Source organism: Halorubrum sp. B52, assembly GCF_059752555.1.
In genome coordinates this window covers 607270-722612 of sequence record NZ_MWTG01000009.1, presented here as the reverse complement: position 1 = coordinate 722612, position 115343 = coordinate 607270, and the positions used below count along the sequence as shown (strand labels likewise).

Annotated in this window: 98 protein-coding genes, 2 tRNA genes and 1 pseudogene (1 of these 101 running past the window's edge); 59 read left to right on the top strand and 42 right to left on the bottom strand. The window is 68.3% G+C overall.

Annotation, left to right across the window (positions count from 1 at the left end; genetic code table 11):
* The first annotated feature begins 442 nt into the window (after positions 1-442).
* Complete coding sequence (locus B4V04_RS12160) at positions 443-1213, top strand: IclR family transcriptional regulator (RefSeq protein ID WP_144797274.1); 771 nt, start codon at positions 443-445, stop codon at positions 1211-1213.
* Between the two features lie 376 nt (positions 1214-1589).
* Here B4V04_RS12160 and ddh read toward each other — a convergent pair whose 3' ends face one another.
* Positions 1590-2528: a D-2-hydroxyacid dehydrogenase gene (gene ddh / locus B4V04_RS12155; protein ID WP_498231973.1), complete on the bottom strand. Its 939-nt coding sequence runs from the start codon at positions 2526-2528 to the stop codon at positions 1590-1592.
* Between the two features lie 166 nt (positions 2529-2694).
* Here ddh and B4V04_RS12150 point away from each other — a divergent pair, with 166 nt between their 5' ends.
* The 3 genes from B4V04_RS12150 to B4V04_RS12140 all read left to right on the top strand — a co-directional run bounded on the left by B4V04_RS12150 (position 2695) and on the right by B4V04_RS12140 (position 10073).
* Positions 2695-4302, top strand: coding sequence for a thiamine pyrophosphate-requiring protein (locus tag B4V04_RS12150; protein WP_498231971.1), 1608 nt, complete (start codon positions 2695-2697; stop codon positions 4300-4302).
* 416 nt (positions 4303-4718) lie between these two features.
* A complete protein-coding gene (locus tag B4V04_RS12145; RefSeq protein WP_498231969.1) occupies positions 4719-6977 on the top strand; it encodes an NADP-dependent malic enzyme in 2259 nt (752 codons plus the stop codon).
* 132 nt (positions 6978-7109) lie between these two features.
* A complete protein-coding gene (locus B4V04_RS12140; RefSeq protein WP_498231968.1) occupies positions 7110-10073 on the top strand; it encodes an FAD-binding and (Fe-S)-binding domain-containing protein in 2964 nt (987 codons plus the stop codon).
* A gap of 399 nt (positions 10074-10472) precedes the next feature.
* Here the strand turns inward: B4V04_RS12140 and B4V04_RS12135 are convergent, their stop codons facing one another.
* Positions 10473-11717 carry a CaiB/BaiF CoA transferase family protein gene (locus tag B4V04_RS12135; protein WP_498231966.1) on the bottom strand — a complete coding sequence of 415 codons (1245 nt, stop codon included), beginning with the start codon at positions 11715-11717 and terminating at the stop codon, positions 10473-10475.
* Positions 11714-12496, bottom strand: coding sequence for an enoyl-CoA hydratase/isomerase family protein (locus B4V04_RS12130; RefSeq protein ID WP_498231964.1), 783 nt, complete (start codon positions 12494-12496; stop codon positions 11714-11716). Before B4V04_RS12130 ends, B4V04_RS12135 begins: the two co-directional genes overlap by 4 nt.
* A gap of 181 nt (positions 12497-12677) precedes the next feature.
* On the opposite strand from B4V04_RS12130, the gene B4V04_RS12125 reads away from it, so the two are divergent.
* Positions 12678-13733 carry an isocitrate/isopropylmalate dehydrogenase family protein gene (locus B4V04_RS12125; RefSeq protein ID WP_498231962.1) on the top strand — a complete coding sequence of 352 codons (1056 nt, stop codon included), beginning with the start codon at positions 12678-12680 and terminating at the stop codon, positions 13731-13733.
* Here the strand turns inward: B4V04_RS12125 and B4V04_RS12120 are convergent, their stop codons facing one another.
* On the bottom strand, positions 13734-14165 hold the full coding sequence (locus B4V04_RS12120; protein WP_498231960.1) for a universal stress protein: 432 nt from the start codon (positions 14163-14165) through the stop codon (positions 13734-13736). It lies immediately after the preceding gene.
* A gap of 293 nt (positions 14166-14458) precedes the next feature.
* Here B4V04_RS12120 and B4V04_RS12115 point away from each other — a divergent pair, with 293 nt between their 5' ends.
* The 5 genes from B4V04_RS12115 to B4V04_RS12095 all read left to right on the top strand — a co-directional run bounded on the left by B4V04_RS12115 (position 14459) and on the right by B4V04_RS12095 (position 19605).
* A complete protein-coding gene (locus B4V04_RS12115; protein ID WP_498231958.1) occupies positions 14459-15619 on the top strand; it encodes a Bug family tripartite tricarboxylate transporter substrate binding protein in 1161 nt (386 codons plus the stop codon).
* 148 nt (positions 15620-15767) lie between these two features.
* A complete protein-coding gene (locus tag B4V04_RS12110) occupies positions 15768-16352 on the top strand; it encodes a hypothetical protein (RefSeq protein ID WP_498231956.1) in 585 nt (194 codons plus the stop codon).
* Positions 16353-17852 carry a tripartite tricarboxylate transporter permease gene (locus B4V04_RS12105; protein WP_498231955.1) on the top strand — a complete coding sequence of 500 codons (1500 nt, stop codon included), beginning with the start codon at positions 16353-16355 and terminating at the stop codon, positions 17850-17852.
* Positions 17853-18076: 224 nt separating this feature from the next.
* Positions 18077-19282: a thiolase family protein gene (locus B4V04_RS12100; RefSeq protein ID WP_498231953.1), complete on the top strand. Its 1206-nt coding sequence runs from the start codon at positions 18077-18079 to the stop codon at positions 19280-19282.
* Positions 19279-19605, top strand: a complete 327-nt coding sequence (locus B4V04_RS12095) for a Zn-ribbon domain-containing OB-fold protein (RefSeq protein ID WP_498231951.1) — start codon at positions 19279-19281, stop codon at positions 19603-19605. The genes B4V04_RS12100 and B4V04_RS12095 overlap by 4 nt, the downstream gene beginning before the upstream one ends.
* 34 nt (positions 19606-19639) lie before the next feature.
* Here the strand turns inward: B4V04_RS12095 and B4V04_RS12090 are convergent, their stop codons facing one another.
* On the bottom strand, positions 19640-20023 hold the full coding sequence (locus B4V04_RS12090) for a VOC family protein (RefSeq protein ID WP_498231949.1): 384 nt from the start codon (positions 20021-20023) through the stop codon (positions 19640-19642).
* 136 nt (positions 20024-20159) lie between these two features.
* On the opposite strand from B4V04_RS12090, the gene B4V04_RS12085 reads away from it, so the two are divergent.
* Complete coding sequence (locus tag B4V04_RS12085) at positions 20160-21143, top strand: NADPH:quinone reductase (protein WP_498231947.1); 984 nt, start codon at positions 20160-20162, stop codon at positions 21141-21143.
* Here the strand turns inward: B4V04_RS12085 and B4V04_RS12080 are convergent, their stop codons facing one another.
* The 3 genes from B4V04_RS12080 to B4V04_RS12070 all read right to left on the bottom strand — a co-directional run bounded on the left by B4V04_RS12080 (position 21144) and on the right by B4V04_RS12070 (position 24514).
* The gene (locus tag B4V04_RS12080) at positions 21144-22400 is read right to left on the bottom strand and encodes a CaiB/BaiF CoA transferase family protein (protein ID WP_498231945.1); all 1257 of its coding nucleotides are present in this window, start codon (positions 22398-22400) and stop codon (positions 21144-21146) included.
* 59 nt (positions 22401-22459) lie between these two features.
* Positions 22460-23662 (bottom strand): MFS transporter, encoded by a 1203-nt coding sequence (locus tag B4V04_RS12075; RefSeq protein WP_498231943.1) that lies wholly within the window; start codon positions 23660-23662, stop codon positions 22460-22462.
* A 90-nt stretch (positions 23663-23752) separates the two neighbouring features.
* Positions 23753-24514: an IclR family transcriptional regulator gene (locus B4V04_RS12070; protein ID WP_498231941.1), complete on the bottom strand. Its 762-nt coding sequence runs from the start codon at positions 24512-24514 to the stop codon at positions 23753-23755.
* A 384-nt stretch (positions 24515-24898) separates the two neighbouring features.
* On the opposite strand from B4V04_RS12070, the gene B4V04_RS12065 reads away from it, so the two are divergent.
* The 3 genes from B4V04_RS12065 (at position 24899) to rdfA (ending at position 28981) form a co-directional block, all read left to right on the top strand.
* Positions 24899-26248, top strand: a complete 1350-nt coding sequence (locus B4V04_RS12065) for a nickel pincer cofactor-dependent isomerase, group 22 (protein WP_498231939.1) — start codon at positions 24899-24901, stop codon at positions 26246-26248.
* A 42-nt stretch (positions 26249-26290) separates the two neighbouring features.
* Entirely contained in the window at positions 26291-28258 is a 1968-nt protein-coding gene (locus tag B4V04_RS12060; RefSeq protein ID WP_498231937.1) for an archaea-specific SMC-related protein, read from the top strand.
* 99 nt (positions 28259-28357) lie between these two features.
* Positions 28358-28981: a rod-determining factor RdfA gene (rdfA, locus tag B4V04_RS12055; protein WP_498231935.1), complete on the top strand. Its 624-nt coding sequence runs from the start codon at positions 28358-28360 to the stop codon at positions 28979-28981.
* A 17-nt stretch (positions 28982-28998) separates the two neighbouring features.
* Here the strand turns inward: rdfA and B4V04_RS12050 are convergent, their stop codons facing one another.
* Positions 28999-29640, bottom strand: a complete 642-nt coding sequence (locus B4V04_RS12050) for a bifunctional 4-hydroxy-2-oxoglutarate aldolase/2-dehydro-3-deoxy-phosphogluconate aldolase (RefSeq protein ID WP_498231933.1) — start codon at positions 29638-29640, stop codon at positions 28999-29001.
* Positions 29641-29776: 136 nt separating this feature from the next.
* Between B4V04_RS12050 and dgoD the strand changes: the two genes are divergently transcribed.
* The 6 genes from dgoD to B4V04_RS12020 all read left to right on the top strand — a co-directional run bounded on the left by dgoD (position 29777) and on the right by B4V04_RS12020 (position 36045).
* Complete coding sequence (dgoD, locus tag B4V04_RS12045) at positions 29777-30931, top strand: galactonate dehydratase (RefSeq protein WP_498231931.1); 1155 nt, start codon at positions 29777-29779, stop codon at positions 30929-30931.
* A 71-nt stretch (positions 30932-31002) separates the two neighbouring features.
* The gene (locus tag B4V04_RS12040) at positions 31003-31824 is read left to right on the top strand and encodes an SDR family NAD(P)-dependent oxidoreductase (protein WP_498231929.1); all 822 of its coding nucleotides are present in this window, start codon (positions 31003-31005) and stop codon (positions 31822-31824) included.
* Positions 31825-32395: 571 nt separating this feature from the next.
* Entirely contained in the window at positions 32396-33559 is a 1164-nt protein-coding gene (locus B4V04_RS12035) for a hypothetical protein (RefSeq protein ID WP_498231927.1), read from the top strand.
* Positions 33560-33693: 134 nt separating this feature from the next.
* The gene (locus B4V04_RS12030) at positions 33694-34740 is read left to right on the top strand and encodes a thiamine pyrophosphate-dependent dehydrogenase E1 component subunit alpha (RefSeq protein WP_498231925.1); all 1047 of its coding nucleotides are present in this window, start codon (positions 33694-33696) and stop codon (positions 34738-34740) included.
* Complete coding sequence (locus B4V04_RS12025) at positions 34733-35758, top strand: alpha-ketoacid dehydrogenase subunit beta (protein WP_498231923.1); 1026 nt, start codon at positions 34733-34735, stop codon at positions 35756-35758. The genes B4V04_RS12030 and B4V04_RS12025 overlap by 8 nt, the downstream gene beginning before the upstream one ends.
* Positions 35758-36045 carry a lipoyl domain-containing protein gene (locus B4V04_RS12020; RefSeq protein ID WP_498231921.1) on the top strand — a complete coding sequence of 96 codons (288 nt, stop codon included), beginning with the start codon at positions 35758-35760 and terminating at the stop codon, positions 36043-36045. The genes B4V04_RS12025 and B4V04_RS12020 overlap by 1 nt, the downstream gene beginning before the upstream one ends.
* 57 nt (positions 36046-36102) lie before the next feature.
* Here the strand turns inward: B4V04_RS12020 and B4V04_RS12015 are convergent, their stop codons facing one another.
* Together B4V04_RS12015 and B4V04_RS12010 are read right to left on the bottom strand one after the other, a co-directional pair.
* Positions 36103-36477 (bottom strand): hypothetical protein, encoded by a 375-nt coding sequence (locus B4V04_RS12015; protein WP_498231919.1) that lies wholly within the window; start codon positions 36475-36477, stop codon positions 36103-36105.
* 136 nt (positions 36478-36613) lie between these two features.
* On the bottom strand, positions 36614-37822 hold the full coding sequence (locus tag B4V04_RS12010; protein WP_498231917.1) for a threonine synthase: 1209 nt from the start codon (positions 37820-37822) through the stop codon (positions 36614-36616).
* Positions 37823-38066: 244 nt separating this feature from the next.
* On the opposite strand from B4V04_RS12010, the gene B4V04_RS12005 reads away from it, so the two are divergent.
* From B4V04_RS12005 to B4V04_RS11985, 5 genes are all read left to right on the top strand, one after another.
* Positions 38067-38351: a DUF5789 family protein gene (locus B4V04_RS12005; RefSeq protein ID WP_498231915.1), complete on the top strand. Its 285-nt coding sequence runs from the start codon at positions 38067-38069 to the stop codon at positions 38349-38351.
* A 449-nt stretch (positions 38352-38800) separates the two neighbouring features.
* The gene (locus B4V04_RS12000) at positions 38801-40279 is read left to right on the top strand and encodes a glutamate-cysteine ligase family protein (RefSeq protein ID WP_498231913.1); all 1479 of its coding nucleotides are present in this window, start codon (positions 38801-38803) and stop codon (positions 40277-40279) included.
* A gap of 306 nt (positions 40280-40585) precedes the next feature.
* Positions 40586-41803 (top strand): hypothetical protein, encoded by a 1218-nt coding sequence (locus B4V04_RS11995; RefSeq protein WP_498231911.1) that lies wholly within the window; start codon positions 40586-40588, stop codon positions 41801-41803.
* Between the two features lie 386 nt (positions 41804-42189).
* Positions 42190-43434 carry a glycosyltransferase family 2 protein gene (locus B4V04_RS11990; protein ID WP_498231909.1) on the top strand — a complete coding sequence of 415 codons (1245 nt, stop codon included), beginning with the start codon at positions 42190-42192 and terminating at the stop codon, positions 43432-43434.
* Positions 43435-43574: 140 nt separating this feature from the next.
* Positions 43575-43997, top strand: a complete 423-nt coding sequence (locus tag B4V04_RS11985; RefSeq protein WP_498232458.1) for an arsenate-mycothiol transferase ArsC — start codon at positions 43575-43577, stop codon at positions 43995-43997.
* A 22-nt stretch (positions 43998-44019) separates the two neighbouring features.
* Here B4V04_RS11985 and B4V04_RS11980 read toward each other — a convergent pair whose 3' ends face one another.
* A complete protein-coding gene (locus B4V04_RS11980) occupies positions 44020-44397 on the bottom strand; it encodes a DUF8062 family protein (protein ID WP_498231908.1) in 378 nt (125 codons plus the stop codon).
* Between the two features lie 102 nt (positions 44398-44499).
* Entirely contained in the window at positions 44500-44802 is a 303-nt protein-coding gene (locus tag B4V04_RS11975) for an ATP-binding protein (RefSeq protein ID WP_498232457.1), read from the bottom strand.
* Here B4V04_RS11975 and B4V04_RS11970 point away from each other — a divergent pair.
* Positions 44761-44976, top strand: coding sequence for a hypothetical protein (locus tag B4V04_RS11970; protein ID WP_498231906.1), 216 nt, complete (start codon positions 44761-44763; stop codon positions 44974-44976). The genes B4V04_RS11975 and B4V04_RS11970 overlap by 42 nt on opposite strands.
* Positions 44976-46652, top strand: coding sequence for a sensor histidine kinase (locus B4V04_RS11965; protein WP_498231905.1), 1677 nt, complete (start codon positions 44976-44978; stop codon positions 46650-46652). The genes B4V04_RS11970 and B4V04_RS11965 overlap by 1 nt, the downstream gene beginning before the upstream one ends.
* 232 nt (positions 46653-46884) lie before the next feature.
* Here the strand turns inward: B4V04_RS11965 and B4V04_RS11960 are convergent, their stop codons facing one another.
* Complete coding sequence (locus tag B4V04_RS11960; protein WP_498231903.1) at positions 46885-47646, bottom strand: hypothetical protein; 762 nt, start codon at positions 47644-47646, stop codon at positions 46885-46887.
* 301 nt (positions 47647-47947) lie between these two features.
* Between B4V04_RS11960 and B4V04_RS11955 the strand changes: the two genes are divergently transcribed.
* Positions 47948-49009 carry a TrmB family transcriptional regulator gene (locus tag B4V04_RS11955; protein WP_498231901.1) on the top strand — a complete coding sequence of 354 codons (1062 nt, stop codon included), beginning with the start codon at positions 47948-47950 and terminating at the stop codon, positions 49007-49009.
* Between the two features lie 53 nt (positions 49010-49062).
* Here the strand turns inward: B4V04_RS11955 and B4V04_RS11950 are convergent, their stop codons facing one another.
* From B4V04_RS11950 to B4V04_RS11930, 5 genes are read right to left on the bottom strand one after another with little or no spacing between them, the layout of a single operon-like run.
* Positions 49063-50229 (bottom strand): ABC transporter ATP-binding protein, encoded by a 1167-nt coding sequence (locus tag B4V04_RS11950; RefSeq protein WP_498231899.1) that lies wholly within the window; start codon positions 50227-50229, stop codon positions 49063-49065.
* Positions 50222-51397, bottom strand: coding sequence for an ABC transporter ATP-binding protein (locus B4V04_RS11945; RefSeq protein ID WP_498231897.1), 1176 nt, complete (start codon positions 51395-51397; stop codon positions 50222-50224). The genes B4V04_RS11950 and B4V04_RS11945 overlap by 8 nt, the downstream gene beginning before the upstream one ends.
* A 3-nt stretch (positions 51398-51400) precedes the next feature.
* Positions 51401-52297, bottom strand: coding sequence for a carbohydrate ABC transporter permease (locus B4V04_RS11940; RefSeq protein WP_498231896.1), 897 nt, complete (start codon positions 52295-52297; stop codon positions 51401-51403).
* Entirely contained in the window at positions 52294-53214 is a 921-nt protein-coding gene (locus B4V04_RS11935; RefSeq protein WP_498231894.1) for a carbohydrate ABC transporter permease, read from the bottom strand. The genes B4V04_RS11940 and B4V04_RS11935 overlap by 4 nt, the downstream gene beginning before the upstream one ends.
* Positions 53214-54614, bottom strand: a complete 1401-nt coding sequence (locus B4V04_RS11930; RefSeq protein WP_498231892.1) for an ABC transporter substrate-binding protein — start codon at positions 54612-54614, stop codon at positions 53214-53216. Before B4V04_RS11930 ends, B4V04_RS11935 begins: the two co-directional genes overlap by 1 nt.
* Before the next feature lie 162 nt (positions 54615-54776).
* Between B4V04_RS11930 and B4V04_RS11925 the strand changes: the two genes are divergently transcribed.
* The 3 genes from B4V04_RS11925 (at position 54777) to B4V04_RS11915 (ending at position 59301) form a co-directional block, all read left to right on the top strand.
* Positions 54777-56834 (top strand): amylo-alpha-1,6-glucosidase, encoded by a 2058-nt coding sequence (locus tag B4V04_RS11925; RefSeq protein ID WP_498231890.1) that lies wholly within the window; start codon positions 54777-54779, stop codon positions 56832-56834.
* A 229-nt stretch (positions 56835-57063) separates the two neighbouring features.
* On the top strand, positions 57064-58005 hold the full coding sequence (locus tag B4V04_RS11920; RefSeq protein ID WP_498231888.1) for a 2-dehydropantoate 2-reductase: 942 nt from the start codon (positions 57064-57066) through the stop codon (positions 58003-58005).
* Positions 58006-58329: 324 nt separating this feature from the next.
* Positions 58330-59301 (top strand): TatD family hydrolase, encoded by a 972-nt coding sequence (locus B4V04_RS11915; protein ID WP_498231886.1) that lies wholly within the window; start codon positions 58330-58332, stop codon positions 59299-59301.
* Positions 59302-59624: 323 nt separating this feature from the next.
* Here the strand turns inward: B4V04_RS11915 and B4V04_RS11910 are convergent, their stop codons facing one another.
* Together B4V04_RS11910 and B4V04_RS11905 are read right to left on the bottom strand one after the other, a co-directional pair.
* Positions 59625-62471 (bottom strand): UvrD-helicase domain-containing protein, encoded by a 2847-nt coding sequence (locus B4V04_RS11910; protein ID WP_498231884.1) that lies wholly within the window; start codon positions 62469-62471, stop codon positions 59625-59627.
* Positions 62468-65053: a PD-(D/E)XK nuclease family protein gene (locus B4V04_RS11905; RefSeq protein ID WP_498231882.1), complete on the bottom strand. Its 2586-nt coding sequence runs from the start codon at positions 65051-65053 to the stop codon at positions 62468-62470. The genes B4V04_RS11910 and B4V04_RS11905 overlap by 4 nt, the downstream gene beginning before the upstream one ends.
* Before the next feature lie 343 nt (positions 65054-65396).
* Here B4V04_RS11905 and B4V04_RS11900 point away from each other — a divergent pair, with 343 nt between their 5' ends.
* Entirely contained in the window at positions 65397-66143 is a 747-nt protein-coding gene (locus tag B4V04_RS11900; RefSeq protein ID WP_498231880.1) for a hypothetical protein, read from the top strand.
* 784 nt (positions 66144-66927) lie between these two features.
* Here the strand turns inward: B4V04_RS11900 and B4V04_RS11895 are convergent.
* Together B4V04_RS11895 and B4V04_RS11890 are read right to left on the bottom strand one after the other, a co-directional pair.
* Positions 66928-67002 (bottom strand) — tRNA-Glu (locus tag B4V04_RS11895).
* Positions 67003-67147: 145 nt separating this feature from the next.
* Entirely contained in the window at positions 67148-68212 is a 1065-nt protein-coding gene (locus B4V04_RS11890) for a M20/M25/M40 family metallo-hydrolase (RefSeq protein WP_498231878.1), read from the bottom strand.
* A 128-nt stretch (positions 68213-68340) separates the two neighbouring features.
* Here B4V04_RS11890 and B4V04_RS11885 point away from each other — a divergent pair, with 128 nt between their 5' ends.
* Positions 68341-68631: a hypothetical protein gene (locus B4V04_RS11885; RefSeq protein WP_498231876.1), complete on the top strand. Its 291-nt coding sequence runs from the start codon at positions 68341-68343 to the stop codon at positions 68629-68631.
* A 101-nt stretch (positions 68632-68732) separates the two neighbouring features.
* The gene (locus B4V04_RS11880; protein ID WP_498231874.1) at positions 68733-69881 is read left to right on the top strand and encodes a zinc-dependent metalloprotease; all 1149 of its coding nucleotides are present in this window, start codon (positions 68733-68735) and stop codon (positions 69879-69881) included.
* A 16-nt stretch (positions 69882-69897) separates the two neighbouring features.
* Here B4V04_RS11880 and B4V04_RS11875 read toward each other — a convergent pair whose 3' ends face one another.
* The 4 genes from B4V04_RS11875 to B4V04_RS11860 all read right to left on the bottom strand — a co-directional run bounded on the left by B4V04_RS11875 (position 69898) and on the right by B4V04_RS11860 (position 74736).
* Positions 69898-70365: an OsmC family protein gene (locus B4V04_RS11875; RefSeq protein ID WP_498231872.1), complete on the bottom strand. Its 468-nt coding sequence runs from the start codon at positions 70363-70365 to the stop codon at positions 69898-69900.
* A 62-nt stretch (positions 70366-70427) separates the two neighbouring features.
* Entirely contained in the window at positions 70428-70922 is a 495-nt protein-coding gene (locus tag B4V04_RS11870) for a CBS domain-containing protein (protein ID WP_498231870.1), read from the bottom strand.
* Between the two features lie 148 nt (positions 70923-71070).
* A complete protein-coding gene (locus tag B4V04_RS11865) occupies positions 71071-74049 on the bottom strand; it encodes a DUF7827 domain-containing protein (protein WP_498231868.1) in 2979 nt (992 codons plus the stop codon).
* A gap of 533 nt (positions 74050-74582) precedes the next feature.
* Positions 74583-74736: transfer RNA gene (locus B4V04_RS11860), tRNA-Met, on the bottom strand.
* Between the two features lie 167 nt (positions 74737-74903).
* Here B4V04_RS11860 and B4V04_RS11855 point away from each other — a divergent pair.
* Positions 74904-76304 (top strand): DUF7115 domain-containing protein, encoded by a 1401-nt coding sequence (locus tag B4V04_RS11855; RefSeq protein ID WP_498231866.1) that lies wholly within the window; start codon positions 74904-74906, stop codon positions 76302-76304.
* Between the two features lie 84 nt (positions 76305-76388).
* A complete protein-coding gene (locus tag B4V04_RS11850) occupies positions 76389-77612 on the top strand; it encodes a mechanosensitive ion channel family protein (RefSeq protein WP_498231864.1) in 1224 nt (407 codons plus the stop codon).
* 37 nt (positions 77613-77649) lie between these two features.
* On the opposite strand, the gene mutL is transcribed toward B4V04_RS11850, so the two are convergent.
* Together mutL and mutS are read right to left on the bottom strand one after the other, a co-directional pair.
* Positions 77650-79407, bottom strand: coding sequence for a DNA mismatch repair endonuclease MutL (gene mutL / locus B4V04_RS11845; protein WP_498231862.1), 1758 nt, complete (start codon positions 79405-79407; stop codon positions 77650-77652).
* On the bottom strand, positions 79397-82258 hold the full coding sequence (mutS, locus tag B4V04_RS11840) for a DNA mismatch repair protein MutS (protein ID WP_498231861.1): 2862 nt from the start codon (positions 82256-82258) through the stop codon (positions 79397-79399). The genes mutL and mutS overlap by 11 nt, the downstream gene beginning before the upstream one ends.
* Before the next feature lie 129 nt (positions 82259-82387).
* Between mutS and B4V04_RS11835 the strand changes: the two genes are divergently transcribed.
* On the top strand, positions 82388-82957 hold the full coding sequence (locus B4V04_RS11835) for a J domain-containing protein (protein WP_498231860.1): 570 nt from the start codon (positions 82388-82390) through the stop codon (positions 82955-82957).
* A gap of 19 nt (positions 82958-82976) precedes the next feature.
* On the opposite strand, the gene mobA is transcribed toward B4V04_RS11835, so the two are convergent.
* A complete protein-coding gene (mobA, locus tag B4V04_RS11830) occupies positions 82977-83678 on the bottom strand; it encodes a molybdenum cofactor guanylyltransferase (protein WP_498231858.1) in 702 nt (233 codons plus the stop codon).
* A 165-nt stretch (positions 83679-83843) separates the two neighbouring features.
* Here mobA and pdxS point away from each other — a divergent pair, with 165 nt between their 5' ends.
* Positions 83844-84752: a pyridoxal 5'-phosphate synthase lyase subunit PdxS gene (gene pdxS, locus B4V04_RS11825; protein ID WP_144797374.1), complete on the top strand. Its 909-nt coding sequence runs from the start codon at positions 83844-83846 to the stop codon at positions 84750-84752.
* A gap of 134 nt (positions 84753-84886) precedes the next feature.
* Positions 84887-85453, top strand: a complete 567-nt coding sequence (locus B4V04_RS11820; protein ID WP_498231856.1) for a DUF8159 domain-containing protein — start codon at positions 84887-84889, stop codon at positions 85451-85453.
* A gap of 32 nt (positions 85454-85485) precedes the next feature.
* Here the strand turns inward: B4V04_RS11820 and B4V04_RS11815 are convergent, their stop codons facing one another.
* Both B4V04_RS11815 and B4V04_RS11810 read right to left on the bottom strand, forming a co-directional pair.
* Positions 85486-86367 carry a homoserine kinase gene (locus B4V04_RS11815; protein WP_498231854.1) on the bottom strand — a complete coding sequence of 294 codons (882 nt, stop codon included), beginning with the start codon at positions 86365-86367 and terminating at the stop codon, positions 85486-85488.
* A 135-nt stretch (positions 86368-86502) separates the two neighbouring features.
* A complete protein-coding gene (locus B4V04_RS11810; RefSeq protein ID WP_498231852.1) occupies positions 86503-86754 on the bottom strand; it encodes a DUF8006 family protein in 252 nt (83 codons plus the stop codon).
* A 136-nt stretch (positions 86755-86890) separates the two neighbouring features.
* On the opposite strand from B4V04_RS11810, the gene B4V04_RS11805 reads away from it, so the two are divergent.
* From B4V04_RS11805 to B4V04_RS11795, 3 genes are all read left to right on the top strand, one after another.
* A complete protein-coding gene (locus B4V04_RS11805) occupies positions 86891-88165 on the top strand; it encodes a TIGR00341 family protein (protein ID WP_498232456.1) in 1275 nt (424 codons plus the stop codon).
* A gap of 158 nt (positions 88166-88323) precedes the next feature.
* Complete coding sequence (locus B4V04_RS11800) at positions 88324-90519, top strand: formate/nitrite transporter family protein (protein ID WP_498231850.1); 2196 nt, start codon at positions 88324-88326, stop codon at positions 90517-90519.
* A gap of 91 nt (positions 90520-90610) precedes the next feature.
* Positions 90611-91378 (top strand): SIMPL domain-containing protein, encoded by a 768-nt coding sequence (locus B4V04_RS11795; protein WP_498231848.1) that lies wholly within the window; start codon positions 90611-90613, stop codon positions 91376-91378.
* Positions 91379-91402: 24 nt separating this feature from the next.
* Here B4V04_RS11795 and B4V04_RS11790 read toward each other — a convergent pair whose 3' ends face one another.
* On the bottom strand, positions 91403-92602 hold the full coding sequence (locus B4V04_RS11790; protein WP_498231846.1) for a multicopper oxidase domain-containing protein: 1200 nt from the start codon (positions 92600-92602) through the stop codon (positions 91403-91405).
* Between the two features lie 153 nt (positions 92603-92755).
* Here B4V04_RS11790 and B4V04_RS11785 point away from each other — a divergent pair, with 153 nt between their 5' ends.
* Complete coding sequence (locus B4V04_RS11785; RefSeq protein ID WP_498231844.1) at positions 92756-93346, top strand: YfcE family phosphodiesterase; 591 nt, start codon at positions 92756-92758, stop codon at positions 93344-93346.
* A gap of 86 nt (positions 93347-93432) precedes the next feature.
* Positions 93433-94251, top strand: a complete 819-nt coding sequence (locus B4V04_RS11780) for a hypothetical protein (protein ID WP_498231842.1) — start codon at positions 93433-93435, stop codon at positions 94249-94251.
* Positions 94252-94255: 4 nt separating this feature from the next.
* Here the strand turns inward: B4V04_RS11780 and B4V04_RS11775 are convergent, their stop codons facing one another.
* Complete coding sequence (locus B4V04_RS11775) at positions 94256-95860, bottom strand: sensor histidine kinase (protein ID WP_498231840.1); 1605 nt, start codon at positions 95858-95860, stop codon at positions 94256-94258.
* 11 nt (positions 95861-95871) lie between these two features.
* The gene (locus tag B4V04_RS11770) at positions 95872-96687 is read right to left on the bottom strand and encodes a DUF5806 family protein (protein WP_498231838.1); all 816 of its coding nucleotides are present in this window, start codon (positions 96685-96687) and stop codon (positions 95872-95874) included.
* 112 nt (positions 96688-96799) lie between these two features.
* Here B4V04_RS11770 and B4V04_RS11765 point away from each other — a divergent pair, with 112 nt between their 5' ends.
* From B4V04_RS11765 to B4V04_RS11750, 4 genes are all read left to right on the top strand, one after another.
* Entirely contained in the window at positions 96800-97168 is a 369-nt protein-coding gene (locus B4V04_RS11765; RefSeq protein ID WP_498231836.1) for a universal stress protein, read from the top strand.
* Positions 97165-97719, top strand: coding sequence for a GNAT family N-acetyltransferase (locus B4V04_RS11760; protein ID WP_498231834.1), 555 nt, complete (start codon positions 97165-97167; stop codon positions 97717-97719). The genes B4V04_RS11765 and B4V04_RS11760 overlap by 4 nt, the downstream gene beginning before the upstream one ends.
* 93 nt (positions 97720-97812) lie before the next feature.
* On the top strand, positions 97813-98436 hold the full coding sequence (locus tag B4V04_RS11755; RefSeq protein WP_498231832.1) for an adenylate kinase: 624 nt from the start codon (positions 97813-97815) through the stop codon (positions 98434-98436).
* 99 nt (positions 98437-98535) lie between these two features.
* Positions 98536-99453: a DUF106 domain-containing protein gene (locus B4V04_RS11750; protein WP_498231830.1), complete on the top strand. Its 918-nt coding sequence runs from the start codon at positions 98536-98538 to the stop codon at positions 99451-99453.
* Positions 99454-99511: 58 nt separating this feature from the next.
* Here B4V04_RS11750 and B4V04_RS11745 read toward each other — a convergent pair whose 3' ends face one another.
* Positions 99512-100219 (bottom strand): DUF2238 domain-containing protein, encoded by a 708-nt coding sequence (locus B4V04_RS11745; protein WP_498231828.1) that lies wholly within the window; start codon positions 100217-100219, stop codon positions 99512-99514.
* Between the two features lie 215 nt (positions 100220-100434).
* Positions 100435-101745, bottom strand: coding sequence for a carboxylate--amine ligase (locus tag B4V04_RS11740; protein WP_498231826.1), 1311 nt, complete (start codon positions 101743-101745; stop codon positions 100435-100437).
* Between the two features lie 104 nt (positions 101746-101849).
* Between B4V04_RS11740 and B4V04_RS11735 the strand changes: the two genes are divergently transcribed.
* Both B4V04_RS11735 and B4V04_RS11730 read left to right on the top strand, forming a co-directional pair.
* On the top strand, positions 101850-102356 hold the full coding sequence (locus B4V04_RS11735; RefSeq protein WP_498231824.1) for a DUF5813 family protein: 507 nt from the start codon (positions 101850-101852) through the stop codon (positions 102354-102356).
* A gap of 70 nt (positions 102357-102426) precedes the next feature.
* Entirely contained in the window at positions 102427-102750 is a 324-nt protein-coding gene (locus B4V04_RS11730; RefSeq protein WP_498231822.1) for a DUF7991 family protein, read from the top strand.
* 12 nt (positions 102751-102762) lie between these two features.
* Here the strand turns inward: B4V04_RS11730 and tmk are convergent, their stop codons facing one another.
* Positions 102763-103362, bottom strand: coding sequence for a dTMP kinase (tmk, locus tag B4V04_RS11725; RefSeq protein ID WP_498231820.1), 600 nt, complete (start codon positions 103360-103362; stop codon positions 102763-102765).
* Positions 103363-103496: 134 nt separating this feature from the next.
* On the opposite strand from tmk, the gene B4V04_RS11720 reads away from it, so the two are divergent.
* The 7 genes from B4V04_RS11720 to B4V04_RS11690 all read left to right on the top strand — a co-directional run bounded on the left by B4V04_RS11720 (position 103497) and on the right by B4V04_RS11690 (position 111026).
* Entirely contained in the window at positions 103497-104861 is a 1365-nt protein-coding gene (locus B4V04_RS11720) for a hemolysin family protein (protein WP_498231818.1), read from the top strand.
* Positions 104862-104913: 52 nt separating this feature from the next.
* Positions 104914-105780 (top strand): universal stress protein, encoded by an 867-nt coding sequence (locus tag B4V04_RS11715; RefSeq protein WP_498231816.1) that lies wholly within the window; start codon positions 104914-104916, stop codon positions 105778-105780.
* A 116-nt stretch (positions 105781-105896) separates the two neighbouring features.
* A complete protein-coding gene (locus B4V04_RS11710) occupies positions 105897-106793 on the top strand; it encodes a complex I NDUFA9 subunit family protein (RefSeq protein ID WP_498231814.1) in 897 nt (298 codons plus the stop codon).
* A 157-nt stretch (positions 106794-106950) separates the two neighbouring features.
* The gene (locus B4V04_RS11705) at positions 106951-108129 is read left to right on the top strand and encodes a tubulin/FtsZ family protein (protein WP_498231812.1); all 1179 of its coding nucleotides are present in this window, start codon (positions 106951-106953) and stop codon (positions 108127-108129) included.
* 13 nt (positions 108130-108142) lie between these two features.
* Positions 108143-108829 carry a 2-phospho-L-lactate guanylyltransferase gene (gene cofC, locus B4V04_RS11700; protein ID WP_498231810.1) on the top strand — a complete coding sequence of 229 codons (687 nt, stop codon included), beginning with the start codon at positions 108143-108145 and terminating at the stop codon, positions 108827-108829.
* 71 nt (positions 108830-108900) lie between these two features.
* Complete coding sequence (gene cofG / locus B4V04_RS11695; RefSeq protein WP_498231808.1) at positions 108901-110064, top strand: 7,8-didemethyl-8-hydroxy-5-deazariboflavin synthase subunit CofG; 1164 nt, start codon at positions 108901-108903, stop codon at positions 110062-110064.
* Between the two features lie 98 nt (positions 110065-110162).
* On the top strand, positions 110163-111026 hold the full coding sequence (locus tag B4V04_RS11690) for a mechanosensitive ion channel family protein (RefSeq protein WP_498231806.1): 864 nt from the start codon (positions 110163-110165) through the stop codon (positions 111024-111026).
* Positions 111027-111076: 50 nt separating this feature from the next.
* Here B4V04_RS11690 and B4V04_RS11685 read toward each other — a convergent pair whose 3' ends face one another.
* Positions 111077-111331 (bottom strand): hypothetical protein, encoded by a 255-nt coding sequence (locus B4V04_RS11685; protein ID WP_498231804.1) that lies wholly within the window; start codon positions 111329-111331, stop codon positions 111077-111079.
* A gap of 135 nt (positions 111332-111466) precedes the next feature.
* Between B4V04_RS11685 and B4V04_RS11680 the strand changes: the two genes are divergently transcribed.
* Positions 111467-112681, top strand: a complete 1215-nt coding sequence (locus B4V04_RS11680; RefSeq protein WP_498231802.1) for an RNA-guided endonuclease InsQ/TnpB family protein — start codon at positions 111467-111469, stop codon at positions 112679-112681.
* 57 nt (positions 112682-112738) lie between these two features.
* Here the strand turns inward: B4V04_RS11680 and B4V04_RS11675 are convergent.
* A pseudogene (locus B4V04_RS11675) lies at positions 112739-112943 on the bottom strand (MATE family efflux transporter); the annotation flags it as partial.
* Positions 112944-113153: 210 nt separating this feature from the next.
* Between B4V04_RS11675 and thiE the strand changes: the two are divergent.
* Complete coding sequence (gene thiE / locus B4V04_RS11670; protein ID WP_498231800.1) at positions 113154-113786, top strand: thiamine phosphate synthase; 633 nt, start codon at positions 113154-113156, stop codon at positions 113784-113786.
* A gap of 69 nt (positions 113787-113855) precedes the next feature.
* Here thiE and B4V04_RS11665 read toward each other — a convergent pair whose 3' ends face one another.
* A complete protein-coding gene (locus tag B4V04_RS11665; protein WP_498231798.1) occupies positions 113856-114707 on the bottom strand; it encodes an SDR family oxidoreductase in 852 nt (283 codons plus the stop codon).
* Positions 114708-115145: 438 nt separating this feature from the next.
* Positions 115146-115343, bottom strand: partial view of an SDR family oxidoreductase gene (locus B4V04_RS11660; RefSeq protein ID WP_498231796.1) — the 3' portion only. The gene runs 558 nt beyond the window's last position; 198 of the gene's 756 nt are visible here — the last part of the coding sequence; its start codon lies beyond the right edge, outside the window; it ends in the stop codon at positions 115146-115148.

The following is a 115343-nucleotide window of genomic DNA, read 5'->3' as shown; positions in this document are numbered from 1 at the left end:
TTTCGGAAATCGGGATCAGCGATGAGACGCTCGATCGGAGACGTCGGTTCATAAGGAGGGTAGAAAGGGCCTAGATAGGCCTTGGAGAACCCCTAAACCGGAATTTCGCGCGGTACACATTCGACAGTGATCGCTGTCGGAGGTTCGATGACGATTCGGACTAGAAGTATAAAAAATATGGATGTTACGTAATAACATACTAAAAATTATATTTATCTCACCGGACGCGCGGCGCGGCCGTCGGAGGATGTTTTCGGTGAATCGCGAGAGTCGCCGGTGCCGATTCCCCGTCCGCGGGGTCGGTGTGACGGATCGACCGGTGTGACGGAGTGACGGATCCTCCGATGTGATGGCTGCCGAGGGGCGCCGAACGCCCTCCGCTCCGTCCGGACGGCGTGTTCGCCCCATAATTCTTATAACCCGTCTTCGGTGAGATAGGCCCATGAAGAGGCCAAAAACGGAGTCGGTGCGGGCGACGGGGACCTCGATGCGGATACTGACGGCCATCGCGGACCGCGGCGAGGGGGTCTCGATCGCGGAGTTGGTCGAGAGCCTGGATTTGGCCAAGAGCACGGTGTACAAACACCTGATCACGCTCGAGGAGCACGGCCTCGTCGTCAAGCGCGAAGACGGCTACCGGCTCGGCCTCCGGTGTCTGGAGTTCGGCGGGATCGCCCGGCAGTACGACGGCGTCTACGACGTCGCGAAGCCGGAGGTGCGGAAGCTGGCCGAGGAGACGGGCGAACTGGCGAACCTCCTGTTCGAGGAGCGGGGGCTCGGCATCTACGTGTACACCGCCCGCGGCGAGCAGGCGATCGACTTCGACGTCCACCTGGGACGGCGCGTCTACCTCCACACGACGGCGCTGGGCAAGGCCCTGCTCGCGAGCCTCTCCGACGAGCGCGTCGACGAGATCGTCGACCGGCACGGGCTGCCGGCTCGTACCGACGAGACGATCACGACCCGGGACGCGCTGTTCGAGGAGCTCGATCGGATCCGCGAGGAGGGGTTCGCGTACAACGAGGAGGAGCGGCTGGGCGGGCTCGGCTGCGTGGGGACGCCGATCGAAACGGGGGAGCGTCGGAACGCCGCGATCAGCATCATGACGCCGATCAGCCGCCTGAAACCCGAGGACCAGCGCCGCGAGTACACCGAGAGCCTCAACCAGACGGCGAACGTCATCGAAGTCAACCTCACTCACGGACGGCCGTGAGCAAACGAGAAATGGCAAGTAGAAAATCATTACAAGCGTAGTAATGTAATGAGACGGGAGAACCGACCGGACGTTCCGGCGGAGTAGGCCTCCCTCGCCGGACGAATGGTGCGCGCCCGAGTTCGCATATACGAAACCAGAGTTCGCGCCAACGCAGGAGACGCGGGGGGAGAACTGCGACTGTGTTTCGTCATAATTGCGTCTCAGAACCGATCAAAATCTTCGGGATGGCTCTAATAATCGGTGTTGTAGAAGGTACTGTTCGAATGACACAGATATTTTGCCGGAAGCATCGTGTACGAGGTTACGTAAACCGGATAATAAGGCGTTCGCAATGACGAAACAACAGAGAGGTACGAGGTCGGTGCGGGAAGCGTTACGCGACCCGGTTCCGCAGCGATTCGGCCGCTTGGTACCGCTCGACGTTCTCCGTCACGAGCTCGGCGATGTCGAGGTGGTACCGGTTGGTCGCGGACCCCTTGTGCGGCGAGATTATCACGTCCTCGAAGTCCCAGAGCGGGGAGTCGTCGGGGAGCGGCTCGGTCTCGAACACGTCGAGGCCCGCGCCGGCGATCTCGTCGCTCTCGAGCGCGTCGACGAGCGCGGTCTCGTCGACCAACGGGCCCCGGGCGACGTTGATCAGGTACGCGTCGTCGCGCATCGCCTCGAACTCCGCCTCCCCGATCAGACCTTCGGTCTCGGGGGTGTGCGGGAGCGCGAGCGCGACGAAGCGCGCGTCCTCGATGGCGTCGTGGAGGTCCGACGGGTCGAATATCTCCGACACGCCCGGCACCGGCTCGTCGGACCGCCGGATCCCGACCACCTCCATCCCGAGCGCGTCCGCGCGCTCGGCGATCCCGCGGCCGATCGTTCCGAGGCCGGCGACGCAGAGCCGCTCGTTCTCCACGGTGAACGGTCGCTCGTACTCCGGCGTGTACCAGCTCCGCTCGTTCTGGTGGTCGCGGTAGACGTGGTGGAGCCGCGCGAGCGACAGCATGTAGCCGAGCGCGACCTCGCTGACGGTGGTGTCGTGGATGCCGGTGCTGTTGGTGAGCGGAACGCCCGCCGCCTCGTAGGCCGCGGTGTCGAACTCGTCGTAGCCGGCGCGGATGCAGTGAACCCAGCCCGCGTCGAGGAACTCCGGACGGGGGACGTACGTGGCGACGGCGTCGGTCTCGTCGTAGCTCCCGCCGTCGCCGACCAGTTCGACGTCGAGGTCGAGGTCGTCGAACGCCTCGACGAAGGCCTCGGGCGGGATGACGTTCTCCACGGACTCGTGGACGGACAGAGTATCGAGCTGCGCTCGGTCGGACATACGCGGACCGTCGTCGCAGTGCAACATCAGTCCTTCGGGAGCCGGCAAAATAGGGGAGCCGTCGCGGCGGCCCGATCCGCGGCGACCTCCTGGTGACGAAACCGGCCTCTACAGGTACCTTTATTTAACCCCGGGCCGGTGGTTGTGCTATACGATCTAATAAAAGATGAACGTTACAGAAGCCATCGCGAAAGCACTGAAAGAGGAGGGTGTAGAGTACGTATTCGGGTTCCCGAGCAATCCGCTGTTCGACACGGGCGCCGCCGAGGACGCCGGTCTGCGGACGATCATTACCCGTCAGGAGCGGACGGCGGTCCACATGGCGGACGCGATCGGTCGACTCACGTCCGGCGACGAGGTCGTCGCCTTCGCCTGCCAGCACGGTCCGGGAACTGAGAACTCCATCGGCGCCGTCGCGCAGGCGTACGGCGAGTCGGCGCCGCTGGTTGCGATCCCGGCGGGCTACGACCGCGCCAAGACGGACGTCGATCCGAAATTCAACTCCCTGGTGAGCTACCAGAGCGTGAGCAAGACCTGCGAGCAGCTCTCGGACCCGGACGCGGTCGGGGAGACGTTCCGCCGGGCGTTCACCGCGGCGCGCAACGGCCGCCCCCGCCCCGCGGTCGTCGAGGTTCCCAAGGACGTCTTCTGGGAGGAGATCGGCGACTTCGAGTACAACCCGTCGAGCGCCAACCGCGCCGGCGTGGACCCCGACGCGGTCCCGGCGGTCGCGGACGCGCTCGTCGACGCCGAGAACCCCGTCATCTTCGCCGGGCAGGGCGTTCACTACGCGAAGGGATGGGACGAGCTGAAGGAGCTCGCCGAAACCCTCGAGGCGCCGGTCGCCACGAGCCTGAACGGCAAGAGCGCCTTCCCCGAGAGCCACCCGCTCTCGCTCGGCGCCGGCAGCAAGAGCGAGCCCGGACAGCTCGCGCACTTCCTCGACGAGTGCGACGTCCTCTTCGGCGTCGGCTGCAGCTTCACCGAGACGGCGTACGGGATCACGGTTCCCGAGGGGAAGACCGTGATTCACTCGACGCTCGACCCCACCGACATCGACAAGGACGTCGACTCGGAGATGGCGCTCGTCGGCGACGCGCAGATCGTCCTCGACGCGGTGACCGACGCCGTGGCGGAGCGCGTCGACGACGACCGCGGCCGCTTCGACGACGTCGCCGAGGAGATCGCCTCGGTCAAGGCCGACTGGCTCGGCGAGTGGGAGCCGAAGCTCACGTCCGACGAGACGCCGATCAACCCCTACCGCGTGATCCACGAGATCACGAACGTCGTCGACCCCGACGAGACGATCATCACGGCCGACGCCGGGAACCCGCGTGACTTCCTCGCGCCGTTCTACGAGACGGACGAGCCCCTCTCGTACATCGGGTGGGGGAAGACGACCCAGCTCGGCTACGGGCTCGGGCTCGCGATCGGCGCGAAGGTCCGCTTCCCCGAGAAGCTCTGTATCAACATCATGGGCGACGGCGCCATCGGGATGACCGGACTCGACTTCGAGACGGCGGCCCGCGAGGACGCCCCGATCCTCACCATCCACCTGAACAACTACGAGATGGCGTCGTACGACACGCCGTTCAGCGGCGACTTCGCCGACGTCGGCGAGGCCCTCGGCGGCTACGGCGAGCGCGTCGAGGACCCTGAGGAGGTCGCGCCCGCTCTCGAACGCGCCATCGAGAAGACGGAGGAGGGGACGCCGGCCCTCTTGGAGTTCATCACCTCCAAGGAGACCGAGCTCTCTCGGCCCGACCTCGACTGAGGGTCGGGGGAGCCACTCGGCGGTCGACCGCCCCCGCGGCGCGGTCGTCCGGAGTCGGTCCGGCCGTTCGGCCGCGTTCGAGATGCTCGGACGGACCGCCCGCCGACCGCGTGACGGACGCGGAGCGGGGACGAACCGCGCGAGACGAGCACCGCTTCGCCCGAGCGACGGCCGTCCGACGCGCCGGTTCCGCCGCTCGCGGACGAGACGCCCACCGGCCGCCGCGTCGTCCGATCCCGCATACTCGTATTTCGAATCCGCGTCGGTGGGTGCGGCGCGCTGCGATCCGCGTCGGCGGATCGAGGCGGTGGTCGTCGAGCGGAGGCGCGCGTCGCGAGACGGTTGGGATCGGTGTTGGGATCGATGGCCCCGGGAGATGCCCATAAGTATTTATGCGGTTCGCGTGATCGATCGGTATGACGCTGGAAGACGACTCCTTGGAGTATCACCGAGCCGACCCGCCCGGGAAGATCGAGATCGCGACGACGAAGCCGACCAACACCCAGCGCGACCTCTCGCTGGCCTACTCGCCCGGCGTGGCGGGGCCGTGCCGCGAGATCGCAGAGGACCCCGAGAAGGCGTACGACTACACGGCGAAGGGGAACCTCGTCGGGGTCGTCTCGAACGGCTCCGCGGTACTCGGCCTCGGCAACATCGGCGCCACGGCGTCGAAGCCGGTCATGGAGGGGAAGGGCGTGCTGTTCAAGCGGTTCGCGGACGTCGACGTGTTCGACGTCGAGCTCGACATCGCGGACGTCGACCCCTTCTGCGAGGCGGTCGCGGCGATGGAGCCGACGTTCGGCGGGATCAACCTCGAAGACATCAAGGCGCCGGAGTGCTTCGAGATCGAGAACCGACTCCAAGACGAGATGGACATCCCCGTGTTCCACGACGACCAACACGGCACCGCCATCATCAACGGCTCCGGGCTCATCAACGCCGCCGACATCGTCGACAAGGACCTCGGCGACATGAGGGTCGTGTTCTCGGGGGCCGGCGCGTCGGCGCTCGCGACCGCGCACTTCTACGTCTCGCTGGGCGTCGAGCGGGACAACATCACGCTCTGTGACTCGACGGGGATCATCACCGAGGAGCGGGCCGAGGCGGGGGACATCAACGAGTACAAACGGGAGTTCGCCCGTGACGTCGAGGCCGGTGACCTCGCCGACGCGATGGAGGGGGCGGACGTGCTCGTCGGCCTCTCGGCCGGCGGGATCGTCTCGCCGGAGATGGTGCGGTCGATGGCCGACAACCCGATCATCTTCGCGATGGCGAACCCGACCCCGGAGATCGGCTACGAGGAGGGGAAGAACGCGCGCGACGACACGGTGGTCATGGCGACGGGCCGGTCCGACTACCCGAATCAGGTGAACAACGTGCTCGGCTTCCCGTTCATCTTCCGCGGCGCGCTCGACGTCCGGGCCTCGGAGATCAACGAGGAGATGAAGGTCGCCTGCGCGGAGGCGCTGGCGGAGCTGGCGCGGAAGGACGTCCCCGACGCCGTGTTGAAGGCGTACGGCGACGAGCCGCTCCAGTTCGGGCCGGAGTACATCCTCCCGAAGCCGGTCGACCCGCGCGTGCTGTTCGAGGTCGCGCCGGCGGTCGCTGAGGCGGCCATGGAGTCCGGCGCGGCGCGCGAGGAGGTCGACCTCGACGAGTACCGCGACGACCTGGAGGCGCGCGTCGGGAAGTCCCGCGAGATGATGCGGATCGTCACCAACAAGGCCAGACAGGACCCCAAGCGCATCGCGCTCGCCGAGGGGGAAGACGAGAAGATGATCCGCGCGGCGTACCAGCTCTCCGAGCAGGGGATCGCCGAGCCCGTGCTGCTCGGTGACGCCGACGCGATCGCGGGGACCGTCGGCGACCTGGGCCTCGACTTCGAGGCGACCGTCGTCGATCCGACGACGGGCGAGTACGACGAGTACGCGGACCGGCTCCACGAGCTCCGCAAGCGGAACGGCATCACCCGCAGCGAGGCGGGCGACCTGATCCGCAACAACACCGACTACCTCGGCAGCGTGATGGTGGACCAGGGCGACGCAGACGCCATGCTGACGGGGCTGACCCACCACTACCCCTCGGCGCTCCGCCCGCCGCTGCAGGTCATCGGGACCGCCGACGACGCCGAGTACGTCTCCGGCGTCTACATGCTGACGATCGGGAACCGGGTCGTGTTCTTCGCCGACGTCACGGTCAACCGAGAGACCGATGCGGACGTCCTCGCGGAGACGACGCGGCACACCGCGGACCTGGCGCGGCAGTTCAACGTCGACCCGCGTGCGGCGCTGCTGTCGTACTCCAACTTCGGGAGCGTCGACGACGAGGCGACGGAGGCGCCACGGGAGGCGGCCGCCATGCTCCGCGACGATCCGGAGGTCGACTTCCCGGTGGACGGGGAGATGCAGGCCGACACGGCGCTCGTCGAGGAGATGCTCACCGACACCTACGAGTTCTCCGAGCTGGACGAGGCCGCCAACGTCCTCGTGTTCCCGAACCTAGAGTCGGGGAACATCGGCTACAAGCTGCTCCAGCGGCTGGGCGACGCGGACGCCATCGGCCCGATGCTCGTCGGCATGGACGAGCCGGTCCACGTGCTCCAGCGGGGCGACGAGGTGAAAGACATCGTCAACCTCGCGAGCGTCGCCGTCGTGGACGCCCAACAGCGCGAGTAGCTCGCCCCGTCGGGCGCTCTCGACCTCTCGACTCTTTTTAATTCGGTTTGTCCCGCCGTCCCGCGCGATCGCCGTACCTTGGTGACGCGTAACATTCATGAGCACGCCACGCCGAATGCATGCAACTGACCGATGGGATCTAAAAACACAGCACCCGATCCGTCCACCGACCCCCGGGCGAACTACGACTACCGGAGCGAAACGGAACAGGACTCGGCGCTCGTGGCCGACCTCGACGCGCTCGTCGACGGCGACGTCCGCTTCGACGAGTACTCCAAGCAGATGTACGCGACCGACGCCAGCGCGTACGAGGTGACGCCGATCGGGGTCGTCTACCCGACCTTGACCGCGGACGTCGCCGCCGTGATGGAGTACTGCGCGGCGGAGGAGATCCCGGCGCTCCCCCGCGGCGGCGGGACGAGCCTCGCCGGGCAGTCGGTGAACGAGGCGATCGTCTTGGATTTCACGCGGTACATGACCGACGTCGTCGACGTCGACCCGGAGAACGCGAGGGTCCGGGCTCGGACCGGGATCACGCTCGGCGAGCTGAACCGCACCCTCGAACCGCACGGGCTGAAGTTCGCGCCCGACCCGTCGACCGCGGACCGGAGCGCGCTCGGCGGCGCCATCGGGAACAACACGACCGGGGCCCACTCCCTGAAGTACGGGAAGACGGACGCCTACGTGGAGGAGGTGGAGGCGGTGCTGTCCGACGGGAGTGTCGAGACGTTCGGCGAGGTCGCCGTCGACGAGCTGCGCGAGGGGGCCGACCCCGAGGGAGAACTTCTCGAACGGATCTACGCGGAGGTCGTCCGGGTCATCGACGAAGAGGCCGACGAGATCGACGAGCGGTACCCCGACCTCAAGCGGAACGTGTCGGGGTACAACCTCGACGTGCTGATCGAGGAGGCCGAATCGGGGACCGTCAACCTCGCGCGACTGCTCGTCGGGAGCGAGGGGACCCTCGCGATCGTCACCGAGGCGGAGGTGAGCCTCGAACCGATCCCGGCGACGAAGGGGGTCGCGCTGCTCACGTACCACGACCTGCTCGACGCGATGGAGGACGTCGGCCCGATCCTCGAACACGACGCGGCGGCGGTCGAAGTGCTCGACGGCGTCCTCGTCGAGCTGGCGCGCGACCTCGAGGAGTTCAAGGACGTCATCGGACTCCTGCCGGACGAGACCGACTCGTTTCTGCTGATCGAGTTCTACGCCGACGACGAGGAGACGGCCAAGAGGAAGGTCGACGACCTCCTCGAGGACCGGGTCGGCGACCTGGCGTTCGACGGGATGGCGGCGTACGACGAGGAGACCCAGAAGAAGTTCTGGAAGATGCGGAAGGCCTCGACGCCGATCCTGCTGTCGCGGACGGGAGACGAGAAGCACATCGCGTTCATCGAGGACCTCGCGATTCCCCCGGAGCACCTCCCGGAGTACACCAAGGAGTTCAAGCAGATCTTCGAGGACCACGACACGTTCGGGAGCTTCTACGCGCACGCCGGCCCCGGCTGCATGCACGTCCGGCCGCTCATCAACACGAAGACCGCCGAGGGGACCGAGACGATGGTGTCCATCTCCGACGCCGCCACGGACCTCGCGGTGAAGTACGGCGGGTCGGTCTCGGGCGAGCACGGCGACGGGCGCGCCCGGACCCAGTGGAACCGGAAGCTGTACGGGGACCGCCTCTGGCACGTCTTCCAGGACCTGAAGACCGCGTTCGACCCCGACTGGCTGCTCAACCCCGGGAGCGTCTGCGGCGACCACGACATGAGCGAGAACCTCCGGTTCGGGGAGGAGTACGAGTTCGACGCCGGCTTCGAGCCGGCCTTAGAGTGGGAGAACGAGAACGGGTTCCAGGGGATGGCCGAGCTCTGTCACGGCTGCGGCGGGTGTCGCACCAGCCAGGAGGGGGCGGGCGGCGTGATGTGCCCGACCTACCGGGCGTCACAGGAGGAGATCACCAGCACGCGCGGCCGCGCGAACATGCTCCGGCAGGCGATGAGCGGGGACCTCCCCGAGGGCGAGCAGTTCGACACGGAGTTCATGCGGGAGGTGCTCGACCTCTGCGTCGGCTGTAAGGGGTGTTCGATCGACTGTCCCAGCGAGGTCGACATGGCGAAGATGAAGGTGGAGGTCGAACACGCCCACCACGAGGAGCACGGCGCCGACCTCCGGTCGAAGCTGTTCGCGAACGTCGACGCGCTCTCGAAGCTCGGGAGCGCGACGGCGCCGCTCTCGAACCTCGGAACCAAGGTCCCCGGCGCGCGCGTCGTCATGGAGAAGACGCTCGGCATCGCTCGGGAGCGCTCGCTCCCGACGTTCCACCGCGAGACGTTCGTGGACTGGTGGGCGGACCGCGGCGGGTCGACGGTGGACGAGACGGACGCGGACCGACGCGTCGTGCTGGTGCCCGACACGGTCACGAACTACAACAACCCGAAGGCCGGCAAGGCGGCGGTCAAGGTGCTCGAGGCGGCGGGAGTCCACGTCGCGGTCGCCGACGAGATCACCGACAGCGGCCGCCCCGCGCACTCGAAGGGACTTCTCGGGAAGGCGCGCGAGACGGCCGAATCCAACGTCGCGGCGCTGGCGCCGCACGTCGACGACGGGCGCGACGTCGTCGTGGTCGAGCCGTCCGACGCCGTCATGCTCCAGTCCGACTACCTCGACCTGCTGTCGTCGGACGACGCGGCCCGCGTGGCCGGGAACGCCTACGGCGTGTTGGAGTACCTCGACACGCACCGACTCGACGAGGCGCTCGACGTCGACGGCGGCGCGGAGCGGCTCACGTACCACGGGCACTGCCACCAGAAGTCCGTCAAGAAGGACCACCACGCGGTCGGCGTCCTCCGGCGGACGGGGTTCCGGGTCGACCCGCTCGACACCTCCTGCTGCGGGATGGCCGGGACCTTCGGCTACGAGTCGGAGCACTACTCGATGAGCCAGGCCATCGGCTCGATGCTGTTCGACCGGATCGACGACAGCGACGGCGACGCGGTCGTCGCGCCCGGCGCCTCCTGCCGGACGCAGATCGGCGACGAGTACGACGAGAAGCCGCCGCACCCGATCGAGAAGATCGCCGACGCGCTGGCGTAGGGCGCGGCGGCTCGCGGGCGTCGTTCGTTATTTAAATAGTGATGAGCGACGGCGACGGTGTCTATAAACGATCGCGACGGTGCGGTGGCGCGTGCCGCCGAGCGCCCAGCGGGCGCGAGGAGCACGCGCGAGGGAGTCGGTCGCCCGGAGCGAAGCGGAGGGCGGCCGACGAGGCTGGGGAGGCGTGAGGCTGCGGTGCCGTGCGGACGGGTAGGGCTCAAAGGGGCGGCCGCGAGGGCGAAGCACGGCGCAGTAAGCACTGGAAGGAGCGAACGAAGTGAGCGACCGAAGCGCGCAGCAAGCCGCGCGAGTCCTCGCGGCTGGGGCTTTGGAAGTGTTCACCGTCGGTCTCCGATCAACCGTATATAAACAAACGAGCCGAAAAAAGGCGTTCTCGTACTAGTCGCCGAACGCGCCGCCCTCTCGCCACTCGTCGAGCGTAGTCTGGTCGCCGGCGACGTCCGCGAACACGGATTCCGTGTGCTCGCCCAGCCGAGGCGCGGGCGACCGGATGACGTCGTCGTGGTCGGGGAAGTTGATCGGGTGGCCCGGGAGCAGGCACTCGCCCCAGTCGGGGTCGTCGTGCTCGACGACGAGGTCGCGCGCCCGCGTCTGGTCGTAGTTGACGACGTCCTCGACGTCGTTTATCGGGCCGCAGGGGAAGCCGTAGTCGATGAGGCGGTCGAGCCAGTAGTCGGTCGACTCCGTCTCGAACTCCTCTTCGATGATCCCGACGACGGTGTCGGCGTGTTCGAACCGGTCGTCGTTCGTCGGGTACTCCGCCAGCTCCTCGCGGCCGACCAGCTCGACGAAGTCGTCCCACCGGTCGTCGCTCGGGACGCCGGTGACGAGGGCGCCGTCGGCGGTCTCGAAACGCTGGTACGGGACGAGCGTCTGGTGGGAGGTGCCCTGCGGCCCCGGAACCGACCCGTCCATCGAGTACGACGTGAGGTACTCGTTCATCAGCGTCACGATGGAGTCGAAGAGACCGACGTCGAACTTGCCGTTGAACGAGTCGGCGCCTGCATCGCCGTCGGCGCCCTCGCCCTCCGCACCGCCGTCGTCTCCGCCGCCCGCGTTCCCCCGTTCGTAGAGCCGGGCGAGGATCCCGATCGCGGTGAACATGCCGGTCGTGAGGTCGCCGATGGCCTGCCCGACCTTGACCGGCTCGCCGCCCTCCGGCCCGGTAACGCTCATGATGCCGCCCTCCGCCTGCAGGATGAGGTCGAGGCCGGCCTGCTTCTTCCGCGGGCCGGTCTCGCCGTACCCCTTGATGCTGGCGTAGACGATCTCCGGGTTCCGTTCTCTGACGGCGTCGTGGCCGACCCCGAGCTTGTCCGTGACGCCGTAGCCGAAGTTCTCGATGAACACGTCGGCCTCCTCCAGCAGCGACAGCGCCGCCTCGGTGCCGGTCTCGGACTTGAGATCGAGCGTGACGGAGCGCTTGTTCCGGTTGTTCGCCATGAAGTAGCCGGACTTGCCGTCGGGGCCGACGCCCTGACTGCGGGCGGGGTCGCCGACGCCGGGGCGCTCGATCTTCACGACGTCGGCGCCCATGTCGGCGAGGAGCGCGCCGCAGAACGGACCCGCGCGGTGGCCGGTCATCTCCACGACGGTGAGGCCGGCGAGCGGTCCCCCCGTCATGCGTCGTTGAACTCGTCGACGAGCCGTTCCCGTTCGTCCGTCGCGAACTGCTCCCACCACACCTCGGACTCGAACTCGCGGTTCTCCTCGGCGCTCTGCGCGTCGACCGCGTGGTTGAACGCGCGCTTGGAGTTCTTCACCGCGGACCGGCCCGTCCCCCGGATCGCCTCGACGATCCCGTCGACCGTCTCGTCGAGCTCCTCGCGCGGGACGGCGTGGTTGACGAGCCCGATCCGCTCCGCCTCGTCGGCCTCGATCATCCCGGCCGTGTAGACGAGCTCCTTCGCTTTCGCCTCGCCGACGAGCTCGATCGCGCGCCACGTGGAGTTCCCGGTCGGGATCTGGCCGATGTCGGTCACGGGGACGCCGAACTTCGCGTCGTCGACCGCGATCCGCATGTCGCAGTACATCGCGAAGATGAGGCCGCCGCCCACGCAGTAGCCGTTGACCTTCGCGATGACGGGCGCGTGGCACTCGAACGGCTTGCGGTACATCTCGTAGAACAGTTCCTGGCGGTCCTTCTGTCGCGGGTCGTGCTCCTCGGCGCTGCCGGCGTACTGCGAGATGTCGGCGCCCGCGGAGAACGCGTCGTCGCCCTCGCCCGTGATAACGACCACGTCGATGGACCGGTCGAGCTGGATCTCGTCGAACGCCCGGAGCAGGTCCAGCATGACCGTGTCGTTGAGCGCGTTGTACACCTCGGGCCTGTGAAACTCGATCGTCGCCACGCCGTCGGTGACGTCGAGCGAGATACTCTCGTAGGCTGTCTCGCTTACCATGAATCACACTCCCATCGGGGAGTGAAAAGTATTGTGAGTGGGGTAATCGCGGGGGTCGCGAGTGGCGAGATCTCGGGCGACGAGCCCCATCAGACCCGGGGGATAGATCGCCCCGCGCATCGGACGGGCAAGGGGTGCCACGGCCCAAAGAGTTTACCTTGTGTGAGCGAATTTCGGAACTATGTCGTACGAGATAGCGACGATACCAGGCGACGGTATCGGTCCGGAGGTCGTCGATGAAACGCTCCCGCTCCTTCACGAGGCGGCGTCCCGCCACGGCGTCGACGTCGAGTTCACGGAGTACGATTGGGGGACGGAACGGTACCTCGAGACCGGGGAGATGATGCCCGATGACGCGCTCGACCAGATCGTCGACGCGGACTCGATCCTCCTCGGCGCCGTCGGCCATCCGGACGTCCCGGACCACATCACGCTGCACGGGCTCCTGCTGCCGATCCGGAAGGGGTTCAATCAGCAGGTGTGCAAGCGCCCGTCGATCCTCTTCGACGGCGTCGAGAGCCCGCTCCGCGGGTACGAGGCCGGCGACATCGACTTCGTCGTGTACCGGGAGAACACGGAGGGAGAGTACTCGGACGCCGGCGGTCGCGTCCACGAGGGGTTCGACCACGAGGTGGCGATCCAGAGCGCGGTCCACACGCGCGAGGGGACGGAGACGATCGTGCGGGCGGCGTTCGAGGCGGCGACGGAGCGCGAGGGGCATCTGACGAGCATCACGAAGTCCAACGCCCAGGCGTTCAGCATGACGTTCTGGGACGACGTCGTCGAGGACGTCGCGACCGACTACCCGGACGTCGAGGTCGAGTCGCTGCTCATCGACGCCGGGAGCATGGACCTCGTCCGCAGACCGGAGGAGTTCGACGTGTTGGTCGCGTCGAACCTGTTCGGCGACATCCTCACCGACATCGGCGCCATCGTCAGCGGCAGCATGGGGCTCGCGCCGTCCGGGAACATCAACGTCGACGCCGAGTACCCGTCGATGTTCGAGCCCGTTCACGGGAGCGCTCCCGACATCGTCGGGCAGGGCGTCGCGAACCCGATGGCGACCGTGCTCTCGGCCGCGATGCTGTTCGAGGACCTCGGTGAGACGGCCGTCGCCGACGCCCTCTGGAGCGCGGTTCGGGAGGTGCTCGCCGCCGACGACGCCCCGGCGACGCCGGACCTCGGCGGGTCCGCGTCGACCGGAGAGGTCGTCGCGGCGATCGAAGAGCGGCTCTGATCAGTCCGTTCGGAGCGAGACGACCGGGACGTCGGAGTTGAGCATCAGGGACTGAACGACGCTCCCGAACAGCGCCTTTCCGACCGGCGACCGCTTTCGACCGGCGATGACGAGGTACCTGGCGTCGTTGGACTCGCCGTAGTTGATTATCTCGTCGGCCGGCTCGCCGAGGAGCCCCACGGCCTTCGCGTCGTCGACGCCCGACTCGTCTATCGCCTCCTGCGCGAGCTCTTCCGCGATGTCGAGGATGTCGTCGGTCGGGATCGATTTGCCGGTGTCGCTCACGCTGGTTCGTTCGAGTCCGACGAACTCCGAACGGGACAGGACGTGGACGACGTGGACGGGTTCGCCGAACGCCTCGCCGAGCTCGTTCGCTTCCTCGACGATGCCCGGCGCTCTCTCCGACTGATCGACGGCTGCAACGATTACCATAGAGACCGTATTCACCCCCGGATTATAAAAGGTTCCTCCCGGTAGGTTGCCCCGTGACGCGGGACCGCGGCGCGCCGCGCGAACCGACAGCGAACGACGGCGGCGGCCGACCAAGACCTCGCCGGGCGACCGGGGCATACCGCCTTTGTATACCAAGTCGCCGCCGAACAACGGAGATTTTGATAGAAACATTTATGATAATGCCATCGAATGGCATGCATGGATACGGCGAAAGCCAACCCCGAAAGCGGATCCGGGCGAGAAAATCCAGCTAAGCCGACCAACGTGACAAGATGACAGAAGAAACACCAACCGACTCGGTCGAATCGACGTCAAACACGAAGCGGCGACGCTTCCTGCAGGCGATCGGCGCAACCTCCGCCATTTCGCTCGCCGGCTGTTCCGGCAACGGCGGCGACGGCGGTGACGGCAGTGACGGAAGCGACGGAAGCGACGGAAGCGACGGCAGTGACGGCAGTGACGGCAGTGACGGAAGCGACGGCAGTGACGGCGGCGACGGCGGCGACGGATGGTCCCCCGACGGAACCGTCCGGTACATCGTCCCGTACGACGAGGGCGGCGGAACCGACACGTACGCCCGCGGTATCCAGGAGGGCTTCCAGGACGAGCTGGGCGAATCGCTGCAGATCGACAACATTCCGGGCGCCGGCGGCCTGAACGGTCTCGGCGAGCTGTACCGCTCGGAGCCCGACGGACAGACTATCGCGGGCAACGCGGGCCCGCTCGAGGTCGCGCCGCAGCTGCTCAACGAGCCGGACTTCGACATCCGCGACCTCACGGGACTCGGCGTGGTCGGGCAGTCGACGTGGTGTCTCGTCGTCAACGAGGAGTACGAGGGCGAGGTCGAGACGTTCGACGACGTCCTCGCGAAGTACGAGAGCGGCGAGTGGGAGAACATCGGCGTCCAGTCGTCCGGGAGCTCGCAGGACATCATCGTTCTGCTGTACAAGTACGCGTACGAAGATGAGGTCGGCTGGAACTGGCAGAACCGCGTGCAGTACACCGGGACGGGCCCGGTGGCGCAGGCGGTCGCCAGCGGCGAGGTTCCCTGTGGTATCGGGACCGACGCCGGGACCCAGTCCGTCGTCAACACCGGTCGGATCTACCCCGTGGTGACATTCTTCGGGCCCGGTACCGGAGTCTACCCGGACATCGATTCGGTCACCGACCTCGGCTACCCCGAGATCGACTTCGTCGGCGGCGTCTGGCGTGGCATGTACGGCCCGCCGGAGATGGATCAGGAGATCGTCGACTTCTACGCCGAGACGCTGGAAGCGACCACCGAGCACGAGGCCGTGCAGTCGTGGAGCGAGGAGACGGGGAACCCGGTCGTGTGGGAAGGACCGGAGGTCGCCGAGCAGAACTTCGAGGACGCCTTCGCGCAGTACGAGGAACTCGAAATCCTCGACCTCGTCAACGAGAACCAGCCCTGAGCCGGTCGCGACGCGTCGCGCGTCGTACTTAATTTATTTATACTTGGAGTCCGGCGGATCAGTTAACACTGTCATGGTCAATTACTCACAACGACTTGAAGGAATCACAGCAGAACACGTACTACTCGTAACGCTTCTCGGGCTGTCCGTGGTGTTCTACGTCGACCCGATACTCAAGGATTACCCGGAGAACGCGGCGATCTTCCCGCAGCTGATGGCACAGGTCGTCGGGATCGGATCGTTCCTCCTCCTCATACAGAGCTACCTCCCGGGACCGCTCCGGAAGATCGTCGCCGAGGAAGTGAGTATGACGGAGAGCTTCGAAGAGGACCGCACGGAAGGAGTCGGCGCCGTCGAGGACGCCAAGGAGGACGAGGACTCCAGGGACGTCGAAGACACCGACATCGATGAGAAGTACATCGACACCGACGACGACGACGATGCCGACGACGTCGAAGTGAAGGGTCCCCCGCTGCACCAGAAGTGGGGCTTCGACATCAACAACACGGTGATCATGATCGTCTTCTCGAGCGTCTACTTCGCGCTCGGGTGGGCGGTCGGCTTCCTCTACGTGACGCCGCTGTTCGTCTTCGCGTACATGACGTGGTTCAGAGTGAACGTGATCAAGAGCGCCCTGCTCGCCGGGCTCGCGACGGCCATCGTGTACGGATTCATCGTCTTCCTGCTCATGCCGTTCGACCAGGGAGCGTTGGTCTTCACGGGGGGTCTCTAGATGGCGGTCGCAAGCCTCGTCGAGGGGATACAGATCGCGGTCAGCTGGCCGGTCATCGGCTGGATGGCCGCCGGACTGCTCGCCGGGATCGTTCTGGGTGCGCTGCCGGGGATCGGCTCGCCGGTCGGTATGGCGATCGTCCTCCCGCTCACCGTCCCGCTCGATCCGACCCCGGCGCTCATCCTCCTGATCTCCATCTACAGCGGCGCGATGTTCGGGGGGAGTATCGCCGCGATCCTGTTGAACGCTCCCGGGACGGAGTCGGCGGCCGCGACGACACTCGACGGATACCCGATGGCGAAGAAGGGGCTCGCGAAGAACGCGCTCGCGATCGCGACGACGGCCTCCGCGTTTAACGGATTCGTCGCCGCGATCCTGTTGGTCGCCATCTCACCGGTCCTCATCGAGGTCGTCCTCCTGTTCGGATCGGTGGAGTACTTCCTGCTCGCGATCCTGGGGATCTCGCTCATCACGATCGTCGCGGACGGGTCGATCGTGAAGGGGCTCGTGGCGGGCGCGTTCGGCTTCATGATCTCGACGATGGGCGTCGCCATCATGGCGCCGACGCCGCGCTACGCGTTCGGACAGCTCGCGCTGTACGACGGGCTCAACTTCGTCGCCGCCCTGATCGGGATGTTCGCGTTCGCGGAGATGATGAAACTCGCCGTGCAGACGTCTATCGCGGAGGACGCGGTCGGCATCACGGGCAGCATCACCGACGGGATCAAGACGGTGTTCAACTACCCGAAAGCGCTGTTCAAAGCGGGCGTGATCGGCATGCTGATCGGCGCCGTCCCCGGCTCCGGTGCGACGACGTCGACGTTCGTCGCGTACGCCGAGGAGGCTCGCTCCTCGGCCGCCGACGGGATCTTCGGCGACGGTGACCCGCGCGGGATCATCGCCCCGGAGGGGGCGAACAACCCGACCGTCAGCGGGTCGCTGGTCCCGACGCTGTCCTTCGGGATCCCGGGGAGCGGTTCGACTGCGGTGTTCCTCGGCGGTATCCTGATGCACGGGCTCCAGCCCGGCCCGGGGCTGTTCGGCGATCAGCTCCACATCACGTACGCGCTGTTCGTCTCGGTGTTCCTCGGTAACTTCATCATCCTGGCCGTCGGCTACTCGGTCATCCCGTACGCGAGCGCGATCACCAAGATCGACACGGACGTCATCATTCCGATGGTGATCGTCCTCTCGTTCATCGGCGCGTTCAGCCTCAGGCGGAACTGGTTCGACGCCTTCGGCGTGCTGGCGCTCGGCATCCTGGGCTACTACATGGTGAAGTACAAGTATTCGGTGATAGCGTTCGTCCTCGGGATCGTTCTGGGGCCGATAGCCGAGGAGAACTTCTTCCGGGCGCTTCAGCTATCGGGCGGCGGGTACGGCATCTTCGTGTCGCCGAGCCGACCGCTCACGCTGAGCATCTCCATCCTGATCATCGTGGTGCTGGTCGGGCCGTTCGTCGGGCCGTACATCAAGGAGGCGGTGAGTAACCGCGGGTAGCTCGCCGCCGGTCGTCCCGGCACGGCGGATCGCTTCGGCACTCGGTCGGCGTCGACGGACGCCCGACGCACTGCTCGCGGCTCGTTTTTTATGATCTCGATCGGACCACCGACGAGCGCGCGCTCCGCCGTCGACGGAGCCGTCCGCGGCGGCCGCGAGGCGCGTGCAACGAGTGGCGCGAACCGTACCTATAAATCGGTCTAGCGTCTGGGTTCGAACGTACGATGACCGCCCAGAAGCGAGAAGCGCGGGCAGTAGACGCATCACCGGTCCGCGGCGACTCACCGGCGATAACGGGCGCCGGCATGACGGCGTTCGCGACCGCCGACGATCGGTCGCTCCTCGAGCTCCTCCTCGTCGCGACGGAGCGCGCGCTCGACGACGCCGGCCGCGACCCCGCCGGCGTGGACTCGGTCCACGTCGGAAACATGGCCGCCGAGGCGTTCAACGCTCGGTCCGGACTGGCGAACGCGCTCGTCGGCGGCCTCGGGATGACCGGCGTCACGGCCCGGCGGATCGAGAACACCAGCGCGAGCGGCGCCAGCGCGTTTCAGAGCGCGGTCGCGGCGGTCGCGAGCGGTCGGAGCGAGCGAGCGCTGGCCGTCGGCGGCGAGAAGATGTCCGCCGCGGACACGGCGACGGCCACGGAGATCATCAGCCGGATCACCCACGACCGCGAGTACGAACAAGGAGTCACGCTGCCGTCCTTCGGCGGGCTGGCGGCGGCCGCCTACCTGCGCGGCTCCGACGCGGACCGGCGCGACCTGGCGCGGGTCGCCGTGAAGAACCACGCCAACGCGAATTCGAACGAGTACGCCCAGTTCCGCAAGCGGATCGACGTCGACGACGTGTTGGAGTCGCCGGCGGTCGCCGAGCCGCTGCGCCTCTACGACTGCTGTCCGACCAGCGACGGGGCCGCGGCGGTCGTGATCGAGTCCGGTCCGGCGGCGAGCGACGGCGCGGTCAGGGTCGCCGCCTGCGAGAGCGCCACCGGGACGCACGCGGTCGCCGACCGGACGGATCCGCTCGAGATCGAGAGCGTGCGGACGGCCGGCGAGCGCGCGTACGACGCGGCCGGCTTCGGGGCTGACGCTGTCGACATCGCGTGTATCCACGACGCGTTCACGATCCTCGAGTGGCTGGAGATGGAGGAGCTGGGGCTCGCCCCGGCGGGGCGCGCGTGGGAGCTCACCCGCGACGGGGAGACGGCCCTCGACGGAGAGCTCCCCGTCAACCCCGGCGGCGGGCTGAAGGCCCGCGGGCACCCGCTCGGCGCGACGGGGATCTCGCAGGTGATCGAGCTCGTGTGGCAGCTCCGCGGCGACCTGCCCGACGAGCGGGCGGTCGACGGCGCCTCGCGCGGGCTCGCCGTCAACGTCGCCGGGTTCGGAAACAACGCCGTCTGCACGCTGTTGGAGGGCGACGCGTGACCGACCTGCTCGAGTGTCGCGACTGCGGACACCGGACCTACTACGAGAAACACCGCTGCCCGGAGTGCGGCGGGGCGGAGTTCGACGCCGTTCCGGCCGGGGACGGCGAGCTGCTCTCCGTGACCACCGTGCACGTCACGCCGGAGGGGGTCCGCGAGCCGAACGCGCTCGGCCTCGCCGCGTTCCCGGGCGGCGCGAACGTCGTCGCCCAGCTCGACGAGGAGCTCTCGATCGGGGACGAGGTGCGGCTGGTCGGCGACCGAGAGCTCCGGGTCACCGAGGACGGGCCGCTGTGGGGCGTCCGCATCGCCGCCGCGGAGTGAGTCGCCGCGAGACTCGCCCGGCCTGAGCGGTCGGCTACGCGTCGTACCGCGCCAGCTCGACCAGGTTGCCGTCGGGGTCGCGGACGTACACCGACTCCGTTCGCCCCCGCGCGCCGACCTTCTCGACGGGGCCGTGGACGATCTCGACCCCGCGGTCGCGGAGGTCCCGACGGAGCGCCTCGAGGGAGTCGTCGACGACGAGACAGAGGTCCCCGCTGCCCGGCGTCGGCCGGTCGGCGTGGGGCGAGTAGACGTCGTCGGCCGGGTGGAAGTTGATCTTCTGATCGCCGAACGAGACGGCCCGCCGGCCGCCGTCGAACGTCTCTGCCGTGCCGCCGAGGATACCCGCGTAGAAGTCGACGGCGCGGTCGACGTCGGCGACGGTCAACACCGCGTGATCGAGCCCGGTGACGTGCATGCGCTCCCTCGGAGCGGCGAGCACATAAGCGCTCGGCGGGGGCGGAAGACCCGGCGCAGGTGCGTCGTGCCACACACCGTCGCCCTCCCGCCGACCCCGGGCACAACACTATACGTCCGTTCGTCGTACGACCCGTATGCGTGCCGTCAGATTCCACGAACACGGAGACGAGAGCGTACTGACCCTGGAGACCGTCGACCGCCCCGAGCCGGGTCCGGGGGAGGCCCTCGTGCGGATCGAGGCGGCGAGCGTGAACCCGATCGACACGTACGTTCGAGCGGGGAACGTGAGCCCGCCGTCCGGGCTCCCGCACGTCGGGGGCTCCGACCTCGCCGGCGTCGTCGAGGCGGTCGGCGAGGGCGTGACCGCGGTCGAGCCGGGCGACCGCGTGTTCGCGACCGGGCTCGGCCTGTTCTCGCCCGGGACGTACGCGGAGTACACCGCGGCGCCGGTCGAACAGCTCGCGCCGCTCCCGGAGCCGGTTTCGTTCCGGGAGGGGGCGGCGGCCGCGATGGCGTTCGCGACCGCGTGGCGCGCGCTCGTGACCCGCGGCGACCTCCGGTTGGGCGACGTCGCGCTGGTCCACGGCGCGTCCGGCGGCGTCGGCCACGCGGCGGTGCAGGTCGCCGCGGCGGCGGGCGCGACCGTCGTCGGCACCGCCCGCGACGGCGAGCCAGCGGCGTTCGCGCGGGAGCTCGGAGCCGACGCGGTCGTCGACTACCGGAGCGAGACCCTCGCCGACGATATCGCGGCGGCGGCGGACGGCCGCGAGGTCGACGTGGTGTTCGAGCCGCAGGCGGACGCGCACCTCGCGGCGAACCTGGCCTGCCTGACGCGCGGCGGCCGGATCGTCGTCATCGGGGAGAACGGACCGATCGCCGTCGACGGCGGCACGTCGATGGCGGCGAAGCAGGCGGACGCCGACCTCCGGTTCATGTCGATCGTGGCCTCGGCGGGCGATCAGGCGGCGATCCTCGAACGCGTCGGCGAGGGGCTCGCCGACGGGACGTTCACCGCGGCGATCGACTCGGGCTTCGGGCTCGACGCGGTCCCGGAGGCGCTGGCCCGGCTACGGGCCTCGGGGACGCTCGGGAAGGTCGTCCTCGATACGGGCCGCTGATCAGGGCTCCGGGATCGCGCCGGCCTCGATCAGCTCGTCGATGCGGGCGTCGTCGTAGCCGGCCGCTTTCAGCACGCGCACGGTGTCTTCGCCGAGCAGCGGCGGCGCCTTCTCGAACCCTGAGTCGGCCCGGTCGTAGTTGAGCGGGTGTTCGATGACCGGGATCTCCCCCGCGGCGGGGTGGTCGATCGAGCCGACGACGCCGCGGGCGCGCACCTGTTCGTTGTCCAGCGCCTCGTCGACGTCGAACACCGGGCCCACGGGGAGCCCGCGCTCGTCGGCCAGCAGGTCGACCCACTCGTCGGTCGTCTTGGTCCGCAGGACCTCCGAGAGCTCCGCCTCGAGCGCGTCCATGTTGTTCACCCGCGCCGAGTTCGTGACGAAGCGCTCGTCCGACGAGAGGTCCTCGCGGCCGATCGCCTCACAGAACTCCTCCCAGAGCTTCTGGTTCCCGCAGGCGACGTTGAGGTGGCCGTCGGCCGTCGGGTACATCTGGTACGGGGCGAGCACCGGGTCCTTCGTCCCCATCCGCGACGTCTCCTCGCCGACGAAGCTCTTGCCCGCCTGCTTCGTGAGCCACGGGAGCGCGGCGTCGAGCATCCCGAGCTCGACGCGCTCGCCCTCGCCGGTCCGCTCGCGGTTGTACAGCGAGGTGACGATCCCGAACGCCGACCACATCGCGGTGATGAGGTCCGTCTGCGGGAGGCCCACCTTCGCCGGCGGGGCGTCCGGGTAGCCCGTGACGCTCATCGTGCCGCTCATCCCCTGCACGAGCAGGTCGTACCCCGGCCGGTCGCTCCACGGGCCCGTCTCGCCGAACGCCGAGATCGAACAGTAGACCAGGTCGTCGTTGTGCTCCTGGAGCGTCTCGTAGTCGACGCCGAGCCGCTCCGCGGTGCCCGGCCGGAAGTTCTCGACGACGACGTCCGCCTCGGACACGACGTCGTACAGCGCCGTTAACCCCTCTTCCGTCTTCAGGTTCAGTTCGATGCTCTGCTTACCGTAGTTCACCGTCCAGAAGTACGGCGACTCCCCCTCGTCGGACGCCGGCTTCCCGGGGCCCTCGTACCCCTCCACGTCGACGAACGGCGGGCCGGAGTACCGGCTGTCGTCGCCGACGCCGGGCCGCTCGACCTTGATCACTTCCGCTCCCTGGTTCGCTAACATCATCGTGGCGAAGCCGCCGGTGACGAACGTCGTCAGGTCGACCACGACGATCTCCTCTAAGAGTCGCTGTCGCTTCTCGTCTGGGCTCATACCTACCACTCCGACGACGACGGCATAAAGGTTGGGAGACTGCGGGCGATGAGGAACGGCTACAGTCGAATCAACAGCAACACCGCGGCGCCGCCGAGTCCGGCGATCCCGGCGAGCGCGAAGAACAGCACGGCGCTCGTCGCGTGCGTGAGCACGAACCCCGCGAGCGACGCGCCGAGGGCGCCGACGCCGAACATCGCGAGGTACGTGAAGCCGTACGAGAGCCCCTGCACCGCTTCGCCGGCGTTCTCGGCGACGACGACCTGGTATATCGGGGCCGTTCCGTACACGAAGAAGCCGAGCAGGAGACAGGCGCCGACGAGCGCGACGGTGCCGAGTTCCCGGACGAACGGGAACGCCGCCGCGAGGACGGCCAGCACGGCGAAGAAGCCGAAGAAGGCGGTGGTGCTGGAGACGCGGTCGGTCAGCCGTCCGCCCACGTACTGGCCGCCGATGCCGACGGTCAGGAGGGCGGTGTACACGTACTGGGCCGGCTGGACGGTCTGATCGAGCAGCTCGAAGGACTGGAGCGCCGGGGACTCGGCGAGGACGTCGGGAAGGAACGTCAACAGGCCGCGGTAGTACGTTCCGTACAACAGCACCGCGACGAGCGCGACCGCGAACGCCGTCGCGAACAGGGCGCGGGAGTCCCGGGCGGTCTTCCGGAGCTCGTCGGCGATCGACCCCGTCTCGCCCGCGTCCTCGGCCTCGCCGAGCTCGAACTCGATCCGCGTCCCGGCCAGCCCGACGAGCAGGGCCACGGCCGACAGCGTGCCGGCCGCGAGCCGCCAGTCGGCGACCATGAGCAGCAGCGCCGTGAGGAGCGGGCCGAACGCCGTCCCGACGTTGCCGCCGACGCCGTGGTACGCGAACACCGTGCCGCGCGCGTCCGCGGTGCGGCTGATGAGCGAGAGCCCCGCGGGGTGGTAGACGCTCGCGAAACAGCCCCACAGGAGCACGGCGGCGCCGAGCGAGACCACGCCGCGCGAGAGCGCCACGATCCCGAACCCGATCCCCATCCCCGCGATGGAGGCCAAGATCAGCCGCCGCGAGCTGAACCGGTCCGAGAGGACGCCGCTCACCGGCGCGCCGAGGCCGATGAACGCGTAGCCGGCGCCGATGACGGTGCCGATGACGGCCGCCGAGACGTCGAATTCGGCCATCCAGAGTCCGACAAAGAGCGGTATCGAGAGTTCGTAGGTGTGAAACATCCCGTGGGCGAGAGAGGTAAATCGCACGAGTGCCCGGTCGTTCGCGTTCATCAGTTCGACGAGCGCCGAGAAGCGTAATAAAGTCTCGGACGAGGGCGATCCGCCGCCGAGGGGCTCGCCGGCGGTCCTCCCGCGGCGGCCTCACACCGAGTGTTCGATGTGGAGCTCCAGCTCGTTGACCGCGCCGAGGATCCGTTCGGGGAGCGCCTCGGTGAAGCGGTCGCCGGTGATCCGGTTGGCGGGCCCGGAGACGCTCAGCGCGCCGACCACCTCGCCGCCGGCGACCACGGCCGCGCCGATCGCGTGGACGCCCGCCGTCGTCTCCTGTCGGTTGAACGCGTAACCGCGCTCTCGGATCCCGTCCAGCTCCGCGAACAGGTCCTCGCGGGTCGTGATGGCGTCGTGGCCGGCGTCGAGTCCGTGCGCGTCGACTATCTCCTCGACTCGGTCCCGGTCGTACGCCGCGAGGACCGCCTTCCCCGCCGCGCTCGTGTGGATCGCCCCGCGCTTTCCGACGTGGGCGCCGGTCTGAACGGCGCTCTGTCCGACTTCGGTGTAGAGGTACACCCGCTCGCCGTTCTCCTCGACGATGAACTGCGCGCGTTCGCCCGTCTCGTCGGCGAGGGCGTCGACCTTCTCCTTGATCATGGGGTAGGCCGTCACCCGGCGCTGGATCTGTCCGCCGACCGTGAGGAACTGGAGGCCGAGCGCGTACACGTCCCCGTCGCGGACGACGTACCCGTGTTTCTTCAGCGTCGCGAGGTGGCGGTGGACCGTGCTCGGGGCTAATCCGAGATGCTCGGATAACTCGGCGATCGTCATTCCGTCGGTTCCGCGCAGCGCGTCGATCACCTGTAACGACGTTTCAGTCGTTTTCGCGACCGATTTGAGCCCTTTTGTCATGAATAACAGTTCGCCCCGAACTACTTAACTTCCCGTGTACTCGGATAATAAAGAAAATTTAGCCGCATGAGGCCGCCTGTCTCTCCGAGAACCGTCGTCGATTTGAGCCACCATATAAGCACGTAGGGCGGCTTTTCGAGGGCCAAAGAGTCGTTATCGGAAACGAAGGTGAGAAAGGTCCGCCGTCGACGAGAATAGCGGATCCGGCGTATTCGGATCCGAACCCGCTCTCGTCGGATTTCATTACAGGCGTACGTTTGTAACGGGGTGTCGGGTCGGTGGCACGCGTTCGACGTCCCGGCGGTACCGCTCGCGGGGGGCCGATTCCGAGGCGGAGCGCGTCGCGGCCCCCACGTTTATGTCGGTCGAGCGGGAGTCGACCACATGGACTCACTCGACGATCTCGTCGTGCCCGAGGCGACCGTGCTCGACGCGTGCGGCGACCGGCCGCTCCCGGAACTGGGGCTCATCGAGCGCGCCTGGGAGACCGATCCGATCCCGAGCGGCCGCGTCGAGGCCGCGGCCGCCGAGGCGGTGGCGTCGCTGGAGTTCGACGGGGTGCCCGAGGGCGGCGAAGTCGCCGTCGGCGCCGGCAGCCGCGGGATCGCGAACCTCCCGTCGATCGTGAGCGGCGTCGTCGGCGCGGTCCGGGACGCCGGCTACGACCCCTTCGTGTTCCCGGCGATGGGGAGCCACGGCGGGGCGACCGCGGAGGGGCAGCGGGAGATGCTCGAATCACTCGGCGTGACCCCGGAGGCGATCGGCTGCGAGATCCGGTCGAGCATGGAGGTCGTGCGGGTCGGCGAGACCCCCGATCGAGGCGTTCCCGTGTACGCGGACGCCAACGCCGCCGCCGCCGACGCGATCGTTCCGGTCAACCGGGTGAAACCCCACACCGACTACGACGGCCCCGTCGAGAGCGGGCTCTCGAAGATGCTCGTCATCGGCATGGGGAAACAGCGGGGGGCGAAGACCGCCCACGAGTGGGCGGTCGACTGGAGCTTCCGGAACATGATCCCGGAGATCGCGGAGAAGCTGCTGGCCGAGCTGCCGGTCGCGGGCGGCGTCGCGATCGTCGAGGACCAGTTCGACGACACCGCCGTGATCGAGGGCGTCCCCCCGTCCGGCTTCCTCGACCGCGAGGCGGAGCTGCTGGAGGACGCGTACGACCGCCTGCCGACGGTCCCCTTCGACGACGTCGACGTGTTGGTCCTCGATCGGCAGGGGAAAGACGTCAGCGGGCAGGGGATGGACACGAACGTGATCGGCCGGCGCCCGTTCGCGATCAACGAGCCGGAGCCGGAGCTGCCGGACGTCAAGCGGATCTTCGTGCGGGGGCTGACGGAGACGACCCACGGCAACGCCATGGGGATGGGCTCCGCGGACTTCGTCCATCGCGATCTCGCCGCCGAACTGGACAGCTCGACCACGCTCATCAACGCGATCACCGCGAGCACGACGCGCGGGGTTCGGCTCCCGCCCGTCGTCGAGACGGACCGCGCGGGGCTGGTCGCGTCGCTGTCGACCGTCGGCGTCGTCGATCCGGACACGGTCCGCGTACTCCGTGCGACGGACACGATGCGGCTCGACCGGCTGTACGCCTCTCCCGCGCTCGTCGACGAGGCCCGCGAACGCGACGACCTGCGGGTCGTCGCGGAGCCGAGCCCGATCGAGTTCGACGACGGCCGGTTCGTCGCGCCGACCCCGCACGAAACCGGAGAGCGCGACGGCTGAGAGATAGATTTAAGGATATGAGAGAGTTCAACTAGACAATTGATGGATCAGACCTCTCAATCGGCCGTGCGCGTCGACGTCCGAAACGTGGGCGGCATCGACGAGGCGTCCGTGACCCTCCCCGAGGGTGTCTCGGTGTTGGCCGGGCGAAACGCGACGAACCGGACCTCGTTCCTGCAAGCGCTGATGGCCGGGCTCGGGAGCCGTCGGAGCTCGCTGAAGGGCGACGCCGACGAGGGCGAAGTGACCCTCGAACTGGGCGACGAAACGTACACGCGGACGCTGACGCGACGCGGCGACTCGGTCGCGTTCGGCGGCGACCCGTACCTCGACGACCCGGAGCTCGCGGACCTGTTCGCGTTCCTGCTGGAGAACAACGAGGCGCGCCGGGCCGTCGCGCGCGGGGACGACCTCCAGGAGATCATCATGCGCCCGATCGACACCGACTCGATCGACGCCGAGATCCGGGAGTGCAAGCGCGAGCGGTCCGAACTGGAAGACGAGATCGACCGACTCGACGGGCTCGAACAGGACCTCCCTGAGCTCGAGGCCGAGCTCCGGGAGAAGCGGTCGGAGCTCGAGGAGGCCGAGGAGGAGCTCGAAGCGGTCCGGCAGGAGCTGGACGAGCTCGACGCCGGCGTCGAGGAGAGCCGCACCCGCAAGCGGGAGCTCGAGGAGGCGTTCCAGCGCGTTCGCGACGCCCGCTCGGAGCTCGACGACCTCGAGTTCGACCTCGAGACCGAACGGTCGACGCTGACGGAGCTGGAGGCGGAGCGCGACGAGCTTCGGGAGACGGTCGAGTCGGCACAGGAGCCCGACGAGAGCCCCGACCAGCTCGCCGGGCGCATCGACGAGCTGCGCCGTCGCCAGCGCGCGCTCGACGACGCGATCAACGAACTCGGTAGCGTCATCAACTTCAACGAGGACATGCTCGAGGGCTCGGCTCCCGCCATCGACGTCGAGGGGAGCGGCGACAAGGCGGTCGCCGCCGCCAGCGCGTCCCGGGGCGGCGACAGCCCGACCGACGCGCTGACCGGCGAGGACCGGACGACGTGTTGGACCTGCGGCTCCGTGGTCGAGACCGAACAGATCGAGGCGACGCTCGACCGCCTCCGAGACCTCCGGTCGGAGCGGCTCGACGAGCGAGGCGATCTCCGCGAGGAGATCCAGGAGCTTACCGACCGGCAGTCCGAACTGCGCGAGGCGCAGCGCGAGGTCGAGCGCGCCGAGGAGCGGCTCGACTCGGTCGGGTCGGAGATCGAGGCGACCGAGTCCCGGATCGCGGATCTCGAGGATCGGATCGAGGCGAAGCGGTCGGAGATCGAGGAGCTGGAGGCGGAGGCCGAGTCGATCGACGTGGACGGTCACGACGAGGCGCTGGAGCGCCACCGCGAGGCCAACGAGATCGAGCTCCGGATCGGGCGGCTCGAAGACGAGATCGAAGAGATCGAAGCGGAGATCGACGAGCGGGAGGAGGCGATCGAGCGCCGCGAGGAGCTCGAGGCCGAGCGGGAGGCGATCGCGGACCGGCTGACGGAGTTGCGAACGCGGGTCGACCGGCTCGAGGAGAGCGCCGTCGAGGAGTTCAACGAGCACATGGCGACGGTCCTCGACATCCTCGGGTACGAGAACCTCGACCGGATCTGGATCGAGCGCCGCGAGACCGACGTGCGCGAGGGGCGGCGGAAGGTCACGCAGACGCGGTTCGACCTCCACATCGTCCGCTCGTCGCCCGACGGCGCCGCTTACGAGGACACCGTCGACCACCTCTCGGAGAGCGAGCGCGAGGTGACCGGGCTCGTGTTCGCGCTGGCGGGGTACCTGGTTCACGACGTCCACGAGACGGTGCCGTTCATCATCCTCGACTCGCTGGAGGCGATCGACTCCGACCGCATCGCGCGCGTGGTCGACTACTTCCGCGACCACGCAGACTACCTCGTGGCCGCCCTGCTCCCGGAGGACGCCGCCGCGCTCCCCGACGAGTACGCGTACGTCGAGCGGATCGACTGAGTCCGGACCGGCGCCGCTCGGTTCGGAACCGCCGCCCGTCGGGTCGGAACCGCGTCGTCGCACCGATACCCTTGTAACGCTACCCCTCGAACGACCGATATGACCGGCGAGGACGGACCGAACACGAAGGTCGGGCGAGTGATCGAGGCGTACGATCTCGACGAGATGGGATCGACGCTCGAGGCCGAGTGGACGGGCGAGACGGGCGAGCGCACGAGCCTGCGGGACCTCGCCGACGAGTTCAACGAGGCGGTGGTGGCGGCGGCGGTCCGCGAGACCGCCAACTCCTCGCTCGACGTCGAGGTCTCGAGCACGTACGAGGCGCTGCGGAACGGGACCGGCCCGGAGGCGACGCGGGCGCGACGGCGGCTCGAACGCGAGGGCGTGGACGCCGACGAACTGACTGCCGACTTCGTCACGCACCAGGCGATCCACACGTACCTCACCGAGGACCGCGGGGCGAGCCTCCCCAGCGACGAGGAGGGGCGCGTCGACCGGAAGATCCAGACGATCGAGAAGCTGCAGGGGCGGCTCTCGGCCGTCAGCGAGTCGGCGATCTCGTCGCTCGCGAACGCCGGCGAGCTCGATCGAGACGACTACGACGTCCTCGTCGACGTGCGGGCCGTCTGTCCGCACTGCGGGGCGGACGCACCGGTCAGCGAGCTCATCCGGCGCGGCGGCTGCGGCTGTACGGCCGGGAACGCCGCGGCGGACGGGGACTGACTCGGTCAGCTGGCGGCCTACCGCTTCCTGGCCGCCGCGACCGCGTCGACCGTCCGGCGCGCGTTCTCGGTGATCGTCGCGTACGCCTCGTTCGCGACGGCCTCCCCGTCGACGATCGCGCTGCCGACTCCGACGGCGACGGCGCCGGCCTCGACGTAGTCGCCGGCGTTCTCGGGGCCGACCCCGCCGGTCGGCACCAGGGGGATCTGCGGGAGCGGGCCGCCGAGGGCCGCGACGTGTTCGGGCCCGCCGGTCGCGGCCGGGAACACCTTCACGAAGTCGGCGCCGGCCTCGTACGCTTCGACGGCCTCCGTCGGCGTGAACGCGCCGGACGCGACCGGCGTCCCGTACCGGTTGGCGGTCTCGACCACGCCGGCGTCGACCGTCGGCGTGACGAGGAACTCGGCGCCCGCGAGCTGGACCGCCCGGGCGGTCTCCGCGTCGAGGACGGTTCCGGCGCCGACGAGGACGTCGTCGTACCGGTCGGCGAGCGCGCCGATCGTCTCCGCGACGTCCGGTGTGTCCGCGGTCACCTCGAGCGCCGTGACGCCGCCGTCGACGACCGCGTCCGCCACGTCGACCGCCGCCGCCGGGTCCACGCCGCGGAGGATCGCGACCACGCCGCTCTCGCGGATCCGGTCGGCTCGTCGTGAGTGCATACTCGCATCCGCGACGGCGGCGTTATTAAATGGGACGGCTCGCGGCGGGGGTCCGTCCCGGGGACCACCGATCCACCCGAAACGCTCACCGGCACACCCGAAACGACTAACAGCGCCGGTGGGGTACTCCCACGCCATGAGCGAGATCGTCGACTACGAGCTGTTCGAGGTGCCGCCGCGGTGGCTCTTCCTGCGCGTCGAGACGGCCGACGGGACGGTCGGGTGGGGAGAGCCGGTCGTCGAGGGGCGGTCGAAGACGGTGAAGACCGCGGTCGAGGAGCTGTTCGAGGGGTACCTGCTCGGGGAGGAGGCCGGCCGGATAGAGGACCACTGGCAGGCGATGTACCGCGGCGGCTTCTACCGCGGCGGGCCGGTGCTGATGAGCGCCATCGCCGGCGTCGATCAGGCGCTCTGGGACGTCAAGGGCAAGGAGCTTGGCGTTCCCGTCCACGACCTGCTCGGCGGCGCGGCGCGCGACCGCATCCGGGTGTACCAGTGGATCGGCGGCGACCGACCGTCCGACGTAGCCGAACAGGCCCGCGAACAGGTCGAGGCCGGGTTCACGGCGCTGAAGATGAACGCGACCGAGGAGCTGGAGCGGGTCGCCGACCCGGCCGCGATCGACGCCGCCGCCGCGCGGCTGCGGGAGGTCCGGGAGGCCGTCGGCGACGAGGTGGGCGTCGGCGTCGACTTCCACGGGCGGGTGTCCAAGCCGATGGCGAAGCGGCTCGTCGAGGCGCTGGAGCCGTACGACCCGATGTTCGTCGAGGAGCCGGTCCTGTCGGGCCACAACGACGCCCTTCCGCAGATCGCCGCGCACACGACGACCCCCATCGCGACGGGCGAGCGCATGTACTCGCGGTGGGACTTCAAGGAGGTCTTCGAGAGCGGCGCCGTCGACGTGATCCAGCCGGACCTCTCGCACGCGGGGGGGATCACCGAGGTGCGGAAGATCGCCGCGATGGCCGAGGCGTACGACGTGGCGATGGCCCCCCACTGCCCGCTCGGCCCGATCGCGCTCGCGTCCTGCCTGCAGGTGGACGCCTGCTCGCCGAACGCCTTCATCCAGGAGCAGAGCCTCGACATCCACTACAACGAGACGAGCGACGTGCTCGACTACCTCGCGGACCCGTCCGTCTTCGACTACGAGGACGGATACGTGCAGATCCCAGACGACCCCGGCCTCGGGATCGAGATCGACGAGGACCACGTCCGCGAGCAGGCCGAGAGAGACGTGGACTGGCACAACCCCGTGTGGCGCCACGACGACGGGAGCGTCGCCGAGTGGTGAGGGGTGAGAGCCGGGAGCAACAGGGGTAGTGGGGATCCACGGGCGGTGATTATTTCACCGGCGGCGTCGCCATGGCACGTATGTCACCGAGCGACCCGACCGAGAACGCCGTCGCGGACAGACACGCGGACACCGTCGCCCTCGTCACCGGCTCCACCCGGGGGATCGGCGAGGGCGTCGCCCGGCGCTTCGCCGCCGAGGGCGCCTCGGTCGTCGTGACCGGGCGCTCCGCCGACAGCGGCGAGGCCGTCGTCGACGGGATCGAGGCGGCGGGTGGCGAGGCGACGTTCGTCCGGGCCGACATGCGCGAGCCCGCCGAGATCGAGGCCCTCGTCGACCACGCCGCCGCGGAGTACGGGCGGATCGACGTGCTGGTGAACAACGCGGGCGTCCAGACGGAGACGACCGCCAGCGAGGCGACGCTGGACGACTGGGAGTTCGTCGTCGAGACCGACTTCCGTTCGTTCTGGCTGTGCGCGAAGCACGCGGCCGACCACATGCCCGCGGGCGGAACGATACTCAACACCTCCTCGAACCACGCGTTCCTCACGATGCCCGGCCTCTTCCCGTACAACGCGGTCAAGGCCGGGATCAACGGGATGACCCGCGCGCTGGCGCTGGAGCTCGGCCCGGACGACATCACGGTGAACACGATCAATCCCGGCTGGATCGAGATCGACCGGACCCGGGAGGAACTGGGCGGTGACTACGGGTACACGGAGGACATTCATCCGGTCGGTCGCCTCGGGAAACCCGCCGACGTGGCCGGGCTCGCGGCGTTCCTCGCGAGCGACGACGCGAGCTTCGTCACCGGCGAGAGCGTCCTCGTCGACGGCGGCCGGTCGCAGGTGATGGAAGACGACCGCTATCTCGACTACCGTCGAAACCGGTGATCGCACGACGAGCGTTTCGGTGACGGTGCGGTCCGTCGACGGTGGAGGTCGCGTCGGAACCGGTGGACAAAGATACACAAGTTTTATACTATTCTGTTAAACTAACAGATATACTATTTATTCACGAGATCGGATCGTTCGGAGTTGGTCGATTCCGCAACGCTCACGCTGTTTGCGGTTCTTCGGCGAACATCACCGTTGAAACCGGCACTAACGCCGTTTTCTCGACGAACGGATATCCATCGATCAGCTGGTTCGCGGTGGGGTCGACAGTTATCGCTCGTTCTCCGGCTCTCGGTACTCTCAGCCGACAAAAACGCCGATACCGTCATCCGCCGGGATCGAGAGCGACTATCCGGGAATGCATAAATATAATAAATATAGTATGTGTTTTTGTTTGGTAGTTAGACGTATCGTCGAGCGTCGTCGCCCGGTCCGATCCGGTCCGTTCGACTGACCTACCGTATAGACACGTCAATCCGCGGCGGCGTCGACACCGCGTCGGCGAGTCCGATGGCCGCGGCGGGGAGGCGAGAGAACCGTTTATTGTCCGCGGGTCAGACGGCACCGTATGGACGAGGCGGCGGTGTTCGACCGCGTGGTGACCGCGCTCGACGAGCGGAACTACGAGCCGCTGGTGCACGTGCCGGAGGCCCACAGCGAGACGTACGCGAACGTGCTCGACCGGTGTCGCCGCCACGAGATCTCGATTCGGGGGCGGTACCCGGACGTGCTCGGCTTCACCGACGCGGACCGCGTGTTCGCGATCGAGGTGAAGGGGTCGACGAACCTCCTCCGCGGCATCGGACAGGCGATGACGTACCAGCAGGGCGCGCACGTCTCGTACCTCGCGGGCGACGGCGAGGCCGTCTCGCCCCACGCGAACCTGCTCCGGTCGAAGGGGGTCGGCGTCATCGGCGTCGACGGCGACGGGGCGACCTCGTGGAGCGACCCGCCGAGCGCGGAGTCGACCGAGGAGGTCGCCGACGTCGAGGGGCAGCTGTCCGTCCGGCTCCGCGGGAATGCGTTCGGCGGCGACGTCACGACGCTGAGCCTCGCGCAGCCGCTGAACTACCTCGCGCCGGTCGTCGCCCTCGACCGGTACGGGCCGCTCGCGCGCGACGAGCTCGTCGACGTCATCGCCGACGAGTACGGGTTCGGCGCCGGCGACGAGACCGTCGCGAGCGCGCGGACGCTCGGCCTCCTCGGTCTCGGCTCGCCGCACGAGCTGACCTCCCAGGGCGAGCTGGCCGCGACGGTGCTCCGCGGGTACGGGATCGAGGACCTCGACGACCTCCGCCTGACGAAGCGGGACGTTACCGGGAAGACGGTCGCCGAGGTCCACCCGCCGCTCGCGGTGCTCCTCCGGAACTCGTTTGCCAGACACCCGGAGTTCGGCCTGCTGCTCGACGCGCTCCGCAAGGAGGGGCCGCGCGTGCAGTTCCTCGACCTCGTCGAGCGGCTGGTCCGCGAGTACCCGAACGTGTTCCTGAGCGCGTTCTGCACGACGCGGGGCGCCGCTCGCGCCCGAGAGCTGATCGAGCGGGGGAAGACCGCGCGCCTCTATCGCGACCCGTCGGTCTGGCGGGACGTGATCCGCAACAACGTCCTCTTCAACTTCGTCCAGCAGCTGAAACACGTCGGCGTACTCGCACCGGAGACGCGGAGCCACAGCGGTGCGATCGCCGAGTACGACCCCGACGAGAAGCCGTGGATCGTCGCCGATCTCGGGTAGGCGCCAGAGACTCCGATCGGGAACGGCGGCAACGCGACCGGAAGGTGACCCGCCGGTGGCGAGTGTGCTCCGGACATGTCGTTCGAATGCCACCAGAAGTATCTAATATTATTAACCGTGTACATTACTGTGGCATGGTATCAGTAGGCAAGATGCGCGAGCTGTACGCCGACATGGTAACGGCGCGGTACTACGAGGAACGCCTCCAGGAGGAGTATCTGGAGGGAAAGCAGCCGGCGTTCGACATCTCCGCGGGACCGATTCCCGGGGAGCTCCACCTCGCGGCGGGTCAGGAGGCGGCCGCCGCGGGCGTCTGTCACCACCTCCGACCGGACGACACCGTAACGGCGCCGCATCGGCCCCATCACGTCGCCATCGCGAAGGGCGTCGACCTGAAGCGGATGACCGCCGAGATCTTCGGGCGGAAGACCGGCCTCGGGAAGGGCAAAGGCGGGCACATGCACCTGTTCGACCCCGACGTGAACTTCGCGTGTAGCGGGATCATCGCCGAGGGATGCCCGCCGGCGGCCGGGGCGGCGTTAGCGGCGAAAAAGCGGAACGAGGACGCCGTCGCGGTCGCGTTCCTCGGCGAGGGGGCGATCGACCAGGGGGCGTTCCTCGAGTCGCTGAATTTCGCGAGCGTCCACGACCTGCCGGTCGTGTTCGTCGTCGAGGACAACGACTGGGCGATCAGCATGCCCAAGGAGCGCGTCACCGACGTGGAGGACGGGTCCGATCGGGCGGCCGGGTTCGACATGCCCGGCGTTCGCGTCGACCGTGACGACGCCCTCGCCGTCTACGAGGCGGCCGGCGAGGCGGTCGGGCGCGCGCGGGACCGGAACGGGCCGACGCTCCTGGAGGTGCAGGTCCACCGCCGGATGGGCCACTTCATGGGCGATCCGCAGGCGTATCGGTCCGACGAGGACGAGGAGGCCGCGCTCGCCCGCGACTCGATCGACAGGCTCGAATCGGAGCTTCGGGACCACGGCGTCGACGACGACGGACTCGCGGGGATCCGGGAGGACGCGGAAGCGCGGGTCGAGGAGGCGATCGCGTGGGCGAAAGAGCAGCCGAAGCCCGCCCCCGAGGACGCCCACGACGACGTGTTCGTGAACCCGCCCTCGGGCGTGACGACGGACGAACCGGAGTTCGAGCTCGCGGAGGTGAACGGCGATGAGTGAGACGGAGGGCGTCGTCGACCGCGAGCTGACGATGAGCCGGGCGATGGTCGAGTCGATCGCTCACGAGATGCGCGAGAACGAGGAGGTGTTCTACATGGGCGAGGACGTCGCCGACTACGGCGGGATCTTCGACAGCACCCAGGGGCTGCTCGACGAGTTCGGTCGCGACCGGATCATGGACGTGCCGATAAGCGAGACCGCGTACCTCGGGGCGGCGGTCGGCGCCGCGCAGGAGGGGATGCGCCCGATCGCGGAGCTGATGTTCGCGGACTTCTTCGGCGTCGCGATGGACCAGATCTACAACCAGCTCGCGAAGAACACCTACATGAGCGGCGGCAACGTGAACGTGCCGCTCGTCCTCACGGCCGCCGTCGGCGGGACGTACAACGACGCCGCCCAGCACTCGCAGACCCTCTACGGGACGTTCGCGCACGTTCCCGGCCTGAAGCTCGTCGTGCCGTCGACCGCCTACGACGCGAAGGGCCTGATGCACAACGCGATCCGCGACGACGACCCGGTGATGTACCTGTTCCACAAGCGGCTGATGGGGATCGGCTGGATGCCCGCGCCCGACGGTCCGAAGACGCCGGTCCCGGAGACGGATTACACCATCCCGTTCGGGTCGGCGGACGTCAAGCGCGAGGGCGCCGACGTCACCGTGGTCACGCTCGGGCTCCACGTGCACCGCGCGCTCGACGCGGCGGAGTCGCTCGCGGCGGAGGGGATCGACGCGGAGGTCGTCGACCTCCGGAGCCTGGTCCCGCTCGACACCGAGACGGTCCTCGAGTCGGTCCGGAAGACCGGGCGGCTCGTCGTCGTCGACGAGGACTACCGGTCGTTCGGCGTCACTGGAGAGGTCGTCGCGCGCGTCGCCGACCGCGACCTCGACGCGCTCGACGCCGTCGAGCGGGTGGCCGTGCCGGACGTGCCGATCCCGTACGCCCGGCCGATGGAGAACGAGGTGATCCCGGACGCCGACGACATCGAAGCGCGCGTCCGATCGGTCGCGTCCGAGTGATGAGCAACCGACGGATTGCGGCCGACGGCGGCTCCGGGATGCGGGTCGCGGTCCGCGCGACCGGCGACTGGGAGGCCGACGTCGACGAGACCGAGGGGATCGTCGTCGACTGGTTCGCCCGGGAGGGCCGGTCGGTCGACGCGGGCGACACGCTGTGTGAGATACAGGTCGAGAAGGTGAGCGTCGACGTTCCCGCGCCCGCGGCGGGGACGCTCGACGAGATCGTCGTGGGCGAGGACGACGAGTTCGAGATCGGCGACACCCTCGGGTGGATCCGAACCGAGTGACGGCTCTCCCCCTCCGCCGCTCACCCGATTACCGAGGTTCCGACGCGGAAGAACCGATTACCGAGGTTTCGACGCGGAAGAATACAGATACCGGCCGAACAACAGCGGAGAGACGAGCAGCGCGAGCGGGACGGCGATCCAGACCTGCCCCGCGAGCACGTCGTACTGGCCGAGCGTGACCGAGACGGGCGTGCCCTCGGCCCACCCGACGACGAACTCGAACCCGACGGTGAGTACCGTCCAGAGAACCCCGACGCCGACGAGCTCGATCCGTCCGTATTCGATCGGGGTCCGCGAGAAGTAGGCGAACGAGACGAGGAGTATCGCGGCGACGAGGAGCGCGGTGCTCGCCACGTGCCCGGGGTAGTCGCCGACGCGGGGAACGAGGACGAGTTCTCGAAAGACGCCGTTGATCACTGCGAGGACCGCCATCACCGCCCAGACCCCAAGCGGGTACAGTAACGCGTGCGGCCGAACCGATCCCGATTCCGACCCGAGAGGGACTCTCATCCGTTACCGTCGGGAGTGCCGCGAGAAAAACAGCGCGGGGGATTCTCCGCCGACGGGATCAGCGATCGCCGAGGACCGAGGCGAGCCGTTCCGGGAGTGCCGCGCGGCTCGTCCGCTCGGTCGCCACCGACGCGTCGCCGGTCCCGAGCTCTTTGAACCCCGTCCCGGTCGGGACGAGGACGACGTCGTCGTCGCCGGCGATCTCGCCGCGCTCGGACAGCCGGATCGCGCCCGCGAGCGACGCCGCCGACGCCGGCTCGACGCAGAATCCGCCGTCGACCGCGAACCGCCGCTGTGCGGCCCGAATCTCGTCGTCCGTGACCGAGACGACGGCGCCGCCGGTGTCGCGGACCGCCGCGAGCGCGCGACCCCCGCTCGGCGGGTCCGGGTTCCCGATCGAGTGCGCGATCGTCTCGCCGGTCTCCGCCGGGTCGAGGGGCGTCGGATCGGTCGCGCCCGACTCGAACGCCCGCGTTATCGGGTCGGCCGCGGCGGTCTGGACGGGGTAGAGCCGCGGGGGCTTGTCGAGGAGTCCGGCGGCGTCGAGGTCGCGGATCCCGCGCCAGAGCCCCGAGGCGAACCCCCCGGAGCTCGTCGGCACCACGATCGCGTCGGGCGCGTCGGGCGCGAACGCCTCGCAGATCTCGAACAGCGCGGTCTCGTACCCGCTGATCCGGGCCGGGGCGTCGCTGACGAGGAACCGGGCCGGGAGCTCGTCCGACAGGTCGAGCGCGTCGCCGTACAGCGCCCCGTAGTCGCCGTCGACCCGGACGATCGTCGGCTCGTACTGGCCGATGAGCTCCAGTCGGACCGGCGAGATGTCGTCGGGAACGAGGACGACGCACTCCCGGTCGAGGCTCGCGGCGTGGGCGGCGGTGCTCATCGCCATGTTGCCGTACGAGACGGTGCCGACGGCGCCGTCCTCCGCGGCGATCGCGTGCGGGACGGCCACGGCGCTGCCCCGGTCCTTGTACGCGCCTGTCGGGTGTTCGCCCTCGTCTTTGACGTACACCCGACAGCCCGCGGCGGCGTCGAGCCCCTCGCTCCTGACCAGCGGGGTGCCGCCCGCGGCCCGAGCGACGCCGTCGGGCCGGTCGATCGGCAAGAGCGGCTCGTAGCGCCACGCGCCGTCGTACTCCCGGCAGTCCGCCCAGTCGAACGCCGCCGCGTCGGTCTCGAACCAGAGCGGCTCTCCGCAGCCGCACCGGACGCGGAGCGCGTCAGGGAACCGTTCGCCACACCGGTAACACCGCAACGCGGGAGACATGCGACGTCCTGTGACGCGCGGTCACGTATACCCTCCGGCCGCGCGGAGGCGTGCGCGCCTCTCGCCGCTCCACCGGACCGTCGACGGGTCGCTTCCACCGGACTGCCGTCGGATCGCTTCCACCGGACTGCCGTCGGATCGCTTCCACCGGGCCGCCGACGGGTCCGTGATTCCTCCCGCCGACCGCGAGCGTCCCGAGCGCGTCCGGCACCAGCCTTTTCAGTATTCGTAACGAAAAATAAATATGGATATTGAGACGGCGATGACCGACGTCTGCGACCGCCAGTACCCCGTCGCGTACGACACCGTCGTCGAGGAGTGCGACGAGGGCGTCGTCGAGTTCGCGAACGGAGAGACGATGCCGCTCGCGGAGATCCTCGAGGTGGTCGACGACGAGCCCGACGTCTTCCGGTCCGAGGCCGAACTGGAGAAGTTCGTCACCTCGCTGCTCCCTGAGGACGCGGTCGGGCGGAAGGGGTACGACGACCGCGGGAGCGCCGCCACCGAGTCGGACGAGACGTCGTTTTGAACCCCGGGCCGGTCGGTAGTTGGTAACGGCTACTCACTGGCAAAACCGGCTCCAGCCAGTCGCTTTCGCGCATCGCCGACCGTTCGAGCATGTCCGATCGGACGTGGGAGCGACGGGCGGGGAACGCGCGGGCGACGGGCTACCGATGGGCACCCAAACCGACGATCGCGCCACAGCCGGCGCATTCGGAGACGACCAGCGGATCCGACGAGGAATGCTTCACGACGACGTCGTTGGCTCCGGTCGGGCCACCGCACCGCGCACAGACGACCGGACGAGTGTCTCTCATTTGGTGTTCAGTACTCCGCAGTGAGGTACGTCACCGACTTACATAACCGCATGGTATTCCTTACTGTCAGGTGTGGTGGTCGTCGCGCCCGTGAGGTGAATCCGGGCCCACATTGACTATTGGTACCAAGTATCATATTGTTGGGTGCCGAACACGAGGTATGGACTGCGCTGCGATCGTTCGACAGAGTCGGAGCGCGGCGACGCGGCGGACGTTCCGGCGGCGAGTCAAACGACAGGCGGCGGCGCTCCGAGAGCGTCTCAGAGCCGGTGAGTTCGACGGCGGATTTCGACTCGGGCTCGAGCTCGAAGGCTACACCGTCGACGGCGACGGACGGCTCGCGGCCGCCCCCGAAACGGCGATGCCGCCGGTCTGTGAACGCGAGCTGGGGCGGCACAACGCCGAGTTGAACACGCCGGCGGCGACGTTCGATCCCGAGGGAGTCACGCGGCAGGCGAACAGTCTCACCGAGCGCGTAACCGCTGTCCGAGAGGCGTTCGCGGCTCGCGACCGGCGGTTCGTCACCGACGGGATCTGGACTGTCGGCCCGCCGGAGGGACCGTTGACGTACCTCTCCGCCACCGAAACGAAGGGAGGGTTCGAAGTGTCAGCGAACCTCTCACCGGAAGACCGGTACTACGCGCTGGAGGCGGATATCACCACCCAGGATTCGGTCGAGCTGGCGCTCCCCGGCTGCCACCGGACGTTCCGAACGATCCTCGTCGAATCGTTAGCCGCCTCGCTACAGATCCACCTCCAGTCGCCGGTCGACGAGTTCGCACCGTACTTCAACGCGGCACTGCGAACCGTCGGTCCGGTGGTGGCGCTGGCGGCAAACGCCCCGTTTCTCCCGCCCGAGCTGTACACTAACGCCGACAGGGAGACGGTGTTGTCCGCCGGGGTCGAACTCCGACTCCCCGTGTTCGAGTCGATGAACGTCCGCGACCGGGGCAAGGTTCGGTTCCCCCGCGATATCGACTCCCCGGCGGACGCAGTCGATCGCATCGTCGACGACCGACTGTGTGCACCGTACCTCCGCGAGTGGCGTACGGAAGAGCCCCGCACGGGGTTCGAAGCCGACTACTGGGAGCTGCTCCACAAGCAGAGTACCTGCTGGCGATGGGTCCGCCCCGTGTTCGGCCCCGACGGGCCCCGGATCGAGTACCGACCGCTCGCCGCCCAACCGAGCGTGGCCGACGTCGTCGGGTTCCTGGCGCTCGTTGCGGGCCTGCTCCACGGCGTCGTCATCACCGATCACCCCCTGCTCGATCTGCCGTGGCGGGCCGCCCGAGAGTCGCTTTACGCGGCGAGCCGGGAGGGGTTCGACGCACCCCTCGCGTGGGTGACCCGCGACGGCGACCGAACCGACGATCCGAGCGTTCTCTATCCGGATCTGTTCGCCCTGGCTCGCACCGGACTCCGCGACCGGGGACTGGCGGACGCCCGCATCGACGAGCTCCTCGACCCCGTCGAGCGCCGCTGGACGACCCGCACGACGCCGGCGACGTGGAAGCGAGACCGGGTGAGAGCGCGGCTCGACGACGGCGAGGACCTCGACACCGCCATCACCGGGATGCAACGGGAGTACATCCGGCGGGCCGGGAGCGGAGAGCCGTTCGTACGATGGTCGAGTCGGTGACTCGCGACGGAGGTCGTCGGCGCGTCGGTGGTGGTTCCCCGCTGCCGACGGGTCCGCGACAGCAGGTCAATCGGCGTATCGCGAGATCCGCCGGCGTCCTGTGGTCAGGGTCGCGTTTCACTCGACCGTCTCCGTGCGTCGACCGTTCGAACGGTTCTGACAGAACGTTTATTAGTAAGCGATCGGAAGCGAACGGCGGTGTCCCGTGAGAGTGCACTCGAAGAGGAGGACTTCGACGGAGAGACGATGACGGGTAGTCCTGTCACCGTGGGGATGGTCGTCGCTCCGACCCCGAACGGGTGAGTCATGGCCGCTGCAATCTCTCGTTGGTCGCGTCGGTACGTTCTCATCGGGGCGATCGCACTCTGCTGTTGGCAGGCGGCCACCGTCGCCGGCCTCCCACGGCGCACGGCGGTGGCGTTGGCCGTGTTCGGGTTCGTGTTCAACGTCGTGTTCGGCAAGGCCTACGCGCTCGTACCGGCGTACTTCGACGCCGAACTCGTCTCCGAGCGCGCGCCGCTTGCCCAGTTTCCGTTCGTCGTTGCCGGAGCGGCGTGTCTCGCGATCGACCCGCTTCTCGGTCGCGGCTTCCGCGTCGACGTCGCCGCTCTCGGCAGCGTGCTGTGGGCGATCGGCGTCGCCGTGTTCGTCGGGTCGATCGCAGTGACGATCGGCGGACCGCTCCGACGCGGGGCGACCGGGACCGGGGATCACAACGCCGACCGTCGCCGGGTCGATCGATTCGCGAACTACTTCGTCCCGATCGTGCTCCTGTATCTCCTCGCCGGCACCTACGAGACGGTCGCCGGGCAGACCGGCGCGTTCCCGCCGCTGATCGGCGTGCGGGCCGCCGCAACGCATCTCTTGGCCGCCGGTGCCGCGACGTTGCTCGTGGTCACGCTCGGATTTCGACTGCTTCCGCGGTTCCTCGGCGCGCGTCCGGCTCGGTGGTCGGCCGCGCTCGTCCTGCCCGCGGCCGCGACGGCTCCCGGGCTCATCGCCGCCGGGTTCGTCGACGAGCGGTGGCTCCCGATCGGTGCCGCCCTGATGGTGATCGCGATGGTCGGCTTCGCGCTCGTCGTCTCCGGCATGTGGGTCCGGTCCGACACGCGCCGAATCGGACTGTACGCCCTTCTTCCGAGCGCGGCGTTCGGCGTCATCGGCGTCCTCTTCGGCGGTCTCTTCGCGCTCGGCGGCGCCTCTGCGGCGTTGATCGAGACGCACCTCCGGGTCAATCTGCTCGGCTTTCTCGGCCTGATGATCGTCGGCACCTCGTTTCAGTTCTATCCGCCGCGGCTGGGCGCGTTTCCCGGGTCGTCGAACCGATCGGCGAGCGTGACGATCGCCGCACTCGGGTGCGGACTCGGGATCGAAATCCTCGGTATCGCCGCGATCGCCATCCCCGGTCCCGCGACGGCGTTCGTTTCGGCCGAGCCGATCGCGTTCGGTCGTCGGCTCACGCTCCTCGGTGCGTTCGGCTACGCGTACCTCGTCGCGAGCGCGTTCACGGCGCGATCGAACTGAGTTCCCCGACCCCGCGCGACGGACTGGCGGTGAAAACGAGGCGCGACGTAGCCGGGGGCGGAGCGACGTAGTCGGGGACGGAGCGACGTAGTCGGGGACGGAGCGACGTAGTCGGGGACGGAGCGACGTAGCCTGGGACGGAGCGACGTAGCCGGGGACGGATCTCAGTCCGACGCGCACGACACGGTTGCGGGGGTGACCGGTCGGTTCGACGGTGTTCGTGTGGGGTGGTACACATAGTCACACTAACACCCACCACGGCGCTGGAGTCGTGCGATTAAGTCGGATTACGCGAGATTAAGGGCGTAAATCCGGTCAGAAGGCGGGTGAATCCGGGTGCAGCGTTTGGACGGTTCATACGAGTCGGGAAGCGAGGGGGAGACACGATGAACACCGAACGTATCGCGTTGGTCGCAGTGACGCTGGCGCTCGTCGTCGGTGGGGTCGCGACGATGGTCGCACCGACCGCGATCACCGGGCCCGGGACGGCGCCCGCTCAGGCGGCGGCGACGACCGCCGTCGGCGACGGCGGAGTCGCGTCGCTGTTCGGGATCGCGCTGTGGGGCGTGACGCTGTTGTTCGGCGCGACCGCGCTCGTTTGGATCGTCCTCACGACCGTCGTCGGCGCGGGGTACGAGCCGCCGGCGAACGAGTACGGCCTCGACGAGATGCAGGTGCGGATCATGACCGTCGACGCCGCCGAGGTCGTCCAGGAGACCGTCGACTCGCTGCCCGACGGGCTCGACGACGTCCACGTGATCGCGGAGTCGCCGATCGACGTGAGCGGGGCGACGGTCCACGTCGTCCCCGAGGAGTTCACGTGCCGCGCGGTGCGGAAGGGTCGCGCGCAGGAGTGGGCGCGACGGGCGCTGGAGTGCCGGCGGGAGTTCGTGCTGTACCTCGACGAGGACAGCGTCGTCGAGTCGCTCGACGGCCTGCCGGACGCGGACATCGTCCAGCTCCGGGAGAAGCCGCGCCGCACGGGGTCGAACCTCAGCTACCTGGCCGACGTCTACCGGATGGGCGTGCAGTTCGAGCAGCGCGCGTTCGCGCGGCTCTCGATCCCGCTGTTCGCGTGGGGCGGCGGGATCGCCGTGCGCACCGACGTCGAGGATCGGACGACGTGGGACCGGGAGACGCTCGTCGAGGACACCGCGTTCGTCTGGGCGGCGTTCCAGGAGCTCAACGTGACGTTCGCGCTGTCCGACGCGGTGTGTCGGAACGAGGCGCCGCCGTCGCTGTACGAGATCCTGCAGCAGCGTCGCCGCTGGGCGGCCGGCAACGTGCAGGCCTCGACGATGCTCCCGTTCCGGTACGAACTGCTGACTCGCGTGCGGAACTACGCGTGGGCGCTGTCGCCGATCGTGACGCTGATCGCCGTCCCGCTGTCGCTGTTGAGCGTGACGATCGCGTACGGCGGGTGGTTCTTCCTCGCGTCGATGGGGCTGGCGCTGTGTACGCTCGGCTGGTTCCTGCTCGGCGTCGCGTACTACGGCGACACTCACCGGCACTGGGCGCTGGCGCTCCCGTTGGCGCCGGTGATCACCGTGATCCACTCGATGGGAACGGTCGCGGGGATCCTCAACCCGCCGGAGACGTTCCGGGTGACGACGAAGGTCGGGAACGAGTGAGCCGCGCCGGTGGGGGCCGAGCCGCTCCGGCGGGGGCCAAGCCGCTCTATAGCGCTCAATACCGGTTTGGAGTAACGACTATACGAATTCCGCCCGCAGACCGAGTCGTGAGTCACGCAACCGGGAATCCGGATCGGCGGATCGCGTTCGTCTGTGTCCAGAACGCGGGGCGGAGCCAGATGGCGGCGGCGTTCGCCGAGCGCGAGCGCGACCGTCGCGACGCGGGCGCTCGGATCGAGACCGTCACCGGCGGGACGCGGCCCGCCGACCGCATCCACGGCGTCGTCGTCGAGGCGATGGGCGAGATCGGGATCGACCTCGGCGACCGAACGCCGCGAGAGGTGACCCCAGAGGAGCTTCGGGCGGTGGACCTCGTCGTCACGATGGGCTGTTCGGCGTCGGACGTCTGCCCCGCGACGTGGAACGGGGAGAGCCGCGACTGGGGGCTCGACGATCCGCACGGTCGTCCCGTTGAGGACGTGCGCGAGATCCGCGACGAGATCGAGGAGCGCGTCGTCGCGCTGTTCGACGAGCTGTTGTCGGAACCCGCGTCGGCGGACTGACGGGTGCGAGCGAACTCGCCTCTCACGGGTGAGGCCCGTCGGTGTCGGACGAAACGACGTCGGCCGTCCCGTCCGGACGCTCGAGCCGCACGGCGTGGCCCGTGTGGCGTGCGTGCGTGGTCGCCCAGCGCCGGGCGGGTCGCTCGGAGAGGAACCGCTCGCCGTCCGGACACCGCTGGCACCGAACGATCCACGGGGTCACGTCGTCCGGGTAGTGCCCGGTGTGCCGTTCGTGGTCGAGCGCGAACTGCTCGACGGCGCGGTTCCCGGCGCGACGCTCGTCGAGTTCGTGGTCGAGCTCCCACTCGCGGCCGCAGCGGGTACACGAGACGGTCGGGACGCCGGTGTCGTCGGGAGCGAACGCGTCGTCGGTCACGGTCCGGATTCGGTGTCGGGCCACTTGAGTACCGCCCCTAGCCGGACGGGAACCCCAGCCGTCGCCTCGGGAGGGCGCCCACGAGTGGACGACGAGCGCCGATCCGTCGTCTCAACTGAATGCCGTTCAGGACTCGGACGGGTCAGTCGGTTCCGGTGTCAGGAACTCGAACCGGGCCCCGCCCTCCGCGCCGCCCGTGAGGGTGACGTCCCAGTCGTGTGCCTGCGCGATGCGCGAGACGATGGTGAGTCCGACGCCGCTGCCGCCGTACCCGGTCGTGTACCCGTGATCGAACACGTCGTCGCGTTCCTCCGGGGGAATCCCGTCACCGATGTCTTCGACGTGAGAGGTGGTGCGGCGGGCGTTCGACCGCGGAGGTGACCGCGCGTGCTCACCGAGGTTCGGACTCCCGAAGCGACCGCCGAAGATATCCTCGAGTTGGAGGGGGGATTCATGCGGAGGTGTTCTCGTCGTCGGTCAAAGCGTTTGGCGGTGAGGGGTGCGCCGCCGAACGCAACGGAATCTCCCCTCCTCTCGGTGAGACCGATGACCGGCATCCACACCGTTATAATCAATTCGTTCTTCGATACGCGTATCGGTTGATGACACCGGGAGCACTCGGACTGGGAGTCGTAGCCGCTTCGGTTGCGGCCAGCGGCGGGGCCGCGTACCTCTTGCGGTACCTGTACCGGCAGCGCGGGAAGTCGGGTGCGAGCTGGTTTATGGGGAATATGGCGTCGGTCGCCGTGTTCTGTCTCGCGTACGGCGTCGCGTTGCTCGTCTTCGACCCGACGGTGCGGGTCGCGCTCGCGGTCGTCGCGTTCGTCTGCGTGTGTTTCATGGGCCCGTTTTTCCTCGCGTTCGGTCTCGATTACACCGGTCGTGGGAATCTCATCCGCACCCCGCTGTTCGGGATCGCCGCCGTCGTCCCGCTCCTGTCGGTCGCCCTCGCGGTGACGAATCCGGTTCATGAGCTCGTGTGGACCGATTTCCAGATCGACCCGGTGTTCGGCCTCGCCACGGCCACGTACACGGTTCAACCGTGGGGGGCGTTCGCGTTCTTGTTCTCGATCGCGACCGCCGGCGTCGGCTCACTGCTGCTTATCGGAGCGATACTGAGTTACGGGCCGTTGTACCGGCGTGAAGCGACGGCGGTCATTCTGAGTACCGTCCCGCCGTCGGTCGGCGTGTCGCTGTGGCTGCTCGGCGTCGGACCGATTCCGCAGCTGCATCTCACCGCGCCGTTGATGCTCATTCACGTCGCGCTCGACGCGTACGCGTTCGTGGGCACCCACATGTTCGAGACGAATCCGGCGACACAGCGGATGGCGGAGCAGACCGGGTTGGATTCGTTATCGGACCCCGTGTTCGTTCTCGATACCAACGGACAGGTCGTCCGGGTGAACGACCGGGTGGAAGAGCTCTTTTTGACCCCGTCGTCGACGTCGCTTCCGGTTTCGTTGGAGTCGGTCCTCGGCGTCACGTCCGAAGAGCTTCGCGAGACTGGCGAGATCGCGGTCGGGACCGACGGCGGCGGGACGTTCGCCGTGTCGTTTACCGACTTGACGGACCCGGTCGGCGAATCGGTCGGAAGTATGGCCGTGCTGTACGACGTGACCGAGGAACGGCAGCGCGGGCAACAGCTCGAGGTGCTCAACCGCGTTCTCAGGCATAACCACCGAAACGAGACGATGGTTATCGGTGGGTACGCGGAGCTGCTGAAAACGACCGTCGGTGAGACTACCCAAGCGACGCAGGCCGGCATGATCGCCGCTGCGAGCGACCGACTGAACTCGATCGCCGAGAAGGTCCGCGAGTTCGAGGACGTGCAACAACGAGGTGTGCAGCCGGAGTCGATCTCGGTGAAAGACGTCGTGGCCGAAATCGTGCGGACGCGGTCGACCGCGCACGGCGATGCGACGATCACGTCGACGGTCGAACCGACCGATCACGAGATTCGTACCGACCGGGAGATCCTGTCGGTGCTCCTCGACAATCTCGTCGAGAACGCGATCGTCCATTCGGACGCCGCGGAGCCGACAGTCAGCATCGCGGTCACGGAAGCGGCGGAGTCGAGCAACGAGGTTCGCATCGAGATTCGAGACGGCAACGACCGGATCCCCGAACACGAGATCGAGACCCTGCGGGCGGGCGAGGAGACCGCACTCCAACACGGGCAGGGGATCGGGCTGTGGATCGCCTACTGGTGTACGCGCAAGTTACACGGAGAGATCAGCTTCGAGTACGACGACGGGAACGTGCTCGCAGTTGCGTTGTGAGCGGTCACCCGCTACGTCGACGTGTCGGACTCCCGGTCCGGGCGGGCGTCTCGCCAGTGCACAGCGTTCCGCGCCCTATCCGTCCTCGCCCGTGAACGCGGATTTCCCCTCCGGTTCGTTCACGGAAAAAATCGGCTCGAGCCTCCTCATTCATCTGAGATCGGCGTATCCGAACACTCCCTCTCAGACAGTCGGAGAGTATACCCGGGTGACGAACCGGATACGGACTCGGTCACTCGGGGATCGGGGTCACAGCCCGCCGTAACTCAAACGACTCGTCGTCGCGGGCAACTTCGGCGAAGAGCTCCCACCGGTCCTCGTGTACCAGCACGTCTAGGTACCGACAGGTGCCGAACGTCGAGATACCGGTCGCCCGATCCGCGATCGGCGCGGCGTACACCGGCCCGTCGGGGCAAGTGTCTGTTATTTGTTCTAGGTCCGGCGACACCGCGACGCCGGTTCGGAGGTTCCAGGTCCGACCGGTGTCTGAGACGCCGCTACCGTCGTAGAACACCAGCCAGGCTGGCGCGTTCGATGCCGGAATCACCGTCGAGACGCGGGTGTGGTAGTCATGCCAGTAGTCGCGGCCAAGCAAGGGATTGTCCGGATGCTTCTGCCAAGTGTCCCCGTCGACGCTGGTCGCTAGGTGGGCTCGTTCGGAGATCCCGTCAAAGCCCGCGTAGAACATGTAGTAGCGACCACCGACGGTCACAATAACTGGGTCTTTTACCGTGCCCGAATCTGTCCCGCCGGGGTCGGGCGTCAGCACCGTTCGGGCGGTGCCAGGATCCAGCTCGTCAGGGGTAGCAACGTCGTCCAGTTTGGTGATGACCCAATCGTTCCCACCGCGATCGACCGGAAGGTAGCACTGGAGCGCGTTCGTTTGAGGATCCGTGCACAGCGCCACTCGTTCGATGCTCACGACGCCGAGATCGGATGCGGTGATGCTCGCTACTTGGCGTACGTCGCCGTCGTCGTATTCGTGAATCGTCACCTCGTGGCCCCGATCGTCTGGTGTTCGCCATCTGACCGCCAGATACGCCCGCCCGTCGTGTCGGTGGACGCAGGGCGCGCCGACCCAGTACCCTTCACCCGTTCCAGCTGGCGTGAACAAAGTGGTTGCCGCACCGAAATCGACGTCTGGGGGGCGAGCATACGAAGGCATAAAAAACAACCACGGTTCGTGGTTTTATATAATTACGGGCGAACTTCCAGATGCGCGAATCTCGATCGGTACTGACACGGCAGAGGATAAGAAGCCAGTACACAGGCGCAATGACCACGAGACCACACTTATGAGCGATCCAGCACTAACGAATCAACTTCAGGAACTCGGGCTGACAACCTACCAGTCGAAAGCTTACATAGCAGCCGTACAGGCCGGTCAGGCGCGGCCGAACGATCTCGTCGACATGTCGGGAGTCCCGCAGGGACGCATCTACGACGTCATCGATGACCTGGCCGACATGGGACTGCTTGAGATCCGTTCACAGGGTCAGGGGAAAGTCGTAACTGCGCCACCACCCGAGGCGGTCCTAGAGGATCTCAAACGTCGCCGAGTGACCGCGGTGAGTGAGCGGATCGATGCCGTGAGTACGGACCTGGCAGAGCTCTACGATGAGACCGATACCGACACGGACGGTTACGTCACGATGGTTCGCCGGCAGGAAACGGCCCTTCGGCACGTGCGCCGAGCCATCGAGGCCGCCGAGTGCTGGTTGCTGGTCTCGGTCTCGGTCGAGGTATACGAGCGGATCCAGAACGAGGTCGCCGAGGCCGTCGCCGAGGGGGTGAGCGTCCGCCTGCTTCTGAGTGGGGCGGACGATCCGCCGGATCTCAAATTCCCCGACTCATTACCGGTCAGGTTCCGGAGCGCAGCCGACACGTTCGTCGCGGCCGACCGAGCATACGGGATCTACGGGAGTACCCACCCCCAGAACGATCAGCAGCCGTATCTGATCACGCAGGAACCGACGTTAGTCCAGTTACTGCAGGACTACACGGAAACCGTCTGGACAACCTCCGCACCCATCCAGAACGCGGCGACGCTCCCCCGGTGTTACTTGGACCCACGCCGCCTAATCATCGCGCACCGAGACGCTCTCGACGCCGGGACCTCGTTCGTCGCCACCGTCGTCGGCTACCGCACCGACTCGCGAACCGACGGGACCTGGACCGGAACGGTCGTCGACTATGAGCTGAGCGGGCCAGTCGAGAGCGACTACGGAATCGCACCCCCAACGATCGCGTCCCTGACGCTGGAGACAGACGGGGAGACACTCACAGTTGGTGGCTGGCATGCCACGATAGAAGACGTTGCGGCGACGAGTATCACGCTCCAAGAACCGATCGCGTAGCCGGCCACACACCTCAAATGGCTCCGAACATCACACGGGATGGTTACGAAGCGTTACGACGAGGACTCAGAGGCAAGAGTCGTGTCGGTCACCGATTCCCCGGCGGTCCGGATCGCGTCACCCGTCGACGGATCGAAGAGGTAGACTTCCTGCGGGTCGATACTGACACGGCACGGCTCACCGGGAGCAGACCGCGTCGACGGCGGAACGACCGCGGTGAGTTCCATCTCACCCAGTCGGAGGTGAACGAAGTTGTCGTTGCCCTGATACTCAGCCACCGCGACCGTGGCCTCGAATCCCGGCCCGTCCGCCGGGGGCGACGTGACCGAAAGCGTCTCCGGCCGCATACCGAGGACGACTTCGTCGCCCGGTGAAAGGGACTGGCCGTTGCGGGCCACCGTGACTAGATCCACTGAGTCGCCGTTGACCGCACACCTGAGGGCGAGGCGGTCCGGATCACCGCAGGGCTCAGCGACGACCTCGAGTTGGTTCATCGGAGGGTTACCCAAGAAATCAGCGACGAACCGCGAGGTCGGATTCCTGTACACCGTCTCGGGCGAGCCGACCTGTTGTAGGACGCCGTCGTCGAGGATGACGATACGGTCGGCCATCGTCATCGCCTCCTTCTGATCGTGAGTGACGTACACCGTCGTGATGTCCATCTCCGCTTGGAGTCGCTGGAGCTCCGTCCGCATCTCCGAGCGGAGCTTCGCGTCCAGACTCGCCAATGGCTCGTCGAGGAGGAACACGTCGGGCTCGCGGACCATCGCTCGCCCCAGGGCCACGCGCTGTTTTTGTCCGCCGGACAGTTCCGCCACGTCCCGGTCGAGTAGGCCTTCTATTCCGAACTTCGCGGCCATCTCGTCGACCTTGTTTCGCCGCTCGCGTCCCGAGAGATCCGTCGAGTGTTTCAACCCGTAGCCGATGTTCTCGCCGACGGACATCGTCCGGTAGAGTCCGTAATCTTGGAAGACCATCGCGATCGACCGGTCGCTTGGAGGCCGATCGGTCACGTCCTCGCCCCCGATCCAGATCCGGCCGCCGGTGACCGGTTCCAGACCGGCGATCATCCGCAGCGTCGTCGTCTTGCCGCAACCCGACGGACCCAGCAGGACGACCAGTTCGTCCTCTGCGACGAGCGAGACCCCGTCGACGGCCGTCTCTGTTCCCTGTGCGTCGTCGTAGCGCTTCGTGACGTCCTCAAGCCTGAGTTCAACCATCGTCGAGCCTCCGTCCCCGCTCGTCGAAAAACGTGATTTCGGCCTGTCCGAACACGACCTGGACGTCCGCACCGGCCTCAAGCCGGTCCGGGCGCGTTCGCGTCCGAATAACGAACTGCTGGTCTCCGGCCCGCAGGGTGATTTCGTACGCGCGACCGATCGGCTCGACGACCGTGACCGTACACGGGACCGGCTCGGTTACCGGGGTGGCCGGCGTTCCGATCGGCCCGTCGTCGCCGAGGAGATAGCCGTCCTCGGGTCGGATGCCAACCCTGGCTGCGGCGGCCGGTGACGTCTCAGTGAGCGTTGTTCTGAGGGGAGTGTCCGGGCCGTCGGCATCGAACACGTTCATCGATGGATCGCCGAGGAAGGTGGCGATGAACTCCGAGCGCGGTTCTTGGTACACCTCATGGGGCGAGCCGACCTGTTCGATCCGACCCTGATTCATCACGGCGATCCGGTCGGCGATGCTCATCGCCTCCTCTTGGTCGTGAGTGACGTACACCGTCGTGATGCCGAGCCGTTGCTGAAGATCCCGTAGCTCCGAACGCGTCTTGACTGCGAGCTTCGCATCGAGATTCGACAGCGGTTCGTCCATTAACAGGACCGACGGGTGTCGAGCGAGAGCGCGGCCGACAGCGACGCGCTGGCGCTGGCCGCCGCTGAGCGCGGACGGCTGTTTGTCGAGCAGGTCGTCGATGTCGAGCAGCGACGCGGTTTCGGTCACCCGCTCGGCCATCTCGTCGCCGGTGAGCGAGAGTTTCTCGAGCGGGAACTCGATGTTCTCTCGAACGGTCTTGTGCGGATAGAGCGCGTAGCTCTGGAACACCATCGCGACGTCCCGTTCCTGTGGTGTCGTCCGGGTGACGTCCTCGCCACCGATCTCGACCACACCGTCCGAAATTGCCTCGAGACCGGCGATCATCCGCAGCGTCGTCGTCTTGCCACAGCCGGATGGACCCAACAGGACGAGGAGTTCGCCGGGGTTGACTTTGAGGTCAATGCTGTCGACCGCGACCACATCGTCGAAGCGTTTGGTCAACGCCGAGAGAGTGACCCCGGTGCTCTCGACCGACTGCGGAACGTCGTCCTCGCCCGTCGGTTCCCCGGAGGGTGGCGAAGCGGTCTGGTCGGCCGACTGCTCGCTTTGGGACGAGTTGTACGGCACCGGTCAGCCCTCCACCCCACCGGCGGTGAGTCCTTCGACCATGTATTGTTCAAGGTAGAGGAACATGATAATGATCGGGAGCGTCGTCAGGAACGACGCGGCCATGACCTGCCCCCAGACGTTCTGGAAGTTGGCGTTCATCTGCTCGATCCCGATCGGAAGCGTGAGCTTGGCCTGAGATTTGAGGAAAACGGACGCGAAGATGTACTCGTTCCAAGCGATCTTGAACGCAAACAGAAACGCTGCGACGAGCACGGGGAGACTCAGTGGCACGACGATCTGGAAGATGGTTTCGAGCCGCGAGTACCCGTCGAGCATCGCGGCTTCCTCGATCTCGACCGGTAGGCTCTCGAAGTAGTTCCAGAGCATGTACAGCGTCAGCGGCAGGGTGCTCACGGTGTAGGTGATGAATAGACTCAGTCGCGTGTCCACCAATCCGAGGGTCGCGATCACTTGAAACAGCGGGACGATGACGGTGATCGACGACAACATGTACACGACCACGACCCCTCGGCGCACCAGCCCGTTACCCGGGAAGGTGAGCCGCGTGAAGCTGTACGCCCCGACGACGCCGACCACCAGTGAGAACGATGCGGTCACCGACGCGACGACGGCGCTGTTCAGAAAGTAGCTCGTGAAGGCGAACGTCTCCGAACCGAACAGCACCGTGTAGTGGGAGAGCGTCACGGCCCCCGGTAACAGCGACGGGTCGCTCGAGTAGATTGCGTCGTCCGGCGACAGGCTCGTCACCAGCATGACGTAGAACGGGAACAGAGCAACCACCATGGTCAACGCGAGGGCGACGTAGAATCCGAGTCGGCCGAGCCAGCTATCGTTCCGGTAGCCCGTCTGGAGGACGCGCAGGCTATCGCGGGCCTGAGATAGGACCGTTCCGATCATAGTTGTTCCTCCCCGAACAGCGTGATGAAGCCGACGACGAACAGTGCTTGAATGATGAACAGCAGGAGCGAGATAGCCGCACCCAGGCCTTGCTCGAAGTTGGCGAACGCCGTCTGGTAGGCGAAGATCGGCAGCGTTACGACCTGTCTGGTGAGCAGCCAGACCTGGGCGAAGGCGTTGAACTCCCAAATGAACCGCAAGAGCACCACGATGGCGATGGTTCCTTTGAGCTCTGGCAGCGTGATGTCCTTGAACTGAGCGACCGCTCCGGCGCCGTCGATGCGCGCCGCCTCGTACATCGATTCGGGGATCGCCTGTAGGCGCGCCACGAACAGCAGGAACGCGAATGGGAAGTTCCGCCAGGCACCGAAGGCCACGACGGTCGGGAGTGCGGTCGATCGTTGGTCGAGTAGACCGGTCTGGGAGCTGTACAGTCCCCATTCGGCCAGCATGTTCGGAATGGCGCCCCACAGCGGACTCAGCATGAACTGCCAGACGAACGCGACGGCGATAATCGGCGTCACGTGCGGGAGCAACACCAACCCGCGTGCGAGCCGGCGGCCACGAAACTCGCGGTCGAACAGGAGAGCGACGGCCAGCCCCGCGAGCGTCGAGAAGACGGTGCTTCCGACGGTGAACACCATCGTCGTTCTGAACGCACCCCAGAACCGCTGGCTGGTCACGAGTTCGAGGTAGTTCTGGAGGCCGACCCATGTCGGCGCCTGGTTCGGGTTCAGCGGAACCGTTGTGAAACTCAGATAGACGTTGTAGAGGATAGGGTAGAGGATGACGGCGCTGATGAGTAGGACCGACGGGAGGATCAACGCGATCCCGAGGAGCGCCTCTCGTCGCTGAGCGGGCGACTCGAAATAACGGTCGATGCCAGTCGCCGCAGTGAGACGGCTCCCGACTGACATTATGATAGCGCGTTTCGCATCTTTTCCGCCTGTTCCGTGGCGACGGTCTCCGGATCGGCACCGTCGATGACGACGCGGTTGACTGCCTCGGAAACGAGCGATTGACTGGAGATCTGTCCGAACTCCGGAAGCAGCGTCCCCTCGACGACGTCGAACCGTTCCATGTTGCCCAGTGCCGAGGAGATCTGGTCGATCGTCTCGCCCCAAGCGGAGATGATATCGTTGTCACGGTACGCCTCGCTCTCGGCGGTCGACTGTCTAACCGGCATCGTGCCGCCGGGGTTCGTGTGGACCCAACTGACATACGAATCACCGGTCATGATATGGTTCACCAAGTTCTCGGAGGCCGACAGACCGCCGTCCCCGGCGTCGAAGATCGCGTGGCCCAGTACCTGTCCGTAGGTGCTCCGTCGGGTGTTCTCGGTCGCCGGGGCGAGCCCCGTATCCGAGACCATCTCCTCGCCTTTGTCCGAGAGCAGGTCCGGGAGCAAGTACGAGGAGTAAAAGAACATGTGTTCCTGTTCGTTGCCGTAGAGATTTCGCGTGTCGTCGAACGTGACCGATCCGGGTGTGTACTGCCCCAGTTCCTGGTAGAACTCGAGCGTCTCGATCATCGCGTCCGAGTCGAAGACGACGTTCGCGTCCGCGTCCAACACCAGCGCGCCGTTAGACCGTGCGAACTGGGTGAAACACTGTCGCGCGTAGGCGTCGATCTGCGTCCCGAATCCGATTCCGTACGTGTCGTTATCGGGGTCGTGGAACGTCTCAGCCGCCTCGAGGATCGCGTCCCAAGTCACCGGTTCGTCAAGCCCCGCGTCCTCAAAAGCGCTTTTTCGGTACCACAGACCCTGGACCCACGCGTCCGCTGGGACTCCGTAGTACCCACCCTCACCGGTACTCATGAACTGCAGGGGCCCGTCCCGGAAGTCGTCCTCACCGATATCTTCGATGACTGACGTCGTACTGTCCGGGGCCAGTGTCCCGTCGGCCCCGAGTCGTTGGATCGTCTGGATCGCCAACAACCCGACGTTCGGTAGGGTGTCGGAAGCGACCGCGCTCGATATCTGCTCCTCGATGGCGTCGTTGTCAATGTACCGCGTGTTCACGGTCGTTCCGGACTCCTCCTGGAAGTTGCTGACGATTGTGTTGATCGGGTCCCGGAACGGATCCCCGTTGTGAATATTCCAGTAATCGAGCTCGTCGACACCACCGCCGTCACCGCCGTCATCACCGTCACCGCCGTCGCTACCGTCGCCGCCGTCGCTACCGTCGCTACCGTCACCACCGCCCATGCAGCCGGCGAGCCCGATCGCTGTGGCCGCCCCACCGGCTTGGATGAGCCAGCGTCGCGTCAGAACGTCGCCCGTACTCGTCCGTTCACCAGTGTCATGCCGTGCCATGGCAAACAGACGTTAGAGAAATGACTTAAATCTAACGCCCAGCAACTACTCAGAGTTGTTGTCTTCTCCCAAAGCGTTATTTCGCTGGCTCTGAGAAGAGAGAGCATGAATCGGATCGCAATTGAAAGCCCAACGGCGTGTCGAGCGAGCGTGAACTGACGTATGCCGGTCGAGACGCTCGTCGACGGATACACGTATCTCGTGTTACCGGACGGAGAAAGCGCGCAGCTCTCGACGGCAACCACCGGGGGGCTGTACCACCAGGACACCCGGTACCTCTCGGCGCTCGAATGGACGACTCCCGACGCCGCACTCCGTTCGCTCCAGTCCACGCTCCAGTCACCGGCGGTCACCCGAGAGCTACTGGCTCCCGTCGAGACGACGGTCAACGCGATGTCCGGCGAAACAGTTCCCAAACACACCGACGTCGTCCTCGCGCTCGAAACGGGGGTCTACGAGGGGTCCGGCTGTTCACAGACGATGACCGTCCACAATCACACATCCACAACACGGACGGTTCCGCTAACCGTGCACTTCGACGCCGACTACGCGGACATCTTCGAAGTACGAGGCGTCGAAACCGACATCGACAGAACGGTGCGTACGACGGTCAGTCAAGACACCGTACAGACCGCCTACTCGTTCGAAGAGAACGGCGAAGAAACCGAGTACGCCACCAGCCTCTCATTTTCGCCGGCGCCAGATTCCCTCAGTGAAGATGAGGCAACGATCGAACTGACAGTCCCACCGCAGGGAACAGCGAGTTGCGGGCTCACGGTCGGGATCGATGGCGGCGCCCCACCGACCGGCACCGAACAGCCGGACCGGAACCGACCGCTCGAACTCCCCGCAGTATCGACAACCGCTGACTCCTACGACGGAGTCCTCCGCCAAGCGGCAGCCGACCTGGCCGCCCTGACGACCGAGACCGAACACGGGCCCATCGCGCTCGCCGGGACCCCGTGGTTCGTCACACCGTTCGGACGAGACGCACTCATCACGGCGCTCCAAACGCTGCCGGTCGCCCCCGCGCTCGCGCTCGGGACGCTCCGGTATCTAGCAGCCCATCGAGGCACGTCAACCGACTCGATCACCGAGGAAGAGCCGGGGAAGATCTTCCACGAGCAGCGCCAAGGCGAACTAGCACGTCGAGGACTCGTCCCGCACACGCCGTACTACGGAACAGTGGATGCGACGCCGCTGTGGGTACTCCTACTCAACGAGACCTGCACCTGGACCGGATCACTAGCCCCCGCGGTCGAACTCGTCGAGACGCTCGCGGAGACGCTCGACTGGGTGTACACGGCGACCCACGCCGGTCCCGAAGACCCGTTCATTTACTATGATTCCTCTGAGCACGCGCTGACACACAAGGCCTGGAAGGACACCGCCGACAGCATCCGCAACGCCGATGGAACGCCGGCCGACCGGCCGCTAGCCGTCGCAGAAGTCCAGGGGTACGCGGCTGCGGCCTTAGCCGAAGGCGCCGAACTACTGACGCGATTACAGGACCGCGGCGTCACTCCCGACACTGCTGAGTCCACCGACGCGTATCGCTCTCGGGCGGAGGACATCGAGACCGCGTTCACCGAGGAGTTCTGGCTGCCCGAGCGCTCCTTCTACGCGGTCGCCAAGACCGGGGCGGGCGACATCGTCGACAGCATCACCTCGAACGTCGGCCACTGCCTCTGGACCGGACTCATCGACCGGGACCACGTCGAACCGGTCGTCGAAACCCTCCTCGGGACGGCCATGCGCGGGGGGTGGGGACTCCGAACGATGAGCGCCGACGAAGCAGGCTATAGCCCCGTCTCCTACCACGCGGGAGGGATCTGGCCCCACGACACCTCCCTGGCCGCGCTCGGCCTCGCCGAACACGGATACGCGAACGAAGCCGAGCGGCTGGGCCGACACGTTCTCGACGCGGCCGCGACATTCGAGGAGCAGCGGCTCCCCGAACTGTACTGCGGGTTCGACCGTGCGGACCCCCCGACGCCGTACCCGGCTGCATGCACTCCGCAGGCGTGGGGTGCCGGAGCGCCGTTTGCAGTCCTCCGAGCGAGCGTTGGGCTCAGGCCGGACAAAGACGGTCGCCTGACCGTGACTCGTTCCTCAGATCTGTTCGCCGCGAACGTCATCGACGAACTCACGGAGGAAGCGGCATCGTCGGTCAAACTCGCCGGAACCGGTCCCAAGATCGGAGGCGGTCCCGATGACTGACTCCCGGATCACGGGCAAACCCGATCGGTGCATCGGGGGGCGTTCTGACCCAACAGCCGCTCGCTGTTGAAGTGCTCTTCACTCAATCACGTGTGACGACGTCTTCAATATCTAGGCCATCAGCAGAAGAGCTTCGATCGGTGCGACGAGACAAGCGTTAACACGACCGGTCCGAACCGTACTGAACGATGTCAGACCCCAGTCCGATTCCGACGGAGAGTGAGCGCCGATGAAGGTCGCGGTGTACGGGGCGGGCGGCGTCGGCGCGTACTTCGGCGGGCGCCTCGCTCGGGCCGGCGCAGACGTCCACCTCATCGCACGAGGCGACCATCTCGACGCGCTCCGTCGCGACGGTCTCCGCGTCGAAAGCGTCGACGGGGACTTCTCGGCGAATCTGCCCGCGACCGACGACCCGGCCGACGTCGGCCGCTGCGACGTCGTGCTGTTCACGGTCAAATCGTTCGACACCGAGGCTGCGGCCCGGGAACTCGGTCCGCTCCTGGACGACGACACCGCCGTCATCTCGCTGCAGAACGGCCTGGACAACGAGGAGACGCTCGCCGCCGAGATCGGCCGGGAGCACGTCGTGGGCGGCGTCGCTTACATCTTCTCGACGATCGCGGAGCCGGGCGTCGTCGCACACACCGGGGGCCCGACCAGCTTCACCTTCGGCGAACTCGACGGCGCGCGCAGCGACCGTGCCGAGCAGTTCTTAGAGTGGTGCGACCGCGCCGACGGAATGGAGGCCGAGCTGTCCGACGCGATACGGACCGACCTCTGGGAGAAGGCCGCGTTCATCTGCGCCCAAGCCGGGATGACCGCGGCGGTGCGCCTCCCGCTCGGCGAGATACGGAGCCACGAGGAATCCCGGGAGATGTACCGACGGATCGTCGAGGAGGCGTGTCGGGTCGGCCGAGCCGCCGGGGTCGAGCTCCCGGAGGGGACCGTCGACCGGTGGATGGAGTTCGCCGAGGACCTCGGCGCGGACTCGTACTCGTCCCTCCACTACGACATGACGCACGGGAAGCCGATGGAGCTCGACGCCCTCCACGGGACGGTCGTCCGGCGGGGTCGAGAGCACGACGTCGCCGTCCCCATGAACGAGGCCGTCTACGCGATCCTGCAACCGTGGGCGCAGCGAAATCGGTCGAGCGAAGCCGACGGCTCCTGACTACGGTGTAATTCGAACCGAATACGCATCCCGTATTCAGCGGGACTGCTAAAACCTATCACTAGTCGAGGATTCCAACAGAGCCAAATTCGCATAACCACGAGACGCTGCTTTCAGCAAACTGTTAAGCCGTTGGCGGGGTCAGTTATGTTAACACATGACAAAAAATATCGGCCAGATCGAGAACGGAGCACAGAGCGGGATCCGAGGCTCACCAACACGCGCACACCATCTCGATGAGAAGAGGCGCAACCCTACGTCGACATATCAGCAGAGTGAGCGAGACAAGCCCAGACAGTTTGAGCGTCCCGAGTGGCGATACCGATGAGTGGACCGTCGAAACGACCGATAGGCGACTCGCCGGAAGCAGGGGCAGCACCGGATCCGGTCGACATCCCGTGGGTCGACATTCACCAGCACACGCAGTCGTTGACGTGGAATGACCGCGAGAAGTTCGATCTGAGCGGCGGACAGGCGGCGGTCGCGATAGCGGCGGGGTACTATTGGGCACCGTATCGGCCAGTGAGTTCCGATGATGTCCGGTTTCTGTGGGATGACGCACTTCGGCGGGCCGCCGCGTTCGATCACCGGCACTTCTACGATCAATACGTTGCCGTCGGGATTCACACGTGGTCTCGAGTCGAGAACGCCGACGAACTCGTCTCCGTGCTCCCCGAGTATTGTAAGGACGAGAGGGTGATCGCCATCGGTGAAACAGGGATCGAGTCGACACAACACACCGTCTCTTGGCCGTTGGAGGATCAAAAAGAAGTCGTCCGCGAGCAGTTTCGCGTCGCACGCGACACGGGACTTCCGGTGCTGGTCCACACGCCGGGGTCGAGCAAAGGCGATGTTGACCCGCGACATGTCCAGAGCTACGAGGAAGGAAACCGCAATTTCACGGACCCGCTGTTATCTTCGGACGACCCGAAATCGGAGGCCGTTGAAATCGACCTCGCACTCGCCGACGAAGTGGGATTGTCCGAGGAGCAACTCGTGATCGATCACGCCGGTCAGAGCGTCCGGGACTTCGTGTTGGAAAATACGGGGTGTTACCTCGCGTACAGCGTCAGTGCACCGTGGCTCCGAGGGATTGATGCCCGCGATATTGCCGCAGCGATCGACGCGCACGGTAGCGACCGGATCGTCGTCGACACCGACCTCATCGGCGCGATGGACAACGACCCGTTCGTGATGAAGCGGACGATGCTCGACCTGCTCCGTCTCGGCGTCGATCGCGAGGACGTCCGTCGAGTCGTTTACGAGAATCCACGAGAGATACTGGATCTAGCGTGAACCGCCTCGGGGTCAAGTCCCTCCCACTCGAGTTGCCTAAACAGTACCCGCACCGTTCGGGCTGTATTTTGATATAGGTCGTGACAACTGGTCGTATATCGAAACGAATTCTTCAGCACCGTCTCGACCTCAGCTGAAGAGAACTAGAGAGATATCGGACCTCGTTTTGACGACTCTACTCGGGGAGGCGCCGTCATGAGGGGGTTACAACATTCCTACCTCGTCATCATGTACGCCGACAACGTCAACAACGACATCTCCGGCGGGCGACGCGGCGCGACCCTCCTGATTTTCGTCGACGACCAGCCGAACCCGGGAGACAGTTACGCTTGGTGTGCTCGCACGAGGTCTTTGAGTTCGGATTTACTTAGCGGGTCGATCTCACGGCGGTCACCGTCGTCCGTATAAAAGATCGACGCAGTAACTGATCGGTCCGGGTACTGGTCGGCGACGACGTGGTAGTAGATGCTGAGTTGCTTCCGGTACTCGTCTTCTGCTCGGGTCGTCCGGTCCGTCTTGTAGTCGATGATGTCGACGCGGTCGGGTGTTACGTGGAGTACGTCGATGATCCCGCCGATCGACGCGGTGTCCCCGTCGACAGTCACCGGGAGGAACGCGTCGATCTCCGCCAGTGTCTCCCCGTCGAGCGAGTCAAGCAGTGCCTTCACGTGTCGTTCGTCCGGGTTGTCCGCTTCGACTGGCTCGCCGAGTGCGTACCGTTCCGCGAAGTCGTGGACCGCGGACCCGAACTCCACGCCGCGACCGCCGGTATCCCCTTCGAACACCGAATCGTCGATGAACGTGTGCGGCGAGAAGTTCGTCGGCCCGTCAGTCGCCGGGATGTCAGCCGTGAACGGCGAGTGGTCACGCGCCGGCGGCTCGAACCCCGACAGGTCCGGGTCGACGGCCTCGACGGCGACCGGAAGCGCGTCGAGGAACGCGTTCGGGTCGGTGCCGCTCGTGAAAATGACGTGGCTTTCGGCGCGCGTGATGGCGACGTAGAGGAGTCGGCGTTCCTCGTCGTAGTCCTGCGGGAGACACGCGTTCAGCACGTCCGTCCGCCAGTCGTCGTAGACGTACGGAACGCCGTGGGCGGCGTCTGAGAACACCTTCCGTTGTCGGAGCCCGATCGGGTCGGTGTACGCGATCGTGCCCGCGCTCCCGCCGGTCGACGGGAACGCGTTCGCGTTCATATTCGCCAGGATAACGATCGGGTATTCGAGCCCCTTCGTCGCGTGAATCGTCTGGACGGTCACCACGTCCGTCCCGGCCCCGGCGTCGACCTCGTGCGTGCTGCCGTCCGCGATCGCTCGCTCGATGAATCGGATTAGTTCGCCGCGGGTGAACGTGGTCGTGCCGTGGACCGACTGGATCGCGTCGAGCACGACGTCCGCGGTCGGGCCGTCCCGGTCGTACCGATCGAACACGCGGCGTGCGACGCCGCCGACCGTCTCCAACTCACGAAGCTCGTCTCGGAACGCCACCATCGCGTCCGGATACGCCTCGCGGTCGATGACCGCGTTCGCCTCGTCGATCGTGTACCCCGCGTCTTCTAACGCGAGCGCCCAGCCGCGGTCGGCGTCGCGTTCGAGGATCCGGAGCCACGCCAACACGAGTTTCGCCGCGTCGGTCCGGAACACCTCCATCCCGCCTTCATACGCCATCGGGAGCTCGTACGCGTCGGCCGTGTCGAGCAGTTCACGACCGAACGCACGCGTCCGCGTCAACACGGCGATATCGCCGTACTGCGGAGCACGGGGCTCACCGTCGTCGCCTTCGACGGCGTACGCGTCGTTCCCGACGACCGCGTCGACTTTCGCCAGGATCGCCTCGTGTTCGTCGGCGCTGGTGAGCGCTTCGATGCGCGTGTCGTCGCGGTCCGTGTCGGCGTCGAGCGGCGTCACCGCCTCCGCGATCGCCTCCTCATCGAGCGACTCGCGTTTCGTGGCGGTGGCCGTCAGCGCGCGCGTCGAGAAGTCCAGGATCGACTGCGTCGACCGGTAGTTCCGCGTCAGTCGCTTCTCCTCGATCGGCGTCGTCGGGAACGTGACGCGGTCCGCGTCGCGGTTCAACGCCGCCGCGAACCGATCGAGGCGGTCGCCGAACTCGCGGATGTTGTCGACGTCGGCGTACTGGAAGCCGTAGATGCTCTGCTTCCAGTCACCGACCACGCAGACGTTGTTCGTGCCGGCCAGCAACAGCATGAGTTTGAACTGGATTTCGCTGGAGTCCTGGAACTCGTCGACCATCACGTACTCGAACCCGAGGTCCTCTCGCAGGCCGTGATCCTCGCATAAAAGCACGAACGCGAACAGCTGGAGGAACCCGAAGTTCAGGTAGTTCCGCCGCAACGCGAACGAGAGATACGAGTGATACACGGCGTGCACGAACCGTTTGAGCTCGGTTCTGTCCGCCTCGAACGCCCGGGCGGCGACGCTTTCCGGGACATGTTTGCCGTCGCCGCGTATCTCCGATTTGTCCGGGGCGTCCGGCAGGTACGTTTTGTCTTGTCCGTACCGATACAGCTTCGACCGCAGCCTCGACTGCTTGCCCCCGTCGTTCCGCGGCTCGTTCAGCTCGGCGAACAGCGACTGGAACGCCTCGAACTCACCGTCGAGATGTGACTCGCCGTCGCGGTACCAGCCGTCAGCCGTCGGGAACACGCCCTTCGCCGACAGCTCCTTGATCAGGTCCAGCAGCTCCGCCGGCTCCGACAGCGCCGCGAGGAACGCGTCGTACTCCGGGTGCGCGTTGGTGAACTGCCCGGTGAACTCGCGGAACAACGCCTCCTCGATGATCTCGTCTTCGACGATCCGCGTCGACCCGGTGATCGTCTCGTCGACCCCGAGATGCGTCGGCGCGTCGTGTCCGTGCTCATCGAGGATGTCGTGCGCCAGCGAGTGGAACGTCTGGATCGGTGCGTTCGACAACTCACGCAATCCGTACGTCGTTTGCCGGACGATCCGGTCGCGCATCTCCTCGGCCGCGTTGTTCGTGAACGTCACCAACAACACGTCGTCCGGCGCGACGCCGTCCTGCGCGACGATGTTCGCGTACCGCCGCGTCACGGTGAACGTCTTCCCGGTCCCCGCGCCAGCGTCGACGAGGTACAACCCGTCGGTCGCCTCGATGAGGTCTCTTTGCTCCGGATTCGGCGTCACACCGCTCATCGGTCTCCCTCCAACAACAGGTCCCGGTTATCTACGCGCCGGTAGTTCGGCTCCCCGGCGAGCCCCTCGATCGGGAACCGCTCCGCGCCCGTCCGCCGCCGATTCACCGCCGCCAGCTGCTCGTCGACGAACGACTCGAACGCGTCGAGATCGGGTTCGAAAAACGCCGACCGCTGCCGGTCGGCGATCGCCCGCATCGCCTGCTCGCTCCCCGTCGTCACGTACTTGTAGTCGCCAATCTCGGCTTTCAGCCGCTCGATCATCGTTTGGCCGAACTCGGACTCGATGAGTTCGTCGCTGTCGGTCGTTTCGACGAGCGACGCGGCGTCGAACAACGCGTCGTACGTCGGATACGCGATCTTCGAGAGGACCTTCTGGCACTTGTTCGCTCCCGCTTCGCGCAGATGCTCGAAGAACGCCTCTCGACGCACGTGCTCCGTCACCGACTCCGGGTAGTACGGCACTGTCGTCACCGCCTCCGTCACGTCGGCGTCGCCGGTGATCACGTCGTCGACGAGTTCGGTGACGTAGAAGAACGTGAACGAGAGTCGTTCGTCGGGGGCCTGCGTCCGCCAGTACGTGAGATACAGCGCCGCCTGGAAATCGGGCTCGTCGGTCGGCTCGTCGAACGCGGCGTGTTTCACGATCGCGTTCGCGCTGCGCTTGCTCCCGCTCTTGTAATCGAGCAACGCGCGTTCCGACTGGACGAGGTCGATCATCCCGTTCATCCCCAGTTCCTCGTCGACGAACCGGCGTTCGGTCACCGGTGACGCCACGTCCGTGTCGAACTGCGCGGCGACCGCGTTCTCACCCCCGCTCGACGGCGTGAGAAACGCCCCGTCGGTCGGCGGGTTCGCATCCAGATACGAGACGATCGTCTCCAGACTCGCCCGGTACTCGGTGCGGCGCGTCGCCTCGTCGACACCCCGGACCAACGGCCGCACCGCATCGATCATCAGCTCGACGACCTCGGTGAGCGCCGCGTCGTCGACGACGTCCGGGTGGTTCACGTAGAACTCCGCGAAATCGTGCAGCAGCGTCCCCTCTGTGAGATACGCCTTCTCCGGACCGTCGACCACGCGGCTGAAATAATACTCTCGCGGCGAATTCGCGTGCGTGTTCAGACTCGACTTACTGATCGTCTCGACCGGCTCAGACGACGCCTCGACCGGCTCCTTGTCGAATCCGGCGTCGCCCCGCGGTGCGGACGCGGTGTGATGCGTCGTCGACGGCAGGTCGGCGAACCGATCGAACTCCGCGTCCAGCAGCTCCTCGAAGTACAGACACGGCGTGACCGGCGACCCGCCGGCCGCGTCCTGCACGAGGTAGTGCTGTTGCGACCCGCTCTGAAGCAGTAGTTGGAAGCTCTTCAGATTCCGCGTGAACTGCGCGTCCCGATCCACCCACGGTCGACGCGGCGCGGCATGCGTCCACCGCTCGTCGAGCCCGAGGTGGAACACGACCTCGCGTCCCACGTACGACGCGGATTTCGCATCCGCGAGCAACACTCCCTCGTTCTCCCGATCGACGGGCACCTCGTACGTCTGCAAGTAGAACGCCAGCTCGTCCAGCCGCGCCTCCGTCACGGCCTCCTCCGCGAGCCCGAGCGTCTCCAACTCCGCACGGAACGCGTCGAGCGACCCGCCGGTACGGCGTTCGAACACCGAGAGCGCGTCGGCGAACGCGTACGACCCGATGTCGTGACACACCTCGATCAACCACGACACGCCGTCGTCGTCGAGTTCGTGCAGTCGTTTCTCCGCGTCACGCTCACCGACATCATACCCGACGGCCGTCAGCAACGACCGGACCTCACCGACCCGCGTCTCGGTCCCGCGGAACGCCGTTCGGAGAAACTGGAGGAACAACCGGTGGTCGCTGCGGTCCGTGAACCCGGGCCCGCCGAAAAACGGGATGTCAGCCGACTCGAGCGCCGACTCGATGAGCGGCGAGTACTCGCTTTCCTGATCGAGGACAATCCCGACGCTCTCAGCGGTCCCCTCAGCCACGGAGTCGACGACCGCCTCCACGATCGCCGTCGGTGAATCGTGGATGCGGAACGGCGGCACGTCGAACGCCGCGTCGGTGAACAGACTGACCGTGTCGTACTCGGCGGGCAAATACGACCGTTCGAGCTGCGTGAGCATCGCCGGCTCGACGACGACGACGTCCAACTCCGGGTCGATGGTCTCGGTCGTCAGCCTCATCGACGCCGTGTCAAGCTCCGCGATCCGCTCGACGGCGCGTTCAGTCGTCGCATCAGCGTACGCGTCGTACTCCAGGATTGCGTCGTGCGACCCTCGGTGTTCCCAGCACTGCAGGATGTTCCCGACCGCGTACGCACACCGCTTCCACGACAGGTCCTCTGCGGAGATGATATCGAGGAACGCCAAGCGGTCCTCGGACTCCTGCCGCCGACCGGCCGCCAACCGCCGCGGTGGAATCGCGAACGGCCCGAGATGCGTCCGATCGAGCTGCCGGTTCAGCGCACTCGCAAGCGGCCCGTCAGGCGTAATCACCCGATCGTACGACCGGACGTCACGATAGAGCCGAGACGGCGATTTCGCACGGGGAACTGACACACCACACGAAACCCGCGACACCGGTTAAAAGTTTGTCAACCACCCTCACTCACCACTCGACCCCGCACCGTCACCGATACAACGACCGGGCTGTGACGGCCAAAAAATGTCGAGAAATCAGGAGTCGCTCTCAATCCGATTCCAGCTGTACCACCACGTGAACCCACCGGGGTAAATTGGCGTCAACGATGCAGTCTTCAAAGCGAGTGGCGGCTAGCGCACCCGGATGGCGTCGGAGCACCTCAATTAGAAAATAATGCTTATTTTGACAGCCACTCAGGCGTGTTCATGGCGACGCAAACCGGGAATCTCAATGTGATCGTTCGGGGAGAGCTCTCCTAACATGGGGACGCTCGTCCTCGACATCGAAACCGCGAGTCCGTTCGAAGAACCGCCCGAACACACGAACGACACGGAGCACTACGAGTGGTTCGCTGTCAGTCTCGCGTACGCTGACGACGTAGACGAACCGCCAGAGACGGAGGTGCTGTTCCGCCGCGGGAACTGGGACGACGCCTACACGATCGACCTGTACGAACGACTGTTCGACTGGTGTGACGACCGATCTATCGACCGGCTCCTCACCTACAACGGCACGTGGTTCGACGGAACACACCTCCTCGCATGGGCTCACGAGATAGACGCCACGACAACCCGCGAGTTCCTCGCACGCACCGAAGCGTTGTTCGAAAACCATGTCGACGTCGCGCTCGCCGCAGCCGACGAGTATGCCGACGAACTCTGGGACGACCAGCACATCCTCCCCGACTGGAAAGCGTACCAACTCTCGGGAATAGACAACGACAGCGTCTGGTACGACGACTACGAGTTCCCAGCCACGTACCTCTCAGAGATCGACGAGAGCGGCGTCCAAGGCAAGCACGTCGGGCAGGTGCTCGGCGAACGATACGTGGACAACGTCACCGCCGGCATCGAAGCCACGAGCGTCCACCGAGAACTCACGCGACTCCTCGAAGATTACTGCCTCAGTGACGTCACGGACCTCATCGAACTGTACACCGCACTCGGCGGCCCGACGCTCGACGAGACGTACCGTCGAACAGCAGCAGACATCGACCACGGAACCTGACGGTCTGACCCGCGTCTATATTCCGTTTCGGAATTATCCGGAACGCGACCGCCGTCAGTCGGTCATGTTAATTTGAGCGTCGGTTCCAGCAGACGGCGAAGGCTCGGAGCGATGATTCCACTGTCGTCAGATACGCGTTTTCAAACACATTTGAAAATAAATAATTTCTGCGTTTTAATTTTCCAAAGACACGTCAGACAGCATTTATATTTCCGTGGCGGGAGATTTGAAATCGGAGCGAGATTCGTGAGAGCGCAGCTGTGAGACGTCCGCCAGCGTCAACAAGAAACAGCGCATTCCCAACACGGTGTTTCTCTCTGAGATCGCGGAGAAATACCGGGTTAAATTGCTGCTTTTGAACGGTAGAAGAGTCAAAGTAGAGAATTTCATTTGTACGGGAATCTACGGTGGCATACGGCCAGATCCCGTCTGAGTCGATCTGAATCGCGGTGCCATCGACCGCAACGCGATTCGACCTCGCGCCGTCAGCTGGCTGTAGGTCGGCCTTTTGAATTCAGTTGTGGATTGCTGTTCGACTTCGATCGACACCCGACCTCTCAAAGTACTGTTTTGTATTTAGAAGTGATATTACAGCAAGGTGGAACTGAATACCGGCTTCGATCTCTCATGGGATGTCCGTTCTCGCTCCCCAACTCCAAGTCTACCCATTCAGTAGAACCGTTGAGGCGGTTGGATTCGGACGTAGACCATTCGGAACACCGACCGGCTCGTTCTTAACTTAATATCGCCGAGAACCGCCGTTAGAAGTGGGAAGACCGAAGGATGCTCCGGCGGGGATTTGAACCCCGGTCATTGCCTCGAGAGGGCAATATGATTGGCCGGACTACACTACCAGAGCGCACGTCTCTTCGACGCATTTTCGGATACGGCAGGATATTGTAAAACAGTTCCGTTTCGACCGCGCCGTGTCCCGGTTTAGCGTGGCCCGGTTTTTCCCCGACGGCGGCGAGGCGAACGGGCGCAAATCTTGGCCGACGCGACGCTCAGACGTCGACGGCGAACGGGGCCGCCTCGGTCGCACCGTCGGCGACGGCGGCGAGCAGGTCGGCGACCGCGTCGAGGTCGCCGAGATCGACCACTTCCACGGGCGTGTGCATGTACCGGTTCGGGATCGCGACGTTGAGCGACGGGACGCCGCCGCGCGCGGTGTAGAAGGCGTCGGCGTCGGTGCCGGTCCGCGAGCCCGCCGCCTGCAGCTGGACGTCGACGTCGGCGTCCTCGGCCGCCTCGCGCGCGAGGGCGACGAGCGACGGGTGGTTCGCGCTCCCCCGGCCGATCACCGGGCCGGCGCCGAGCTCGATCGGTCCCTGACGTTCGCGGTCGACGTCGGGGTTGTCGGTGGCGTGGGTGACGTCGACGGCGACGAACGCGTCCACGTCGTCGAGGTCGACGCCGACCATCCGGGCGCCCCGGAGGCCGACCTCCTCTTGCACGGTCGAGACGGCGTACACGGTCGCCTCGACGTCGTGCTCGGCCGCGCGGCGGAGTCCCTCGGCGGCCGCCCACGTCCCCGTTCGGTTGTCGATCCCGCGGGCGGCGATCCGGTCGCCGACAAGCTCCTCGCGGTCGGTCGAGAAGGTGACGGGGTCGCCGACCTCGACGTGCTCGCGGGCCTCTCCGGAGTCGGTCGCGCCGATGTCGACGAACTGTCCGGCGATCTCCTCGTACTCCTCGTCCGACGGGTCCCGCAGGTGGATCGCGGTCTGGCCGATCACGCCCTGAACTGGCTCGTCGGCGTGGACCGTGACGTGCTGGCCCTTCGAGACGGTGCGGTCGGAGCCCCCGATCCGGGAGATTCGGAGGAATCCGTCGTCGAGCACGTCGCGGACGATAAAGCCGATTTCGTCGGCGTGGCCTGCCAGAGCGACCGTCGGCGCGTCGGGATCGCCCTCGTGGACCGCGACGGCGTTGCCGTAGGCGTCGACGGAGACGTCGTCCGCGAACCCGCGGACGTAGTCGGCCCAGACCCGCTGGCTCGGGGTCTCGAACCCGGAGGGGCTGGCGGTCGCGAGCAGGTCGTCGAGGAACGTCCGGCCGCTCTCGTGCATGCACGCGAGTGGCGCCGGAGCGAGCAAGAAAGCGCCGGTCCGCGGGTCCGTCAGGGGTCCCCGTCCGCGACCGCGCCGTCGGGGGCGTCGCCGGCACGCATAAATCGTTGCCGTGCGAACGACGAGATATGTCTGATTCGTCATTCACGCTGGTGGAGCTCCATCTCGGCGACGGCGACATCGAGATCGGCCCGTTCGAACTGTTCGGTACGGACGACGAGTCCGCCTTGACGGCCGACTCGGAAGGAGAAGCGCAGGCGGACGACGACGCCACCGACGGCGAGTCCGACGGCGGGGTTTCGGCGCGCTCGGTCGCCGGGCTCCTGCTCGCACTGGCCGCGCTCGTCGCGGTCGCGGTCGGCGTCGCGAAGCTCCGCGGCGACGACGAGGTCCCCTCGGTCATCGCAGAGGACGAGTGACGGACGGACGCGAGCGCTCGCCGCGGGACGAAGGGACGCTCGCCGGCGTCGGCTGACCGAACCGACGCAAGCGATTTGAGTCGCGCACCCGTCTCCTTCGTATGGACATCCTCCGAAGCCTGCGCGCGGTCTCCGAGGCGTCCGGCACGGGCGTCGTCGACTGGGACCGGGCCGCGGCGGCCGCGAAGGCGAGCACGGACCCCGGATCGGTCGCGCTCACGTCGGGCGAGCGCGAGGGGTACGCCACCGACGTCCGGGACGCCCGCACGCGGCTCGGCGAGGTCGCGGGGATCTCGTTCGACGTCCCCGACGAGATCGAGGTGCAGAACCGCCACCACTGGATCGACGCGAGCGTCGACACGTTCCGGAACGTGATGGCGCCGATCGAGGCGGCGGCGGCCGGGCAAGCGGGATCGGAAGGCGCCCCCGACGAACCGGCGACCGGTGGCGACTGGACGAGCGAAGGCCCGCTCGACCGGGTGCCGGACCCGTTCGGCGGGGGGCGAGGGAGCCACGGCGGTCCCGGTGGAACTGGCGGACCCGACGGGTTCGGCGGACCCGACGGCCCGGTCGCCGCGTTCTCGCGGGACGTCTCGCGGATCGCCAACACCGGGACGATGGCGTTCGCGCTCGGCTTCCTCGCGCGGAACGTGCTCGGGCAGTACGACCCCCTGCTGCTCGCGGACGAGCCGGACGCGGAGCACGGGCTCTACTTCGTCCACCCGAACATCGTGCGCGTCGCGGCGTCGCTCGACGTCGACTACCCGCGATTCCGCCGGTGGATCGCCTTCCACGAGGTGACGCACGCGGCCGAGTTCGGCGCGGCGCCGTGGCTCCCCGAGTACCTCGAGTCGCGCGTCGAGCGCGGCGTTGAGGGACTCACCGCCGGCGAGGTGACGATCGGCGGGCTCGACACGGAGGCGTTCGCGGAGCTACAGGCGGCGATGACGGCGGTCGAGGGGTACGCGGAGGTGTTGATGGACCGCGCGTTCGACGACGAGTACGCCGACCTGCGGCGCAAGCTCGACGAGCGCCGCGGGGGCGGCGGGCCGATCCGCCAGCTCGCCCAGCGACTGCTCGGACTGGGGATGAAGCGCAGGCAGTACGAGCGGGGCGCCGCCTTCTTCCGACACGTCGCCGACGCGCGGGGGATCGAGGCCGCGGGCGCCGTCTGGGAGCGCCCCGAGAACCTCCCGACCGCGTCCGAGCTCGACGATCCCGAGGCGTGGCTGGTGCGGGTGGACCCGTGACGGCCGACGCGGCGAGTTAGGACAGATCGAGCGCTATCGGCGTCTCGCCGCCGAGGTTGTCGCTTACCGGACATCGCTGCTCGACGCGAGCGAGCCACTCGTCGCGGGTGTCATCGTCGACGGGATCGCCGTCTCGCGATCGGAGCTCCGCCCGAACCGACGCGCGGATCTCCCGGAAGCCGGCGCGCGAGTCGACGTCGGCGCCCTGGAACTTCGCGGGGTCGAGGTCCCCCTCGAGGTCGACGGTCAGTTCGGCGATTTCGAGCTCCATCTCGTCCGCGACGAGGCGACCGACGATGCTCAGACAGCCGCCCAGCGAGCCGAGCAGGTACTCGACCGGATTGGGGCCCGCGTCGGTGCCGCCGAGCGATTCCGGCTCGTCGATGGCGAACTCGAAGTGGCGGGTCGCCGCGCGGACTCGGGTCCCCTCCTCTAATTCGGTGCGGGCGTCGAACGTCGCGATCTGCTGAGATGAGTCGCTCATACGCGTCGATACGTGCGGTTCGAACATCAACCCGGGAGAGCGTTCTCACGTCGAGAGACCGGCTACGCCAGTCGCTTGTCCCTGAACGCTCGGATGACGTCCTGCCGGGCGATGATCCCGACGATCCGCCCGTCGTCGTCCACGACCGGAACCCGATTGATGTCGGGGTCGTCGCCGACGAGCAGGTCGAGCACCTCGTCGACCGAGGCGTCGGGTGTGACCGTCGCCACGTCGGTGCTCATCACGTCGGAGATCGGGCGGTCGGCGTTCCGGACCATGTCCACGCCCAGATCGAGGTCGCCCCACGGCGCCTTCACCTGATACGTGAGCGTGTCGACGAACGGGGGGAGCCCGATCGGGATCCACAGCGTCTCGTCGTCGGGCTCGAAGAGGTCGACGAGGTCCGACTCGGTGACGACGCCGACCACGCGGTCCTCGTCGTCGACGACGGGGAAGCCGCTGAACTCGTAGCGAGCGAACTTCTTGAACGCGTCGGCGACGTCGTCGTCGGGGGCGACCGTCTGCACCTCGGTCTCCATCAGGTCACGCGCTTGCATACCGTCGCCGAGGCGGTCGGGGGCCGTAGGCGTTTCGACCGTGCGACGCCGCTAGCCGTCGCTGGGCGGTCGAGTCCGATAAAGAAGTGCCGCAAGGGGTCGGCCCGCGAGGGCCGATGGTCAGCGAGCTTGGAGTGTCGCTGCTGCGTTACTCGTTACGCCGCGTAGCGAGGAGCGCAGCCGCGATGAGGGCCACGAGGGCCACGAGAGCGCCGAAGCCGGGCGTGGAGTCGTCGGTGCCGCCGTCGCCACCGTCGTCTCCGTCGCCGCCGTCGTCGCCGCCGTCAGCGCCGTCGTCGCCGTCGCCACCGTCGTCGCCGTCGCCACCGTCATCGCCGCCGTCGTCGCCGCCGTCGTCAGCGGCTTCGATGGTCAGCGTGCCGGTCGCTTCGTCGTCAGGCGTCGAGATGCCGTGCTCGTAGTCACCAGCGTCGAGGCCGGACGTGTCGGCCGTGAACTCGACGGTGGAGCTGCCGCCAGCTTCGAGCGTGACATCCTGACTGTCGAGCTCCTCGCCGTCAAGCGTGAGCGCGACAGACTTGGTGTCCTGCTGACCGCCGGTGTTCTCGATCGTGGCCGAAACCGTGACCGAGTCACCAGCCGTCGCAGTTGCTTCAGCGGGCTCGAGGCCCGAGACCTCGAAGACCGCGGGTTCGCCGACCGCTTCGACGACTTCGCCGTCAACTTCCAGCTCTTCGTCGAGCGGGGAGTTACGGGTCGTCGTGGTGAACGTGTCGTTGACTTCCTGCTCGCTGAAGTCGAGCGTCGCCGTGAACGTGCCGTCCGGCTGGACAGTAACGTCCTCGGCGTTCTTGACGAAGCTCGTAGCCGAGTCCTCGTCGCTGCGAGCGCGGACAGAGAACTCAGTACCGGGCGCGACGTTCATCGTGCCGGTAATCGTCTGGTTCTCCGCGTTGGCGACCTGAACCGGGTCGCCGTTGAAGTCACCCTCAGCTTCGACAGCGTCGAAGCTCGCGTTCGCAGACTCGTACGCTGCTTCGACGTCGTCTTCGTCGTCGTCGGCCTCAGCGCTAGTCAGGAGCGGGTCCTGAACGCTGAAGTCGGCATTGTACACGTCTCCGTCCTCGATGCCGTCAGTGTTGCCATTGTCGCTAAGCGCACTGTTCAGCGTGTCGAGGTCGAGGAAGACGTAGTAGTTGTCGTTCGCCTCGTCGTAGACGACGTTTGCGGCATTCGCGAATTCGCTAGCGTCGTCGATGTCCTCGGAGATGTTGATCTCGTTGGCTTCCTGGTTCGCGCCAGGGTTCTGCTCTTCGAAGATGAGGCTTGCCGCGTTGGCGTCGGTATCTTCAGTAGCAGTGCTGCCCTGGTTGAGAAGCGCGTACAGCGCCTCAGCATTGCCGTTCTCGCCCTGTGCGTCGAGCGCACCCTGGAGACCACTCGCAGTGATCTGGTGGACAAGCACGTCGCTGTCACTGTCGGCACCGAGCGCGACCTCGTCCGTCTGGGTCACAACGCCGGATTCGACGCCGCCGTTGATCGCTTCAACAGCGGCATCGTCGCCGTCATCGTCCTGCGCTTCCACGACATCGTCACGGACGTCGTCAGTGGTGCGCCAAAGGACCATCTCGCCGGTCGAGCGCTCCGAGATGGTGAGCGTCCCGACGTCGCTTTCATTACCGAGCGCGACGCTGGCGTCGTTCCCGGAGATCGTTTCGGCACTCACGGAGATATCGTAGTCACCCGTGTCCAGGAGCTCACCGAGTGACGTGGTGCTCTGACCCTGGAGGGTGAATTCATCGTCTTCGGAGCTGTCTGCGAGGGTGACAACATCCGCGCTAGTGCTCTGGCCAGCAGTGTACGTGTTGAACAGGAGGCTGACCTGACCGTCCTCATCGTCGTCCACGACGCTGATGTTGGCCTGGTAGCCGTCGTCTTCCTCGTCACCGATCACGACGGTGCCGGTCTCGGTCTGGTCGAGTTCGACGGTGACGTTCACGACGTCACCCTGCGGGGTGCTGATCGCACCCTGATCGAGATTAAGCTCACCCTCGCCGCCCTCGGTCACGTTGATCGAGGCCGTGGATTCGGCGGTAGAGTCGTCCACCTCAAAGGTGAACTCGTACTCACCCTCATCAATGCCGGAGAAGTCCGTCGTGAGTTCTCCGTCAGAGTCGACAGTGACAGTGATCTCGTCGTCGTCGCCGACGCCGGAGACACCACCGAAGTCGCTCGTGTCGAAGATGCTCTCCAGCTCATCGTCATCGAGGTTGCCGTCGGAAGTGACGACAACGTCGTAGTTTGCACGGTTGGAGTCAACATCGAGCTCGGTCTGCTCACCGCTCTCAACCGAGTCATCAACGAACTCGGTACTGAGACTCTGGGTCGCGACCTCGAAGCTCCCGTCGGTGCTGGTGCTAGTGCCCGAGGAGTTTCCGTTATTGAACGAAATCACTTCAGAGGTGTTGCTGGCGTTGACGACGACGTACTCGTCTGCGTCAAGGCTGCCAGTGTCGACAACTCCGAAGCTGTCAGCGGATCCCTCTAGCGAGAATTCGTCAACGAGCCCTCCAACAGAGTCGGGGTCGCTACTGGTATCAACGGTCCGGATCTGGACAGCGTCAACATCCTCGGAGACGTTGAATCCGAGTTCCTGACCCTGCCAGTACGTCCCTCCGGTGGTCAGCGGAGCGTCGCCTTTGGTGCCGACGTAAGCACTGTCATCATCGACTTGATTGGCATCGGCGGCGGCAATGTTATCGCCGAAGTCTTCCTCAATTTCGTCAGTTGTGTCTGTGGACAGGTGGGCTGTGTGATCGCCGGGGAACCCGCCGTCATCAGCAACTTCAACCTCGACGGTTGCCGTCGCTGAACCATCGTCAATGGTCACATTCTGAGCGCCTGCTAGCACAAGGTCACCATCATCATCAGTGTATGTGATGAGGACAGAACCGTTGAGATCTGCAGGGTCATTAGTGTCATTGTTCACAGTAACCGTTACATTTCCGTCGTCTCCAAGGAACTGATCATCGAAAGTAACAGTGTCATTACTTTCGACAGCAGCAGCCGGCGCAGCAGCGAAACCGGCCGCAACCATGGAGATGACCATGACCGCCGCGAAGAAGACCGCGTTGGCCTTCTTGCGTGTATTATTGTCGTTTGTCATTGTGTGTTGTCTGCGTCGACCACAGCAGCTTTCCCCTCACCTGACGCCCGATCTTCGTCGCCGCCAACAGGATCATCAAAGTGCGACCGGACTCGGTTCATGGTACTCAGTACTGCAGCCATTTGGGTAGGGGTTGCAAGCAGAACATACACCGTTCGCTATAAATACTTTGTGTGGTGTGTAGGGCGTGTGAACCCATCACAATGGCTCGTCGGGGCCTGAGACGGCCGATCAGCGATTGAGCGGGGATCGCGGCGAGTCGCGAACTGGTATAAATATCGCTATCGAGACAAAATCGCGGGGTGCAGTTCTTAGCGCGCGTACGCTCAGGAGAAACAAAGCAACGCTGAAGCGACCGCTGAACTGCGCTGTCACGGCGACACGTCCATGGACGCTTCAGCGTCTGACAAAGGACAATTAAATAATATATAACTACGGCTTACCTCAGTTGTTGTCACTCCGTCGTCGACTTTTCCTCGAAAGCGCGCTCGGAAGGCAACGGCGCGGCTGGCCGTTGTACCGAACCGAGAGAGTGGCCGGGGTGGGCTCCGAACCCACGATCTCCGCATGTCCCAGGTCCGAGGCTCGGCGGAGCCACGGGAAGGACGCGGACGCTTCCAAGGCGTCACCGCACCGAATCTCCGAACCCTATGAGTGCGGCGCTATGTCCAGCTAAGCCACCCGGCCTCACCTTCTCGTACCGCGATGAGACCCTTTAAGCTTCCCATCCGTCGGAGGGATGTGAGGCGGTGACAGAGGGCGGCGACGGGGGCGCCGGCAGCGGCGGTGCCCGAGGTGACCGATCCGAGAATCGGACCCCGCGGATTTATGCGGGACGGGGAAAATTCCGGGGTATGAGCCTTCCCGACCTGCTCGCGGAGACCGTCGGCGACGAGGACGTCGTCGCCGCGGTCTCGCTTGGGGGAGACGACCGGCTCGCGGTGACGCCGACGCGGACGCTCGTCTATCGCGGCGACGGGCTGCTGTCGGACGAGTCGGTCGCGGAGTACTCCCACGACGTCGAGCGCATCGCGGTCTCGACGGGCCGCCGCAAGGCGAAACTCACCCTCGGCTACGGCCTCGATGGCGACGAGACCCTCTCGCTGCCGGCGAAGCGCGCCGACGAGGCGCTCCACCCGATCCTCGCCGGCGTCCTCTCGGCGACCGGCGTCACCGACCCCGGCGAGTCGGTCCTCCGCACCTTCCGCTTCTCGGAGCTCACCCTCGTCGTCACCAGCGACCGACTGGTCAAACACGTCGGCTCCGCCGTCTGGGACGAGGAGTTCGAGGAGTTCCCGTTCGCCGACCTCACCGACCTCGACTTCGAGGAGGGGACGGTCGCGACCGCGGTCGTGCTCGCCCACGGCGGCCGCTCCGAGCGCTTCAAGGCCCCCAACGAGTCCGCGCGCGCGCTCCGCGAGACCCTCGTCGACGCCGTCTGCGCCTACCACGGCGTCGACAGCCTCGAGGAGTTCCGCGTCGCCGTCGCCGACGACGAGGAGCCCGACGCCGACGCGGACGCCGACGGCGCGACCGACTTCGGCGAGGGGCCCGATCCCCTCTCCGCCTCGCCCGTCGCCGACGCGGAGGCCGAAGCGGAGGCGACGGCCGGGACGCGAGCCGACGCCGGGCCGGGGACGAACGCCGAGCCGGGGACGGACGCCGAGAGCGACGCGGACGCGGCGGCGGACCCCCTCTCGGCGGGGGTCGGCGACGCCGAGCCGACCGCCGCGACGGGCACCGCGGATGACGACCTCGCGGGCGCGTCCGCGAACGAGGTCGACGGTGTCGGACCCGGAGACGACGCCGATCCCGTCGACGACGCCGACTCCGGTGACGGTCCCGACCCGCTGGGCGAGACCGCCGGGAGCGCGAGCGACGACGCCGTCGCCGGTCGCGCGGTCGACACCGACCCGCTGGCCGAGAGCCCGGCCGAGGAATCGGCGGTCGACGTCGACCCGGGAGACGGGGCCGACTTCGCGAGCGACACCGCCGGGGAGCCGCCCGCGGAGGGGACCGCCCCGTCCGACGGGGCCGCGCCGGCCGACTCCGACGAGCCCGCCGCGCGAGAGGGCGCGGCGCCGACCGACGACGGCTTCGACGGGTCGCCGTTCGAGACCGCGGGCGTCGAGGGCGAGGACCTCGCGACCGAGGTCGCGGAGCTGCGTCACACCGTCGAACAGCAGTCCGAGCGGCTCGACCGGCAGTCGGCGCTCATCGAACGGCTGATCGAGGAGCTCCGGCGCGGGCGCTGAGACCGACACCCCCGCCCGGAGCCGGTTCTCCGAATCGATAGCTGTAGGGGTGCATTTTTAAAGCCGACGACGAAGACGCAGGAAGTGACCACACAGCTCGGCCCCCGGATCGACGCGACGCTGGGTGGCGTCGTGACCACGGAGGCCCGCCTCGCCGTGACGGTCGGCATCCTCCTCCTGACGGCGTTGATCGGATGGCTGCTTCTCCCCCGAATCGTCCGCGCCGGCGAGCGGGTCGTTACGGGATGGCTCGAGCGCTTCCTCGACGGGCGCGGGGAGTCCTCCGTCGAGACGCTCCGCGAGGCGGTACCCGTCTCGTTCGGCTTACGGCTGCTCGTCGGCCTGCTCCAGCTCGCGCTGTTCGCGCTCGCCGCCGTCGCCGTGCTGACGCTGTGGGGGCGGTTCGCGGTCGTCGTCGCGGTGCTCCCCGTCGCGGAGAACGCCGCGACGGTCGCCGGGCGAGCCGTCCTCTCGGCGCTCCTCCTCGGCGGCGCCTACGTCGCGAGCGACGTGTTAGAGGAGTACGTCGCCGACCTCTCCGACGACAGCGACCGCATCACGGCCCACCAGGAGCAGCTCCTCACCCGGATCATGCAGGTCGGCCTGCTCGTGATCGCCGGCGTCACCGTCCTCGGCATCTGGGGCGTCAACCTCGGCGGCCTGCTCGTCGGGGCGGGCTTCTTGGGGATCGTGCTCGGGATGGCGGCCAGGCAGACCCTCGGCTCGCTCATCGCCGGCTTCGTGCTGATGTTCGCCCGCCCCTTCGAGATCGGCGACTGGGTCGAGATCGGCGACCAGGAGGGGTTCGTCACCGAGATCACGATCATGAACACCCACATGCGGAACTTCGACGGCGAGTACGTCGTCGTCCCGAACGACCTCGTCACCAACCAGGCGATCACCAACCGGAGCCGCGAGGGGCGGCTCCGCATCCACATGGAGGTCGGCATCGGCTACGACGACGACCCCGACGACGCCAGCGAGATCGCGGAGGAGGTCCTGACGGAGATCGACACGGTCGCCAACAACCCGAAGCCGTACGTCATCCCCTCCGGCTTCGGCGACTCCGCGATCCTGCTCGACCTCCGCTTCTGGATCGACCCCCCGACGCCCCAGGCCCGGTGGCGCTCGAAGGCCAGCGCCGTCGAGCTGATCCAGGACCGGTTCGCCGACGCCGGGATCTCCATCCCGTACCCGCAGCGGACCGTCTCGTACCCGCCGGAGACGGGGGAGGCGGACGAGACGGTCGAGCGCGTCGAGCGCTTGGACGGCGACGGGAAGAACCGCGCGAGCGACCGCCCCGCCTAGAGGGACCGTTACCGCCCCCTCACCGCACGTACCGCCCTCACCGGTCCCGCCCGAACCCGGCCGCGAACGTCGCCTCGTCGACCGACAGGACCGTCGGCCGCCCGTGGGGACACGAGTACGGCCGGTCGCACTCGCCCAGCCGGTCCAAAAGCGAGCGCTGCTCGCCGCGCGACAGCCCCCCGATCTCCCCGCGCTTCAGCGACGGGTGACACGCCAGGTCGGCGAGCAGCGCCTCCCGGGCGTCCCGCGGCGACTCGCCGCCCGCGAGGGTCGCGAGCGCGTCGCGGAACGCGTCCGCGTCGGCCGCCCGCCCGAACGGCGCCGGGACGGTCCGGAGCCTGACGGTCCCCCCGCCGAACGGCTCCGTCTCGAAGCCGAGCGCGTCCAGCGCGTCGCCGTGCGCCTCCGCGGCCGCCGCCTCGTCGGCCGACAGCGAGACGGTCGCGGGCGGGTCGAGCGCGGCCGTCGGCACCGGCTCGTCCGAAAAGGCCCGCGCGAGCCGCTCGTAGTTCACGCGCTCGTGGGCGGCGTGGCCGTCGACGACCAGTAGCTCGTCGCCCGCCTCGACGAGGAGGTAGAGGTCGCGGAAGACGCCGACCGGGTCCGCCTCCGCGAAGGTCCCGGGCCGCTCGCCCGCCTCCCCGCCGACCGGGTCGAGCGCCGATTCGATCCCGGTGTCCACGTCCCCCTTTCGCCGGAGGTCGGCGCCCGTGAGCGCGTCCGCGACGGCCGACTCGACCGCGTCCGCGACCCGGTCGGCGTCGCGCAGCCCGACCTCGCGCTTCGCGGGGTGGACGTTCGGGTCCACGCGGGCGGGCGGCACCGCGACGTCGACGGCGGCCACCGGCTCGCGCCCGTCCGGGATCAGGCGCCCGTAGCCGGCCCGGACCGCGGCCGCGAGTCGGTCGTTCCGCACGGGACGCCCGTTCACCGACACCCGGACGTGGTCGCGCGAGGCGCGCGTCACCGAGGGGTACGCGAGCGCGCCGGCGACGTCGACGGAGAGCGGTTCCCCCCCGTCCGTCCCGACGTCGACGCCCGCCGCGAGCTCGGTCGACCGGCTGGCGGTGTCGCGGTCGTAGACGCCGAACAGCGCGTCCGTGACGCCGGTTCCCGGCGTCGACAGCGTGGTCGACCCGTCGTGGTCCAGCGCGAACGCGACGTCGGGGTTCGCGAGCGCGTAGTCGGCGACCAGCGACGAGACCCGCGCGAACTCGGCGGCCGCCCCCGCGAGTGACTCCCGGCGCGCCGGGCGGGTCGCGAACAGGTCCTCGACGACGACCGTGGTTCCGCGAGCGCGCCCGGCGTCGGCCACGTCGATATCGCTCCCCTCGTCCCCTCCCGCAGCCGTCCCGTCGACGACCACTCGCGTCCCCACGGCGTCGCCGTCGCTGGTCGTCAGCTCCAGCCGCGCGGCGTCGGCGATCGCGGCCAGCGCCTCGCCCCGGAACCCCAGCGACGCGACGCCGACCGGGTCGCCGTCGGGCGCGAGCTTGCTCGTCGCGTGGCGCTCGACCGCGCGGCGGGCGTCTGCGCGCCCCATTCCCCGGCCGTCGTCGGCGACCCGGATCCGGTCGGTGCCGTCGCCGTCGACCGCGACCTCGACCGACGAGGCGCCGGCGTCGAGGGCGTTGTCCACCAGTTCGCCGACGACCCGCGCCGGCCGGGTGACGACCTCGCCGGCGGCGATCCGGTCGACCGTGGCGGAGTCGAGCCGGCGGACGCGGGGGGCCTCCCGGGCCGGCCTCGCGGTCTCGTCCGACCGGTCCCCGCCGGCGCGCTCCTCACCCGCCATCGTCGAGCCTCGACTGGAGGTCGTGGAGGGCGTTCAGCGCCTCGATCGGCGTCGTCCGGGCGAGGTCGAGCTCGCGGAGGTCGGCGGCGAGGTCGCTCTCGGGGGCGACGCCGGGATCGTCGACCTCGGTTCCGTCGGCTTCGGTCCCGCCGGCCTCGGGCGGTACGTCGCCGTCGACGACCTCGTCGCCGCCCGGACCGTCGGCGTCCCGGCCGGCGTCGCCGCCGCGCTCCTCGGCGAGGAACTCGCGGAGCGAGACGTCGTCCGGGTCCGCCCCGTCGGTCGGTTCGTCCGGACTCACCGGCTCGCTTCCCTCGGACGCGGCCTCGCCCTCGGACGGTTCGCCCGTCTCGTCGGCCGCCACCAGCGACCGGGAGCGCTCGACGACGGGCGCGGGGACGCCGGCGAGCTCGGCGACCTCGACGCCGTACGACGAGGAGGAGGCGCCGGGGACGACCCGGTGGAGGAACGTCACGTCGCCGTCCTCGCGGGTGGCCGTGAAGTGGAGGTTGAAGACGCGCTCGCGCTCGTCGGCGAGGTCGGTGAGCCCGTGGTAGTGGGTGGCGAACAGCGCGGTGGCGCCCAGCTCGTCGTGGACGAACTCGGCGGCCGCGCGGGCGATGGCGCGCCCGTCGGTCGTCGCGGTCCCGCGGCCGACCTCGTCGAGGAGGACGAGCGAGTCGGGCCCGGCGTCGTGGAGGATCTCCGTCAGCTCGCTCATCTCGCGCATGAACGTCGACTGGCCGCCCGCGATGTCGTCGGAGGCGCCGACGCGAGTGAACAGCCGGTCGAAGACGGGGAGCGAGGCCGCCTGCGCGGGGACGAACGAGCCGGTCTGCGCCAAGACGACGGCCAGCGCGACCGCCCGCATGTACGTCGACTTCCCGCTCATGTTCGGCCCCGTGATCACGGCGACCGACCCCCGGGGAAGGTCGGCGTCGTTCGGCACGAACGACGCCTCCGCGCGCTCGACGACGGGGTGGCGACCACCCTCGATCTCGATCCCGGCGTCGGGGTCGTCGACGACCTCCGGGCGGACGTAGTCGCCCTCGACCGCCACGGTCGCCAGCGACGCGAGCGCGTCGAGCTCGGCGAGCGCGTCCGCGAGCCCTTGGATCCGCTCCGTCTCGCTCGCGACGCGCTCGCGGACGTCGGCGAACAGCTCGTACTCCATGGCGTCCGCGCGCTCGGCGGCGCCGACGATCTCCTCCTCGCGCTCCTTCAGCTCGGGCGTCACGTAGCGTTCGCTGTTCTTCAGCGTCTGTCGGCGGCGGTAGTCGTCGGGAACGCTGTCGAGGTTGGCGTCGGTCACCTCGATGTAGTAGCCGTGGACCTGATTGTGCCCGACCGACAGCGAGTCGATCCCGGTGCGCTCGCGCTCGCTGGCTTCCAGGTCGGCGACCCACTCGCGCCCCTCGCGCTCGGTCGCGCGGAGCGCGTCGAGGTCGTCGTCGAACCCCTCGCGGATCACGCCGCCGTCGGTGATCTCCGGCGGGGGGTTGACCGCGACCGCCTCGTCGATCAGCTCGCGGACTTCGACCAGCTCGTCGAGGCGGTCGCGGAGGTCACGGAGGCGATCGGTGCGGGGGTGATCGGCGTCGTCGTCTGCCCCCTCCGCGTCGTCGCCGACGCCCCCCGCCAGCGTCGCCTTCAGCTCCGGGACGACCGCGAGCGTCGCGTGCAGCGAGCGCAGATCGCGGGCGTCGGCCCGCCCCCGAGAGACGCGCCCGACGAGGCGCTCGAGGTCGTAGGCGGCCGCGAGCGCGTCGGCGACCCCCTCGCGGGCCAGCGTGCGGTCGGCCAGCTCGCCGACCGCGTCGTGGCGGCCCCGGATCGCGTCGGCGTCGACGAGCGGGCGCCGGAGCCACCGCTCCAGACACCTCCGACCGAGCGCGCAGCTCGTCTCGTCGAGGACGTCGAACAGCGTGTCGCTGGCGCCGAGCCCGCGGTTCTCGAACAGCTCCAGGCTGCGCTGGGCGGCGGCGTCGAGCCGCAGTCGGTCGCGGGGGTCGTACCGCCGGATGCGGGTGACGTACGAGAGCGGGCCGTCGTCGCCCTGCGTGTACTCGGCGTACGCGAGCACGGCGCCGGCCGCCCGGATCTCAGAGTCCTCGTCGAACCGCCGGTCGGGGGCCGGGAGGTACGGCTCCAGCCGCTCGGTCGCGGCGCGCCGCCCGAAGGCGTCGGGGTCGTACTCGTGGACGGTCCAGCCGTTGTCGGCGTCCGAGGGCTCGAAGGCGGGGGCGTCCGGCCCCGCGATCAGTTCCGCCGGCGCGATCCGGTCGAGCTCGCCGGCGACCGCGTCGCGGTCGCCCGAGGTGACGAGGCACTCGCCCGTGGAGACGTCGACGGCGGCGAGACCGACGGAATCGTTGGGATCAGTTCCCTCCTCGTCACCGTCCGCCGCGACCGCCGCCACGTAGTTCGTCGTCCCCGCCTCCAGCAGGTCGTCCTCGACGACGGTCCCGGGCGTGATCACCTCCGTGACCGCGCGGTCGACGAGCCCGGACGCCTGCTCGGCGTCCTCGACCTGGTCGCCGACGGCGACGCGGTAGCCGGCGTCGAGCAGCGACTCGAGGTACGGAGCGGCGTTGTCGATCGGGATCCCCGCCATCGGGTAGTCGCCGGTCGAGTCCGAGCGCTCCGTGAGCGTCACCTCGCAGACCCGCGCGACGGCCTCGGCCGCCTCGCAGAACGCCTCGTAGAAGTCGCCGACCTGGAACAGCACCAGCGCGTCCTCGTGGGCGGCACACAGGTCCGCGTACTGCGAGAGCATCGGCGTGAGCTCCTCGCGGGCGGCGGCGACGCCCGGCGGGAGCCCCGTCGCGACCGCTCGGTCCGGGGTTGGCATACCGCGAACCCGGGCGCCCGTGAGCATAAACGGTACGGAGGACCGCGGGTGGGGAGACACGGCTCCCGGGAGAGGCCCCCAGCCGTGCCCCGCCGGGAGCCTTACAACGATGGACGCCTCAGTACGCGTGTGACGAATCGGACGATCATCGTCGGCATGGCGGCGACGTTCATCGGGCTGACGGCCCTGCTGCTCGTCGCCGGGGTCGTGGTATCGCCCGTCCTGCTGGCCGTGGCCGTCCCGTTCGGCGTGGTCTCGTACTTCCTCTGGTACCACGCCAGCGGCAAGCTCCGCGATCGGGTCCGCCGGGAGGCCGCCCGCGCCGGTCCGACCGAGCGCGAGCGGGCGCGACGCCGCGCCCGCACGGCCGAACACCGCCGCTCCGCGCGCCGGACCGCGGGCGCGACAGACGGGGGGTTCGGCGGCGCGGCGGCCGGCGGCGCGCGGAGCGCGGGCGGTCCCGGTGCGCGCGGCCCGGGCGCTGGCGGACGACGGGATCCCCGAGACCGCGCGCCGCCGACCGGCGGGATGACCGAGCGCGACGCGTACGAGACGCTCGGCCTCGACCGGACCGCGGACCAAGAGACGATCCGCGAGACATACCGAGAGCGGGCGAAGCGGCTCCACCCCGACGCCGGGGACGGCGACGAGGAGGCGTTCAAGGAGCTGAACGAGGCGTACGAGCTCCTGAAGAACTGAGGGGGTCGCGGTCGCGGGATCACTCCTGGCCGTCGCCGTTACCGGCCGCCCCGACCGCCTCCGCGACCGCGTCCTCCGCCGCCGACAGCTCCTCCCGCGTGTTGACGTTCGTGAACGTCCGTTCCGTCGTCCGCGAGCGGATCGCCTCGTCGCCGACGACGACCCGGTCCAGCTCCTCTAACGCCGCCAACACCTTCCGGTCGCCGCGGGCGAGCGCGCGGTCGCAGGCGTCGGCCATCGCGTCGGCGCGATAGACCGCCTGCGTCGTCTGGAGCCATCGGTCGTCGAGCCGCGGGACCGCCGCCTCGCGCCCCGCCGCGTCTTCGCGGAGGGACGCGAGGAACCCCGGGTCGACGAACGGCATGTCGCAGGCGACGACGGCGACGTACTCGGAGGGGGCGGCCCGGCAGGCGTTGCGGATCCCGGCGGTCGGCCCGAGGTCGGGCTCGTCGTCGAGCGCCCACGTCACGGGGAGGCCGATCCCGTCGACGGCGGTCGCTATCGCCTCGCGCTGGTCGGGTCGACAGTTGATCACGAGGTCGTCGACGACGGGGTCGCCGCCCGATGCGCGGGCCGCGCCCGGCGGGACCGGATCGTCCGCCCCGGCGAGACGGTCCGCGACCCGGCGGATCATCGGGACGCCCGCGAGCGCGGCGACGGACTTGTCGCGGTCGCCGAAGCGGGTCGAGCGCCCGCCGGCGACGATGGCTCCGGTGGTCATGCGCGGATCTGCGAGCGGCGGGGACTTCGCCGTTGCGGTGGCGACGGAGTCGGCGTGGCGAGGCCGACATGGAAGCGGCTCACGGCGGGCTGGTACGTCGAGGAAACGCGAGTCGATTCCGGGCGAAAGCGACCCGTTAAGTGGTCGGGGAGCCACATATAGGATATGGCAGAGGACACCGATCTGGAGGGACTAAAACGCGGGACTGACCTAGTCAAGCGCGGCTTCGCGCAGATGCAGAAGGGCGGAGTCATCATGGACGTCGTCAACCGCGAGCAGGCTCGGATCGCCGAGGACGCCGGGGCGGTCGCAGTGATGCACCTCGAATCGGTCCCGGCCGACATCCGCAAGCGCGGCGGCGTCGCTCGGATGGCTGACCCGGGGAAACTCGAAGAAGTCATCGAAGAGGTGTCGATTCCCGTGATGGGCAAGGCTCGGATCGGCCACACCGCCGAGGCACAGATCTTGGAAGCCGCGGGCGCCGACATGGTCGACGAGTCCGAGGTGCTGACGCAGGCCGACGACCGCTACCACATCGACAAGCGCGAGTTCACCGCTCCGTTCGTCTGCGGGGCGCGGAACCTCCCCGAGGCGCTCCGCCGTATCGACGAGGGCGCGGCGATGATCCGTACGAAGGGCGAAGCGGGAACCGGCGACGTGAACCAGGCGGTCACCCATCAGCGCAATATCCAGCGTGCTATCGGTCAGCTCGAAGGGATGGCGTACGAGGAGCGCGACGAGTGGGCCCGCGAACACGGCGCCCCCCGGGAGCTCGTCCACGAGACGGCGGACCGCGGTCGCCTCCCGGTCGTCAACTTCGCGGCCGGCGGCATCGCGACGCCCGCCGACGCCGCGCTCATGATGCAACACGGTTGTGACGGCATCTTCGTCGGGTCGGGTATCTTCGGCGCGGAGAACCCCCCGGCGATGGGCGAGTCCATCGTCGCGGCGGTCAACAACTACGACGACCCCGAGAAGCTCAAGGAGATTGCGAAGAGCCCCGGCAAGGGGATGAAGGGCCAGTCGAACGCGGACATGGCCGAAGAAGAGAAGCTGCAGGGCCGCGGCGTTTAAATAGCGAGCTTCGATTTCGGTGTGGCACCCGCGTACAACGGGAACGCCGGATACGGGTGACCCGCTGTCACTGAAGCCAAAACGGACGTTTTAGCGACCGACACCATTACTCGCTAGCCGAAAATAGCGAGCGTATGAACCGACGAGGCTGCCTCACCGGAGCCGCGGGGTGTCTCGCGGCGACCCTCGCGGGGTGTCTCCGAGGAACGCCCGGAGAGAATGGAGAAACGCCCGGAGAGGACGGCAAAGTCGCCGAGGAGGGCTGCGCGCAGAGCCTGGCGACCGCCGGCGACGACGAGGACCGGTTCCTCGTGGCGAACGCGACCCCCGAGAGCCCCGGTGCCAGAGAGCTCCTGGCGACCGTCGAGGCGGAGACCGACGGGTTGACCCGGTTCACGGACGACGACGGCACCGAGCGGATCGGATTCAGCGACGCGGGAGACCTCTGGGAGCTCAGGTATCGCGGAACCCCCCACGCCGGGGAGGACCGGTTTCGAGAGGAGATCGCGGCGCTGGCCGCGACGTTCGCGTCGAACCGGCCGGACGGCGTGTCGTTGACGGCCGCGTCGCTCCACGAGTGCACGACCGGCACGTGGCACGTCTGCGCCGAGGCCGCGGCGGCGTTCGATCGCGGGGAACTCGACCGGGAGGCGTTCGTCGACGAGGTCTGGGAGACCGCGGAGATCGAGAACGACTGTTGAGCGCGGCTCGCTCGGAGTCTCGTCGCCCGCCCTTACTCCTCTAACACCGTCGACCCCTTCCCGATCCGGGTCTGGTAGGCGCGGGCGTCGATACCGGCGTCTGAGAAGGCGTCGAGCATCGCGGCGGCGACCCCTCGCCGGCGGTTCTCGCGGCAGACGGCGATGATCGCGGGCCCGGCGCCGCTGACGGTGACGCCCGCGGCGCCGGCGTCGAAGGCGGCGGCCCGTACCTCGTCGTACCCCGTGATCAGCCGGGCGCGCTCCGGGGTGACGACGGGGTCGTTCATGCCGGCGCCGACGAGGGCGGGGTCGGAGCGGCACATCCCGATCGCGAGCGTCGCCGCGTTGCCGACCGTCTCGACGAGGTCCTCCATCGGCGCGCTCTCGGGGACGACCCGGCGCGCGTCCCGAGTGGAGACCGCGACGTCGGGGAGGCAGACGACCAGCGGGACCGCGGCGTCGACCGCGTGCGTCGCCTCGCTCGTCGTCACCGTGAACCCGCCGAGGATCGAGGGCGCGACGTTGTCCGAGTGGGCGACGCCGGAGACGACCGCCTCTCCCTCCGCGGCGATCGGGACCAGCTCCGAGCGGGAGAGCCCGCGGTCGTACAGCCGGTTGAGCGCGACCGCGGCGCCCGCGGCGCTGGCGGCCGAGGAGCCGAGCCCGGAGGCCGGGCGGACCCCCTTGTCGATGTGGATGCGCGCGGGCGCGTCGAGGGCCTCGACGACCGCGCCGACCGTGTTCTTCTCGGGGTCCTCGGGGATGTACTGCGCGCCGACGCCCGTGACCTCGATCGTCGTCTCCGCCGCCTTCTCGACGGTGACGACGTCGGCCGGCCGCGTGAGGGCCGCCCCGAACACGTCGAACCCGCTGCCGAGGTTCGCGCTCGTGGCGGGTGCCCGTACCGTGACCATGGCGAGGAGTGTCGCCCGGGGTGCAAAAAGGAGCGGGATCGAACAACGACGGACGGGAGCGACGACCGACTTCGGCCGCGCCGCTGGGCGGGGAGGGCGAAGCGCGGAGAGGGCTGATAAGGGGGCGCGCGCCGATCAGCTATCGGCCATCGTCCACAGCAGCGCGCCGACGAGGATCAGCGGGATGCCGATCAGGATGTACGTCTTGGGCATCGTCGTGTACGGCGCGACGAGGAAGATCAGCCCGAAGCCGCCGAAGACGGAGGCGATCACGCGCTGGGACTTCAGCGGCGCGGCTCCGAGCAGCGAGACGATGAACCCGAGCAGTATGACGTGCCCGAGATGGTAATCGAGCAGGAACGTGTCGATAGCCAGCGGCGAGAGCATTCTTGTCCGAAGGTGCGAGGGATTCGCGCATTAAAGTTCCGTTTCTCGCGAGACCGGTCGGAGGTCGGCCCGACGTCCCCACCGCCCGATATAAGAGCCGGCGGCGCGACCACCCACCGTGCGACTCGTTCAGGTCATGATCCCGGCGGGGAAGCGCGCGGCCGTGGTCCGGGCGCTCGACGAGGAGGGGGTCGACTACGTCGTCACCGACGAGACGAGCGGGCGCGAGTACACCGCGGTCGCGACGTTCCCCCTCCCCACCGCCGCGGTCGAGCCCGTCCTCGAACGCCTCCGCGAGGCGGGGATCGACGAGAGCACCTACACCGTCATCGTCGCCGCCGAGACCGTCATCTCCCGACGGTTCGAGGCGCTCGAAGCGGAGTACGCCGAGGAGTCCGAGCACGGGAGCGACCGGATCTCCCGCGAGGAGCTGCAGGCGAAGGCGGACAACCTCGCCTCCGGGCTCGGGACCTACGTGCTGATGACCGTCATCTCGGCGGTGATCGCGACCGCCGGCCTCCTGCTCGACTCGCCGGCGACCGTCGTGGGGTCGATGGTGATCGCCCCCCTGATCGGCCCCGCGATGTCGGCCGCCATCGGCACCGTCGTCGACGACGAGGAGATGTTCCGGCGCGGCGTGCGGATGCAGGTGCTCGGCGTCGTCGTCGCGGTGGGGGCCGCGACGCTGTTCGCGTTCGCGATCCGGTCCCTGGCGCTCGTTCCCCCCGGGATCGACCCGCTCGACCTCGCCGAGGTCTCCGAGCGGCTCGCCCCGAACGTCCTGGTGCTGGTCGTGGCGATCGGCGCCGGCGTCGCCGGGATCGTCTCGCTGATGACGGGCGTCTCCGCGACGCTCGTCGGCGTGATGATCGCGGTGGCGCTCATCCCGCCGGCGGCCGCCGTCGGGATCGGGATCGCCTTTCAGATCCCCCGGCTCGTGATCGGCGCGGGCGTGATCGTCGCGGTGAACGTCCTCTCGATCAACCTCTCGGCGCTGGTGGTGCTGTGGTACGAGGGGTACCGGCCCCAGCGGTGGTTCCGCGAGGACGACGCGCGCTCGGCGTTCGTGAAACGCGTCGCGGTCCTCGTCGCCGCCATCGCGGTGCTGTCGGTGTTTCTCGGCGGGGTCACGTACGACTCGTACGTCGCCTCGACGACCGAGTCCGACGTCCGGACCGCCGTCGTCGACGAGCTGGCCGCGATGGACGCCGGGATGGAGCTGATCGAACTCGAGGTCGAGCGCGGCGGAACGGTCCCGCCCCTCGACACCGAGCGCGTGGTGGTCACGGTCGGGACGCCCCCGGGAAGCGACGTCGAGGGGGTCGCCGAGGCGCTCGACCGCCGGATCGAGGCGACGATCCGGGAGGAGGTGCGGGTGGAACTGCGGCTCGTGACGGTCGAGCGCGCCTGATCCGGCGCCGCGTCGGCGTACCGACCGACCGGCCCCGTTTCTCGACGAATGGGCAAAAATATCGGATCGATCTCGGATAGAATGCCGGGATCGGCGGTTTCACCGGCACATGCCGAAAGTGGAAGTACTTTTTAACGCGGCCCGAGTGCCATAGCACAGTGACCGATTCGAAACGGCCCGACGACGACTCGATACGCGAGGTCGTCGAGCGCTCCCAGAGCGGAGCGCCGGCGGTCGGCGAGGCGGTCCGAGACCGCTTCTCGTCGGACGAGGTGTTCCAGCGGATCGTCGCCGCCGCGGACGAGGAGGTGACCTCCGGCGGACGCGAACTGTTCTTCAGCGGCGTCGCCGCGGGGTTGGCGATCACGATCACGTTCATGCTGTACGTCTCGCTGACCGCCGCCACCGACACCCACCCGATCCTGAGCGTCCTCCTCTACCCGCTCGGGTTCGTCTACATCATCATCGGGGGGTACCAGCTGTACACCGAGAACACGCTGCCGCCGGTGGCGCTGACCCTGGAACGGCTCGCCAGCCTCCCGACGCTGTTGCGCCACTGGGGGATCGTCCTCGCCGGGAACTTCACGGGGGGCGCGTTCGGCGCGGTCGTGCTCTCGTACGGCGGCGTCTTCTCCGAGGAGGGCGTCGTCGACGCCGCGATCTACATCTCGACGGGCGGGCTCGACGTCGGCTTCTGGCCGCTCTTCTTCAAGGCCGCGATGGCGGGTCTCATCGTCGCCGGCGTCGTCTGGGTCGGCTTCGCCTCCACCAACTCCGTCACCCGCCTGCTCGTCGTCTACCTCGCGTTCCTCGCGATCCCGCTCGGAAACCTCTACCACGTCGTGGTCTCGTTCACCGAGGTGCTGTACCTGCTGTTCGCGCAGCAGCTCGGGCTGTACACCGGCGGGATCACCCTCGCCGGCGGGCTCGGCGGCTTCGTCCTCCCGGTCCTCCTGGGCAACACCATCGGCGGTGTGGTGCTCGTCACGATCGTGAACTACTTCCAGACCAGCGAGGAGCGGTTAGAGGAGGCGCGCTTCGAGGGGATGACCCGCCGGCTGACGGTGCCCGAGTGGGTGCTCGGCCGGGCCGCGGGGCGCTCGTACGTCCCCATCCTGGACGCCACGGAGGCGACGCTGTTCGCCAACGAGGGCCACCGGATCATGGTCCCGATCACGAACCCGCGGACCGACGGGCCGATCGTCGAGCTCGCGAGCCGGCTCGCGAGCGACCACGAGGACGGGCTCGTCCACATCGTCCACGTCGTGCAGGCGCCGGAGCGGATGTCGCTGTCGGCCGGCGCGGGCCGGATCGCCGACGTCTCCGAGGAGGGAATGGCCGGCCTCCGCGACACCGCCGAGGGGTACGACGTCGACGTCTCCACGTCGACCGTCGTCTCGCACCGCTCGTTCGAGGAGGTGTTCAACATGGCCCGCCGGACCCGCCCGGAGGCCGTGCTGATGGGCTGGGGCGAGGACCAGCTGTGGAGCGCCGCCCGCGCGGAGCGCCCGATCGACGAGCTCACCAACCAGCTCCCCTGCGACTTCCTCATCCTGAGCGAGAGCGACCTCGACACCTCGAAGGTGCTCCTCCCCACCTCCGGGGGGCCGGACTCGGCGCTCGGCGCGGAGGTCGCGAGCGTGCTCTCGCGGACCGCCGGCGCCGAGGTGACGGTGCTACACGTCGTCGACGGTCCGGAGAACCGCGCCGCGGGCGAGGGGTTCCTCGCCAACTGGGCGAGCGAGCACGGCCTCGCGGAGGCGAGGACGATCGTCGACGACGGCGGCGACGTCGAGGGCGCGATCGCGCGAGAGGCCGCGAACAACACCCTCGTGATCATCGGGGCGACCGAGAAGGGGCTCCTCTCCCGACTCGTCTCGAACTCGCTGCACTTGGACGTGATCAACGACGTGGACGCCTCGGTGCTGCTCGCCGAGCGCCCCAGCAGCCGCTCGATCCGCGAGCGGCTGTTCGGCTCGGGGCGACGGGTCTCCGGCCCGCCGGACGGCGGGGTCGAGCGCGACCCCGACGCGTCGCAAGGGGCCGGGCTCTCCGGCCCCGACGACTCCGGCCCCGCGCCGCTCGCGGTCAGCGGCTCGGACGACGGGGGAGACGCCGACGACGAGGAGTTCACGGCGGAGGAAACCGACGACGAGCCGGCCGAGCCGGCGGTGATCACCGACCACGAGGACCCTGACGAGAGCGACGTCGACGAGGGCGACGACGAGGACAACGGTGGGGGAGAGGGTCCCCCGCCGGAGCGGTCGGTCGTCACCGATCACGAGGACCCGGACGACGATGACGCCGACGGGGAGACGGACGGCGCGGAAGACGAGACGGACGACAGGGCGTGATCGACCGCGACGCGGGACGACGCGTCCGATAGCGCAAACGGCTCTTTGTCTCACCGGCGACTTATTGTGCGTCCCCGGCGACGACCCGGGTATGGATCGAAAACTGGCGACCGCGGCCGGGCTCGTGCTGCTCGTCGCGCTGGCGGGCTGTGCGGGGCTCCCCGGCTCGACCGGAGAGGCGGGGACCGCCGCGAACGCGGCCCCGGGCGAGGAACCGGCGCTCGACAGGAGCATCGAGGTGACCGCGGACGGCGAGGCCACCGCCCAGCCGGACCGCGCCACGGTCCGCGTGGCGGTGACCGCGACGGGCGACGACTCGGCGGCGGTCCGCGACGAGCTCTCCGCCGCGGACGAGTCGCTCCGGGCGGCGCTGACCGACTGGGGGCTCACCGAGGACGACATCCGGACGGAGCGGTACGACGTGCGCGAGTCCTACGAGACCAGAGAGAATCCGGATCGCACGACGTACCAGGGCGTCCATAGCTACGCGCTGACGATCGACGACGTGGACGCGGTCGGCGAGGTCATCGACGTCGCGATCGACGGGGGCGCCGACGAGGTGGAGCGGATCGAGTTCGGGCTGAGCGAGGAGCGCGAACGCGAGGTGCGCGCGGCGGCCATCGAGAACGCGATGGCGAACGCCGACGACGACGCGGCCGTGCTCGCGAACTCGAGCGGGCTCGAGGTCACCGGCGCGTACCGCGTCTCCACCGCGGACGCCGGCGTGACGCCGTACCGGATCGCCGAGAGCGCGATGGCCGGGGGCGGAGACGGCGGCGACGCCGCGACCGGGGTCGAGACCGGCGACGTGAGCGTTCGCGTCAGCGTCAACGTCGTCTACGGCGCGGAACAGGTCTGAGACGCCCCCGAACCGACTCTCTCCTCAGGCCTCGTAGCCGGCCATCTCCATCACGGACGCGAACTGTTCGGTGTCCGTGACGCTCTCGTACACCATCCCGCCGATCATCCCGCCGGGGTAGGTGTCGCCGTTCATCGCGTGGTTCACCTTGTGGCAGTGGAGCGCGTACACGCCGGGATCGGCGTCGGCGGTGAACTCGATCGTCTTCCGCTCGGCGGGCGCGATCGGGATCACGTCCTCGCGATGGCGCGTGGACTCCGGGATGACGCCGCCGTCCTTCTCGACGACGGTGAAGCCGTGGTTGTGGGTGTGCATCGCGTGCGACTCGTAGCCGGCGTTGACGTAGTGGATCCGCACCCGGTCACCCTCCTCGACGATCAGCGGCGACCCCTGCTCGGGGTGGAAGGTGTACGGCGCGGAGCGGCCGTTGACGGTGAACGCGTCCGGGTTGCGGTCGCGGTGGCTGAAGTCGACGTCGCCGCCGGCCGTCGAGGCCGAGAGGCGCGTGTCCCAGTCTTTGATCGTCATGAACGCCTCCTTGTCGGGGGCCTCGTACCCCTCCGGGTCGACGCGGAGGATCCCGTACATCCCCATGTCGAGGTGGTTCTGCGTCTGGTAGTGGCAGTGGTAGAAGTGCGTCCCGGGCTGGTTCGCGGTGATCTCGTAGGTGTGCTCCTCGCCCGGCGCGACCTGCTGGCCGGTCGTCGTCGGGACGCCGTCGTCCATCCAGCTCTTCGAGAGCCCGTGGACGTGGAACGTGTGCGGCCGGTTGTGCTCCGAGTTGTCGTAGGTGATCTCCATGTCGGTCCCCTCGGTCACGCGGAGCAGCGGGCCGGGGACGCTGGGGTCCGTGTCCGGCGTCTGCCACGCCCAGACCTCGGGCAGCTCCCACGGGCCGCCCTTCGTCTCGTCGCCGAGCAGCTGGTGGCGACACGGCGTCGTGGACACCGTGACCGCGCCGTCCGTCTCGTCGAGGTCGATGGTCGTCCGCGGGGTCGTGTACGGGTGGTCCGTCTCCACGGCGGTGGCGTCGCTCCCGGACCACTCCGCGACCTGTTCGGCCGCTGCCTCGCCGCCGCCGGCCGCGTTCTCCGCGGCCGCAGTGCTCTCGGCCCGCGGGGCACCGCAGCCGGCGATCCCGACCGTCCCCAGCGCCGCGGCCGCCGAGAGGAACCCGCGTCTGGAAGCCGTGCGTCGACCGGTTTCGTCTCCGTCTCTCGTCATGGCCGAACATGAACGGCGAATCGGCTTAAAAAGGAAACCGGATCTACGGATCGTGAGAACGCGGTCTCCGGTCGGTTCATTTATATATCACCGAGCATCCGCGAGCCGTCGGCCGACATTTATTGTCGCGGGACGCCACCGTCGACGCGACCAATGCGCGTCGGTATCGTCTCCGACACCCACGACGACCTCGCCGCCGTCGAGGCGGCCGTAGCGCTGTTCGACCGCGAGGGCGTCGACGCCGTCGTCCACTGCGGCGACTTCGTCGCCCCCTTCTCCGTGACGCCCTTCGACATCGGTGGCGACGGCCCCGACGCCGGCTTCGACTTCCACGCCGTCCGCGGCAACAACGACGGGGAGTGGGCGGTGCAGTCGACCGTCGCGGCGTTCGGCACCTACCACGGCGAGGCCGGGGTCCTCTCGTTCGGGGGCGGCGGGGACGGCGGGAGCACGGACGCCGACCCCGCCGCGGCCGCCGTCGACGTCGCGGTCACCCACGGGACGAGCGGCGTCGTCGTCGACGCCCTCGTCGACTGCGGCGACTACGACTACGTGTTCCACGGCCACACCCACGCGCACGGCGTCGAGGAGCGCGACGGGACGGTCCGGGTGAATCCCGGCGGCCTGCCCATCCCGGTCGAGGGCGCCGACGACGTCTTCCGCGTCGCGGTCCTCGATGTCGGGGCGGACGCCGACGGGGCGACCGGCGCCGACGCGGTGACGCACCACGCGCTCGACGTGTGAGCGCTGGCCCCCGACGCCGCGAGCGAGACGCAAACGGGCGCTTGTCCCATCGAGGACCTTTTGAGGTGTCAGCCGAAGAAGGTGTTATGGACAGACGCGCGCTCCTCGTCGCGGCGGGCGGCGCGGCGAGCGCCCTCGCCGGCTGCGCCGACCTCGTCACGCTCGGCGACCCGACCGTCGCCGAGCGCGCCCTCCCCGAGCGGCCCGCGGACCTCTCGCCCGAGTCGGTCGCGGCGTACGTCGCCGAGTACGAGGAGGTCCGCGCGCACAACCGACACGCGAGGGAGGGGGCGACCGAGGTGACCGTCGACGCCGTCGCGACGTTCGACCACGCCTCGGGCGACGAGCGCTTCGCGACCGCCCAGCACGCTGGCACGGCCTACTACGAGGAGGACGGCGCCCGGTCGGTGGGGGAGCTGTACGGCCGCCCGGTGCCGTATCTGGTCGCCCCCGACAGAACGCTCCGGATGCCGGTGGAGCGGCGGCGGGTCGGAACCGGTGCGGCCGACCGCCCGCCGGACGAGACGGCGTCGCCGCCGCTCGGGGTCCGGCTGTGCAACGTCACCGGCGAGCCGCGCGAGTTCGCGGTGACGGTCGACCGGCGGAGCGCGCCGGACGAGCCGGACGCGGGAGGCGGCGTCGGCGACGAGATCACCGACGAGAGCGACGATCCGGTCCTCTCGGCGACGGTCGAGCTCGACCCGGAGAGCGCCGTGGAGCTCTTGGAGATCACCGGCGTCCGCGGCGGCTACCGCGTCGTCGCCAGCATGGAGGACGACGGCGTCACCGGACAGGGCCGGATCGAGGTCGGGCTGCCGAGCGCCGACCGCGGCCCCAACGTCGACGTCGTGGTCGGTGAGAGCGGCGTCTCCGCGTGGCACCTCCCCTCCTTCGAGGGGATCTGAGCGGTCAGTCGGCGGCGTCGTCGCTGATACTGTCGGTGTCGCCGTCAGCGTCGTCGGCCGGAACGTCGCCGGCGTCCGCCGCCTCGATCCCGCGGAACTCGAAGCGCGCGCCGCCGTCCTCCGCGTCGACGAGTTCGAGCGACCAGCCGTGCGCCTCGGCCACCTCCGCGACGATCTTCAGGCCGAAGCCGGTCCCGTCCCGGTCGGTCGACACGCCCGCGTCGAACGCGTCCTCGCGCACCGACTCGGGGACTCCAGGGCCGTCGTCGGAGACGTAGAAGCCGACCGTCCCGTCCGCGTCGTCGAGCGCGCCAACCTCGACGCGGACGTCCGGACCGGCGTGAGCGACCGCGTTGGCGAACAGGTTCTCCAGGGCCTGTCGGAGCCGGCTCCCGTCCGCGCGCAGCGCGAGGTCGTCGCCGACGACCAGTTCGGCGGCCGCCGTGTCGACGTTCGCCCAGCACTCCTCGGCCAGCGCCGCGAGGGACACCGCCTCGGTCTCGTCGAGCGCGGTGCCCTGTCTGGCGAGAGTGAGCATGTCCTCGACGAGCGCGTCCATCCGGTCGAGCGAGCGCGCGACGGCGTCGAGCTCGGGCGGAGCGCCTCCCTCCTCCTCCTCCAGCCGGGCGCGGACCAGTTCGAGGTTGCCGGCCGCGACGTTGAGTGGGTTCCGGAGGTCGTGGGAGACGAGGCCGGCGAACTCCTCGAGCCGGTCGCGCTCGCGGGCGACCTCGTCCTCGCGGGCCCGGAGCTGTCGCTCGCGCTCGATCCGGACGAACACCATCGTCACGGTCGCGGCCCAGATCCGCGCGACCGCGAGGTCGGAGTCGTCGAACGCGTCGGGCTCGGTGGCGCCGACGTTGATGACCCCGTAGCGACCGAGCGGGAGCACGAGCTCGCTCCGGATCGGCGAGTCGGGGTTGTACCGGTCCGGGTCCGTCTCCGTGTCGGCGACGTACTCCGGCTCCCCCGACTCGAACACCTGCCAAGAGATGCTCCGCTCGCCGGCCGAGAAGACGGGGTGCTCGCCCACGACCTCTTCGGCCGCGTCGGTCCACACGAGCGGCTCGAGCGCGTCCCGGTCTTCGTCGTACAGCCAGATCCCCGCGATCGGGTGGCCGAGCACCTCTTCGACGTAGTCGACGGCGGCCGCCGCGGCGACCTCGCGATCGGTCGTCTTCAGGAGGTCCTGCGTCGCCTCGTGGAGCGCCTCCAGCGTCCGCGTCCGGCGGCGGATCTCGGCCTGCTGTGCCCGCCGCTCGCGCACGTCGACGACGGTGACGACGAGGTACGTCTCGCCCCCCTGCTCGAACGGGCCGAGGCTGACCGTGACGGGGATCTCGGCGCCGTCCCGCCGCCGCGCCGTCAGGTCGAGGCTCGCGGCCATGGACCGCGGCTCGGGGTCGGCGACGTGGCCGTAGAGTTCGGCGCCGGCCGAGCCGCCGGCCGCGTCGTAGAGCAGTCGCTCGACGTCGGTCCCCTCCAGCTCCGCCGGTCGATGGCCGAACACGGCCTCGACGCGGGGGTTGCCGGCGCGGACGACGCCGTCGGTGTCCACGATCAGCACCGGGTCCGGAACGCCGCCGAGCGCCTCCGGGAATCGCTCCATTCGCTTCCCCCCTACTCCTCGGCCGGCTCGTGGACGTGCCCGCATTCGGGGCACCGGACCTCCTCGCCGCGGAGGCCGGCCGAGGAGGCGCGCACCTCGCGCATCACCTCGCTGATCTTGTCCTCGGCCTCCAGCTCGTCGGCGACGGCCAGGTCGACCCCCTCGACCTCCAGGAGGAACTTCGCGACCTCCGTCACCTCGTACATCATCTCGTCTAAGTCCTCGGCGGTGAAGAAGCCGGACATCGCGCCGTAGAGGAACGTCGCGCCCGCCTTCGTCACCTTCTCCTCGAAGGAGTAGCGCGCCTGGTTGACCGCCTGCGGCGTGTACGTGTCAGTCATGAAGGGGACGAGCTCCGGGAGGTTCTCGCCGATCTTCGTCATCTCCACGCCCGTCTCGGTGCGGAAGTCGGCGCAGAGCCGCGCGATCGCCCACTCCCGGGCCGTGACGTACGTCCGGTCGCGGAGGAACTCGTTGACGCGCTCGTAGCGGGCGCCGTCCATCTTCTTGAACCGCTCGTACTTGCGGACCTCCGGCGGGACGTCGGCGTCGGTCTCGCCGGCGTTCGCGGCGTCGTCGGTCGCCTCGGAAGCGTCCGTGGCGTCGCCGTCGGCGGTCGGCTCGGCACCGTCGGCCGCGCCGTCGGCGGTACCGCTGTCGGCTTCGGCGTCGACCTCGCCGGGAGAGACGTCGCCGTCGGGCGCGTCGGTCGGCGGGGACGACCCGTCGAAAGACCCCGCAGCCCCCTCGTCGTCGGTCGGCGACTCACTCGCGCGGTCCGACCCCGCGTCGGCGTCGTCCGACGCGGAATCGGGCTGGTCGTTCATGTCGTTACCAATCTGACCCCCGAACAAAAGGGTTGCCGCTGGGAGCGGCGGCGCGGCGCCGGACCGCGCCCGCGGAGATCCATTTTTGTACCGTCGTGTGGACGTGCGTCGTATGAAGGTGCTCTGCGGGATCGGCGGCAGCGACGACTCGTTCCGCGCGCTCGATCGGACCGTCGAGCGGGCGGCGGTCGCGAACGACGACCTCACGGTGGCCGTGGTCGACAACGAGGACTCGGAGGTCGCCCCCGAGGAACTGGTGCGCCGGGCCCGAGACGCGATCGACGACGCGGGGATCGACGCCGACGTGAGACGGGTCGAGGGCGATCCCGGGAGCCGGTTGGTGGAGATCGCCGAGACGGAGGAGTTCGAGGAGATCGTCCTCGGCGGGGGGCACACGAGCCCGATGGGGAAGATCACGATCGGACCGATCGCCGAGTTCGTCCTGTTGAACGCCAAGACATCGGTCACGCTGGTCAGATGAGCGACCGACGCTACCCGGACGCGGTCGCCGACGAGTTCCCCGTCCCTCCCACCGAGTTCACCGATCGGGAGGACCGGACCGTCGAGGTCAGACCGTACGAGGGCACCGAAGGCGCCTACGAGTCGCTCGTCGCGATGTACGACGCCTTCGACCCGGCCGACCGCGCGCAGGGGATCCCCCCCGGCGGGGAGGAGCGCATCCGGGAGTGGCTGGACGCGATCCTCGGCGACGACTGCTACAACGTGATCGCGTGGTGCGGCGACGAGGTCGCCGGCCACGCGACGCTGGTGCCCGACGGCGACGCCTACGAGCTGGCGATCTTCGTCCACCAGGAGTACCAGCGCGCCGGGATCGGCACCCACCTCATCCGCGGGCTGCTCGGCCACGGGCAGGCCGAGGGGGTCCGGAAGGTGTGGCTCACCGTCGAGCGGTGGAACCGCGCGGCCGTCTCGCTGTACAAGAAGATCGGCTTCGAGACCTCCGACGCCGAGAGCTTCGAGCTGGAGATGGGGCTCCGGCTGAACGAGGGCGAGGGGGGCGACGGGGCGTAGCGCCGCCGCCGCGCCCGCGGGGCGACCGCCTCCCGGCGCCCCTCGCTCGCCGGGATCTTCAAGCCTTTACGTGCGGCGGGCGAGCGCTCCGGTATGAGTCACCGAATTCTTCTGCTGGGGGCGCCCGGCGCCGGAAAGGGGACGCAGAGCGCGAAGCTCGCCGAGGAGTACGGCGTCGAGCACGTCACGACCGGCGACGCGCTCCGCGCGAACAAGGACATGGAGACGGAGTACGGGACGCCGCGCTCGTTCATGGAGGCGGGCGAGCTCGTCCCCGACCCGGTCGTCAACGAGATCGTCGAGGCCGCGCTAGAGGAGGCCGACGGGTTCGTGCTCGACGGCTACCCGCGCAACCTCGAACAGGCCGAGTACCTCTCCGAGATCACCGACCTCGACGCCGTGATCTACCTCGCCGTCGACGAGGAGGTGCTCGTCGACCGGCTCACCGGCCGCCGGGTGTGCGACGACTGCGGCGCGAACTTCCACGTCGACTTCCAACCCCCCGAGGAGGCGGGCGTCTGCGACGAGTGCGGCGGCGAGCTGATCCAGCGCGAGGACGACACCGAGGAGACCGCCCGCGAGCGGCTCCAGGTGTTCTACGACAACACCGAGCCCGTGGTCGACCACTTCCGCGACGAGGGGGTCCTCGTCGAGGTCGACGGCGAGGCGACGCCGGACGAGGTCTTCGACCGGATCCGCGACGTCGTCGAGGCGTAAGGAGAACGCGCCCCCTCGGAGAGGACCGCGTTCCCCCGAGGGCGACCCGCGCCGGCGATCCTACAAGGTTCTTAACCGTCGACCGCTAACCGACCGATAATGAGCAAGGTCGAACGGAGAGTCCGCTCGCTCGTCAACGAGGACGGCGAGATGCGGGACGCCCTGGAGGTCGTCTTGGACCGCGCCACCGACGGCGAGGTCCAGTGGGTCGACGTCCGCGACGAGATCACCAGCGGCCAGTGGGGCCGCCTCATCGAGAAGGAGATCCTCGTCGACGGCGAGCGCGGCTTCGCGCTGGCCGACCCCGACGGGATCGAGGCGGGGATGACCAGTGACGGCGGGGACGGCGGGGGCGGCGGCAGCGACGTCGAGACACCGGAGACGACGTCGTGGACGAAGTGGGACAAGCTCGCCGCCGTCGCGACCGTCGGCGCCTTCGTCGGGTACGCCGTCGGCCCCGTCCGGGACACGATCGCGGGGGCGATCGACGTCGTCCTCGGCCCGCTGCTGAACGTCGTGCCCTTCTACGTCGTCATCATGGTGATCGCGCTCGGGACCGGGATGTACTCCACGCTGCTCCGCGCGGGGCTCATGGACATGGAGAAGATGAGCCAGTACCAGGAGCGGATGCAGGACATCCAGGAGCGGCGCAAGGAGGCGAAGGAGCGCGACGACGACGCGGCGTTAGACGCCATCCAGGAGGAGCAGATGGACGCGATGGGCGACCAGCTCGGGATGTTCAAAGAGCAGTTCCGCCCGATGGTGTGGATCATGTTCCTCACCATCCCGGCGTTCCTGTGGATGTTCTGGGTGATCGGCTACCGCGGCTCCGACTCCGCGTACCCGGAGATCGCGGCCCAGGAGCTGGTCGTGCCGCTCGCCGGGACCGTCACGTGGGACACGGGCATCGTCGGCCCGATCCAGATGTGGATCCTCTGGTACTTCCTCTGCTCGATGGCGTTCACCCAGCTCGTCCAGAAGAGCCTCAACATCCAGATGTCGCCGTCGACGTCGTAATTCCGCGTTCGACGCGCTATCTGTATCGGGGGCCGCGGATTTCAACGGCGCCGACTCTTCATTCGGTATCGGTTGCGGCGTTTCGAACCGCCTCGAGAGCGAGTCCAAGAGCGAGTGCGCCGACGAACAGAAGGACGGTTCCCCCGACGACGGCCGTTTCGGCGATCCGTGGGATCTGCGCTACGACCGACACGAATACCCGGACGTCGAGCGCGACCACGGCGACGGCGCCGACCCCGTTGAACGCCATGTCGAGAGCCGTATCGCGTAGCCCGTAGTATTCGAGCACCGGCGGTCTGTCGATGTACTCGCCGAGTTCGCGGGCGGCCAGTTCCACGAGCTCCCAGACGACGCCTGCGCCGAGCGTGAACAGGAGGGTGAAAAGGACCGCGTAGGGGCCCGTGACGTGCGATCCGAGCGCGGCCGGGGTCTGGAGGGTCGCGTAGACGAGTGCTGCGACGAGAGCGGCGGAGACGGTGTGTGTGAGATGGTCCCACCACGAAACGGTGTCGTACCATCCCAGCATCCCCAGCATATGGAGGAAGCCCGCGACGGCGATCCACGCGGAGAGCGCGGGGCCGAACGCGACGTCAGCCCCGCCGCTGAACGCGATCGCGAATTCGGTGAGCGTCGGAAGGGCGGCGACGGCGAGGGACGCGATCCCGTTCACGACCGCTTGTAGGTTCCGAGACAGCAACCCGATCAGGACCGTTCCGAAGATCCCCGCCAAGAGGCCGTAGAACACGGGTTGCAGAACGTTCGTCATGAGATGGCGGGCGGGAGTGTGGTGCAGTGGTCGTCGTGTCCGGGGGCTCCTCGCAGTCGGCTCACGCTCTCGTCGGAGGGAGTGGCTCTTGGATCAGGGCGTGCGGTAATGGTCTCTTCGATGTGGCAGCGCGACCGCATGCGCTCAGACGCGTAGCCCGCGGAGATATCGAGCGGGGCTTCACTACCCGCAACAGCGGGATAACCGCCGACCGCTCAACAGGAGCAGTAGTAGTCGCGGTCGACGAACTCCGTCTCGAACAGCTTCGCGGCCGGGCCGGGGTCGGTGGGCCGATAGACCCCGGTCGTCAGGCCGCCCTCGCGCTCGAACGCGCCGGAGACGAGCCGCCGCCAGTCGGCGGGCGACAGCTGGTCCCAGAAGGCGTCGTCGCCCGCTAAAAGCGAGAGGTAGTCCCGGAGGTACACCCACCGGGTCGGCTCCACGCCCTCGGACTCGTACTCCGCGTCGGTGACCGCGGCGTAGGCGGCCATCGGGAGGTTCGCCCCCGCGGCGACGGGCATCGAGATCCACTTCCACGGGCGGGTGTTGACGTCCAGCAGGAGGAACTCCCCGCGGTCGGCGTCGTAGACGAACTCCGACTCGCTGATCCCGTGGTAGCCGGCGTCGTCGAGCACCGCGAGCGCGCGCTCCCGGATCGCCGGCTCGTCGGCCGTCTCGACCAGACAGGAGGTGCCGAACTGTCGAGGGTACCGGACCGCGGCGTTGCCCACGACCCCGAGCGCGTCGTCGGTCCCCGACGGCGGCACGTAGGAGGCCAGCGAGTGGTCCCGTCCGGTCGCGATGTCGACGCGCTTCTGGGCCATCACGGCGATCCCCTCGTCGCTCGCGGCCGCCACCACGTCGGCGAACTCCCCGCGGTCGGCGACCTCGATCACGTTGGTGCCGAACGCCTCCTCGAAGTCGCGCTTGAGCTCGGGTTTCACCACCAGCGGGAAATCGAGCGCCTCGGCGGCCTCCTCGACCGTCGCGTCCGGCTCGCGCGTCGCCGCGTCGGCGGTCTCTTCCAGCCGGTACGTCTCGGGGTACGGCACGCCGAGCGCCTCGCAGGTCGCGTACAGTTCCGACTTGTTCAACACGTCGTCGAGCGTGTCGATCCCGGCGAACGGGAGCCGGACGCCCTCGGGGTCGGCCTCGGCGTACGCCAGCGCCCACTCGTCCATGCAGCCGAACGCGACCGCCTCGGTCCCGGCGGCGTCGACGATCGCCTCCACGTCCTCGCGGAACCCGTCGAGGTCGTCGAGGGGGTAGGTGACCGCGCCCGCGAAGTCGACCGCGTCCGAGGGCGGGGCGAGGCCGTCGTGGGGGACCGCGGCGGCGTCGCCGCCGTCCCCGCCCCCGTCGTCGACGCGGTCGAGCGCGATCACGGGCACGCCGTGGGCGTCGAGCGCGCGGGCGACGCCGAGTCCGGTCACGTGGGCGTTGCTGACGAGGGCCGGCGGGCGGTCGAACGGGGCGTCCGCGAGCGCCTCGACGAGCGCCTCGGTCGAGAGGAACTGCGCTTCCATACCCGGCGTTGGCCGTCGGGACACAAAGGCGCACCAGTATCGGCCCCGCGTGCCACTACCGGTGACGCAACGCGCTTTTGGTCTCGCCGCGCCTCCCACTCGGTATGAGCGAGACAGAGCTGCCGGGTCGGGTCCGCCGCGCGTTCGCGGACCACGGCTCCTTCGAGCCCGCCGACGAGGCCGGCGCGTGGACCTCGGAAACGACCGCGTTCGACGGCGAGGTGCGCGCCGAGCCCGCCGCGGACGGCCGGGTGCGGTTCGCGGTGACCGTCCGGGTGCCGACGCTCTCGGCGGCGACCGCGGACGAGGTCGCCGACGTGGTCGAGGAGGGGTGGACCGAGACGTTCGAGCTCCGCGTCGTCGACGTCGGCGGCGTGACGCGTGCCGACCGCGAGTTCGACCCGACCGTCGCGGTCGGCGACGACGAGATCACCGTCGAGTTCGAGCTGACCGATGTCAACGAGCGGCGCGGCGTCGACGACGCGGGGGCGCTGATCGACTTCGTCGAGGGGACCTACGTGCAGGGCGTCATTCCGGGGTACGAGTACGTCGACCCCGTGGCGGGGCTCCTGTCGGCGGCGCGCCAACAGGGGAACGACGGCGCGTTCTGACCGCGTTTCGAACGGGGGATCCGCGGCGCCGGGGCGATAGGGGCAAATGCCGGGAGCCCGTACGGGAGGTATGCTCGCGCTGCTCGGGTTCGTCAGCCTCCTCGCGCTGGTGGCGTTCCACACGCTGGTCGCCGGGGTGACGACCCGCTTCTTCCGGCTTCGACTGTCGACGTCGTGGGGGTCGGTGGTGTACACGATCGTGTTGACGCCGATGCTCCTCCTGATCTCGACGCTCGTGTTCACGGGCGCGCTCAACGTCGGCGCCGGCGTCAACCTCGGCAGCACGACCGTCCTCTTCGGACTGCTCGTCTTCCTCCCGGTCGTGCTCGGCGCGGCCATCGACTACCTCTACGTGCCCTCGCCGGAGGAGTACGAGCTGCCGGAGACGCAGTAGGGGAGTTGCGAATTACTCCTCGACCAGATCCGCGACGACCGCCGCGACGCGGGCCGTGACGTCCTCGGACGACCGCGTCGCGTCGACGCGCACGAACCGGTCCGGCTCCGCGTCGATCAGCCGCTCGTAGTTGTCTCGGACCGCCGCGAGGTAGCCGTCCTGCTCGAACTTGTTCGTGCGGCCCGCGCGCTCGGCGGCGGTCCGGGCGTCCAAGTCGAGGTAGACCGTCGCGTCTGGCGGCCGGGAGAACGGCGCGTGGATCTCCTGTATGTATTCGAGCGGGTCGCGGCCGTCGAGGGCGACGCCGCTCTCGGCGAGCGTCGCGGCCTGGTACGCGAACCGGGAGTCGGAGTAGCGGTCGGAGACGACGAGGTCGCCGTCGGCGAGGGCGGGTCGAACCGTCCCGGAGAGGTGGTTCGCGTGGTCCGCGGTCAGCAGGAACAGCTCCGCGAGCGGGTCGGCGTCGTCGGCCGCGATCGACCGGGCCACGGCCTCCCCGTACCAGCTGTCGGTGGGCTCGCGGGTGAACGTCGCGTCCGGGTGGCGCTCGCGGAGCGCCTCCCAGACGGTCGTCTTCCCGCTCCCGTCGAGCCCCTCCAGCGTGATCAGCATGGTCGCGCTCGGACGCGCCGGGGAATAAACGGACCGGGTTCCGAGGGCGCGACGTGTCCCTTTTTAGTGGTCCGCCGACGAACCGTCGCTATGGTCAGCCACTCCCCCGCGCCGCACTCCGCCCGGAGGCACCGATGGTAGACGTCGCGATCTCCGTCGGCCGAGTGGCCGCCGCGCTGGTGTTGGTGGCGTTGAACGGCTTCTTCGTCGCCTCGGAGTTCGCGTTCGTCCGGGTTCGGTCCACCTCGGTCGAGCAGCTCGCCGCGGAGGGCCGCCCCGGGTCGGGCGCGCTCCAGGACGTGATGGGGAGCCTCGACGACTACCTCGCGGCGACCCAACTGGGGATCACGCTCGCCTCGCTCGGGCTCGGGTGGATCGGCGAGCCCGCGGTGGCCGCGCTCATCGAGCCGGCGCTCGGGTCCGTGCTCCCGCAGAGCGCGGTCCACCTCGTCGCGTTCGCGATCGGGTTCGGCGTCATCACGTTCCTCCACGTGGTGTTCGGCGAGCTGGCGCCGAAGACGATCGCCATCGCGCAGGCCGAGCGCATGGCGCTGCTGCTCGCCCCGCCGATGAAGCTCTCCTACTACCTGTTCTCTCCCGGCATCGTCGTGTTCAACGGGGCCGCGAACGCCTTCACGCGCGCCATCGGGGTCCCGCCCGCCTCGGAGACCGACGAGACGATGGGCGAACGCGAGATCCGGCGCGTCCTCGCGCGCTCGGGCGAGGCCGGTCACGTCGACCCCGGCGAGGTCGACATGATAGAGGGCGTCTTCGAGCTCGACGACACCGTCGTCCGGGAGGTGATGGTGCCGCGGCCGGACGTGGTGACGCTCGCCGCCGACCGGACGCTCCCCGAGATCCGCGCGACCGTGCTGGAGGCGGGACACACCCGCTACCCGGTCGTGGCCGACGAGGACGCCGACCGCGTGGTCGGCTTCGTCGACGTGAAAGACGTGCTGCGCGCCGGCGAGGCCGGCGACGAGTCGGCGACGGCCGCGGACCTCGGGCGGGAGATCGTCGTCGTGCCCGAGACGACGGCGATCGGCGACCTCCTCGTCCAGTTCCGCGAGGAGCACAGGCAGATGGCCGCCGTCGTCGACGAGTGGGGCGCCTTCGAGGGGATCGTCACCGTCGAGGACATCGCGGAGGCGCTCGTCGGCGACCTCCGGGACGAGTTCGACGACGGCCGGGGCGAGCACACGATCCGCGCCCGCGAGGGCGGCGCGTACGAGGCCGACGGTTCCGTCTCCCTCTCGGTCGTCAACGACGCGCTCGGGACCGACCTCGAGGGGAACGGGTACGACACCCTCGGCGGGCTCGTGCTGGACCGGCTCGGCCGCACGCCGGAATCGGGCGACATCGCCGAGGCCGGGGGCCATCGCTTCGAGGTCACCGCCGTGGACGGCGCCCGGATCTCGACGGTGCGTATCGACCGGATCGACGGCGACGGCGGTGGCAGAGCGGACGGCGGCACCGACGGAAACGGCGACGGCGAGTAGGACGCGCCGACGGCCGCGGCGTTTTTTAAGCGTCGGCCGCGACTCTCCGCGCATGTTCGACCGGATCCTGTTCCCGACCGACGGCGGCGACGGGGCGGACGCGACGTTCGACCACGTCCTCGACCTGGCCGCGGACCACGACGCGACGGTCCACGCCCTCAACGTCGCCGACACGACCCACGACAGCGTCACGCGGGTCGGCCGAGACGTGGTCGACGTGCTCGAACGCGAGGGCGAGGACGTCGTCGAGGCGGCCGCGGAGCGTGCCGCGGACCGCGGCGTCGAGGCGGTCACGGCGGTGCTCCAGGGCGGGGTCGACGAGACGATCGTCGCCTACGCGACCGACCACGAAATGGACCTGATCGCCATGCCGACGCGCGGGCGGACGGGGCTCGACCGCCTGCTCCTCGGGAGCACGACCGAGCGCGTCGTGCGCCGGTCGCCGGTCCCGGTGCTCAGTCTCCGGCCCGACGGCGAGCCGGCGCGGTACCCCTACCGGAACGTCCTCGTGCCGACCGACGGGAGCGAGCGCGCCGCCGAGGCGCTCGACCGCGCCGTGTCGCTGGCGGCCCGGAGCGGCGCGACGCTCCACCTGCTCTCCGTCGTCGACGTCGGGACCATCGGGGCCGAGGCGTACTCGGGCACCGACGCGCTCGTGTCGGCGTCCGAGGAGACGGTCGCGGAGGCCGCCGCCGTCGCCGAAGAGGCGGGCGTGGAGACGGTCGAGCGCGTCGAGGTGGGCTCGTCGGCCGCCCGCGGGATCCGGTCGTACCTCGCGGACAACGACGTCGATCTCGTGGTCATGGGCACACGGGGGCTGACGGGCGTCGAGCGCTACCTGCTCGGGAGCGTCGCCGAGCGGACCGTCCGGACCTCCCCCGTCCCGGTGTTGACGGTGCCGGGCGACGACTCCGAGTGAGGCGGCCGCCGACCCGAGAGCGCTCGCCCGCGGGCGCCGCCGACCGCGACGCCGCTCGGCGCGGCGGCGTCTGACGCCGCGGTAGGTTTACGGGGGTTCCTCGCCTTATTCCGTGCATGAAGGTGTTGGTCGCAGGCGGGACCGGATTCATCGGGTCGTACCTCTGTCGCGCGCTCGCCGAGGGGGGCCACGACGTGACGGCCCTCTCCCGCTCGGGAAGCGAGACGCCCGAGGGGGTCGACGTCGTCAGGGGCGACGTCACGGACTACGACTCGGTAGCCGGCCCGGTCGAGGGGCAGGACGCCGTGGTGAACCTCGTCGCGCTCTCGCCGCTGTTCGAACCGAAGGGCGGCAACGCGATGCACGACCGGATCCACCGCGGCGGCACGGAGAACCTCGTGAACGCCGCCGAGGCCGGCGGGGTCGAGGGGTTCCTCCAGCTGAGCGCGCTCGGGGCCGACCCCGACGGCGACACGGCGTACATCCGCTCGAAGGGGCAGGCGGAGGAGATCGTCCGCGAGAGCGGCCTCGACTGGACGATATTCCGCCCGTCGGTCGTCTTCGGCGAGGGCGGGGAGTTCGTCTCGTTCACCAAGCGGCTGAAGGGGATGTTCGCGCCCGGCCTCCCGCTGTATCCGCTCCCCGGCGGCGGGAAGACCCGGTTCCAGCCGATCCACGTCGAGGACTTCGTCCCGATGCTGGTGGCGGCGTTAGAAGAGGACGAACACGTCGGCGAGACGTACGAGATCGGCGGCCCGGAGACGCTGACGCTCCGGGAGGTGACCGACCTCGTGTACGAGGCCGAGCGCAAGGGCGTCACCATCGTGCCGCTGCCGATGCCGCTCGCGCGGATCGGCCTGACGGTGCTCGGCGCCGTCCCCGGTTTCCCGATGGGGCCCGACCAGTACCGATCGTTACAGTTCGACAACACGACGGCCGACAACGACGTCGCCGCGTTCGGCGTCGACCCCGACGAACTGACAACGCTCGGCGCGCATCTCGGCGTCCGATGACGAGGTCGATCGAGGGACGGAGCGGCGATTCGGCGGTCGTCGCCGGAGCCGCGGCGCCGTTCGTGTCACGCAGGTGGATATCAGCGATGGTAACGGCAACCGAAGGCTTAAATATGCCTTCACGTTCTGTTCTTTTCAAAGGCCGAGGGAGCACACGATGAAACTTGCAATGATCGGATTCGGACAGGCGGGGGGAAAAGTCGTCGACAAGTTCCTGGAGTACGACAAGCGGACGGGGTCGGAGATCGTCCGCGCGGCCGCGGCCGTCAACACGGCCAAGGCCGATCTCATGGGCCTCGAGCACGTCGCCGAGGACCAGCGCGTACTCATCGGGCAGTCCCGGGTGAAGGGCCACGGGGTCGGCGCGGACAACGAGCTCGGCGCGGAGATCGCCGAGGAGGACATCGACGAGGTGCAGGGCGCCATCGACTCGATCCCGGTCCACGAGGTCGACGCGTTCCTCGTCGTCGCCGGGCTCGGCGGCGGCACCGGCTCCGGCGGCGCGCCGGTGCTCGCGAAACACCTCAAGCGGATCTACACCGAGCCCGTCTACGGGCTCGGCATCCTGCCGGGCAGCGACGAGGGCGGGATCTACACCCTCAACGCGGCACGGTCGTTCCAGACGTTCGTCCGCGAGGTGGACAACCTGATGGTGTTCGACAACGACGCCTGGCGGAAGACGGGCGAGTCCGTCCAGGGCGGCTACGCGGAGATCAACGAGGAGATCGTCCGGCGGTTCGGAATTCTGTTCGGCGCCGGCGAGATCCAGCAGGGTCAGGAGGTCGCCGAGAGCGTCGTCGACTCCTCGGAGATCATCAACACGCTCGCCGGCGGCGGCGTCTCCACCGTCGGCTACGCGGAGGAGGAGGTCGAAGAGCGCAGCTCGGGCGGGCTGCTCTCGCGGCTGCGCGACGACAACGGCGAGGACCAACTCGACAGCGCGCACACCACGAACCGCATCACCAGCCTCGTCCGAAAGGCGGCGCTGGGGCGGCTCACGCTCCCGTGTGAGATCGAGGGCGCGGAGCGCGCGCTGCTCGTGCTCGCGGGGCCGCCGGAGTACCTCAACCGGAAGGGTATCGAGCGCGGTCGCAAGTGGCTCGAAGAGCAGACCGGCTCGATGGAGGTCCGCGGCGGGGACTACCCGTACCGCGGCGCCGGCTTCGTCGCGACGGTGATCCTGCTGGCGGGCGTCACGAACGTCCCGCGGATCAAGGAGCTCCAGCAGGTCGCCATCGAGGCGCAGGACAACCTCGACGAGATCCGCGAGGAGAGCGACGAGAACCTCGACGAGCTCGTCAGCGACGACAGCGACGAGCTGGAATCCCTGTTCTAGGGCGACCCTCCCGATGGAGGTCCTCGTCCCGTTCTCGACCGACCGCCCCAAGTCCCGACTCTCCGCCGTCCTCGACCCCGACGAGCGGGCGGCGTTCGCGCGGGCGATGCTCCGCGACGTCCTCGACGCGGTCAGGGCCGCCGGCGGCGAACCGCGGGTGCTCGCCACCGGTCCGGTCGACGCGGGCCTCGCGTGTCCAGTCGACGTCGACGAGCGCCCGCTGACCGAGGCGGTCAACGCGGCGCTCGACGCGCGGTTCGGAGGCGATGGCGACGAGGGAGACGCTGACGACCCGAACCCCGTCGCGGTCGTCATGGCCGACCTCGCGCTCGCGACGCCGGCGGCGCTCCGGGAGCTGTTCGCGGCCGGGCGCGAGGCCGACGTCGCGATCGCGCCCGGTCGCGGCGGCGGGACGAACGCGTTCGTCGCCGGACACCCGGCGTTCCGGGTCGACTACCACGGCGCCTCCTACCTCGACCACCGGCGGATCGCCGCGGAGATCGGGGCGAGCGTCGCGGTCGTCGACTCCCACCGGCTCGCGACCGACGTGGACGAGCCGGCGGACCTCGCGGAGGTGCTGATCCACGCCGAGGCCGACGACGGGGACGACGCCGACGGCGGGAGGGCGGCGCGGTGGCTCCGCGACGCCGGCTTCGCGCTCGACGCGACGGACGGACGGGTCGGCGTCGAGCGGGAGTGAGGATCCGGACGGCGACCGCGCCCGGATCCGCGACCGCGATCCTTTTTGAACCGCGAGCGTGAGGAGCGGACGTGTTCACGGCGGCCGACGAGTACGGGATCGACCTGTCGATCGACGCCGAGCGCGTCGAGCGGCTGCTCTCGGTGACGCCTGCGGACGTCGACCCCGCCGAGCGGCTCACCTTCGCCCGGAACGTCTTCGTGCCGCTGACGACCGCCTGCCGGTACACCTGCACCTACTGCACCTACTACGACGTCCCCGGTGAGGCCTCCCTGCTCTCGCCCGAGGAGGTCCGCGAGCGCTGCCGCGTCGGCGCCGACGCGGGCTGCACGGAGGCGCTGTTCACCTTCGGCGACGACCCGGACGACCGGTACACAGGGATCCACGAGACGCTCGACGAGTGGGGGTTCGACTCGGTCCACGACTACCTCTATCGCGCCTGCGAGATCGCCTTGGAGGAGGGGCTGCTCCCGCACTCGAACCCGGGCGATCTCACCGAAGCACAGTTCGCGTCGCTGCGCGAGGTGAACGCCTCGATGGGCGTCATGCTGGAGACGACCGCCGACGTCGACGCGCACAGCGGGGGACGTCGGAAGACCCCCGGCCAGCGACTCAACACGATCCGGGCGGCGGGTCGGCAGGGCGTCCCCTTCACCACCGGCATCCTCGTCGGCATCGGCGAGGGCTGGCGCGACCGCGCGGAGAGCCTGCTCGCGATCCGCGAGCTCCACGAGCGCCACGGCCATATTCAGGAGGTGATCGTGCAGAACGTCGTCCCGAACGAGCGGTCGGAGTTCGCGAAGCCCGAGTTGGAGACGATGCGCCGGGTCGTCGCGATGGCCCGGGCCGCGCTCCCGCCCGAGGTGTCCGTGCAGGTGCCGCCGAACCTCTCGCCCGCGGCCGACCTCGTCGACTGCGGGATCGACGACCTCGGGGGCGTCTCGCCGGTGACGGACGACTACATCAACCCCGCCTACGAGTGGCCCGACCTCGACGGGCTCCGCGCGGTCGCCGACGCCGGCGGGATGCCGCTGCGCGAGCGGCTCCCGACCTACGCGCGATACCTCCCGGACGACCTCCGACCGGCGGGCGTCGACCCCGCGCCCCCGCCGACGGACCGCGACGCGTGGATCCCGGCGACGGTCCGCGACCGGATCCGCGCGGGCGACGTCCACGGGCGGCGGCTCCGCGGGGTCGCTCGCGGCGACGGGCCGCTGGCGGTCCGCGGCGACTGAGACGAGGGCGGACCCCGCCGCCGACACCGGCGCTCGACCCCGGATAAACAACTGCGCTGCCAGTAGCTTCTTTAAATACCCCTCCGAATGGGTGAGTGATGCTACCACTACAGTTCGGCGGTGCCGGATTGAGCGCGGCCCTGACGGGGATCCTGTTTTCGGTGGCCCTGTTCCTCGTCGGGTTCGTCGGTGTGCTGCTGTTGGGCAAGGTCGTGCTCGTGCCGGCGGTCGAGCGAGTGTTGGGCTCGCGCGGGTTCGACGGCGCCGTCCGGAGCCTCGCGTCGAGCGTGGCGAACGCCGTCGTCTGGGTGGCGGCGATCGCCATCGGGTTCACGATGGCCGGCTACGGCGCGTTCCTCTCGGCGTTCGCCGTCTTCGGCGGCGCCATCGCGCTCGCGGTCGGCTTCGCCGCGCAGGACCTCCTCGGCAACTTCGTCGCCGGGATCTTCATCCTGAAGGACAAGCCGTTCGAGGTCGGCGACTGGATCGAGTGGGACGGGAACGCCGGCCGCGTCGAGGACATCGACCTGCGCGTCTCGCGGGTCCGGACGTTCGACAACGAGCGGGTCACGGTGCCGAACGGCGACCTCGCGAACAACGCCGTCACCAACCCGGTGGCGTACGAGACGCTGCGTCAGAAGTTCGTCTTCGGCATCGGCTACGACGACGACATCGCGGAGGCGACCGACATCATCGTCGAGAAGGCGGAGGCCCACGGGGAGATCCTCGACGACCCGGGCGTCTCGGTCCGGCTCGTCGAGCTCGGCGACTCCGCCGTCGGACTCCAGTCGCGCTGGTGGATCTCGGACCCGGACCGCGGCGACTTCGTCCGGGTGCGCTCGGAGTACGTCACCGCGGTGAAGGAGGCGTTCGACGAGGCCGGCATCGACATGCCGTACGTCCACCGGCAGCTCACCGGGAGCGTCGAGGTGCTGGAGTCGGTCGCGGACGACGACCAGTAACTGGTCAACGACGGCCGCCGACCGGCGAGTCCGGGGGCGTCGCCCTCGGGCTACTCCACCGGCGCGTCGCCCTCGGCCGCGTCCGGCCGGTACTGCCGGCTGACGGCCTGCCACCGGTTCGACCGAAATCGCGCGAGGTTCAGCCCGGCCGGCACCAGCTTCTCCGCGATCACCGCCGCGTACAGTCCACCGACGCCGAGGACGAGCCAGACGGTGAGGACGACGTTGAGGAGCGCGCCGCCGGCCCGGACCACCATCGGGGTGAACGTGTCGCCGACGCCGGCGTAGGTGCGGCTTGCGATCATAGGACAGCAAGCCGGAAACCCACGGTTTTAACAGTGGGAGGAAGCCGACGTGGTGGGAAATAGCCACCGAGAAACGATAGTCTGACTCCCCCAGGGCACCGTAGTAGTTATAAATCTTACCTACTCTTATGAAGTATGGCGGAGGTGCGTCGCACGGTCGTCGTCAAACTCGATGTGGACGACAGCGACGCGACTCTCCTCCAGGAAACCGTCGAGGAGTATCTGTGGGCGTGTAACTACGTCGTCCGCGACGCATGGCAGGACGATTATAAACCCACGTCCAAGAACAAACTCCACGACCGGACGTACTCCGACGTGCGCGAACAGACGCGCCTCCAAGCGAATCTCGTTCAATCCGCACGCAATCGGGCCGCCGAAGCCATCAAGAGCGTCGTCGCTCGGTGGCAGAACGGTAAGAAGGCGTCACAACCGCACTTCACGACGCCTTCCGTCCGGTACGACAAACGGAGTGCGACGTTCCACGACGACCATGTGTCCCTTTCCACAGTAAACGGGCGTATCGAAGCCGAATACGTTCTTCCGCCGGAAGGCGACAACCCGCAGACGACGTACTTCCGTAACGACGAGTACGAGATCACAGGTGCGACGCTCCAGTACCGCGACGCGACGGACACGTTTTTCCTCCATATTGGAACGAAGGCCGACGTGGAGACCGAGATACCGGACGAAGGCGACACCGAGAACAGCACAGTCCTCGGCGTCGACCTCGGTATCGAACAGATCGCTGTCACGTCGACCGGGATGTTCTGGAGCGGTGACTACCTCAATCACCGTCGTCGAGAGTACGAACGCGTGCGTGGCGATCTTCAACGGACGGGCACGGAGTCGGCTCATCGAACGATCGAACGGATGGGCGACCGCGAGATGCGTTGGGTAGAGGACTACCTCCATCGTATCTCGAAAGCTATCGTCCAAGAAGCCGTCGCACACGATTGCGACCGGATCGCGTTCGAGGAGTTGACGGACATCCGCGACCGGATGCCGGGAACAAAGAAGTTCCATGTGTGGGCGTTCCGACGTCTGTACGACTACGTGGCGTACAAGGCCGAAGCAGAAGGTATCGAAGCCACGCAGGTGGATCCGGCTTACACGTCCAAGCGGTGTTCGAAGTGCGGGACGACGCTGGACGAGAACCGCCAGTCGCAAGCGAAGTTCTGTTGCCAGAAGTGCGGCTACGAGGTCAACGCGGACTACAACGCGGCGAAGAACATCGGATTTCGGCTACTCCGTGCGGGGCAAAAGTCTCCGCATGGAGGGGCGACACGTCACCTCGCCCTGAAGTCGGGGACGCTGAACGTGAATGGCGGCTACTCGCCTGCCACCCAGTAGGGTCGGCCAGAACGGGAGTCCACCGACAAGCCCACCCCTTTAGGGATGGGTTGGTGACGTTGAAGAACTCGAAGGCGAGCGCGGGCACCGTGACGACAAGGTAGGTGGTCCCCGCGGACAGCGCCGCCCCGTCGCCGCCGACGAGGGCGACCAGCCGCTCCGCGCCGAGGACGTAGCCGGCGAAGATGGGTGCGACGAGCAGCGCGGCCACAATCAGCGACTGCTTGACGACCAGCCCCGCCCGCCCGCGCTCGTCGCCGCCGACCCGAGCCCGGAGAGGCCGGCCCGGAGCCGCGCGGCCGCCGCCCGGAGTCGTGAGCGCATCGGCGTCGGTTGGAACCGGGGCGGCTTGGGTCTGTCCACCGCGGCGGGTCGCGGGGACGGTCTCGATCCGCGCGGGGACCGGCCCCGACCAGCGCGCGACCGCGCCCGAACGACAGCTTTTCACGGCGACCACCAGAATATACCACTAATGAATCCCACTGAGTGGCGGACGTACCTCGTGACGCAGGCGAGCCGGTCGGCGGGTCGCGACACCGAGACGGTCGTCGAGGCGGCGCTCGCGGGCGGCGTCGACGCCGTACAGCTCCGCGAGAAGGGCGCGAGCGACGCGGAGCGGTACGAGGTCGGGAAGCGCGTGCGCGGTCTCACGGCCGACGCGGGCGTCCCGCTGATCGTCAACGACCGTGTCGACGTCGCCGCCGCGGTCGACGCCGACGGTGTCCACCTCGGGCAGTCGGACCTCCCTACCGGGGCGGCGCGCGACCTGCTCGGAGAGGACGCCGTCGTCGGGCGCTCGACGTCGACGGTCGCGGAGGCGCGGGCGGCCGCAGAGGCGGGAGCCGATTACGTCAGCGTCGGCGCGGTGTACGGGACGCGCACGAAGGACGTGCCGGACGCGAAAGACGGGGTCGGAACGGAGCGCGTGCGGGAGATCGCGCGGGCGGTCGAGCTCCCGGTGATCGGGATCGGCGGGATCGACGCCGACAACGCGGGCGCCGTGGCCGCCGCCGGCGCGGCGGGCGTCGCGGTCGTCTCGGCGATCACCGCCGCCGAGGACCCGGAAGCGGCGACCGCCGCGATCCGGGCGGCGGTCACGGAGTGAGGGCCGGTCGCGACGGGCTCCGGGCAGTGTCGGTGCCGGCGACGTGTCGGCGCCGCGCCCGCGACGCAGTCACGCCTCGCGTTCGAACTCGGGATCGAACAGCCGCGCCGACATCGGCGCCGGGTCGCCCTCCGTGAGGTTGTACGCCGAGAAGTCGGTGACGCCCGCCTCGCGGAGCAGTTCCTCGTCGTAGAAGCTCTCGCCCGTGCACTCCGCCGGGTCGCGCGCCAGGATCTCGAGCACCGCGTCGGAGACGACCTCCGGGGTGCGCCAGTCGTCCTCGGTCCCGAGCCCGAAGTAGCGCGTCGCCCGGGTGTCGATCGTCGTCACCGGCCAGAACGTGTTACAGCCGACGTCGTCGCTCGCCAGCTCCTCGGCGAGCGAGAGCGTGACGAACGACATCCCGAGCTTCGACCACGCGTACGGCGCCTTCCCCGGCGAGCGGTCGGTCACGACCGGCGGCGAGTTCGACAGGAACCACGCCTCGTCGAGCCCCGCGAGGTGGTCCGCGAACGCGTGCGCGACGAGGTGGGTCCCGCGGACGTTCACGTCGGTCAGGAGGTCGAACCGGTCGGCCGGCAGGTCGGCGATATTCGCCAGCTGGATCGCGCTCGCGTTGTTGATCACGACGTCGACCTCGCCGAAGCGGTCGATCGACTCCTCGACCGCCGCCTCGACGCGGGCCTCGTCGCGGAGGTTGAGTTCGAGCGCGAGCGCCTCGGCCCCGCGGTCGCGCACCTCGCGGGCGGTCTGCTCGACTGACCCCTCCAGCTCGGAGTCGTCGTCGTCGGTCGTCTTGCCCGTCGAGACGACGTTACAGCCGCGGTCGGCGAGCGCGAGCGCGAGTTGCTTGCCGATGCCGCGGGTCGTCCCGGTGATGAACGCCGTCGAGCCCGAGAGGTCGGGGTCCGCGAGTGCCATACCCCTCGTTCGGCCGACCGAGGGATAATTCTCGGTGGTCGGGTCACGGAATCAGTGAGACGATGTTTAAATATCCTCAAGGACGACGACGATTACTTATAAAGAACGGCCGCGGTGGCGCGTGCCGCCGAGCGCCCGTAGGGCGCGAGGTGCACGCGCGAGGGACGCGGCGACCGAAGGGAGCCGCGAGGCTGGGGAGGCGTGAGGCGCGGTTGCGGTGTGGTCGGGCGGGACTCAAAGGGGCAGCCGCGAGGACGAAGTACGGCGACGGAAGCACCGCAGCGAAGGAGCGGTAGCGACTGAGCGAGGAGCGCACCGAGCCGCGCGAGTCCTCGCGGCTGGGGCTTTGGAGGTGTTCACCGTCGAGTCAGCGAACGCGTACAGCCGAGCGGCTGGGGCGTTAGAGGTTTTGACTGTCGATCCGAACTCGATCGAGTCCTATCGCGTCGCTTTCTTCCACTCGCGCAGCCCCAACCGCTCGCCGTTCAGGTCCTCGGCGGGCGCCTCGGTGGCCGCCCAGACGAACAGCGGCGCGACGCTCTCGGGCTCGCGGGCGCGCTCCTTCCCGGTGAGGTCGGTGGCGACGAGCCCCGGGTCGACGACGCCGACCGCCGCGTCGAGGTCGGCGGCGAACCC

Excerpts from the sequence above, each read along its gene's own strand:
- B4V04_RS12130 (WP_498231964.1), bottom strand. The coding sequence starts at position 12,496 with ATGGTAAGCGAGACAGCCTACGAGAGTATCTCGCTCGACGTCACCGAC.
- B4V04_RS11880 (WP_498231874.1), top strand. The coding sequence starts at position 68,733 with ATGGACATCCTCCGAAGCCTGCGCGCGGTCTCCGAGGCGTCCGGCACG.
- B4V04_RS11775 (WP_498231840.1), bottom strand. The coding sequence starts at position 95,860 with ATGGAGCGATTCCCGGAGGCGCTCGGCGGCGTTCCGGACCCGGTGCTG.
- B4V04_RS12030 (WP_498231925.1), top strand. The coding sequence starts at position 33,694 with ATGGTATCAGTAGGCAAGATGCGCGAGCTGTACGCCGACATGGTAACG.
- B4V04_RS11780 (WP_498231842.1), top strand. The coding sequence starts at position 93,433 with ATGGACAGACGCGCGCTCCTCGTCGCGGCGGGCGGCGCGGCGAGCGCC.
- B4V04_RS11875 (WP_498231872.1), bottom strand. The coding sequence starts at position 70,365 with ATGAGCGACTCATCTCAGCAGATCGCGACGTTCGACGCCCGCACCGAA.
- B4V04_RS12015 (WP_498231919.1), bottom strand. The coding sequence starts at position 36,477 with ATGGCGGTCCTCGCAGTGATCAACGGCGTCTTTCGAGAACTCGTCCTC.
- B4V04_RS12065 (WP_498231939.1), top strand. The coding sequence starts at position 24,899 with ATGGACTCACTCGACGATCTCGTCGTGCCCGAGGCGACCGTGCTCGAC.
- B4V04_RS11990 (WP_498231909.1), top strand. The coding sequence starts at position 42,190 with ATGAACACCGAACGTATCGCGTTGGTCGCAGTGACGCTGGCGCTCGTC.
- B4V04_RS11930 (WP_498231892.1), bottom strand. The coding sequence starts at position 54,614 with ATGGCACGGCATGACACTGGTGAACGGACGAGTACGGGCGACGTTCTG.
- B4V04_RS12150 (WP_498231971.1), top strand. The coding sequence starts at position 2,695 with ATGAACGTTACAGAAGCCATCGCGAAAGCACTGAAAGAGGAGGGTGTA.
- B4V04_RS11685 (WP_498231804.1), bottom strand. The coding sequence starts at position 111,331 with ATGATCGCAAGCCGCACCTACGCCGGCGTCGGCGACACGTTCACCCCG.
- B4V04_RS11885 (WP_498231876.1), top strand. The coding sequence starts at position 68,341 with ATGTCTGATTCGTCATTCACGCTGGTGGAGCTCCATCTCGGCGACGGC.
- B4V04_RS12160 (WP_144797274.1), top strand. The coding sequence starts at position 443 with ATGAAGAGGCCAAAAACGGAGTCGGTGCGGGCGACGGGGACCTCGATG.
- B4V04_RS11745 (WP_498231828.1), bottom strand. The coding sequence starts at position 100,219 with ATGACGAACGTTCTGCAACCCGTGTTCTACGGCCTCTTGGCGGGGATC.
- B4V04_RS11995 (WP_498231911.1), top strand. The coding sequence starts at position 40,586 with ATGGCCGCTGCAATCTCTCGTTGGTCGCGTCGGTACGTTCTCATCGGG.
- B4V04_RS11870 (WP_498231870.1), bottom strand. The coding sequence starts at position 70,922 with ATGCAAGCGCGTGACCTGATGGAGACCGAGGTGCAGACGGTCGCCCCC.
- cofC (WP_498231810.1), top strand. The coding sequence starts at position 108,143 with ATGGAGGTCCTCGTCCCGTTCTCGACCGACCGCCCCAAGTCCCGACTC.
- B4V04_RS11865 (WP_498231868.1), bottom strand. The coding sequence starts at position 74,049 with ATGACAAACGACAATAATACACGCAAGAAGGCCAACGCGGTCTTCTTC.
- B4V04_RS11765 (WP_498231836.1), top strand. The coding sequence starts at position 96,800 with ATGAAGGTGCTCTGCGGGATCGGCGGCAGCGACGACTCGTTCCGCGCG.
- B4V04_RS11920 (WP_498231888.1), top strand. The coding sequence starts at position 57,064 with ATGAAGGTCGCGGTGTACGGGGCGGGCGGCGTCGGCGCGTACTTCGGC.
- tmk (WP_498231820.1), bottom strand. The coding sequence starts at position 103,362 with ATGCTGATCACGCTGGAGGGGCTCGACGGGAGCGGGAAGACGACCGTC.
- B4V04_RS11910 (WP_498231884.1), bottom strand. The coding sequence starts at position 62,471 with ATGAGCGGTGTGACGCCGAATCCGGAGCAAAGAGACCTCATCGAGGCG.
- B4V04_RS11940 (WP_498231896.1), bottom strand. The coding sequence starts at position 52,297 with ATGATCGGAACGGTCCTATCTCAGGCCCGCGATAGCCTGCGCGTCCTC.
- B4V04_RS11815 (WP_498231854.1), bottom strand. The coding sequence starts at position 86,367 with ATGGTCACGGTACGGGCACCCGCCACGAGCGCGAACCTCGGCAGCGGG.
- B4V04_RS12145 (WP_498231969.1), top strand. The coding sequence starts at position 4,719 with ATGACGCTGGAAGACGACTCCTTGGAGTATCACCGAGCCGACCCGCCC.
- B4V04_RS12115 (WP_498231958.1), top strand. The coding sequence starts at position 14,459 with ATGACAGAAGAAACACCAACCGACTCGGTCGAATCGACGTCAAACACG.
- B4V04_RS11690 (WP_498231806.1), top strand. The coding sequence starts at position 110,163 with ATGCTACCACTACAGTTCGGCGGTGCCGGATTGAGCGCGGCCCTGACG.
- B4V04_RS11735 (WP_498231824.1), top strand. The coding sequence starts at position 101,850 with ATGAGCGAGACAGAGCTGCCGGGTCGGGTCCGCCGCGCGTTCGCGGAC.
- B4V04_RS12075 (WP_498231943.1), bottom strand. The coding sequence starts at position 23,662 with ATGAACGCGAACGACCGGGCACTCGTGCGATTTACCTCTCTCGCCCAC.
- B4V04_RS12010 (WP_498231917.1), bottom strand. The coding sequence starts at position 37,822 with ATGTCTCCCGCGTTGCGGTGTTACCGGTGTGGCGAACGGTTCCCTGAC.
- B4V04_RS12035 (WP_498231927.1), top strand. The coding sequence starts at position 32,396 with ATGGACGAGGCGGCGGTGTTCGACCGCGTGGTGACCGCGCTCGACGAG.
- B4V04_RS11935 (WP_498231894.1), bottom strand. The coding sequence starts at position 53,214 with ATGTCAGTCGGGAGCCGTCTCACTGCGGCGACTGGCATCGACCGTTAT.
- B4V04_RS12125 (WP_498231962.1), top strand. The coding sequence starts at position 12,678 with ATGTCGTACGAGATAGCGACGATACCAGGCGACGGTATCGGTCCGGAG.
- B4V04_RS12005 (WP_498231915.1), top strand. The coding sequence starts at position 38,067 with ATGGATATTGAGACGGCGATGACCGACGTCTGCGACCGCCAGTACCCC.
- B4V04_RS11915 (WP_498231886.1), top strand. The coding sequence starts at position 58,330 with ATGAGTGGACCGTCGAAACGACCGATAGGCGACTCGCCGGAAGCAGGG.
- B4V04_RS12120 (WP_498231960.1), bottom strand. The coding sequence starts at position 14,165 with ATGGTAATCGTTGCAGCCGTCGATCAGTCGGAGAGAGCGCCGGGCATC.
- B4V04_RS12140 (WP_498231968.1), top strand. The coding sequence starts at position 7,110 with ATGGGATCTAAAAACACAGCACCCGATCCGTCCACCGACCCCCGGGCG.
- B4V04_RS11790 (WP_498231846.1), bottom strand. The coding sequence starts at position 92,602 with ATGACGAGAGACGGAGACGAAACCGGTCGACGCACGGCTTCCAGACGC.
- B4V04_RS12100 (WP_498231953.1), top strand. The coding sequence starts at position 18,077 with ATGACCGCCCAGAAGCGAGAAGCGCGGGCAGTAGACGCATCACCGGTC.
- B4V04_RS12090 (WP_498231949.1), bottom strand. The coding sequence starts at position 20,023 with ATGCACGTCACCGGGCTCGATCACGCGGTGTTGACCGTCGCCGACGTC.
- pdxS (WP_144797374.1), top strand. The coding sequence starts at position 83,844 with ATGGCAGAGGACACCGATCTGGAGGGACTAAAACGCGGGACTGACCTA.
- B4V04_RS12070 (WP_498231941.1), bottom strand. The coding sequence starts at position 24,514 with ATGACAAAAGGGCTCAAATCGGTCGCGAAAACGACTGAAACGTCGTTA.
- B4V04_RS11730 (WP_498231822.1), top strand. The coding sequence starts at position 102,427 with ATGCTCGCGCTGCTCGGGTTCGTCAGCCTCCTCGCGCTGGTGGCGTTC.
- B4V04_RS11855 (WP_498231866.1), top strand. The coding sequence starts at position 74,904 with ATGAGCCTTCCCGACCTGCTCGCGGAGACCGTCGGCGACGAGGACGTC.
- B4V04_RS11740 (WP_498231826.1), bottom strand. The coding sequence starts at position 101,745 with ATGGAAGCGCAGTTCCTCTCGACCGAGGCGCTCGTCGAGGCGCTCGCG.
- mobA (WP_498231858.1), bottom strand. The coding sequence starts at position 83,678 with ATGACCACCGGAGCCATCGTCGCCGGCGGGCGCTCGACCCGCTTCGGC.
- B4V04_RS11760 (WP_498231834.1), top strand. The coding sequence starts at position 97,165 with ATGAGCGACCGACGCTACCCGGACGCGGTCGCCGACGAGTTCCCCGTC.
- rdfA (WP_498231935.1), top strand. The coding sequence starts at position 28,358 with ATGACCGGCGAGGACGGACCGAACACGAAGGTCGGGCGAGTGATCGAG.
- B4V04_RS12135 (WP_498231966.1), bottom strand. The coding sequence starts at position 11,717 with ATGACGGGGGGACCGCTCGCCGGCCTCACCGTCGTGGAGATGACCGGC.
- B4V04_RS11795 (WP_498231848.1), top strand. The coding sequence starts at position 90,611 with ATGGATCGAAAACTGGCGACCGCGGCCGGGCTCGTGCTGCTCGTCGCG.
- B4V04_RS12040 (WP_498231929.1), top strand. The coding sequence starts at position 31,003 with ATGGCACGTATGTCACCGAGCGACCCGACCGAGAACGCCGTCGCGGAC.
- B4V04_RS11965 (WP_498231905.1), top strand. The coding sequence starts at position 44,976 with ATGACACCGGGAGCACTCGGACTGGGAGTCGTAGCCGCTTCGGTTGCG.
- mutL (WP_498231862.1), bottom strand. The coding sequence starts at position 79,407 with ATGGCGGGTGAGGAGCGCGCCGGCGGGGACCGGTCGGACGAGACCGCG.
- B4V04_RS11955 (WP_498231901.1), top strand. The coding sequence starts at position 47,948 with ATGAGCGATCCAGCACTAACGAATCAACTTCAGGAACTCGGGCTGACA.
- dgoD (WP_498231931.1), top strand. The coding sequence starts at position 29,777 with ATGAGCGAGATCGTCGACTACGAGCTGTTCGAGGTGCCGCCGCGGTGG.
- B4V04_RS11750 (WP_498231830.1), top strand. The coding sequence starts at position 98,536 with ATGAGCAAGGTCGAACGGAGAGTCCGCTCGCTCGTCAACGAGGACGGC.
- B4V04_RS11720 (WP_498231818.1), top strand. The coding sequence starts at position 103,497 with ATGGTAGACGTCGCGATCTCCGTCGGCCGAGTGGCCGCCGCGCTGGTG.
- B4V04_RS11705 (WP_498231812.1), top strand. The coding sequence starts at position 106,951 with ATGAAACTTGCAATGATCGGATTCGGACAGGCGGGGGGAAAAGTCGTC.
- B4V04_RS12020 (WP_498231921.1), top strand. The coding sequence starts at position 35,758 with ATGAGCAACCGACGGATTGCGGCCGACGGCGGCTCCGGGATGCGGGTC.
- B4V04_RS11805 (WP_498232456.1), top strand. The coding sequence starts at position 86,891 with ATGATCCCGGCGGGGAAGCGCGCGGCCGTGGTCCGGGCGCTCGACGAG.
- B4V04_RS12105 (WP_498231955.1), top strand. The coding sequence starts at position 16,353 with ATGGCGGTCGCAAGCCTCGTCGAGGGGATACAGATCGCGGTCAGCTGG.
- B4V04_RS11900 (WP_498231880.1), top strand. The coding sequence starts at position 65,397 with ATGGGGACGCTCGTCCTCGACATCGAAACCGCGAGTCCGTTCGAAGAA.
- B4V04_RS12060 (WP_498231937.1), top strand. The coding sequence starts at position 26,291 with ATGGATCAGACCTCTCAATCGGCCGTGCGCGTCGACGTCCGAAACGTG.
- B4V04_RS12080 (WP_498231945.1), bottom strand. The coding sequence starts at position 22,400 with ATGAGCCCAGACGAGAAGCGACAGCGACTCTTAGAGGAGATCGTCGTG.
- B4V04_RS12025 (WP_498231923.1), top strand. The coding sequence starts at position 34,733 with ATGAGTGAGACGGAGGGCGTCGTCGACCGCGAGCTGACGATGAGCCGG.
- B4V04_RS11680 (WP_498231802.1), top strand. The coding sequence starts at position 111,467 with ATGGCGGAGGTGCGTCGCACGGTCGTCGTCAAACTCGATGTGGACGAC.
- B4V04_RS12085 (WP_498231947.1), top strand. The coding sequence starts at position 20,160 with ATGCGTGCCGTCAGATTCCACGAACACGGAGACGAGAGCGTACTGACC.
- B4V04_RS11665 (WP_498231798.1), bottom strand. The coding sequence starts at position 114,707 with ATGGCACTCGCGGACCCCGACCTCTCGGGCTCGACGGCGTTCATCACC.
- B4V04_RS12050 (WP_498231933.1), bottom strand. The coding sequence starts at position 29,640 with ATGCACTCACGACGAGCCGACCGGATCCGCGAGAGCGGCGTGGTCGCG.
- B4V04_RS11820 (WP_498231856.1), top strand. The coding sequence starts at position 84,887 with ATGAACCGACGAGGCTGCCTCACCGGAGCCGCGGGGTGTCTCGCGGCG.
- B4V04_RS11950 (WP_498231899.1), bottom strand. The coding sequence starts at position 50,229 with ATGGTTGAACTCAGGCTTGAGGACGTCACGAAGCGCTACGACGACGCA.
- thiE (WP_498231800.1), top strand. The coding sequence starts at position 113,154 with ATGAATCCCACTGAGTGGCGGACGTACCTCGTGACGCAGGCGAGCCGG.
- B4V04_RS11710 (WP_498231814.1), top strand. The coding sequence starts at position 105,897 with ATGAAGGTGTTGGTCGCAGGCGGGACCGGATTCATCGGGTCGTACCTC.
- B4V04_RS11890 (WP_498231878.1), bottom strand. The coding sequence starts at position 68,212 with ATGCACGAGAGCGGCCGGACGTTCCTCGACGACCTGCTCGCGACCGCC.
- B4V04_RS11770 (WP_498231838.1), bottom strand. The coding sequence starts at position 96,687 with ATGAACGACCAGCCCGATTCCGCGTCGGACGACGCCGACGCGGGGTCG.
- mutS (WP_498231861.1), bottom strand. The coding sequence starts at position 82,258 with ATGCCAACCCCGGACCGAGCGGTCGCGACGGGGCTCCCGCCGGGCGTC.
- B4V04_RS11925 (WP_498231890.1), top strand. The coding sequence starts at position 54,777 with ATGCCGGTCGAGACGCTCGTCGACGGATACACGTATCTCGTGTTACCG.
- B4V04_RS11785 (WP_498231844.1), top strand. The coding sequence starts at position 92,756 with ATGCGCGTCGGTATCGTCTCCGACACCCACGACGACCTCGCCGCCGTC.
- B4V04_RS11715 (WP_498231816.1), top strand. The coding sequence starts at position 104,914 with ATGTTCGACCGGATCCTGTTCCCGACCGACGGCGGCGACGGGGCGGAC.
- B4V04_RS12000 (WP_498231913.1), top strand. The coding sequence starts at position 38,801 with ATGGACTGCGCTGCGATCGTTCGACAGAGTCGGAGCGCGGCGACGCGG.
- B4V04_RS11755 (WP_498231832.1), top strand. The coding sequence starts at position 97,813 with ATGAGTCACCGAATTCTTCTGCTGGGGGCGCCCGGCGCCGGAAAGGGG.
- B4V04_RS11810 (WP_498231852.1), bottom strand. The coding sequence starts at position 86,754 with ATGCTCTCGCCGCTGGCTATCGACACGTTCCTGCTCGATTACCATCTC.
- ddh (WP_498231973.1), bottom strand. The coding sequence starts at position 2,528 with ATGTCCGACCGAGCGCAGCTCGATACTCTGTCCGTCCACGAGTCCGTG.